98 protein-coding genes, 3 rRNA genes and 2 riboswitches (2 of these 103 running past the window's edge) are annotated in these 114,531 nt (G+C 69.8%); of the genes, 49 read left to right on the forward strand and 52 right to left on the reverse strand.

The features are described from left to right. The 3 genes from H4W80_RS31055 to H4W80_RS31065 all read right to left on the reverse strand — a co-directional run. On the reverse strand, nt 1-54 hold the 5' portion of the coding sequence (locus H4W80_RS31055) for an SDR family oxidoreductase (protein WP_192788326.1). 834 nt of this gene lie to the left of the window's left edge; 54 of the gene's 888 nt are visible here — the first part of the coding sequence; its start codon is at nt 52-54; its stop codon lies off the left edge, out of view. A 2-nt stretch (nt 55-56) separates the two neighbouring features. Beyond that, nucleotides 57-1,298, reverse strand: a complete 1,242-nt coding sequence (locus H4W80_RS31060; RefSeq protein WP_225963762.1) for an MFS transporter — start codon at nt 1,296-1,298, stop codon at nt 57-59. A 95-nt stretch (nt 1,299-1,393) separates the two neighbouring features. Further along, on the reverse strand, nt 1,394-2,431 hold the full coding sequence (locus tag H4W80_RS31065) for a hypothetical protein (RefSeq protein ID WP_192788328.1): 1,038 nt from the start codon (nt 2,429-2,431) through the stop codon (nt 1,394-1,396). Between the two features lie 89 nt (nt 2,432-2,520). Here H4W80_RS31065 and H4W80_RS31070 point away from each other — a divergent pair, with 89 nt between their 5' ends. Together H4W80_RS31070 and H4W80_RS31075 are read left to right on the forward strand one after the other, a co-directional pair. Beyond that, nucleotides 2,521-3,048 (forward strand): SigE family RNA polymerase sigma factor, encoded by a 528-nt coding sequence (locus tag H4W80_RS31070; RefSeq protein ID WP_192788329.1) that lies wholly within the window; start codon nt 2,521-2,523, stop codon nt 3,046-3,048. Next, on the forward strand, nt 3,045-4,190 hold the full coding sequence (locus H4W80_RS31075) for a PD40 domain-containing protein (RefSeq protein WP_192788330.1): 1,146 nt from the start codon (nt 3,045-3,047) through the stop codon (nt 4,188-4,190). Before H4W80_RS31070 ends, H4W80_RS31075 begins: the two co-directional genes overlap by 4 nt. Here H4W80_RS31075 and H4W80_RS31080 read toward each other — a convergent pair. Further along, nucleotides 4,187-5,455 carry an MATE family efflux transporter gene (locus H4W80_RS31080; protein ID WP_192788331.1) on the reverse strand — a complete coding sequence of 423 codons (1,269 nt, stop codon included), beginning with the start codon at nt 5,453-5,455 and terminating at the stop codon, nt 4,187-4,189. The two genes, H4W80_RS31075 and H4W80_RS31080, sit on opposite strands and share 4 nt — an antisense overlap. A gap of 88 nt (nt 5,456-5,543) precedes the next feature. Between H4W80_RS31080 and H4W80_RS31085 the strand changes: the two genes are divergently transcribed. After that, a complete protein-coding gene (locus H4W80_RS31085; protein ID WP_192788332.1) occupies nt 5,544-6,512 on the forward strand; it encodes an aldo/keto reductase in 969 nt (322 codons plus the stop codon). Between the two features lie 95 nt (nt 6,513-6,607). On the opposite strand, the gene thpR is transcribed toward H4W80_RS31085, so the two are convergent. The 4 genes from thpR to H4W80_RS31105 all read right to left on the reverse strand — a co-directional run bounded on the left by thpR (nt 6,608) and on the right by H4W80_RS31105 (nt 10,547). Further along, on the reverse strand, nt 6,608-7,165 hold the full coding sequence (gene thpR / locus H4W80_RS31090; protein WP_192788333.1) for an RNA 2',3'-cyclic phosphodiesterase: 558 nt from the start codon (nt 7,163-7,165) through the stop codon (nt 6,608-6,610). Nucleotides 7,166-7,216: 51 nt separating this feature from the next. Then, nucleotides 7,217-8,440 carry an MFS transporter gene (locus H4W80_RS31095; RefSeq protein ID WP_192788334.1) on the reverse strand — a complete coding sequence of 408 codons (1,224 nt, stop codon included), beginning with the start codon at nt 8,438-8,440 and terminating at the stop codon, nt 7,217-7,219. Nucleotides 8,441-8,463: 23 nt separating this feature from the next. After that, nucleotides 8,464-8,988 (reverse strand): MarR family winged helix-turn-helix transcriptional regulator, encoded by a 525-nt coding sequence (locus H4W80_RS31100; RefSeq protein WP_192788335.1) that lies wholly within the window; start codon nt 8,986-8,988, stop codon nt 8,464-8,466. 116 nt (nt 8,989-9,104) lie between these two features. Continuing rightward, nucleotides 9,105-10,547, reverse strand: coding sequence for an NCS2 family permease (locus tag H4W80_RS31105; RefSeq protein ID WP_192788336.1), 1,443 nt, complete (start codon nt 10,545-10,547; stop codon nt 9,105-9,107). An 83-nt stretch (nt 10,548-10,630) separates the two neighbouring features. Here H4W80_RS31105 and H4W80_RS31110 point away from each other — a divergent pair, with 83 nt between their 5' ends. Together H4W80_RS31110 and H4W80_RS31115 are read left to right on the forward strand one after the other, a co-directional pair. Next, nucleotides 10,631-10,840, forward strand: coding sequence for a DUF2530 domain-containing protein (locus H4W80_RS31110; protein ID WP_192788337.1), 210 nt, complete (start codon nt 10,631-10,633; stop codon nt 10,838-10,840). A 93-nt stretch (nt 10,841-10,933) separates the two neighbouring features. Then, entirely contained in the window at nt 10,934-12,385 is a 1,452-nt protein-coding gene (locus tag H4W80_RS31115) for an alpha/beta hydrolase (RefSeq protein ID WP_192788338.1), read from the forward strand. A 42-nt stretch (nt 12,386-12,427) separates the two neighbouring features. On the opposite strand, the gene H4W80_RS31120 is transcribed toward H4W80_RS31115, so the two are convergent. Continuing rightward, nucleotides 12,428-15,460: a sacsin N-terminal ATP-binding-like domain-containing protein gene (locus H4W80_RS31120; RefSeq protein WP_192788339.1), complete on the reverse strand. Its 3,033-nt coding sequence runs from the start codon at nt 15,458-15,460 to the stop codon at nt 12,428-12,430. A 56-nt stretch (nt 15,461-15,516) separates the two neighbouring features. Further along, on the reverse strand, nt 15,517-16,317 hold the full coding sequence (locus tag H4W80_RS31125; RefSeq protein ID WP_192788340.1) for a DUF3027 domain-containing protein: 801 nt from the start codon (nt 16,315-16,317) through the stop codon (nt 15,517-15,519). A gap of 125 nt (nt 16,318-16,442) precedes the next feature. On the opposite strand from H4W80_RS31125, the gene H4W80_RS31130 reads away from it, so the two are divergent. Beyond that, nucleotides 16,443-17,957 carry an MFS transporter gene (locus tag H4W80_RS31130; protein WP_225963764.1) on the forward strand — a complete coding sequence of 505 codons (1,515 nt, stop codon included), beginning with the start codon at nt 16,443-16,445 and terminating at the stop codon, nt 17,955-17,957. Nucleotides 17,958-17,969: 12 nt separating this feature from the next. Here the strand turns inward: H4W80_RS31130 and H4W80_RS31135 are convergent, their stop codons facing one another. After that, nucleotides 17,970-18,365: a cold-shock protein gene (locus H4W80_RS31135; protein WP_185068960.1), complete on the reverse strand. Its 396-nt coding sequence runs from the start codon at nt 18,363-18,365 to the stop codon at nt 17,970-17,972. An 89-nt stretch (nt 18,366-18,454) separates the two neighbouring features. Next, the gene (locus H4W80_RS31140; RefSeq protein WP_318787146.1) at nt 18,455-19,075 is read right to left on the reverse strand and encodes an HAD family hydrolase; all 621 of its coding nucleotides are present in this window, start codon (nt 19,073-19,075) and stop codon (nt 18,455-18,457) included. Nucleotides 19,076-19,176: 101 nt separating this feature from the next. On the opposite strand from H4W80_RS31140, the gene H4W80_RS31145 reads away from it, so the two are divergent. Further along, a complete protein-coding gene (locus H4W80_RS31145; protein WP_192788341.1) occupies nt 19,177-19,572 on the forward strand; it encodes a hypothetical protein in 396 nt (131 codons plus the stop codon). Nucleotides 19,573-19,628: 56 nt separating this feature from the next. Further along, complete coding sequence (locus H4W80_RS31150) at nt 19,629-20,246, forward strand: TetR/AcrR family transcriptional regulator (RefSeq protein WP_192788342.1); 618 nt, start codon at nt 19,629-19,631, stop codon at nt 20,244-20,246. On the opposite strand, the gene H4W80_RS31155 is transcribed toward H4W80_RS31150, so the two are convergent. Further along, nucleotides 20,239-21,150 (reverse strand): hypothetical protein, encoded by a 912-nt coding sequence (locus H4W80_RS31155; protein ID WP_192788343.1) that lies wholly within the window; start codon nt 21,148-21,150, stop codon nt 20,239-20,241. The genes H4W80_RS31150 and H4W80_RS31155 overlap by 8 nt on opposite strands. Nucleotides 21,151-21,195: 45 nt before the next feature. On the opposite strand from H4W80_RS31155, the gene H4W80_RS31160 reads away from it, so the two are divergent. Then, nucleotides 21,196-23,631, forward strand: a complete 2,436-nt coding sequence (locus H4W80_RS31160; RefSeq protein ID WP_192788344.1) for a helicase-associated domain-containing protein — start codon at nt 21,196-21,198, stop codon at nt 23,629-23,631. A gap of 156 nt (nt 23,632-23,787) precedes the next feature. Here the strand turns inward: H4W80_RS31160 and H4W80_RS62930 are convergent, their stop codons facing one another. Next, nucleotides 23,788-25,215: a hypothetical protein gene (locus tag H4W80_RS62930; protein WP_192788345.1), complete on the reverse strand. Its 1,428-nt coding sequence runs from the start codon at nt 25,213-25,215 to the stop codon at nt 23,788-23,790. A 351-nt stretch (nt 25,216-25,566) separates the two neighbouring features. Here H4W80_RS62930 and H4W80_RS31170 point away from each other — a divergent pair, with 351 nt between their 5' ends. The 3 genes from H4W80_RS31170 (at nt 25,567) to H4W80_RS31180 (ending at nt 29,278) form a co-directional block, all read left to right on the forward strand. After that, entirely contained in the window at nt 25,567-27,045 is a 1,479-nt protein-coding gene (locus H4W80_RS31170; protein WP_192788346.1) for an AMP-binding protein, read from the forward strand. Nucleotides 27,046-27,138: 93 nt separating this feature from the next. Further along, nucleotides 27,139-27,495, forward strand: a complete 357-nt coding sequence (locus H4W80_RS31175; protein ID WP_192788347.1) for a CD225/dispanin family protein — start codon at nt 27,139-27,141, stop codon at nt 27,493-27,495. A 136-nt stretch (nt 27,496-27,631) separates the two neighbouring features. Further along, the gene (locus H4W80_RS31180; protein WP_192788348.1) at nt 27,632-29,278 is read left to right on the forward strand and encodes a DNA repair helicase XPB; all 1,647 of its coding nucleotides are present in this window, start codon (nt 27,632-27,634) and stop codon (nt 29,276-29,278) included. Nucleotides 29,279-29,524: 246 nt separating this feature from the next. Here the strand turns inward: H4W80_RS31180 and H4W80_RS31185 are convergent, their stop codons facing one another. Then, entirely contained in the window at nt 29,525-29,860 is a 336-nt protein-coding gene (locus tag H4W80_RS31185; RefSeq protein WP_192788349.1) for a hypothetical protein, read from the reverse strand. A 438-nt stretch (nt 29,861-30,298) separates the two neighbouring features. Here H4W80_RS31185 and H4W80_RS31190 point away from each other — a divergent pair, with 438 nt between their 5' ends. Together H4W80_RS31190 and H4W80_RS31195 are read left to right on the forward strand one after the other, a co-directional pair. Continuing rightward, nucleotides 30,299-32,299 (forward strand): HelD family protein, encoded by a 2,001-nt coding sequence (locus tag H4W80_RS31190; RefSeq protein WP_192788350.1) that lies wholly within the window; start codon nt 30,299-30,301, stop codon nt 32,297-32,299. Nucleotides 32,300-32,384: 85 nt separating this feature from the next. Continuing rightward, nucleotides 32,385-32,915 carry a YbhB/YbcL family Raf kinase inhibitor-like protein gene (locus tag H4W80_RS31195; protein ID WP_192788351.1) on the forward strand — a complete coding sequence of 177 codons (531 nt, stop codon included), beginning with the start codon at nt 32,385-32,387 and terminating at the stop codon, nt 32,913-32,915. Between the two features lie 212 nt (nt 32,916-33,127). On the opposite strand, the gene H4W80_RS31200 is transcribed toward H4W80_RS31195, so the two are convergent. The 6 genes from H4W80_RS31200 to H4W80_RS31225 form a co-directional block, all read right to left on the reverse strand. Continuing rightward, a complete protein-coding gene (locus H4W80_RS31200; RefSeq protein WP_192788352.1) occupies nt 33,128-33,379 on the reverse strand; it encodes a hypothetical protein in 252 nt (83 codons plus the stop codon). A 145-nt stretch (nt 33,380-33,524) separates the two neighbouring features. Beyond that, nucleotides 33,525-35,150, reverse strand: coding sequence for a chaperonin GroEL (groL, locus tag H4W80_RS31205; RefSeq protein ID WP_192788353.1), 1,626 nt, complete (start codon nt 35,148-35,150; stop codon nt 33,525-33,527). A gap of 412 nt (nt 35,151-35,562) precedes the next feature. Next, on the reverse strand, nt 35,563-35,763 hold the full coding sequence (locus tag H4W80_RS31210; RefSeq protein WP_173525743.1) for a cold-shock protein: 201 nt from the start codon (nt 35,761-35,763) through the stop codon (nt 35,563-35,565). 244 nt (nt 35,764-36,007) lie between these two features. Continuing rightward, on the reverse strand, nt 36,008-36,283 hold the full coding sequence (locus H4W80_RS31215; RefSeq protein ID WP_185068974.1) for a MoaD/ThiS family protein: 276 nt from the start codon (nt 36,281-36,283) through the stop codon (nt 36,008-36,010). Between the two features lie 24 nt (nt 36,284-36,307). Continuing rightward, nucleotides 36,308-37,540: a threonine synthase gene (thrC, locus tag H4W80_RS31220; protein WP_192788354.1), complete on the reverse strand. Its 1,233-nt coding sequence runs from the start codon at nt 37,538-37,540 to the stop codon at nt 36,308-36,310. 13 nt (nt 37,541-37,553) lie between these two features. After that, nucleotides 37,554-37,695, reverse strand: a riboswitch (SAM riboswitch). A 79-nt stretch (nt 37,696-37,774) separates the two neighbouring features. Further along, a complete protein-coding gene (locus H4W80_RS31225; protein ID WP_185068976.1) occupies nt 37,775-38,329 on the reverse strand; it encodes an RNA polymerase sigma factor in 555 nt (184 codons plus the stop codon). A gap of 31 nt (nt 38,330-38,360) precedes the next feature. Between H4W80_RS31225 and H4W80_RS31230 the strand changes: the two genes are divergently transcribed. Continuing rightward, nucleotides 38,361-39,791, forward strand: coding sequence for an alpha,alpha-trehalose-phosphate synthase (UDP-forming) (locus tag H4W80_RS31230; RefSeq protein WP_192788355.1), 1,431 nt, complete (start codon nt 38,361-38,363; stop codon nt 39,789-39,791). Nucleotides 39,792-39,797: 6 nt separating this feature from the next. Here H4W80_RS31230 and H4W80_RS31235 read toward each other — a convergent pair whose 3' ends face one another. Genes H4W80_RS31235 through H4W80_RS31245 form a run of 3 tightly spaced genes read right to left on the reverse strand, consistent with a single transcriptional unit; the run spans nt 39,798 to nt 41,518 of the window. Further along, nucleotides 39,798-40,373, reverse strand: a complete 576-nt coding sequence (locus H4W80_RS31235) for a hypothetical protein (protein ID WP_192788356.1) — start codon at nt 40,371-40,373, stop codon at nt 39,798-39,800. Nucleotides 40,374-40,408: 35 nt separating this feature from the next. Next, a complete protein-coding gene (gene otsB, locus H4W80_RS31240; RefSeq protein ID WP_225963765.1) occupies nt 40,409-41,167 on the reverse strand; it encodes a trehalose-phosphatase in 759 nt (252 codons plus the stop codon). Nucleotides 41,168-41,218: 51 nt separating this feature from the next. Further along, nucleotides 41,219-41,518 carry a DUF3263 domain-containing protein gene (locus H4W80_RS31245; RefSeq protein WP_192788357.1) on the reverse strand — a complete coding sequence of 100 codons (300 nt, stop codon included), beginning with the start codon at nt 41,516-41,518 and terminating at the stop codon, nt 41,219-41,221. 118 nt (nt 41,519-41,636) lie between these two features. Here H4W80_RS31245 and H4W80_RS31250 point away from each other — a divergent pair, with 118 nt between their 5' ends. The 5 genes from H4W80_RS31250 (at nt 41,637) to H4W80_RS31270 (ending at nt 46,042) form a co-directional block, all read left to right on the forward strand. After that, the gene (locus H4W80_RS31250; protein WP_318787147.1) at nt 41,637-42,443 is read left to right on the forward strand and encodes an SAM hydrolase/SAM-dependent halogenase family protein; all 807 of its coding nucleotides are present in this window, start codon (nt 41,637-41,639) and stop codon (nt 42,441-42,443) included. 127 nt (nt 42,444-42,570) lie between these two features. Further along, a complete protein-coding gene (locus tag H4W80_RS31255; RefSeq protein WP_192788359.1) occupies nt 42,571-43,134 on the forward strand; it encodes a hypothetical protein in 564 nt (187 codons plus the stop codon). Next, nucleotides 43,131-44,255 carry a S8 family serine peptidase gene (locus H4W80_RS31260; protein ID WP_192788360.1) on the forward strand — a complete coding sequence of 375 codons (1,125 nt, stop codon included), beginning with the start codon at nt 43,131-43,133 and terminating at the stop codon, nt 44,253-44,255. Before H4W80_RS31255 ends, H4W80_RS31260 begins: the two co-directional genes overlap by 4 nt. Before the next feature lie 201 nt (nt 44,256-44,456). After that, nucleotides 44,457-44,861, forward strand: coding sequence for a Zn-ribbon domain-containing OB-fold protein (locus H4W80_RS31265; protein ID WP_192788361.1), 405 nt, complete (start codon nt 44,457-44,459; stop codon nt 44,859-44,861). Then, a complete protein-coding gene (locus tag H4W80_RS31270; protein ID WP_192788362.1) occupies nt 44,858-46,042 on the forward strand; it encodes a lipid-transfer protein in 1,185 nt (394 codons plus the stop codon). The genes H4W80_RS31265 and H4W80_RS31270 overlap by 4 nt, the downstream gene beginning before the upstream one ends. Nucleotides 46,043-46,094: 52 nt before the next feature. Here the strand turns inward: H4W80_RS31270 and H4W80_RS31275 are convergent, their stop codons facing one another. The 5 genes from H4W80_RS31275 to H4W80_RS31295 form a co-directional block, all read right to left on the reverse strand. Then, nucleotides 46,095-47,108 (reverse strand): ABC transporter ATP-binding protein, encoded by a 1,014-nt coding sequence (locus tag H4W80_RS31275; protein WP_192788363.1) that lies wholly within the window; start codon nt 47,106-47,108, stop codon nt 46,095-46,097. Further along, complete coding sequence (locus tag H4W80_RS31280; protein ID WP_318787148.1) at nt 47,095-48,129, reverse strand: ABC transporter ATP-binding protein; 1,035 nt, start codon at nt 48,127-48,129, stop codon at nt 47,095-47,097. Before H4W80_RS31280 ends, H4W80_RS31275 begins: the two co-directional genes overlap by 14 nt. A gap of 13 nt (nt 48,130-48,142) precedes the next feature. Then, on the reverse strand, nt 48,143-49,117 hold the full coding sequence (locus H4W80_RS31285; protein WP_192788364.1) for an ABC transporter permease: 975 nt from the start codon (nt 49,115-49,117) through the stop codon (nt 48,143-48,145). After that, nucleotides 49,110-50,072: an ABC transporter permease gene (locus H4W80_RS31290; RefSeq protein WP_318787149.1), complete on the reverse strand. Its 963-nt coding sequence runs from the start codon at nt 50,070-50,072 to the stop codon at nt 49,110-49,112. Before H4W80_RS31290 ends, H4W80_RS31285 begins: the two co-directional genes overlap by 8 nt. 110 nt (nt 50,073-50,182) lie before the next feature. Then, nucleotides 50,183-51,691, reverse strand: a complete 1,509-nt coding sequence (locus tag H4W80_RS31295) for a peptide ABC transporter substrate-binding protein (protein ID WP_225963766.1) — start codon at nt 51,689-51,691, stop codon at nt 50,183-50,185. Between the two features lie 608 nt (nt 51,692-52,299). Here H4W80_RS31295 and H4W80_RS31300 point away from each other — a divergent pair. The 3 genes from H4W80_RS31300 (at nt 52,300) to H4W80_RS31310 (ending at nt 54,456) form a co-directional block, all read left to right on the forward strand. Next, a complete protein-coding gene (locus H4W80_RS31300; protein WP_192788367.1) occupies nt 52,300-53,217 on the forward strand; it encodes an ABC transporter permease in 918 nt (305 codons plus the stop codon). Next, on the forward strand, nt 53,210-54,076 hold the full coding sequence (locus H4W80_RS31305) for an ABC transporter ATP-binding protein (RefSeq protein WP_192788368.1): 867 nt from the start codon (nt 53,210-53,212) through the stop codon (nt 54,074-54,076). Before H4W80_RS31300 ends, H4W80_RS31305 begins: the two co-directional genes overlap by 8 nt. A gap of 206 nt (nt 54,077-54,282) precedes the next feature. Beyond that, nucleotides 54,283-54,456, forward strand: a complete 174-nt coding sequence (locus H4W80_RS31310) for a hypothetical protein (RefSeq protein WP_192788369.1) — start codon at nt 54,283-54,285, stop codon at nt 54,454-54,456. 950 nt (nt 54,457-55,406) lie between these two features. Here the strand turns inward: H4W80_RS31310 and H4W80_RS31315 are convergent. Further along, a complete protein-coding gene (locus H4W80_RS31315; protein WP_192788370.1) occupies nt 55,407-56,420 on the reverse strand; it encodes a hypothetical protein in 1,014 nt (337 codons plus the stop codon). A 462-nt stretch (nt 56,421-56,882) separates the two neighbouring features. Then, nucleotides 56,883-58,199 carry a KamA family radical SAM protein gene (locus H4W80_RS31320; RefSeq protein ID WP_192788371.1) on the reverse strand — a complete coding sequence of 439 codons (1,317 nt, stop codon included), beginning with the start codon at nt 58,197-58,199 and terminating at the stop codon, nt 56,883-56,885. A 185-nt stretch (nt 58,200-58,384) separates the two neighbouring features. On the opposite strand from H4W80_RS31320, the gene H4W80_RS31325 reads away from it, so the two are divergent. The 5 genes from H4W80_RS31325 (at nt 58,385) to H4W80_RS31345 (ending at nt 66,533) form a co-directional block, all read left to right on the forward strand. After that, on the forward strand, nt 58,385-58,933 hold the full coding sequence (locus tag H4W80_RS31325; protein ID WP_192788372.1) for a DUF1707 SHOCT-like domain-containing protein: 549 nt from the start codon (nt 58,385-58,387) through the stop codon (nt 58,931-58,933). 961 nt (nt 58,934-59,894) lie between these two features. Beyond that, a complete protein-coding gene (gene plsX / locus H4W80_RS31330) occupies nt 59,895-60,914 on the forward strand; it encodes a phosphate acyltransferase PlsX (protein WP_264086015.1) in 1,020 nt (339 codons plus the stop codon). Between the two features lie 58 nt (nt 60,915-60,972). Beyond that, nucleotides 60,973-63,357: an HAD-IC family P-type ATPase gene (locus H4W80_RS31335; protein WP_318787150.1), complete on the forward strand. Its 2,385-nt coding sequence runs from the start codon at nt 60,973-60,975 to the stop codon at nt 63,355-63,357. Further along, nucleotides 63,354-65,081: an arginine--tRNA ligase gene (gene argS / locus H4W80_RS31340; protein WP_192788374.1), complete on the forward strand. Its 1,728-nt coding sequence runs from the start codon at nt 63,354-63,356 to the stop codon at nt 65,079-65,081. The genes H4W80_RS31335 and argS overlap by 4 nt, the downstream gene beginning before the upstream one ends. 162 nt (nt 65,082-65,243) lie before the next feature. Further along, nucleotides 65,244-66,533, forward strand: coding sequence for a hypothetical protein (locus tag H4W80_RS31345; RefSeq protein ID WP_192788375.1), 1,290 nt, complete (start codon nt 65,244-65,246; stop codon nt 66,531-66,533). Nucleotides 66,534-67,008: 475 nt separating this feature from the next. Here H4W80_RS31345 and H4W80_RS31350 read toward each other — a convergent pair whose 3' ends face one another. The 4 genes from H4W80_RS31350 to H4W80_RS31365 all read right to left on the reverse strand — a co-directional run bounded on the left by H4W80_RS31350 (nt 67,009) and on the right by H4W80_RS31365 (nt 73,145). After that, nucleotides 67,009-67,392, reverse strand: coding sequence for a cell division protein SepF (locus tag H4W80_RS31350; RefSeq protein ID WP_192788376.1), 384 nt, complete (start codon nt 67,390-67,392; stop codon nt 67,009-67,011). Nucleotides 67,393-68,042: 650 nt separating this feature from the next. Then, nucleotides 68,043-68,159, reverse strand: a 5S ribosomal RNA gene (gene rrf / locus H4W80_RS31355). A gap of 71 nt (nt 68,160-68,230) precedes the next feature. Further along, nucleotides 68,231-71,333 (reverse strand): 23S ribosomal RNA (locus H4W80_RS31360). Nucleotides 71,334-71,624: 291 nt separating this feature from the next. Beyond that, nucleotides 71,625-73,145: ribosomal RNA gene (locus H4W80_RS31365) — 16S ribosomal RNA — on the reverse strand. Together the 16S, 23S and 5S rRNA genes form the textbook arrangement of a ribosomal RNA operon. Before the next feature lie 441 nt (nt 73,146-73,586). Here H4W80_RS31365 and H4W80_RS63850 point away from each other — a divergent pair. Next, the gene (locus tag H4W80_RS63850; RefSeq protein ID WP_192788377.1) at nt 73,587-75,677 is read left to right on the forward strand and encodes a S9 family peptidase; all 2,091 of its coding nucleotides are present in this window, start codon (nt 73,587-73,589) and stop codon (nt 75,675-75,677) included. Continuing rightward, nucleotides 75,674-76,666, forward strand: coding sequence for an L-glyceraldehyde 3-phosphate reductase (gene mgrA / locus H4W80_RS31375; protein ID WP_192788378.1), 993 nt, complete (start codon nt 75,674-75,676; stop codon nt 76,664-76,666). The genes H4W80_RS63850 and mgrA overlap by 4 nt, the downstream gene beginning before the upstream one ends. Here the strand turns inward: mgrA and H4W80_RS31380 are convergent, their stop codons facing one another. Beyond that, nucleotides 76,667-79,042 carry a lysylphosphatidylglycerol synthase transmembrane domain-containing protein gene (locus H4W80_RS31380; RefSeq protein ID WP_192788379.1) on the reverse strand — a complete coding sequence of 792 codons (2,376 nt, stop codon included), beginning with the start codon at nt 79,040-79,042 and terminating at the stop codon, nt 76,667-76,669. Nucleotides 79,043-79,243: 201 nt separating this feature from the next. On the opposite strand from H4W80_RS31380, the gene H4W80_RS31385 reads away from it, so the two are divergent. Next, entirely contained in the window at nt 79,244-81,262 is a 2,019-nt protein-coding gene (locus tag H4W80_RS31385) for a molybdopterin-containing oxidoreductase family protein (protein WP_192788380.1), read from the forward strand. Here H4W80_RS31385 and H4W80_RS31390 read toward each other — a convergent pair. Next, a complete protein-coding gene (locus H4W80_RS31390; protein ID WP_192788381.1) occupies nt 81,240-82,013 on the reverse strand; it encodes an alpha/beta hydrolase in 774 nt (257 codons plus the stop codon). The two genes, H4W80_RS31385 and H4W80_RS31390, sit on opposite strands and share 23 nt — an antisense overlap. A 69-nt stretch (nt 82,014-82,082) precedes the next feature. Here H4W80_RS31390 and H4W80_RS31395 point away from each other — a divergent pair, with 69 nt between their 5' ends. Beyond that, a complete protein-coding gene (locus H4W80_RS31395; RefSeq protein WP_192788382.1) occupies nt 82,083-82,625 on the forward strand; it encodes a PadR family transcriptional regulator in 543 nt (180 codons plus the stop codon). On the opposite strand, the gene H4W80_RS31400 is transcribed toward H4W80_RS31395, so the two are convergent. Next, nucleotides 82,604-83,068, reverse strand: a complete 465-nt coding sequence (locus H4W80_RS31400) for a GNAT family N-acetyltransferase (RefSeq protein ID WP_192788383.1) — start codon at nt 83,066-83,068, stop codon at nt 82,604-82,606. The genes H4W80_RS31395 and H4W80_RS31400 overlap by 22 nt on opposite strands. Before the next feature lie 76 nt (nt 83,069-83,144). Here H4W80_RS31400 and H4W80_RS31405 point away from each other — a divergent pair, with 76 nt between their 5' ends. Then, complete coding sequence (locus H4W80_RS31405; protein WP_192788384.1) at nt 83,145-83,594, forward strand: hypothetical protein; 450 nt, start codon at nt 83,145-83,147, stop codon at nt 83,592-83,594. A gap of 2 nt (nt 83,595-83,596) precedes the next feature. Here H4W80_RS31405 and H4W80_RS31410 read toward each other — a convergent pair whose 3' ends face one another. From H4W80_RS31410 to H4W80_RS31420, 3 genes are all read right to left on the reverse strand, one after another. Then, entirely contained in the window at nt 83,597-83,980 is a 384-nt protein-coding gene (locus H4W80_RS31410) for a VOC family protein (RefSeq protein WP_192788385.1), read from the reverse strand. A 37-nt stretch (nt 83,981-84,017) separates the two neighbouring features. Continuing rightward, entirely contained in the window at nt 84,018-84,332 is a 315-nt protein-coding gene (locus tag H4W80_RS31415; protein WP_192788386.1) for a DMT family transporter, read from the reverse strand. Between the two features lie 32 nt (nt 84,333-84,364). Further along, a riboswitch (guanidine-III (ykkC-III) riboswitch) is annotated at nt 84,365-84,423 on the reverse strand. Between the two features lie 25 nt (nt 84,424-84,448). Beyond that, nucleotides 84,449-85,246, reverse strand: a complete 798-nt coding sequence (locus H4W80_RS31420) for a class I SAM-dependent methyltransferase (protein WP_225963768.1) — start codon at nt 85,244-85,246, stop codon at nt 84,449-84,451. A 104-nt stretch (nt 85,247-85,350) separates the two neighbouring features. On the opposite strand from H4W80_RS31420, the gene H4W80_RS31425 reads away from it, so the two are divergent. The 3 genes from H4W80_RS31425 (at nt 85,351) to H4W80_RS31435 (ending at nt 88,431) form a co-directional block, all read left to right on the forward strand. Continuing rightward, the gene (locus H4W80_RS31425) at nt 85,351-87,156 is read left to right on the forward strand and encodes an acyl-CoA dehydrogenase (protein ID WP_192788388.1); all 1,806 of its coding nucleotides are present in this window, start codon (nt 85,351-85,353) and stop codon (nt 87,154-87,156) included. A gap of 40 nt (nt 87,157-87,196) precedes the next feature. Further along, nucleotides 87,197-88,135 (forward strand): MBL fold metallo-hydrolase, encoded by a 939-nt coding sequence (locus tag H4W80_RS31430; RefSeq protein ID WP_192788389.1) that lies wholly within the window; start codon nt 87,197-87,199, stop codon nt 88,133-88,135. 71 nt (nt 88,136-88,206) lie between these two features. Next, on the forward strand, nt 88,207-88,431 hold the full coding sequence (locus H4W80_RS31435) for a hypothetical protein (protein WP_192788390.1): 225 nt from the start codon (nt 88,207-88,209) through the stop codon (nt 88,429-88,431). Here H4W80_RS31435 and H4W80_RS31440 read toward each other — a convergent pair. The 4 genes from H4W80_RS31440 to pdhA form a co-directional block, all read right to left on the reverse strand. After that, complete coding sequence (locus tag H4W80_RS31440; protein ID WP_192788391.1) at nt 88,428-88,721, reverse strand: Dabb family protein; 294 nt, start codon at nt 88,719-88,721, stop codon at nt 88,428-88,430. The two genes, H4W80_RS31435 and H4W80_RS31440, sit on opposite strands and share 4 nt — an antisense overlap. Before the next feature lie 118 nt (nt 88,722-88,839). Beyond that, complete coding sequence (locus tag H4W80_RS31445; protein WP_192788392.1) at nt 88,840-90,246, reverse strand: dihydrolipoamide acetyltransferase family protein; 1,407 nt, start codon at nt 90,244-90,246, stop codon at nt 88,840-88,842. Between the two features lie 16 nt (nt 90,247-90,262). Then, nucleotides 90,263-91,243: an alpha-ketoacid dehydrogenase subunit beta gene (locus H4W80_RS31450; protein WP_192788393.1), complete on the reverse strand. Its 981-nt coding sequence runs from the start codon at nt 91,241-91,243 to the stop codon at nt 90,263-90,265. Then, on the reverse strand, nt 91,240-92,334 hold the full coding sequence (pdhA, locus tag H4W80_RS31455) for a pyruvate dehydrogenase (acetyl-transferring) E1 component subunit alpha (RefSeq protein WP_192788394.1): 1,095 nt from the start codon (nt 92,332-92,334) through the stop codon (nt 91,240-91,242). The genes H4W80_RS31450 and pdhA overlap by 4 nt, the downstream gene beginning before the upstream one ends. Nucleotides 92,335-92,633: 299 nt before the next feature. On the opposite strand from pdhA, the gene purS reads away from it, so the two are divergent. The 4 genes from purS (at nt 92,634) to purL (ending at nt 96,553) form a co-directional block, all read left to right on the forward strand. Then, a complete protein-coding gene (purS, locus tag H4W80_RS31460; protein WP_185069016.1) occupies nt 92,634-92,879 on the forward strand; it encodes a phosphoribosylformylglycinamidine synthase subunit PurS in 246 nt (81 codons plus the stop codon). Between the two features lie 219 nt (nt 92,880-93,098). After that, nucleotides 93,099-93,485 (forward strand): ATP-binding protein, encoded by a 387-nt coding sequence (locus tag H4W80_RS31465; protein WP_192788395.1) that lies wholly within the window; start codon nt 93,099-93,101, stop codon nt 93,483-93,485. Nucleotides 93,486-93,623: 138 nt separating this feature from the next. Beyond that, nucleotides 93,624-94,307 (forward strand): phosphoribosylformylglycinamidine synthase subunit PurQ, encoded by a 684-nt coding sequence (gene purQ / locus H4W80_RS31470; RefSeq protein ID WP_192788396.1) that lies wholly within the window; start codon nt 93,624-93,626, stop codon nt 94,305-94,307. Beyond that, complete coding sequence (gene purL / locus H4W80_RS31475) at nt 94,304-96,553, forward strand: phosphoribosylformylglycinamidine synthase subunit PurL (RefSeq protein ID WP_192788397.1); 2,250 nt, start codon at nt 94,304-94,306, stop codon at nt 96,551-96,553. The genes purQ and purL overlap by 4 nt, the downstream gene beginning before the upstream one ends. A 52-nt stretch (nt 96,554-96,605) precedes the next feature. Here purL and H4W80_RS31480 read toward each other — a convergent pair whose 3' ends face one another. Continuing rightward, on the reverse strand, nt 96,606-97,571 hold the full coding sequence (locus H4W80_RS31480) for a collagen-like protein (protein ID WP_225963769.1): 966 nt from the start codon (nt 97,569-97,571) through the stop codon (nt 96,606-96,608). A 193-nt stretch (nt 97,572-97,764) separates the two neighbouring features. Between H4W80_RS31480 and H4W80_RS31485 the strand changes: the two genes are divergently transcribed. From H4W80_RS31485 to H4W80_RS31495, 3 genes are read left to right on the forward strand one after another with little or no spacing between them, the layout of a single operon-like run. Beyond that, a complete protein-coding gene (locus H4W80_RS31485; protein WP_318787151.1) occupies nt 97,765-99,777 on the forward strand; it encodes an adenylate/guanylate cyclase domain-containing protein in 2,013 nt (670 codons plus the stop codon). A gap of 33 nt (nt 99,778-99,810) precedes the next feature. After that, complete coding sequence (locus H4W80_RS31490) at nt 99,811-100,473, forward strand: Crp/Fnr family transcriptional regulator (protein ID WP_192788399.1); 663 nt, start codon at nt 99,811-99,813, stop codon at nt 100,471-100,473. Between the two features lie 35 nt (nt 100,474-100,508). Further along, nucleotides 100,509-101,978 (forward strand): MFS transporter, encoded by a 1,470-nt coding sequence (locus H4W80_RS31495; protein ID WP_192788400.1) that lies wholly within the window; start codon nt 100,509-100,511, stop codon nt 101,976-101,978. Here the strand turns inward: H4W80_RS31495 and H4W80_RS31500 are convergent. Then, entirely contained in the window at nt 101,939-102,685 is a 747-nt protein-coding gene (locus tag H4W80_RS31500; RefSeq protein WP_192788401.1) for a methylenetetrahydrofolate reductase, read from the reverse strand. The genes H4W80_RS31495 and H4W80_RS31500 overlap by 40 nt on opposite strands. Before the next feature lie 10 nt (nt 102,686-102,695). Then, a complete protein-coding gene (locus H4W80_RS31505) occupies nt 102,696-103,334 on the reverse strand; it encodes a TetR/AcrR family transcriptional regulator (protein ID WP_225965469.1) in 639 nt (212 codons plus the stop codon). 67 nt (nt 103,335-103,401) lie between these two features. Here H4W80_RS31505 and H4W80_RS31510 point away from each other — a divergent pair, with 67 nt between their 5' ends. Next, nucleotides 103,402-104,823, forward strand: a complete 1,422-nt coding sequence (locus H4W80_RS31510; protein WP_192788403.1) for a DHA2 family efflux MFS transporter permease subunit — start codon at nt 103,402-103,404, stop codon at nt 104,821-104,823. On the opposite strand, the gene H4W80_RS31515 is transcribed toward H4W80_RS31510, so the two are convergent. Both H4W80_RS31515 and H4W80_RS31520 read right to left on the reverse strand, forming a co-directional pair. Then, nucleotides 104,790-106,664, reverse strand: a complete 1,875-nt coding sequence (locus tag H4W80_RS31515; protein WP_192788404.1) for an ABC transporter ATP-binding protein — start codon at nt 106,662-106,664, stop codon at nt 104,790-104,792. The two genes, H4W80_RS31510 and H4W80_RS31515, sit on opposite strands and share 34 nt — an antisense overlap. 35 nt (nt 106,665-106,699) lie before the next feature. Further along, the gene (locus H4W80_RS31520; RefSeq protein ID WP_318787152.1) at nt 106,700-108,763 is read right to left on the reverse strand and encodes a PhoX family protein; all 2,064 of its coding nucleotides are present in this window, start codon (nt 108,761-108,763) and stop codon (nt 106,700-106,702) included. 114 nt (nt 108,764-108,877) lie between these two features. Between H4W80_RS31520 and H4W80_RS31525 the strand changes: the two genes are divergently transcribed. Next, entirely contained in the window at nt 108,878-109,324 is a 447-nt protein-coding gene (locus H4W80_RS31525) for a sterol carrier family protein (RefSeq protein WP_192788405.1), read from the forward strand. Here the strand turns inward: H4W80_RS31525 and H4W80_RS31530 are convergent. Next, nucleotides 109,321-110,256, reverse strand: a complete 936-nt coding sequence (locus tag H4W80_RS31530; RefSeq protein ID WP_192788406.1) for a DUF4190 domain-containing protein — start codon at nt 110,254-110,256, stop codon at nt 109,321-109,323. The two genes, H4W80_RS31525 and H4W80_RS31530, sit on opposite strands and share 4 nt — an antisense overlap. A 138-nt stretch (nt 110,257-110,394) precedes the next feature. On the opposite strand from H4W80_RS31530, the gene H4W80_RS31535 reads away from it, so the two are divergent. From H4W80_RS31535 to purM, 4 genes are all read left to right on the forward strand, one after another. Further along, nucleotides 110,395-110,802, forward strand: a complete 408-nt coding sequence (locus tag H4W80_RS31535) for a MarR family winged helix-turn-helix transcriptional regulator (protein ID WP_192788407.1) — start codon at nt 110,395-110,397, stop codon at nt 110,800-110,802. 91 nt (nt 110,803-110,893) lie between these two features. After that, nucleotides 110,894-111,640, forward strand: a complete 747-nt coding sequence (locus tag H4W80_RS31540) for an SDR family NAD(P)-dependent oxidoreductase (RefSeq protein ID WP_192788408.1) — start codon at nt 110,894-110,896, stop codon at nt 111,638-111,640. Nucleotides 111,641-111,691: 51 nt separating this feature from the next. Then, complete coding sequence (gene purF, locus H4W80_RS31545; protein ID WP_192788409.1) at nt 111,692-113,128, forward strand: amidophosphoribosyltransferase; 1,437 nt, start codon at nt 111,692-111,694, stop codon at nt 113,126-113,128. Between the two features lie 67 nt (nt 113,129-113,195). Next, entirely contained in the window at nt 113,196-114,221 is a 1,026-nt protein-coding gene (gene purM, locus H4W80_RS31550) for a phosphoribosylformylglycinamidine cyclo-ligase (protein WP_192788410.1), read from the forward strand. 7 nt (nt 114,222-114,228) lie between these two features. Here the strand turns inward: purM and H4W80_RS31555 are convergent, their stop codons facing one another. Continuing rightward, nucleotides 114,229-114,531: the 3' end of a TetR/AcrR family transcriptional regulator C-terminal domain-containing protein gene (locus H4W80_RS31555; RefSeq protein WP_192788411.1), read on the reverse strand. It continues 423 nt past the right edge of the window; the window shows 303 of its 726 coding nt (coding positions 424-726); its start codon lies off the right edge, out of view; the stop codon is at nt 114,229-114,231.

The raw sequence follows: 114,531 nt of genomic DNA on the forward strand, positions 1-114,531 counted from the left end.
CAGCGCGGTGGACACGGTTCCGGTGGCCCCGGTGACCAGTACGGTGCGCGACACGTTCACTCTCCTTTGGCAGTGGCGGGGGTACGGGGCGCGGTCTTCGGGGGCTCGCCCGCCGGCCGCTTGACGGTGACGCGTTCCAGGACCCAGAGCACGACGGTCCCGGCCGAAAGGGCGGCGCCCAGGACGAACACGCCGGTCCAGCCCGCGCGCACCCAGACCACGGACGCCAGCGCGGATCCCACCGCGCCCCCGGCGAAGAAGACGGTGAGGAAGGCCGAGTTGATCCGGTTGCGGGCCTCGGGCCGCAGCGCGAAGAGGACGTTCTGGCTGCTGTTGAGCACGGCCTGATGCGCCAGGTCCAGCACGACCACGCCGGCGAGCAGCCAGATCAGGGACCGCGCCCCAGCCGCGAGCGCCAGCCAGGACGCCACCAGCAGCACCGTCCCGGCGCCGGTCACGACCTGGACGTGTCCGCGGTCGGCCAGCCGCCCCGCCACCGTGGCGGTCAGCGCGCCCACGACGCCGACCAGCCCGAAGAGGCCGATGGCCGGCTCCGTCCAGTCGTACGGCGACCCCGACAGCAGGAAGGTCAGCGCCGTCCACAGCACGCTGAACGAGGCGAGGCTCAACGCGCCGATGCCGGCCCGCCACCGCAGCAGCGGCTCGCGCCGGAACATCGCCACCGTCGAGCGCAGCAGGCCGAGGTAGGTCAGGCGGCCGCCGTCCCCGCCGAGCCGGGGCAGGACCGTACGCAGCAGCACGGCCATCAGCGCCATCAGTGCCGCGTTCACCCAGTAGACCGTCCGCCACCCGCCCAGCTCCGACAGGGCGCCGGACGCGGTGCGTGCCAGCAGCAGGCCGAGCATCAGCCCGGTCATCACGGTGCCGACCACCCGGCCGCGCTCGGCCGGGTCCGCCAGAGTCGCCGCGAACGGCACCACGACCTGCGCTCCGACCGAGGTCAGCCCGGTCAGGGCGGTGCCGGCCAGGAGCACCGTGCCGTTGGGGGCGGTGGCCGACACCAGCAGGAACACCGCGGTCGCCGCGTAGAGCGACACCGCCAGTCGCCGCCGCTCCACCAGATCGCCGAGCGGCACCAGCAGGATCAGCCCCAGCGCGTACCCGCCCTGCGCGGCCGTCACCACCAGCGCCGCCTGCGACGGCCCGACGTCCAGCTCCCGGCCGATCAGGTCAAGCAGCGGCTGCGCGAAGTAGTTGCCGGCGACCGCCAGCCCGGTCGCCACTGACATGAGCAGGAGCAGCCCGCGCGACAGGCGGGCGTCCGTCTGAGAGGTCATCGCCGTCATGCGGACAGCCTGGGCGATAGGCCATCAATGAGTCCAACGCATGTTTTTCATCGGAACGATCGCGTTTCACGATCGATCATCCCGGGTCAGCGGGTGCGGCGGGCGATGAAGGTGATGGTGCCCAGGGCGGTCGCGGCGGCGGCGATCCAGATCAGGATGTCCTTGGCCGTTAAGCCGGTCGCGCCCGGGTCGGCGGCCGCCTGGGTGGCCGTGCCCGTGTCCTTCACGGGCGGCTGCGGCGCCGCCGAGGTGGGGCTGGGGGTGGTGGCGGGGCGGGCGGTGGCGGGGATCGCGACGCGGTAGACCGGGCTGCGGGGCCCCTCCGAGCCGGTAAGGAGGGACCTGCCGTCCGCCGTGTACGTGATCGACTCCGCCTGCTTCAGCTCCGGCATCGACACCCTGGTGATCATCTCGCCCGACGGGCGGTAGAGGGTGGCGGAGAAGTAGGTGCGGACGACGTACGAGGAGCCGTCGGGGGCGTAGGCGGCGTCCGTGGCCATGAGGGGCGCGGCGGCCACCTTGCGCAGGACGTTCGTCCTGTCGGTGCGGAGCTTCTTCGGCGCGGCGTAGACGGACCCCGAGAACTCCTTGGACACCACGTAGAGGCGCCCCGTCTTGGGGTTGATCATGATGCCTTCCGCGTTGCGGCCGCCGTCGGCGTAGCGGAAGCGGTAGCGGGTCGCGGGCAGGGTGGCGTCCTTGATGGTCTGGGGCTCCACCACGCGGTAGATGGAGACGTCCGGCCAGGCCCCGTTGAGGTTGTCGCCGATGTCGGCGAACCACAGGGTGGCCTGCCCCGTGGCCGGGTCCTTGGTCGCGGCCATGGCTTCCCAGTCTCTCGCCTGGGCGCCCCGCACCTGGAAGGTGGCCCGCGTCCGCCCCTTGCCGTCCACGGCGTAGAAGGTGGGGCTGGCGGAGCTGTCGTTGTGCGTGTAGTAGATGTCCGCGTGCGTCGGCGAGACGGCCAGGCCGCTGGACTCGGTGATCTTGGGGTCCTTGAAGGTGAAAAGCTTCTCCATCCCCTCGTCCGCCACCGCCGCACGGGCGGGAACGGTGAACAGCACACAGGTGGCCATCGCCACAGCCCCCGCGGCGGCCAGCGCCCGCATCAATCCATCCCCCACTCCGACATCATGCCCCACGAGTCGCCGCCCAAGACCGACCTCCAACGCCGCCACTCGGGTCCGCGTTGATAGCGGGTGGAAGGAGACGCATGGACCCATATGAGGGCTTTAGAGAGTTTGTCCGCGGGCGCCAGCACGTGCTGATGCGTACCGCGTACCTGCTCACCGGCGACGGCCCACAGGCCGAGGACCTGCTGCAGACCGTCCTGATGCGTACGGCCAGGCACTGGCGGAAGCTGATGAAGGACGGCAATCCGGAGGCGTACGTCCGCAGGGCGCTCGTCAACGAGCACATCTCCTGGCGGCGGCGCAGGCGCGCCAAGGAGACGCTCACCGCGTACCCGCCGGAGATCGAGCGCGGGGGCGGCCCCGAGGACGAGAGCCTGCACCGCATGGCGCTGCAGCGGGCCCTCCTGCGCCTGACGCCCCGGCAGCGGGCCGTGCTGGTCCTGCGGTACTACGAGGACCGCAGCATCGACGAGACCGCCGACCTGCTCGGCTGCTCGCCCGGCACGGTCAAGAGCCAGACCAGCCACGCGCTCGGCCGCTTACGCACGCTCGCCCCCGAGCTGGCCGATCTGCTCCACGACGTCGATCCCGAGGAGGTCTACCGATGACCCGGTTCCGTGACGAGCTCCACCTGATCGCCGCCCAGGCGCCCGAGGTCGACCTGGCCGAGCGGGCGGTGCGAGGGGCGCGCAGGCGGAAGGCGGTGACGTTCGGCTCGGGGCTGGCGTCGCTGGTCGCGGCCGCGCTCACGGCCACCGTCCTGGTCACCACCCCGGGCGGCGCCACGTTCAGCGGCCAGATCGCGGACGCGCTGCCCGCCTCCGGCGTGGACCCGGCCGCGTACGCGTACAACGACTTCTGCGGCATGGAGTGGACCCCGAAGAAGACCCCGGCCCTCGACACGGAATGCGCCCAGTGGCGGTTGGTGACCAGCACCGGCGGGAGCTTCCGGATCGCTGACGCGCTCAGCGTGTACACCAGGCAGGTTCCCGAGAGGGCCATGAACACCATCGCCCCCGTGACGATCTCGTCGGACGGGAAGCGGGTCGCGTACTACAGCGACAAGGACCAGAAGTTCGCGGTCCGGGACCTGACCGACGGCCGGATCCGGCTCGCCCCGCAGACCGTCACGCAGGGGGCGGCGGCGAAGAACGGGACGGTGCCGGTGCTCTCCCCCGACGGGCGCTTCCTCGGCCTGGCGGGCCGGAGGAGCTCCGTGGTGGACATGGAGACGGGCCAGGTGACCGAGATCCCCGAGGGGTGGAGCGTGCGGCGGCTCGGCAACGGTGGGAGCCCGGTCGTGGTCGGCGACGGCAAGGACCGGCTGGGGCTGTTCGGCGACGGGAAGGTGACGCCGTTGAACCAGACTTCGAAGGAGGTCAGCGAGCTGTCCGCGGACGGGCGCACGCTGGCCTACCTCGACGGCCAGGAGCTCAAGGACGACACCGTGACCCACGACTTCGACGCGATCGTCACTCTCGACGTCACCACCGGCAAGGTCCTGTCCAGGGCCACGTTCACCGACACCCCGGAGGGCTTCGGTCACCCGCGGATCGGCGGCTGGCACAGCCCCACGGAGGTGGTGCTCAGCGACGTGCTGCGCGACACGTCCTGGGGGGGCAAGAAGGACGGCATGCCCACGCTGGGCAGGGCCACGTACACGATCGACGTCGACACCGGCCGGATCCGCAAGCTCGACGAGTACACGTACAAGGCCCGGTCGGGCGACCTCGTCCTGCCGGGGTTCTAGCCGACGAGGACCCGCCCGACCTTGGCGCTGTGGCGGTGGAAACCGGTGCCCTGGAGCACGACCAGGAGCCCGTTGGCCACCGCCATGGCCACCCAGAGGCCGGTGATCCCCCAGGTCCTGGCCACGGGTACGGCGGCCACGACCAGCAGCCCGTACCCGATCGCGAAGTAGGACAGGCTGGCGGCGGAGCGCTTGAGCGCGGTGAGGCCGAAGCCCTGCACCGCCTGGGCCGCGTCCAGCAGCGACGCCAGCAGCATCAGCGGCAGCAGCCCCTGCACGCGCTCCCGCACCGCGGCGTCGTCGCTGAACAGCGCCAGCAGGTGCTCCCCGAACCCGAGCAGCAGGCCCGCCCCGGCGAACGTCCCCATGACGGCGAGCAGGGCCGCGGCCCGGTTCGCCCGGCGCGCACCCGCCGGGTCGGGGGCGCGGGCCACGTCCGGCACCGAGGCCTGCGCGACGGAGAGCGAGGCCACCATGATGAAGCCGGTGAGGGTGGTCAGCACCGCGTGGGCGGCGGTGTCGCGCGTGCTCGTGGTGCCGGCCGCGAAGGTGACGACCCCGAGCACGCCGAACTTGATGAGCACGGTCCCGGCCAGCGGGATGCTGACCTTCGCCAGCGCGACGATCTCGCCGATCCTGGGCCGGGACTGCCCGACGGGCCGACCGAGCGCCCGCCGCACGGCGAAGGTCGCCACGAGCGCCGCCGCCGAGCCCGAGATCAGCCAGGCCAGGCCCACGCCGGTGAGCCCGAGCGGCGGCACCAGCACGGCGGTGAGCCCGCCCAGCACCACGCCGGAGACCAGGGTCGGCCACAGCACGCTGCGGGGGCGCCCGAGCGCGATCAGGATGGTGCTCGAACCGCCGGTGGAGGCGAGGACCAGGAGGGACGCCGCGAGGAAGTACGGCAGCAGACCCATCTCGCGCACCACCTCGCCGGGCACCCCGGTGGCGCCCGCGATCAGCGGCACGCAGACCACGGCGAGCGCGCCGACCAGGCCGGTGGCCAGGCTGAGCCAGCGCGCGTCCCGCACGATCGGCACGGCCGCCGCCGGGTCGTCCCGGTATGGAGCCACGAACGGCCCGAGCCCGCGCAGCGCGCCCTGCACCGCCGCGCCGGCGGGGTTGAGCACGGCGGTCACGACCGCGAACGCGGCCAGGGTGACTGTGTCATGCTTGCCGAGCACCGAGGTGACCACCAGGGAGCCGACCATGCCCGCGACCATCGCCAGGAACAACGGCAGGGCGGCGCGGAGTAACGCGATCACGAAGCGCGGGTGTCCGTCAGCGCTCCATTCGAGATCATGGACCTAGTGTATGGCCTGGAGTGCGCTCCAGGTCTTTAGGGTTGAAGTCATGGATTACGTCAACCTCGGACGCAGTGGCCTGCAGGTGAGCCCGCTCTGCCTCGGCACCATGAACTTCGGCCCCCTGACCACGGAGGAAGACTCCTTCGCGATCATGGACCGGGCCCTGGAGCTGGGGATCAACTTCTTCGACACGGCCAACGTGTACGGCTGGAAGCTGGGCGAGGGCATCACCGAGCAGATCATCGGCCGGTGGTTCGCCCAGGGCGGCGGGCGCCGGGAGAAGACCGTCATCGCGACCAAGCTCAACGGCAAGATGAGCGACTGGCCCAACGACCAGAAGCTGTCGGCCCTCAACATCCGCAGGGCCTGCGACGCCTCGCTGAAGCGGCTGCAGACCGACTACATCGACATCTACCAGGCACACCACGTCGACCGGGACACCCCGTACGAGGAGTTCTGGGAGGCGATGGACGTCCTGCGCCAGCAGGGCAAGATCATCTACGTGGGGTCGTCCAACTTCGCCGGCTGGCACATCGCCAAGGCCCAGGAGGCGGCCGCCCGGCGTAACGTCAACGGCCTCATCAGCGAGCAGTCCCACTACAACCTGCTCACCCGCGCGGTCGAGCTGGAGGTGCTGCCCGCGTGCGAGGACTACGGGCTCGGCGTGATCCCGTGGAGCCCGCTGGCCGGCGGCCTGCTCGGCGGCGTGCTGCGCAAGATCGACAAGGGCCGCTCGGCCTCCGAGCACATGGTCAAGCAGCTCGACAAGCACCGCGACAAGATCGAGCAGTACGAGAAGCTCTGTGACGAGCTGGGCGAGGACCCGGCGTACGTGGCCCTGGCCTGGCTGCTCAAGCAGCGGGCGGTGGTCGCGCCGATCATCGGCCCGCGCACCCTGGAGCAGCTCGAGGGCAGCCTGCGCACCCTGGAGATCGACCTCGACGAGGCCACGCTGACCCGTCTCGACGAGATCTTCCCCGGCCACCGCACGGCCCCGGAGGACTACGCCTGGTAGCTCAGCTCACCAGTGCGCCGACGACGACGATGAGCAAGAGCAGGCCGAGCACAATGGGCAGCAGCCACATGCGAGGACGATCCACGGTCTGGAGCCTAGCTCTGCCCGGAGGGTGCGAGCGCCCATTCGGCGAGTGACTCGTACCTCACCTGGGACCCTGCGTGACTGCGGACGAGACGGACCTGCTCCGCCCGCCACGGCGAGCCGCTGAACCCGGACAGCGACTCGACCAGCGGGCGCAGGTCCGTCTCGGTCTTGGCGCGGGCCAGCGTGAGGTGCGGGTGAAACCGTTTCTCATCGGTCTGTACGGCCCCGGCCCGCCGGGCGCCCGCCTTGACCGAGTCCGCCAGCCTCGTCATGGAGTCGCCCGTGACGCCCACCCAGAAGACCCTGGCCCGGCGGGCGGAGGAGAAGGCGCCGAAGCCGGTGAAGGCCAGGTCGAGGACGCTGTAGCGGCGTACGGCGCGGGCCAGGCGCTCCTCCAGCTCGGGCAGCACCTGCTCGGGCACCTCGCCGAAGAAGCCCAGCGTGATGTGCCAGGTGGCACGGTCGGGCCAGCGCAGCCCCGGCACCTGCCCGACGTGCGGCGCGATGGCACGCGAGATCTCGTCCAGGATCTCGTCGGGCGGCACCAGCGCCGCGAACAGCCTCATACCACCTGATTGTCTCTTGCCGGCCTGCCGCCCGAGCCCCAGGGTGGGGGCTCAGGCGACCGCGAGCGCCGGCTTCGCGACGCGGGCGCTGATCAGGCGCGTCACCAGCAATGCCAGCCCGGTGCCGACGAGCACCAGCACGCCGGACAGGATCACGCCCGCCCGCGGCCCGCCCAGCTCCGACAGCCAGCCGATCAGCGGCGCGCCCACGGGAGCCCCGCCGGTGAACACCAGCATGTAGATCCCCATGACCCGGCCCCGCATGTCGGGGGACGTGGCGATCTGGACGCTGGCGTTGGCGGCCGTGTTGATGGTGATCAGCGCGATCCCGGTCGGGATCAGCAGCAGCAGGTAGACGGGGTAGAACGGGGCCAGCCCGGTGGCGATCTGGAAGAGCCCGAACCCGAGCGCCCCGGCCATCAGCACCTTGCGTGACAGTCGCGCCCGGCGCGCGGCCAGCAGCGCTCCCCCGAGCGCTCCCACCGCGAACATGCTGGAGGCCAGCCCGAACGAGGACGCCCCGGCCTTGAACACCTCGCGGGCCATGAGCGCGATCGACATCGAGAACGACTGCGAGAACATCGACACGAACCCGATCAGCAGCACCGGCATGAGCAGCTCTTCGCGCTCGATCACGTACCGGAGCCCCTCGCGGAGCTGGCCCTTGGCCCTGGGGACGGGCGCGGCGGGGTTCAGCTCGGACTTGCGCATGAAGACCAGGCTGGAGATCACCGCGCCGAAGGTCGTCGCGTTGATCAGGAAGATCGGCCCCGTGCCACCGAGCACGTAGATCAGCACACCGGCGAGCGCCGGGCCGACCACACGGGCGAGGTTGAAGATGGAGCTGTTCAGGGCGATGGCGTTGGACAGGTCGCGCCGGCCGACCATCTCGACCACGAACGCCTGCCGCGTGGGCACCTCGACGCAGGAGATCAGGCCGAGCAGGAACGCCATCACGTACACGTGCCAGACCTGGGCCGAGCCCGTCATGGTGAGCACGCCGATAGTCAGCGCCAGGACGGCCATGAGCGACTGCGCGCCGATGAGGATGGGCCGCTTGGGGTAGCGGTCGGCGAGCACGCCGCCGAACATCCCGAAGATCAGCATCGGCAGGAACTGCAGCGCGGTCGCCGTTCCGAGCGCCGCCGCGCTGCCGTGGGTCAGATCGAGCACCAGCCAGTCCTGGGCGGTGCGCTGCAGCCAGGTGCCGACGTTGGAGACGATGCCACCTGCCGCGAACATGCGGTAGTTAGGAATCCTGAGCGACCGGAACATCCCGGTCTTGGGTTCTTCAGGCTCTATATCCTGCTGAGCTTCTCCAGAATCGGCGCCGCCTGCCGCAGCACCGCCCGCTCCTCCGGCGAGAGCTCCTTCAGCCGCTGCGTCAGCCACGCCTCCTTGCGGCGCCGCTCCTCCTTCAGCAGCTTCTCGGCGGCCTCGGTGATCGTCACGGTCACCTGTCGCCGGTCGGTCGGATGCGGGCTGCGCGAGACCAGGCCGCGCTCCTCGAGGGCGGCGATCACGCGGGTCATCGAGGGCGGTTGAACCTTCTCGAGCTCGGCCAATTCGCCGGGGGTTATCCCGGAATGCCGTGCTGTCTGACTGTCGCGCCCGCTTCGCTCCTCGTTGGCTCGTCCCTCGCTCTCTCGTCGCGAGCTCCTGCGCTCGATCGCGGCGAGCGTCGCGAACTGCGTGGGAGTCAGCGAGTGAGCTGCCGCCTGTCGTCGTAGCCGCCTGGTCAGCCTTGCCATTGAGACGCGCAGGGCTGAAGCCAGGCCTGCGTCGCTGCGCAGGTCCGTCTTGGGCTGGGTGTTGGTTAGCATTACTCATTACCTTTGCTAACTATACGGCATGTCGAGAAATTTCCGAAAGCAAATATCTGGTACCTCCTTGGTACCTCGAAGCCGCCCCGCACGCGCAGGGCGGCTTCAAGGCGTGCTCAGACGCCGAAGAGCACCCGGATCGGCCCGATCGCGAAGTACAGGACGAACAGCGCCGTGACCCCCCACAGCAGCGGGTGGACCTCGCGCGCCTTGCCCCGCACGGCCTTGATCAGCACGTAGCTGATGAAGCCGGCGCCGATGCCGTTGGAGATCGAGTACGTGAACGGCATGATCACGACGGTGAGGAACGCCGGGATCGCGACCTCGAAGTCGTTCCAGTCGATGTCCCGGATCGAGGTCATCATCAGGAAGCCGACCACGATCAGCGCGGGCGCGGCGGCCTCGTACGGGACGACCGTGACGAGCGGCGCGAAGAAGATCGCCACGAGGAACAGCAACCCGGTGACCACGCTGGCCAGACCGGTGCGGGCGCCCTCGCCGACACCGGCGGCCGACTCGATGTAGGTGGTGTTGGAGGAGACGGAGCCCGCGCCGCCGGCCGCCGCGCCGATCGAGTCGACGAGCAGGATCTCTCTGGTACGCGGCAGCGTCCCGTCCTCCTGCACCAGGCCCGCCTGGCGGCCGACGCCCACGATGGTGCCCATGGTGTCGAAGAAGTCGGTGATGAGCAGGGTGAAGACGAACAGCACGGCCAGCAGCACGGAGATCCTGCTGAACGCGCCGAACGGGTCGAACTCCGTGAACAGCGTGAGCGGGTTGTGGAAGCCGAAGATCTGGTCGGGGATCCCCGGGACGTTCAGCTGCCAGCCGCCGGGGTTCTTGGCCGAGAACTGGCCGGACTTGGTGATCAGCTCCACGACGATGGCCAGCACGGTGGTGCCGACGATGCCGATCAGGATGGCGCCCTTGACCTTGCGCGCCACCATCACGGCCGTGGCGAGCAGGCCGACCACGAACACGAAGATCGGCCACGAGGTCAGGCTGCCCCCGATGCCCATCTCCAGCGGCGGCCCCGCCGGCACGCGCCGCACGAAGCCGGCGTCCACGAAGCCGATCAATGCGATGAACAGGCCGATGCCCACGCTGATGGCGGTCTTGAGCTGGGCCGGGATGGCATGGAAGACCGCCGTCCGAAGCCCGGTCAGCACCAGGATGGCGATGATGACGCCTTCGAGGAAGACCAGGCCCATGGCCTCTTCCCAGGTCATCACCGAGGCGAGGTTGAAGGTGACGAAGGCGTTCAGGCCCAGGCCCGCCGCCATCGCGAAGGGCACCCGGCCGACGACGCCCATGAGGATCGTCAGCACGCCCGCCACGAAGGCCGTGCCGGCGGCGACGAGCGCCACGTTGGGCTTCGTGCCGTCGCCGATGACCTGGTTCTGTACGTCCGTGCCGTTGGCAATGATGATGGGGTTCAGCACCACGATGTAGGCCATGGTGAAGAACGTGGCCAGGCCGCCCCGCACCTCACGGGAGACGGTCGAGCCTCGTTGGGAGATTTGGAAGAAACGGTCGATAGCGTTACGAGTGTCGCTCACGACGCGAAGAGTGACAGGCCGGATGAGCTGGGAAAAGAGTCGGTGATGAGATCGAGACCCTATTGGAAGCTAGGCTGGACAACGTGAAGCAGTGGCATCCCGATCCGGAGCCGATCAAGACCAACGACACGGCCGCCGTCGCCATCGGCACCGCGGTCTGGGCCGTCGCGCTCGTCGCCCTGTTGATCTTCCGTCCCGCCCCCGAGAACACCTGGTGGATCTGGACCTGCGTGACGGGGATCGGCTTCGGGCTCTTCGGCATGTGGTTCGTACGCCGCCGGCAGCGAAACTGACATTCGTCATCTCCAGCGCTTCGCCGAAGTCATCCGGATGTGGTGTTTCCATCCACTACATCGACATATCCCGGCTTCAGCATGCTTGTCGGTATGAAGAAGGCCATTGGGACAGTCCTCCTGAGCGCGATGGTGCTCGCCGGCTGCGGCACGACCGCCCGGCCGCCCGCCCAGGACCCGGGTACGGTCGCGTGGAGCACCTGCACCGACCTCATGGGCCCGGACGGCAAGCCGGCGCCCCCAGCCCCCGGCGTCGAGTGCGGCAAGCTCAAGGTCCCGCTCGACCACGCCAGGCCGGACGGTGAGAAGATCGACCTGGCGCTCATCCGCGTCAAGGCCACCGGCGACCGCCTCGGCTCGCTGGTCTTCAACTTCGGCGGCCCCGGCGCGTCCGGCGTGGACACGATGGCGCAGGCCGCCAGGGCGTTCGGGAGCCTGGGCACCCGCTACGACCTGGTCAGCTTCGACCCGCGCGGCGTCGACCGCAGCTCCGGCGTCAAGTGCGGCGGCCAGATCGCCAAGCTGCTCGCGTCGACGACTGAGACCGACGGCGACCGGCTGGCCGCGGAGTTCGCGGCGGCGTGTCAGCAGGACTCGGGCAAGCTCCTGCCGTACGTCGGCACCGTGAGCGCCGCCAAGGACCTCGACCTGCTCAGGACCGCGCTCGGCGACAGCAAGCTCAACTATTTCGGCCTCTCGTACGGCACGCACCTCGGCGCCGTGTACGCCACCCAGTTCCCCAAGAACGTCGGCCGCTTCGTCCTGGACAGCGCCTTCGACCCCACGGTCACGTGGGAGCAGCGGGCGGTGACGCAGGCGGAGGGCTTCGACCACGCGTTCCAGGCGTTCGCCAAGGACTGCGTGGCGCAGAGCTGCGAGCTGGGCGCCGACCCCGCCGCCGTCGAGAAGGCGGTCGTGGGCCTGCTCGACGGGCTCAAGGACAAGCCGCTCAAGGTGGGAGACCGGGAGCTCACCTACGGGCTGGGCCAGCTCGGCGTCATCACCCCGCTCTACAGCAAGGCGACCTGGCAGGTGCTGGAGCAGGCCGCCGCGGCGGCGATCAAGGGCAACGGCACGGCGCTGCTCATGCTGGCGGACGCGTACACGGGGCGCAGGCCGGACGGGACGTACGCGACGATGATGACGAGCCTGCAGGCGATCAGCTGCGCCGACACCGCCGAGCGGCCCACCACCGCCGACCTCGCCAAGGTCAACGACCGCGTGGAGAAGATCTTCCCGGTCCTGTCGGCCAAGGGCTCGGGCGCCCCCTGCGCCCACTGGCCGGTGCCGGGCGACGACGCGGCCAAGCGCATCGACGCGACCGGCTCCGGGCCCATCGTGGTCATCGGCGGCAAGGGCGACCCGGCCACGCCCTACCAGTGGGCCACGCGGCTCACGGACCAGCTCAAGACGGGCGTCCTGGTCACGTACGAGGGCGAGGGCCACGGGGCCTACCTGACGGGCAACGCGTGCGTCATGCGGACGGTGGACGCGTACGTGCTGGAGGGCAAGGTGCCCGCCAAGTCCACCACCTGCGCGGCCTGACGCCGCAGGGGAGGCACCACGGGGGCGCCTCCCCACCGGCGGTCAGGACAGGTCGGCCTCGGCGAGCAGGAGGGGCACCGACTCCGGGTCACGCAGCAGCGCGGCCACCGCCAGCCGGTCGTTCCACTGGCCGGTCGCCCAGGCCAGGCCGCGGGCGAGCCCGTCGAGCCCGGTGCAGTGGACCATGCCCTCGAAGAAGCGCCACGTGCACTCCACCCCGTCCACCAGCAGCTTCTCGTGCTCCACGTAGCTGGTGGGCGCCGTGGGCAGCAGCGCCTGCACCTGCGGCGGCACCGGGCGCACCTGGCCCTGCGAGGTGACCTCCCCGGAGGTCAGCTCCCCGGCCAGCGGCAGATCGAGCAGCTCGGACAGCGACTCCGCCAGGTCGTACGGGGCCAGCACCAGCGGCCGGTCCGCCACGAGCTGCAGCAGGTCGGGCGCCTCCACCACCACCGCGTCCTCCGCGGCGGCCACCACGATGGAGCCCGCCAGGACCGCGCGGACCCGGGACGGCGGAGCCACCCGGGACGGGTCCACGCCCGCCAGCGCGATCCACAGGGCCCGCAGCTGGGCCCGGTCCACCTCGACGGCCGGGTCGGCCATCAGGTCCAGGAGCTCCTCCGGGCCGCCGTGGGAGGCGAGCAGCTCGGGCAGCGTCGTGCGCACCCCGAGCATCGACAGGGCGGCCTCGTCGAGCCCCGCGGGCGCGTCGGCGTAGAGGCCCTGGAGCAGCGGGTCGGCGCCGGGCAGCCGCAGCTCCAGCGGCTTGCGCCCGTCGAGCACCGGGTGGTTGGCCAGCCACCACGCCGTGTAGGACGGCACCTCCACGCCGGCCACCCGCAGCGGGTGCAGGGCGGCCCGCAGCGGCGGGCGGCTCAGCAGCGCGAGCGCGGCCGGCCAGTCGGCCACCAGCTCCAGGTCGCGCACCGCCAGGAACTCCGGCACCATCGGCGGCACGCCCAGCTCGGGCAGCAGGTCGAGCACGTGGTCGAGCCAGTCGTCCTCGCCGTCGAGGTCGTGGTCGCAGTCGTCCTGGTCGAGCAGCACGTCCGCCTCGTGGACCGTCGCGAACCCGTCGAGCACCCCGGCCGCGGCCAGCACCCGCGCGCCGTACTCCTCCTCCAGCTCGGAGGCGGCCACGCCGAGGTGCGTGCCGGGCTCCAGGAGCCCCGCCAGCGCCCCGTCGGCCAGCATGAGCTCACCGGCGGGGTAGAGCTCGCCGTCGGTGCCGCGCAGGGCCAGCTCGGCCAGCCACGGCGCCTCGCCGGGCGCCAGCGCCGAGGCCTCCACCAGCGACAGCACGGCCCGCGCCACCGGCTCCGGGTCGGGGCTGTCGAGCGACTGCGCGACGGCGGCCTTGGTCAGCGGGTCTTCGAGGATCGTGCGCGGCGTGGCCTCGGCCGCGCCCAGCCTGAGCAGCGCCTGGTGGGCCGCCTCGGGGTGCACGATGCGCAGCCCCAGCGGGCTGAGGTCCAGCTCGGCCCCGCCGTCGGTGAGGATCAGCGTGCCGCGCGGCCCGCGCACCAGCCGACCGTCGGTCAGCGGCACCGGCAGGGCGCCCAGCGACTCGGGATCGTCGGCGGGCAGCACCTCGTAGAGCGAGCGCCACCACGACGGCTCGCGCGCCTCCACGGCCTCGCCCGACAGCAGGTCGATCACGTCGGCCAGCTCGACCCTGCGCACGCCCAGCGCGGCCATCGCCGGATGCCTGGCGGGCCACCCGGCGGGCAGCAGCCCCGGCACGAAGTCGGCGACCGCCGCGAGCAGCTCGGCGGAGCCGGCGGCCACCACGGCCGCCTCCCGGCCCGCGACCACCCACCCGTCGCCCTCGGGCTCACGGGCGGGGTGCTCGACCTGCCACTGCGCGTCGGGCTCGTAGACCTCCGCGTCGGCGAAGGACGGGGTCTGCACGGCGGGGGCGGGCGCGGACAGCGCCGGCAGCAGCGGCGTCGAGGGCAGCCTGGCCAGCACGGCCCGGCGGATCCTGGCGTCCAGCTCGCCCTTGCCCATCAGCGACGGCACCAGGTCGAGCAGCTTGGGCGTGCGCGGCAGCTCCTGGAGCAGGCGGACGTAGGCGTCGGCCACCCGCTCGACCAGGAAGTCGGCCAGCGGCCCCTTGGCGAAGTGGCGCCGGTCGGTGGCCATCGGGAACGACGCGATCAGCAGCGCGGGCAGGTCGAGCGGCTCGTCGCTGGGCGTCGGCGCGTGCACCACCGGCGGCACCGCGGCGGGCAGCGGCCCGGGCTCGCCGGTGCCGGTGAGCGGCACGGCCCAGCGCAGCGACCAGTAGGGGCGGGCGCGCTCCTCGGTGGGCCGGTCGGCGAAGAGCCGGCCCACCTCCTCGGCCGTGAACTCCCCCGACTCCGAGACCACGTGCCAGCCGTCGGCGGCCACGGTGCGGACCGACCCGTCGAGGTCGACCTCGATGGCCTCCAGCGCCGGCATGCCGAGCAGCAGCGCCGGGCTGGTCTCGGCGAGCATGCGCCGGACCGCGTCCACGCAGACCGGGTCGCGCAGCGGCAGGCGTACGACGGTGTCGAAACCCTCGGGCACGTCGAGCGCCGGCGCGTCGAACGGCAGCCTGAGCAGCGGAACGTGCCCCGAACGGTCTGCCAGCTCGCCCGCGAGCGCGGGGATCTCCGCCACCGCGGCGGCGGTCTCCGAACGCGACCAGCGGACCGCGCCGCTGCCGCGCGAGCAGATGGCGGGCTCGTCGCAGACCGAGACCACCGCGGCGAACCCGACGCCGAACCGCCCCGCCGCGCCCACCTCGTCGCGTTTGCCGGAGACGCGCAGCGTCGACAGGCCCTCCACCCCGGTCGCGTCGAGCGGGGCGCCGGTGTTGGCGGCCGTCAGCACGTCGCCCCTGAGCGTCAGCCGCAGCACCCCCGGCACGCCCGCGCGCAAGGCCGCGTCGGCGGCGTTCTGGGCGAGCTCGACGATCAGCCGGTCCCGGTAGCCGCCGAGCGCGAAGTCCTCTTCGGCGTTGGCGTCTTCGCGGAACCTCGCGGGCGAGGCCGTCCACGCGGAGAGGACGGCGGCTCGCATCCGGTCAGTGCCATAGGTGTCGGTCATCGATCACGATCCTGGTAGAGGGGTAACGGCCACGCGTAGGTTAGCGGCCTGCTCTGTCAGGAATGGCCGAGTTCTTCGGAGGCCGACTCGTCGACCGAACCCGCCTCCTCCTCCATCAGGTCATAACCCAGGTCGTCGAGGATCGGCGTGGCCTGCTCGACGGACGGCGGCAGGACGGCGGCCTCGGAGTGGGCGCCGCAGCCGTGGTCGGCGGCGACGACCTTGCCGTCGTCGGGGGCGTACTCATTGGCGCAGACCCCGAACGTCAGCCGCAAGCCACCCGCGAGCGGCCAGTAGAAGCCGCAGGTGGAACACTGCGCGGGAGCGGCGTGTGCGATCGGCGTGTGCGGCCCGTGCTCGCCCGAGTGCCAGCGCCTGGCCGCCCGGTCCTTGCCGATGGCCGAGAGCACACGGGCCCGGCCCAGGCCGTACTCGAAAACCGCCTGATGGTCGCTGTCGTCGTCGGTCTCGGTGAAGCCCGGCACGAGCCTGTCGTCGTCTTCGGGGGTCGGCAGCAGGTCGCCCACGCCGAGGTCGCCGGGGCGCAGGCGCTCGCTCCACGGCAGCCACTCGGGCGCGAGCAGCGCCCCCGCGCCGGGCAGCAGGACGGCCTCGCTGACCGTGACCTTCTTGGCCCGCGAGGCACGCGTGACGGTGACGGCCCAGCGCCAGCCGCGGTATGCCCGGTCGAGGCAGGCGAAGTAGTGGGTGACGATCCGGTCGCCCTCGCCCTCGAACCCGAGGTGCTCACCGGGCTCGCCCGGCCGCGCGAGCTCCTCGGCCGCGCTGCGCGCCAGATCGACCGCGGCGACACAGGCCTGGTCGGGAGCGGAGACGCGGGCCCTGGTGCGGCTCATCGGGGGCCCTCCGCCGAAAGGTGCTGTTCGCTCACACTTCATTCTCACCCATGGGCGGACCTGAGAGTCCCACAACGGGGGATCCCGCACCGAGATCGCGGACGAATCAGGTAAGACTGGTATGCGTGGAGGGAGGCTGGGGCCGGGCACGCGACATCTCGCGGCGGGTGGCACGCGGGGCCGCCGACGCGGGACGTGCGACCGTGCGCGCGGGCAGGGCCACGGCCGGCGGCACGGCCAGGGCGAGCAAGGCCACGGCAAAAGGTGCGCGAAAAGTCGGCAAAGCCACGCGCCGCCTCACGTACGCCAACGGCGCCGGCCGCACCGGGCTCGGCCGCCTGATCGAGCTGTCGGCGGGCAACAGCGCGAGCGACGCGCTGGTCACGGTGGCGCTGGCGAGCACGGTGTTCTTCGGCGTGCCGGTGGGCGAGGCCCGCGGCTCGGTGGCCCTCTACCTGGTCATCACGATGCTGCCGTTCGGGCTGCTCGCGCCGTTCGTGGGGCCGATCCTCGACCGGTTCAGGTCGGGGCGGCGCTACGTGATGGCGGGCACGCTGTTCGGGCGGGGGCTGCTCTGCTTCGCGATGGCGGCCGCGGTGGGCCCCGGCGACCTGCCCACGCTGTTCATCGGGGCGCTGGGCGTGCTGGTGCTGTCGAAGGCGTACAACGTGTCGCGGGCCGCGATCATGCCGAGCGTGCTGCCCGCGGACATCACGCTGGTGTCGGCGAACGCGCGGGTGGCGCTGTTCACGTTAGTCGCCGCGGGGGTCGCGGTGCCGGTCGGCGCCGGGCTGACCGCCTGGCTGGGCAGCGCGCTGGTGCTGCGGGTCGCGATGGTGGCCTTCCTGCTGCTGGGAGTCGTCGCCGTACGCCTGCCGCGCCACGTCGACTCGCCCGACCTGGAGGAGGAGGGGGCCCCGCCCCGCTGGCGCACCCTGCTCAAGGTGGGCCCCGCGGTGGCCGAGGCCGTCTGGGCCAACGTGGCGCTGCGCGTCTTCTCCGGGTTCCTGCTGTTCTTCCTGCTGTTCCTGGTGCAGGACAAGGCGGTGCCCTGGCTGGGGGCCGGGCCGTCGCAGGACCCGTTCTTCGACATCCCCAAGACGATCGCGCTGCTGGCGGCCGCGGCCGGGCTGGGAGGCCTGGCCGGCGCCGCCGTGGCCAACTGGACGCGTAATCACTCGCCCCAGCTGATCGTGCTGGTCACGCTGGGCGTGACCGTCGTGACCAGCATCGCCACCGCGATCTTCTTCGGCCTGTGGACCGCGCTGGCCATCTCGCTGGTCACGGCCTTCGCGCAGGAGCTGGGCAAGCTCGCGCTCGACGCGATCGTGCAGCGGGAGATCGGCGAGGAGGTGCGCTCGTCCACGTTCGGCGTGGTCGAGGCCATGCTCCAGCTCGCCTGGGTGTTCGGCGGCCTGGTCGGGCTGGTGCTGTCGCTGTCGGAGAGCAGCGTGGCCGGGCTGGTCACGCTGGCCGTCGCGCTGACGGCCACGCTCGGCTGGCTGCTGATCGCCAGGCGGCGGCGCGTACGCGCGACCGACGACAAGCTGCGCAGGCAGCGGGCCGAGGCGGGCGGTCACGACCTCCAGCTGACCGACACGCTCGACCCGACCAAGCCGCTCACCAACCCGAACAGCTGAACGCCGGAGGTCTCAGGCGTCGAGATCGTCGGCGACGGCCCTGAGCACCTGCGCGATCTTCTTGGCGTGGGCCGCCTCCGGGTGCTTGCCCCGCTGGTAGGAGGTCGAGACGTCGTCGAGCAGCTTGATCAGGTCCTCGACGATGACGACCATCTCGTCCGGCTTCTTCCGCTTGGCCTTGGGCTTGGGCTTGGCCAGCGTCGGCGGCTGCTCGAGGATCCGCACCGAGAGCGCCTGCTGGCCGCGGCGCCCCTCGGCCACGCCGAACTCGACCTTCTGGCCGGGCTTGAGCGGGGCCGCACCTGTGGGCAGCGCGGATGAATGCACGAAGACCTCACCGCCGTCGTCGCGGGTGAGGAAGCCGAACCCCTTGTCGGCGTCATACCACTTGACCTTGCCACTCGGCACAGGAGGACCTCGTTCAAACAGTCGAAAAGATGGATGGAAGTAGGTTATGCCCCGGAGCGCGCCAGGGCGACCGGGTAAATCCCGGGCAATTACCGGAGTTCATCATGCTTGCGCCAACCTGCGAACCAGGTGGCGAATTCGGTCAGGTTGGCCAGCGCCACATCCGCTCCGTGTTCACGCAGCTCTCCTGCCGTGTAAGGGCCGGTCGCGACCGCCACGCTGACGGCGCCGCCCGCGCGCGCCGCCTCGATGTCCGCGACATGGTCACCAACATAAGCCGCCGCGCCGAACCGCGCGAGTGCCGATCCCTTCGCGGCACCGAAAACGGAACCGACCACTTCGTCCACCGCGAGGCCGAGCACCTTGACCGTGCCGATGGCGTCACGCAGGTTCTTGCCGGTCACCACGATCACCCGGCCGCCGCCTGCGCGTACGGCCTCGATGGCCTCGTACGCGCCCGCCATGGCCGTGTGCACCGGCACCCCTATTTGCGGATATATCTCCCTATAAAGGTCGGCGGCCGCGGCGACCTCCTCGGCGGGCAGCCAGTTGGCCAGCTCCACCTCCAGCGGCGGCCCCAGCCGGGTCACCACCGCCGCCGAGTCAATGGCCACCCCCAAACGCACGGACAGCTCGTCGTAAACGGCCGCGATGCCCACTCGCGTGTCCGCCAATGTCATGTCAAGGTCGAATCCCACGGAAGTCGTCACATGTGCAGGATGCCAAACGCCGTCCTACGCCTCGTAACGGCCTCTTGTTGTGGGAGCGTGGGAATGGGAAGAAAGGAATTACTTATCGGAGAGGAGCGGCCGTGACCAACGCCCCCCAACCGCCGCACGCCGGAGACCGGCTCGTCGCCTCCTCCGCCCCGCCGCGCCCGCACAGACCCGCCCGGCCCGGCGGCCCGCCCGTGACGGTCTGGAGCCGGGCCGTGTCGGCCCTGGCCTATCTGGTCAGGCTCGCCTCGCGGCTGGCGGCGCTGGTCGTGATCCTGTACGCGGTCTTCACGGTGTTCAAGGCCAACCCCGCCAACGTCTGGTACCAGTTCGTCGAGTCGTTCGCCGCCTGGCTGTCCCTTGGCCTGGCCAACCTGTTCCAGCTCGCCGACCCGCGCTGGACCGCGCTGGTCAACTACGCCCTGGCCGCGATCGTCTGGCTGATCGCCGGCTCGGCGCTGGCGGGCCTGATCCGGCGCGCCGCTCCGTAGGTGCGGCCCCCGCTACGTACTGCGACTACTCTCAAGGCGGAGGTAACAGGATAGATATGACCAGATCGACCCGTGCGCGGATCATCGATGAGGCCCTGCGGCTGTTCGCGGAGCGGGGCTACTCCGCCACCTCCGTGGCGGAGATCGAGGCCGCGTCAGGGCTCTCGCCCGGCGCCGGCGGGCTCTACCGGCACTTCAAGTCCAAGTACGAAGTGCTCGCCGCGGCGATCAACGAGCACGCCACCCGCACCAGGAGCCAGGTGGCGGAGAGCCTGGCCGAGCTGAGCAGCATGGAGGCGTCGGCGGCGCTGGAGGATCGCCTGTCCCACCTGTGCCGCGCCGGGCTGGCCAAGGTCCGCGAGGAGTCCGAGCTGACGCGGGTGTTCTTCCGCGACCTGAGCCAGTTCCCCGAGCTGGTCGCCGTGGTCAGGGAAGGGCTGCTGCAGCCCATGTTCGACGCGATCGTCACGTGGTTCAGGGCACAGCCCGAGTACACGGACGTCGAGGTCGACTGGGCCGGCATCTCCGTGGTGCTGGGCGGCTCCGTGGTGCACTACCGGCTGTTCCAGGAGACGGTGGGCGAGCTGCCGGGCTACGCGGACAAGGACGAGTTCGTCGCCGCGTGGGTGCGCCTGGCGGTCGGCCTGCTGCCCAGCCCCGCGCCGGTCAGCTGACGTCGAGCAGCCGGTAGGCCAGCCAGATCACGCCCAGCCCCGTCCCGATCATGAACATGGTGCCGCTGACGCTGTAGAACTGCGCGAAGAACGCCTGTAACCCCGGCTCGCTCCCCACCCGCAGACCCCCGACGAGCACGCCGCCCGCCGAGTAGCCGAGCAGCGGCGCCCCGATCCCGAGCAGTTTGTCGCGCAGGCTCCAGCTCTCGCTGAACAGCACGAGCACCGCCCCGGCCGCCCACACCAGCACGGGGATCTCGAAGATCGCCAGCGGCGGCAGGTCGAACGGCAGCAGCAGCGCGGCCACCACGAGGACGACCATCGCGGCGGCGTCGCGCGGGTGCTCCTTGACCAGGGTCCTGGCGTCCCTGCCGCCGGTCGCCATGGGGTTCGCGCTGGACATGGCCATCCTGCGCAGCCCGGCGAACGGCAGGCCCCGGCCCGTGCCGAGGCTCTCCGTGGCGATCCTCCGGTACGTCCGCACGCCCGGGGGCGCGTCGGCGTCGTCCACGATCGTGGGGAAGCGCCGCGTGGAGCCCTCGTCCCCGAACGGCCGCGTCACGCTTTGGGCCGTCTCGGCCCCGCTTTGGGCCCCGGACGGCTGCGCCGGCGGACCCGCCTCGGCGGCGCGCGCGGCGGGGACACCCGCCTCGGCTCGCATGGTGGGGACGCCCGCCTCGGCGAGCCGGCGCGCCTCGCGCTCCACCAGCGCCGCCGGGTCGCCGAACCTGGCCAGCACCTTCGACACCTCGCGCGCGTTCTGGCTGCCGCGCCGCTCCACCTCGATCCTGGCGCGCAGCCGCTTGGCGAAGTCGAGGCGCTGGTCGGCCCTGAGCACGCCGTGGGCGGCGTCGGCCGCCTTGGAGACGTAGTTCAGGACGAGCTGGTCCGCGCGCTCTATCACGTCAAGCAATGCTGCCCCAATCAGGTGGGACATACCATGGCAACGATGGAGTTCACGGAGTGGATCAGGGGGCGCACCGACGAACAGCTGCGGGCGCTCGTCTCCGCGCGGCCCGAGCTGATCACTCCGGTGCCCGCGCATCTGGAAGGCCTGGCGTCGCGGGCGGGCAGCCCGTCGGCGATCGCCAGGGTGCTCGACCGGCTCGACCGTTTCACGCTGGCCGTGGTCGAGACGCTGGCCGTGCGGGACGGGCCGATGCCCAAGGAGCGGCTGCGCGAGCTCGTGGCCGCGGCCCTGGCGGACGATGAGTCGGAGAGCGGGGCGCGCGCCGCCAAGAACGGGGCGCGCGCCACGGAGAGCGGGACGCGCGCCGCCAAGAACGGGGCGCGCGGCACGGGGAGTGGGGCGGGCGACGCCGAGCCTGCGCTGTCGGCCGCGCTGGACCGGCTGTTCGAGCTGGCGCTGGTCTTCGGGCCCGACGACGCGCTCGATCTGGGGCCCGGCGTGCGCAAGGTGCTGGAGGACCCGGCCGGGCTCGGGCCGAGGGCGGTCGACGCGTTCCGGCATCACGCGCCCGAGCAGCTAGACGAGATGGCCGACGAGGTCGCGCCGGGCACCGAGGGCTCGGGCAAGGAACGGCTGGCGGCCGTGCTGGCGCAGCCCGCGGCCTTGATCGAGTCCGTCTCGCCCGAGGCCAGGGGCGCGCTCGACCAGCTCGCCTGGGGGCCGCCGACCGGGCGCGTGCCCAACGCCAGGCGTGAGGTGAGCGTGGCCTCCGCCCGTTCGCCCATCGAGGAGCTGCTGGCCAGAGGGCTGCTGGCGGCCACCGGCGAGGAGAGCGTGACCCTGCCCCGCGAGGTGGGCCTCTACCTGCGGGGCGGCCGGGTGCACCGCGGCCTGCTGGCCCTCCCGCCGCCGCTCGAAGGGACGGCGCGCGACCGCAAGCTGGCCGACCGTACGGCGGCCGGGCAGGCGTTCGCGTTCGTCAGGTCGGTCGAGGAGCTGTGCGAGCGGTGGAGCGTCGAGCCGCCCGGCGTGCTGCGTACCGGCGGCCTGGGCGTGCGCGACCTGAAGCGCACGGCGAGCGAGCTGGACCTGCCCGAGTGGGTGGCGGCGCTGGTCGTCGAGGTGGCGCACGCGGCCGGGCTGATCGCGGCGGGCGGCGGCGTGGACGGCGAGTGGCTGCCGACCTCCGGCTACGACCTCTGGCGGGTCAGGGCGACCGCCGACCGGTGGGTCACCCTCGCGGCCACGTGGCTGCAGATGGACCGCGTGCCGGGGTTGGTCGGCGACCGGGATGAGCGTGACAGGCCGCTCAACGCCCTGCACACCGACCTGCGCCGCTCCTCCGCGCCCGGGGTCAGGGCGGCCACGCTGGGCGTGCTCGCCGCCGCGCCCGGCCTCGCGCCGGCGCGCGACTCGGTGCTCGAACGGCTGGCGTGGGAGCAGCCGCGCCGCCGGGGGCCGCTGCGCGAGCAGCTCACCGAGTTCGCGCTGCGGGAGGCCGAGCAGGTCGGCGTGACGGGGCTGGGCGCGCTGTCGGCGCACGGGCGGGCGCTGCTCGAAGGCGGCGAGCCCGCCGAGGTGCTCGCGCCGCTGCTGCCCGAGCCCGTCGACCACGTGCTGCTCCAGGCCGACCTCACCGCGGTCGCGCCGGGGCCGCTGACGAGCGAGCTCAACCGCTGGATGACGCTCACCGCCGACGTGGAGTCGAAGGGCGGGGCCACGGTCTACCGGTTCAGCGAGGGCTCGATCCGGCGGGCGCTCGACGCGGGGCACGGGGGCGAGGAGCTGGTGTCGATGCTGTCCCGCCACTCGGCCACGCCGGTGCCGCAGGCGCTGTCGTACCTGGTGACCGACGTGGCCAGGCGCCACGGGCGCATCCGGGTGGGCACCGCCAGCGCGTACATCCGGTGCGACGACCCGGCGCTGCTCGACCAGATCACCGCCGACCGGCGCTCCGCCGCGCTGCGGCTGCGCAGGCTGGCCCCCACCGTGATCGCCTCCCGCTCGTCCAGGGCGGCGCTGGTCGACTCGCTGCGTGCCATGGGGTACGCGCCCGTCGCCGAGTCGATCGACGGCGACGTGATCATCTCGCAGCTCGACAGCCGCCGTACCGAGGGGCTGGCCCCGGCCCGCGCCGTGGCGTCGCCCAACGGGCTGGACCCGGAGGTGGCGGTGGCGGCCGTACGCGCGCTGCGGGCCGGTGACGCGGCGCACCTGGCGCGGCGCGAGCCCGTCGACGCCCCGGGCGGGCAGGTGCCGCGCGGGCCCGCGACGGCCACGATCTCGGCCCTGCAGGAGGCGATCAAGCAGGGGGTGCGCGTGTGGATCGGGTACCTCGACTCGCAGGGGAACGCGACCTCGCGCATCCTGGAGCCGGCTCGGATGGAGGGCGGCTACCTGACCGCCTACGACGAGACCCGCGCCGCCGTCCACCGCTTCGCCCTCCACCGCATCACCGGCGTCGCCGGCCTCTGACCCCGGCCTCCGCCGCGCCAAGGTCCCGGTGCGCGAGGTCCCAGGGCACTGACCTCGCGATGCGCAGATCCCGGTGCGGAGTGCCGGCGCGCGGAGTGCTGGCGTGCGGGGGCTCGCCGGGGTCCCGCGGCCCCGGCGAGCGTCATCGGGTGGGGGTCAGGCGTCCGTGGCGAGGGGCGCGGGCAGCGCCGTGAGCATCCGGGCGCCGGCGTCGTGGCGCTGGCCCGCGTGCTCGGCCAGCAGTGCCAACGCCCGTCCCGCCACCCCCGCCGAGGGCCCGCCGCCGGATTCCAGCCACCGCAACAGCCGCGCCGCGTCGGCCGGATACCGTACGGACAGCCCGCCGCCCAGCGCCACGGCCGCCGCCGCGCCGCGCGGGTCCAGGGGATCGGCCGTCCAGGCCAGCGCGATCCTGAGCGCCTCGGTGGCGAGCGTGTCGTCGGCGCACATGTACGACAGCGCGTCCCCCGCCGCCAGCCGCTCCGCGTTCCCGCCCCGCGCCCACACGTCCAGGAACTCCAGCTGCGCGTCCTTCGGCGAGTACGCCGCCAGCAACGCCACCCCCTCGGCGGCCCGCGTCCGGACCTCGGCCCCCTCCCAGGCCAGCGACCGCACCCATTCGCGCAGCGGCTGCCAGAGCCAGAACCCGTACCGTCCGGCCAGCTCCGCGAGCACCTGCCCGCGGTGCCGCGGCACCCGGAAAGCGACGCGGCCCTCCTCACGGACGACCAGCGGATGGGACACGCGGGGCACGCGCCGCTCCTGCGCCTGGCAGATCCGCTCAAGCCTGGCGAACTGCCGCTCGAACACCGGCCCGCCCACCCCGTGCAGGAACGCGAGCGCGGCCACCTCCCGCACCTCGTGCAGCAGCGGCTTGGTGTCGAACCAGGCCGCCACGTCCTCCCCCGAGGGCTCCTCGTCCCCCACCAGCCGTCCGGCCAGGCGCACGACCTCGGCCGGCGTCGGCAGGGTCAGCGCCAGGTCCCTGGCCCGGGTGAGCTCCTCGGGGCTGTGGCCCGCGCGCACGCCGTACGCCCTGAGGCACAGGTCGAACAGCTCCCCCGGCTCCGGCGCGCTCCACGGCTGCTCCACCTCGGCCGCCTGGGAGGGGGCGCCGTTCCTGGTGATGACCAGGTACGAGCCCAGCTCGGCCAGCTTGCGCGCCAGGTTGAGCAGCTCGATCCTGTCGGTGCTCTCGGCGATCCAGTCGTGCAGCAGGTACGCCCGCCCCGGCTCGTAATCGGTCCCGGACAGCAGGTCGGCGGCGCCGCCGGCGGGCGACAGCACGGTGATCGTGCTCTCGGCCAGGGACATCCGGGAGAGCAGGGCGATGGCTCCCAGCCGCTTGCCCGTCTCCTCCTCGCCCACGAGGACGAGCAGGTGGCGGACGGTGAGCCGGCGCACGGCCTCGGCGAAGCAGCCGGGCTCCAGGTAGGAGCGCAGGAGCGCGTCGGCGTCCCGTCTCTTCAGGTCCCTGGTGACCGGCCCGGCGAACGGCCGCAGGTGCTCGTACACCGTTAAGAAGCTCTGGCCGAGCGTTATGTCATCGAGGTCGATCTCGCCTGATTCAGGCGTTTCGGTCACGAATTCACCTCAGGGTTGACTGGAAAGTTTTCTACAGAAAATAACTACGCCTAACAAGTTTCTTCTTTTACTACGAAGAGCTTGCGGAGCGTCACCAAAGCCACCCTGACCTGGTCTTTCGCGTGACGTTCGCGTTCGGGGCCGCTTGACGCGGACATGTCGATCATGACTTCCCTTGGCTCGGCAGGCCCCATGGCCCCTAGATCTTCCACCATTACACGATCTAGGCCAACAAGAAAACTCGAACGACCATATAGGGAGATATGTTGTCATTTACCGGTCAACCGGGCCCTGTCCACCGGGACTGGTCAAGGGTTGACGGCGTGACCACGATCGCATCAGGTTGGGCATGTGACCGAGCAAACGCTGGGCCAGTTGGCCGAGGAGTCCTGGGGCCGCTTCGACGATCACGACGCGACGTTCTATCAAGGCGTCTGGCACCGCAGCCACGCGCTCGCCGAGCGGGCGCGCCGGATGTGCGGCGGGTTCGCGGAGGGCGGGATCGGGCCCGGCGACCGGGTGGTCGTGATGATGGCGAACTCGCCCGAGGTGCCGCTGATCTACCAGGCGCTGTGGGCCGCGGGCGCGGTGGTCACTCCGGTGGTGTCCCTGGTGGGCGCCGACGAGCTGCGGCACATCCTGCTCGACAGCGGCGCGTCCGCGATCGTCACCTCGCCCGAGCTGGCGGAGACCGTACGGGCCACCACCCTCGATATCCCGATTTTTGTGGACACGGCCGACCTAGAGCGGGCACCCGAACGCGGCCCGGTGACCAGGGACCCCGGCGATCTGGCGGCGCTGATGTACACCGGCGGCACCACCGGCCGGGCCAAGGGCGTCATGCTGAGCCACGGGGGCCTCTGGCGGGTGGCCAAGGACGTCTGGGAGATGTCCCACCAAGAAGGGAAAAATCGTGCTCTGGTGCCCGTGCCGCTCTCGCACGCGTACGGGCTGATCATCTCGGTCGCCTCGATGCACGCGACCGAGCCGCAGCAGGCGGTGCTGATGCGCCGGTTCGAGCCGAAGGCGTTCCTCGCGCTGGCCGCCGAGCAGCGCGTCCAGTACGGCACCGTCGTACCGTCCATGATCCAGCTGCTCCTCGCCGAGCCGCTGGAGTCGCACCCGCTGCCCGACCTGTCCTTCCTCACCTGCGGCGCGGCGCCGCTCGGCAGGGACGCGCTGGAGGAGTTCGAGCGCAGGATGCCGGGCGTGCAGATCCTCGAGGGGTACGGCCTGACCGAGACGAGCGCGGTCACCACGTTCAACCCGCCGGGCAGGCGCAAGGTCGGCAGCGTCGGCCTCCCGCTGCCCGGCTACACGATCACCATCCGCGACGGCGAGGGCGAGGAGCTGGAGACCGGGGACGTCGGCGAGATCTGCGTCTCGGGCGAGGCGCTGATGCTCGGCTACTGGGGCGAGCACGAGCCCGACCCCGAGGGCACCGCGCTGGTCGGAGGGGAGCTGCGCACCGGCGACATCGGCTGCGTGGACGACGACGGCTACCTCCACGTCGTGGACAGGAAGAAGGACCTGATCATCCGAGGCGGCTTCAACGTGTTCCCCCGCGACGTCGAGGACGCGCTCAACCGCCACCCCGACGTGGTGGTCTCGGGCGTCGTGGGCCGCCCGGAGCCCCGGATCGGCGAGGAGGTCGTGGCGTTCGTCCAGCTCAGGCAGGACGCGACGGTGACGGCCGAGGAGCTGATCGAGTGGGCCCGCGAGCGCGTGGGGCGGGTGAAGTACCCGCGCGAGGTGCGGTTCGTGGACTCGGTGCCGGTGACGAGCGTGCTCAAGCTCGACCGCAAGGCGCTGCGGGCCCGCCTCGGCTGACCGCCCTGAGCAGGCGATCCATGGCGGGATCTCACAGCGCGGTCAAGCGCGCCTCCTTTCCGTGATAAGTGTTGACGTGTCTGGAGGTGAAGATTGAGTCAGGAAGACCCCTCGGGCTACCCGTACCAGCCTTTTGGCGCCCCCTACGGCGAGCAGCCACCGCCGCAGCACGGCTACGGTTACGGCTATCCCCCGCCGCGGCGTGACGACGGGCCCAGCGCCGGCACGATCGTCTCCCTCGTGCTCAACCTCTTCGCGCTCGTCTCGTGCTGCAACCTCCTGGGCCTGCCCGGCGCGATCCTGGCCGGCCTGGCGCTCGGCAAGGCCCGCACGCAGCCGCGGACCGCCCGCACGTTGGTGATCTGGAGCTGGATCATGTTCGGGCTCGGCTTCGTGCTCACCGCCGGCACCTTCCTTTTCCTGGGCCTGGCCGGCTATCTCGACGACTGACCTCCACGGCTCTTGGCCCGTCCGAGGACTAATCCGGGCGCGCGGGTTGTTGGAGTCTCGGAGCGGGAGAGCCAGGATTGGGAGACGATGGTCCTGTTGCGCGAGGCCCCGTACGGAACCCCACGGAGAAAAGCCAGTGAGCGATGGACCGCTGATCGTCCAGTCGGACAAGACACTGCTGCTCGAGGTCGACCACGAACGAGCCGGCGACTGCCGTAAGGCGATCGCGCCGTTCGCCGAGCTCGAGCGAGCTCCCGAACACGTGCACACCTACCGCGTCACGCCCCTGGCCCTGTGGAACGCCCGTGCCGCCGGACACGACGCCGAGCAGGTCATCGACGCGCTGATCGGTTTCAGCCGCTACCCCGTGCCGCACGCCCTGCTCGTGGACATCGCCGAGACCATGGCCAGGTACGGCCGGCTGCGGCTGGAGAAGGACCCGGTCAACGGCCTGGTCCTGACCTCCACCGACCGGGCGGTGCTGGAGGAGGTGCTGCGCTCCAAGAAGATCCAGCCGATGCTGGGCGAGCGGCTCGGCGCCGACTCCGTCATCGTCCACCCGAGCGACCGCGGCAACGTCAAGCAGGCCCTGCTCAAGCTGGGCTGGCCGGCGGAAGACCTGGCCGGCTACGTGGACGGCGAGCACCACCCGATCAAGCTGCTGCAGGAGGGCTGGGCGCTGCGGACGTACCAGCAGGAGGCGGCGGACGCGTTCTGGCACGGGGGCTCCGGTGTCGTCGTGCTGCCCTGTGGCGCGGGCAAGACCATCGTCGGCGCGGCGGCCATGGCCCACGCGCAGGCCACCACGCTCATCCTCGTGACGAACACGGTCTCGGCCCACCAGTGGAAGACCGAGCTGATCAAGCGCACGTCGCTGACCGAGGACGAGATCGGCGAATACTCCGGCTCGAAGAAGGAGATCCGGCCGGTCACCATCGCCACGTACCAGGTGATGACCACCCGGCGGAAGGGGGTCTACTCGCACCTGGAGCTGTTCGACGCCCGCGACTGGGGCCTGATCGTCTACGACGAGGTGCACCTGCTGCCCGCGCCGATCTTCCGGATGACCGCCGACCTGCAGGCCCGCAGGCGCGTGGGGCTGACCGCGACGCTGGTGCGCGAGGACGGGCGCGAGGGCGACGTGTTCTCGCTGATCGGTCCCAAGCGGTACGACGCGCCCTGGAAGGAGATGGAGAACCAGGGCTGGATCGCGCCCGCCGACTGCGTGGAGGTACGCGTCACGCTGACGGACGAGGAGCGGCTGGCGTACGCGATGGCCGAGTCCGAGGAGCGCTACCGCTTCTGCGCCACCACGCCGTCCAAGACCCACGTCACCGAGGCGCTGGTCCGCCGCCACCTGGGCGAGCAGGTGCTGGTCATCGGCCAGTACATCGACCAGCTCGACGAGCTCGGCGAGCACCTCAACGCGCCGGTCATCAAGGGCGAGACCCGGGTCAAGGAGCGGGAGCGGCTCTACCAGGCCTTCCGCGACAAGGAGATCCAGGTGCTGGTGGTGTCGAAGGTGGCGAACTTCTCCATCGACCTGCCGGAGGCCGCCATCGCGATCCAGGTGTCGGGCACGTTCGGCTCCCGCCAGGAGGAGGCCCAGCGGCTCGGCCGGGTGCTGCGGCCCAAGGCCGACGGCGGGGGCGCCCGGTTCTACACGGTGGTCAGCAGGGACACGGTGGACCAGGAGTTCGCCGCGCACCGGCAGCGGTTCCTGGCCGAGCAGGGGTACGCGTACCAGATCATCGACGCCGACGACGTGCACGGCGGGGTGTGACGGTCATCCATCGGGGCTGACAGCGTGATGCCCGGCCGCTCATCGTGAGCGGCCAGGCATGTTCAGCGTGGTGTCACGTCCACGAGACTCCGCGGGCCGAAGACAATCGAACCACCCCCCTCACCTGCGTACTATCACGCCGCCTGCGACATACCCCCATGATCCGACAAACGCACCTGATATGCCCGAATTTTTCGGTATTTCCCGGTTGTTACCGATGGGAAGCTTCGGGCCGGCCGGGGCGCCCTACCGCGCCATCAGGCCGCCGAGGAACAGCACGCCCTCCGCGACCACCCAGGCGCCCACTCCCGCGCCCATGACCCGTCCGAACGTGCGCGGGTCCTGCCTGGACCACGGGATGAGCCAGGCGGCCGCCGTGCAGCCGGCGGCGAGCGCGGCGAACAGCCCCGACACCGTGGAGACCGTACCAAGACGCTGCGAGCAGGTCGAAGCGGACTCGCCGCCTTGGCAGAACGCCTCCAGCCCCCAGCCCGCGAAGACGGACAACGCCCAGAGGGCGGCGAGCAGGAAGCTCGCGATCGTGGGAATGATCGGCGAAAAACGCAGCTGAATCCGCGCCATCACCGTTCTCTACCCGTCCCCGGAGACCGCTACTCGCCGCCGTCGCCGCCCAACGATCATCACCCCACCACCGTGCTTAAGGGTCAGGCGAGCAGACGCGACGATCAACGCCCCGCCCCTCTCCCCCTGACCGCTCGCCCGACCCGCCGCCGTGCCGCCCCCGGAGAACCGCGCCAAGGAGCGCCAGGCGACCAGAGGCGACGATCGGTGCCCCGCCCCTCTCGCCTCCCGATGAGCGCTCGCCCGATCCGCCGCGGTGCCGGTCCCTGGAAACCGCGCCGAGGACGGCGGGGTGGGCGTCGCGGCTGAGCGTGGCGGCGCGTGGCGGCGCGTGGCGGCCAGGGGGTAAATGCTTTGGGGGCCGCCCGACCTAGCCACTAGACTGGCCGATTCGCTGCCTTGACCACCATCGTTCCCGACCCAGGGAGGCGCTTTCGCATGCCCGGACATCAATTGGCCCCCGACATACCCTCCGACGTGCTGGCCTCCGAGCAGGCTCACCTGGCCGAGTCCAGGGCCGCGCTCAAGGCGATGCGCGCCCACGCCCAGTCGCTGTCCGCGGACGCGGCGGGTGACTGGGTGTCGCAGCAGATCCTCCAGTCCCTCCTCGACCAGCGCGTGGCCGCGCTGGCCGACCACCCCGACACCCCGCTGTTCTTCGGCCGTCTCGACCGGCAGGCGGGCGACGACCTCCCCGGCACCATCTACGTCGGCCGCCGCCACGTGCACGACGGCGGCAGCAAGCCCCTGGTCATCGACTGGCGCGCGCCGGTGTCCCAAGCGTTCTACCAGGCCAGCCCCAGCGACCCCATGGGAGTCGTACGGAGGCGCCGCTTCGGATACCACGGCGGCGCGCTGACCGCGTTCGAGGACGAGCCGCTGGGCGAGGGCGGCGAGATCGGCCCGTCGCAGATCCTCACCGACGAGATCGAGCGCCCGCGCACCGGCCCGATGCGTGACATCGTCGCCACCATCCAGCCCGACCAGGACGAGATCGTGCGATCCACCCTGGCCCAGACGGTGTGCGTCCAGGGCGCCCCCGGCACCGGGAAGACCGCCGTGGGCCTGCACCGGGCCGCCTATCTCCTCTACACCCACCGCGAACGGCTCGCCAGGGCGGGCGTGATGATCGTCGGCCCGAACCGCGCCTTCCTGTCGTACATCTCCTCGGTGCTCCCCGCGCTCGGCGAGGTCAAGGTCGATCAGACCACGGTGGCCGGGCTGCTCGGCGAGCACGCCGCCGAAGAGGACCCGATGGTGTCCGCGGTGAAGGGCGACGCCAGGATGGCGGCGGTGCTCGAACGCGCGCTCTGGCTGCACATCGTCAAGCCCGAGGACGGCGTGGTGTTCACCAAGGGCGCCTACCGCTACCGGGTGGCGGACTACGAGGTACGCGAGATCGTGGCCTCCCTGCGCGGCACCACGCGCTACAACCCTGGCCGGGCTGCGCTCGCGCAGCGGCTGGCCCACATGGTGCTGGTACGGATGGAGCAGCGCGGCGAATCGCCCGACGACCGGGTGCAGGACGCCGTGGCCAGGTCGAAACCGGTGAAACAGCTCGTTGATGCGGTCTGGCCCAAACTAACGCCGGAGCAGGTCCTTTACCGCCTCCTCTCCGACCCAGAATTCCTAGCAAAGGCCGCTAAATCCGATTTGTCGCCCGATGAGCAAGAAATGCTTATCTGGCGGAAACCGTACCGGAGCTGGAAGTCCGCGAAATGGTCCGCCGCGGACGCCGCGCTCCTGGACGAGCTCCGCGACCTCATGGAGCGCACCCCCTCCCTGGGCCACCTCGTGGTGGACGAGGCCCAGGACCTCTCCGAGATGCAGCTGAGAGCGCTCGGCCGCCGCTGCCGCAACGGCTCGGCCACCGTCCTGGGCGACCTGGCCCAGGGCACCACCCCGTGGTCGACCAGCTCGTGGGAGTCGGTGCTCCAGCACCTGGGCCAGCGCGAAGGCGAGGTGACGGAGCTGACGCTCGGCTTCCGCGTGCCGCGGGAGGTCCTCGACTACGCCGCCCGGCTGCTGCCCTCCATCGCCCCCGAGCTGGCCGCGCCGCGGTCGCTGCGCCCCGGCCTCGGCTCGCTCGCGGTACGCCCCGGCGGCTCGATCGCGCAGGCCGCCGCGGAGGTCCTCACCAGGGAGGGCTCCATCGGCGTCATCGCCCCGGACGCCCTGGTCGCCGACGTCTCCCGCGCACTGGCCGACCTCCCCCACGCCGTGCTCGGCCCCGACTCGGACGAGGAGCACCGCCTCCTGATCGTGCCCGCGACCCTGGCCAAGGGTCTGGAGTACGACCACGTCATCGTCGTGGAGCCCGCGGACATCGTCGCGGCCGAACCCAGGGGCCTGGCCAGGCTGTACGTGGTGCTGACCCGTGCGGTGACGTCCCTGACGGTCCTGCACGACAAGCCGCTGCCGGCCGAGCTGACGACCTGAACGGCGGGACCCGGCGGCTGATCGTCGGCGGGCACGGCCGCTTCTAGGATGGCTGGGCAAGGAGCTCTCAACCTAGGAGGATGCCGTGCCAGCACCGCTTCCACATGAACACCTGCCGTCGGTTCCCGCGCTCGTGGTCGAGAGCGACGACATCCAGGACGGCGAGCGGCTGAACGACCTCCACGTCTTCAACGACTGGGGCATGAAGGGCGGCAACCAGTCGCCTCGCCTCCGCTGGTCCGGCGCGCCCGCCGAGACCCGCAGCTACGCCGTCACCTGCTACGACCCCGACGCCCCCACGGGCAGCGGCTTCTGGCACTGGGTGCTGTTCGACCTCCCGGCCTCGGTGACGGAGCTGCCGGCGGGCGCGGGCACCGGCCCGGAGTTCAAGGGCCTGCCCGCGCAGGCGGTCCACGCCCGCAACGACTACGGCACCAAGGAGTACGGCGGCGCGGCCCCGCCCCCCGGCGCCCCGCACCGCTACGTCTTCACGGTGCACGCCCTGGGGGTCGACAAGCTGGGCGTGGACAGCGACGCCAGCCCGGCGGTGGTGGGCTTCAACATCACCGCCAACACCCTGGCCCGCGGCCACATCGTCCCGACCTACAGCACCTGACCGCGCCCACGGCCGCGCCGCCCTCCGCAGGGCGGTGCGGCCGGCCGGAAAAAGGGACACACCCCCGCCCGTTGCGGCGGCCCGGAAAGCGGGACGCAGGTCCGTCGCGGCAGGCCGAAGGCGGAGAAGCCCGCCCGTTGCGGCGGCCCGGAAAAGGGGGACGCCCCGCCGCGAAGGGCAGGGCGTCCGAGAGACCGAGAGCTCGGCAGGCGTCAGCTGAGCATCGCGCAGGTGGCCCCGAGCGTCGGCAGCAGCTCCTCGACGAGCGGGATCCCCATCTGGGCGTCGCCGCTCAGCGTCCCCGTGGTCATGCAGAGCGGCGCCCGCACCGCGCCCAGGAGCTGGTAGGGAATCACCCCGCCGACGACCGGCACGTTGGACGCGTGGGCAGGGACGGCGAAGGCGGCCGCGGCGGCCGCGCTCAGAATGGCGATGCCGAAAATACGCTTGCTGCGGGAAAGCATCCTCTACTCCTTCGTTGAGGTGTGTGATCACCACCTTTCCTCACTCGGAGTAGCGGATCAATTGTGAAACGTAATGGCTGATAAACGAAAACAAGAGCGGCCCGGAAAACCGGGCCGCTCTTGTTATGAACGGCGAAGAAAGGACCTAGAAGTCCATGTCGCCGCCGCCCGGCATGGCCGGAGCAGCAGCGTTCTTCTCGGGCTTCTCGGCGATGACGGCCTCGGTCGTCAGGAAGAGCGCCGCGATGGAGGCGGCGTTCTGCAGCGCCGAGCGCGTCACCTTGGCCGGGTCGAGGATGCCCGCCTCGAACATGTTGACGTACTCGCCGGAAGCGGCGTTCAGGCCCTCACCAGGGGTGAGGTTGCGAACGCGCTCCACCACGACGCCGCCCTCGAGGCCGGCGTTGACCGCGATCTGCTTCAGCGGCTCCTCCAGAGCCTTGCGCACGATCGCCGCACCCGTGGCCTCGTCGCCCGACAGCTCCAGCTTGTCGAACGCCTTGGCGCCGGCCTGCAGCAGCGCCACGCCACCGCCGGGCACGATGCCCTCCTCGACGGCCGCCTTGGCGTTGCGCACGGCGTCCTCGATGCGGTGCTTGCGCTCCTTCAGCTCGACCTCGGTCGCCGCGCCGGCCTTGATGACCGCCACGCCGCCGGCCAGCTTGGCCAGCCGCTCCTGGAGCTTCTCACGGTCGTAGTCGGAGTCGGTGCGCTCGATCTCGGCGCGGATCTCGTTGACCCGGCCGGAGATCTGCTCGGCGTCACCGGCGCCGTCGACGATCGTCGTCTCGTCCTTGGTCACCACGACCTTGCGGGCGCGACCAAGCAGGTCGAGGGTGGCGTTCTCGAGCTTGAGACCGACCTCCTCGGCGATGACCTGGCCACCGGTCAGGATGGCGATGTCGTTGAGCATGGCCTTGCGGCGGTCGCCGAAGCCCGGGGCCTTGACGGCCACGGAGCGGAACAGGCCGCGGATCTTGTTGACGACCAGGGTCGCCAGGGCCTCGCCCTCGATGTCCTCGGCGATGATCAGCAGCGGCTTGCCCGACTGGACGACCTTGTCGAGCAGCGGCAGCAGGTCCTTGTTGGCGGAGACCTTGCTGTTGACGATCAGGATGTACGGGTCCTCGAGCACGGCCTCCATGCGGTCCGAGTCGGTGACGAAGTACATCGACGTCATGCCCTTGTCGAAGCGCATGCCCTCGGTGAGCTCGAGCTCGAGGCCGAAGGTGTTGCTCTCCTCGACGGTGATGACGCCTTCCTTGCCGACCTTGTCCATCGCCTCGGCGATGAGCGAGCCGATCTCGGGGTCGGCGGCGGAGATGGAGGCCGTGGAGGCGATCTGCTCCTTGGTCTCCACATCCTTGGCCAGCTTGGAGAGCTCCTCGCTGACGCGCTCGACGGCGGCCTCGATGCCCTTCTTCAGGGCCATCGGGTTGGCGCCGGCGGCGACGTTGCGCAGACCCTCGCGCACCAGCGCCTGGGCGAGCACGGTGGCGGTGGTGGTGCCGTCACCCGCGACGTCGTCGGTCTTCTTGGCGACTTCCTTGACCAGCTCGGCGCCGATCTTCTCCCACGGGTCCTCGAGCTCGATCTCCTTGGCGATGGAGACACCGTCGTTGGTGATCGTGGGAGCGCCCCACTTCTTCTCCAGCACGACGTTGCGGCCCTTGGGGCCCAAGGTCACCTTGACGGCGTCGGCGAGCTGGTTCATACCGCGCTCGAGACCGCGCCGGGCGTCCTCGTCAAACGCGATCATCTTGGCTGCCATAAGGCTAGACCTCCCAGATGCAGGGTGGCTTGTCGTGGACCGAGCCGACGCCCGCGACGGCATGGGTCAGCATCTCCTTCGGCAGACCCCATCGTCCCGATCCAAGTGCTGGCACTCTGCTGCACAGAGTGCCAACGACTGTTTAGCACTCTACCCTGCCGAGTGCAAGCGAGAAGCCTCCTACCGGGGCTTTCCTCCCCATATCAGCCTGTACGGCGGAGCCGTCCGTCCCGGCTGCAGGACCCCGCTACCTGCGACGAACCGCGTCCAGGCCACCGCAGATGGCGGGATCCGTACTCACGGCGAGCCGCCTCGCGCGGCTCGCCGTGACCGAGTCGACGAAAGAAAGGTGGTGGGTTCGCACGGACTGCGTTGCCGGGCGATCCCGCCGGTGCGTACCAGGGGGCGTATCTCAGACGGCGCGGACGGCTTCCGCCTGAGGTCCCTTCTGGCCCTGCGTGATCTCGAACTCGACGCGCTGACCTTGTTCGAGAGATCGGTACCCGTCCATCATGATCGCTGAGTAATGGACGAATACATCCTTACCACCGTCTACCGCGATGAAGCCGTAGCCCTTGTCCGCGTTGAACCACTTGACGGTGCCCTGCGCCACTTCCGACTCCTCTTACTGGGCTTTCAGATCTCGCCCATTCCTCCGCGAGACCCGTAATCGCCGGACTTAAGGGAAAATCAGCCAGACGATCGCCCTCGACCATACCTGTGGCACGGGGTTTGGCAACAGAGTCAATCCGCAAACAACGCATTTCTTCACAACGAGGCGCTTCTACGTTTCATTTGCCCTGGAAATGGAGAAGGCGCCCACTAGGGGCGCCTTCCACACGTGTGATCTATAGCACTCAGCCGCCGGCGACCGCCGGGATGATGGAGATCTGAGTGCCCTCAGGTGCTGGAGTGTCGAGCCCGTCGGCGAAACGGACATCCTCTTCCCCAACGTAAACGTTGACAAAACGGCGAATCTTGCCCGATTCATCCAGAATTCTCGCGCCGATGCCCGGGTAGTCGGAGTCAAGCTTGGCGAGGACGTCACGAAGAGTCGCGCCTTCGCCACTGACTTCGGCGTTGCCCCCGGTGTAGGTGCGCAGAATGGTGGGAATCCGCACCGAAACGCTCATGGTTTAACTCGCCTTTCCTGGTTGTCAGACAGTCGCGCGGAACGCGTCGAGGGAGGGCCGGATCACGGCCGTGGGCTGGGCGTCGTCGCTGATCGCGTCGAGTGTCTTGAGCCCGTCGCCGGTGTTGAGGACCACGGTCTCGGCCTCGGGGTCGAGCCGCCCGCTCTCGGCGAGCTTCTTCAGCACGCCCACGGTCACCCCGCCCGCGGTCTCGGCGAAGACGCCCTCCGTCGAGGCCAGAAGCTTGATCGCGGCCACGATCTCGGCGTCCGTGACGTCCTCGACGGCCCCGCCGGTGCGCCGGGCGATGTCGAGCACGTAAGGCCCGTCGGCGGGGTTGCCGATGGCCAGCGACTTGGCGATGGTGTCGGGCTTGACCGGCTGCACGACGTCGTGCCCCGCCTTGTACGCGGTGGAGACCGGCGAGCACCCGGCCGCCTGCGCCCCGAAGATCTTGTACGGGGTGTCCTCGACCAGCCCCAGCTGCACCAGCTCGCGGAAGCCCTTGTCGATCTTGGTGAGCTGCGAGCCGGAGGCGATGGGGATGACGATCTGCTCGGGCAACCGCCACCCGAGCTGCTCGGCGATCTCGTACGCGAGCGTCTTGGAGCCCTCGGCGTAGTAGGGCCGCAGGTTGACGTTGACGAACCCCCACTTGTCGCCCAGCGGGTCGCCGATCAGCTCGGAGCAGAACCGGTTGACCTCGTCATAGGTGCCGTCGATCCCGATCAGCTTGCCCCCGAACACGCGAGCCATGGCGATCTTGGCCGCTTCGAGGTTGGCCGGGATGAACACGCACGCCTCGAGCCCGGCGCGCGCCGCCGCCGCGGTGACCGCGCCCGCGAGGTTGCCCGTGGAGGAGCAGGAAAGGGTGTGGAAGCCGAAGTTACGCGCCGCCTCGACGGCGATGGCGACGACCCGGTCCTTGAAGGAATGGGTGGGGTTGCCCGAGTCGTCCTTGACGTACAGGTTCTTGAGACCGAGTGCGCGTCCGAGGTTTCCGGCCTTGACCAGTTTGGTCCAACCGGGGTTCATATTGGGCTTACTGGCGACGTCAACCGGCACCGGGAGCAGCGACCGGTAACGCCAGATGTTGGCGGGACCCGACTCGATGTCGGCGCGGGTCACCGTACCGAAGGAATAGGCCGCTTCGAGCGGCCCGAAACACTCCAGACACGCGAAGCTCGGACCGAGGGGGTAACGCGTGCCGCACTCACGGCAGGACAGACCGACAGCAGGACCAAAGTCGAGCGACATGAAGCGAGGCCTTCCCTCATCTTCGCCCGCGGCCACCTTGACCGCAGACCGGAATTGGCACCTTGTCCCGGTCGGCCTCGCCAGGTCGCGAGCCTCAAGCCGGGAGGGTTGCCGGGGCTTCGCAGGGCCGGTCCCTCCACCCCTCTGGATGAGCAATATTCAGTTGTTGAAAAGGACTCTACCCGCCCATGGGGCCGCAATGGCCACCCGTCTCAAGATGCGAGACGTGGCGTCTCAGCGATAATCATCACCCAGCACTCCCTGCACGTATTTGCGGGCCTGGTGAATGCGCGACTTGGCGGTGCCCAGGGGGATGCCGAGCTGCTCGGCCACCTCGTTGTAGTCGAGCTGGACGATGTCGCGCAGCACCAGCGCCTGCGCCAGGTCGGGCTTGTCGGCCTCCAGCGCCTCCATCGCGTCGAGCAGGTCGAGCCGCGAGCCCGCGATCACGCTCACCCGCGCCACGTCGGGCTTCTGCGTGGGCAGCTCGTCCGAGCTCTGCTCGGCCGCGCGGCGTTTGAGCGACCTGTACGTGGTGCGCGCGCAGTTGGCCGTCACGATGTGCAGCCAGGTGCTGAACCGCGCCCGGCCCTCGAACCGGCCGATGTTGCGCGCCACGGCCAGCAACGTGTCCTGCGAGGCTTCCTCGGCATCCTGGTGATAGGGGAGGATCCGGGCGCAGTGCCGCATCACATCGGGCTCGATCCGCGCCAGGAGTTCGCCAAGTGCGCGATGATCTCCTCCGGCAGCCGAGCGGGCGAGTTCCTCGGTTAGCTCATCTAGCGCCATAGCTGGGATCCTATGGGCGAAGGGAGCGTAGATGAACAGCGTCCTGGTGGCCTCCAACAGAGGACCCGTTTCCTTTACCGTCTCGGACGACGGTGAGCTGACCATGAAACGCGGTGGCGGCGGCCTGGTCTCGGCGCTGTCCGAGGTGGCCAGGAAGGACGGCGTGCTGTGGGTGTGCGCGGCGCTGTCCGACGGCGACCGCAGCGCCGTGCGCCTGGTGCCCGGCGGCCGGATCGACCACGCCGGCTACGACACGGGCCCGATGCGCATGCTCGACATCCCGCCCGCCACCTTCCACCGCGCCTACAACGCCGTGGCCAACTCCACCCTGTGGTTCGTCAACCACCTGCTCTACGACATTCCCAACTCCCCCAACTTCGGCACGAGGTTCGAGCGCGAGTGGGAGTCCTACCGCGACTACAACGGCGCGTTCGCGCTGGCGCTGGCCGAGGAGGCCGGCCACGGCGCCCGCGTCATGGTGCAGGACTACCACCTGACGCTGACCCCGGCGATGCTCCGCGCCGAGCGCCCGGACCTGCGCATCGCCCACTTCAGCCACACCCCGTGGGCGCCCCCCGAATACTTCTCGCTGCTGCCCGACGAGGTGGCCGGAGAGGTCCTGGAGGGCATCCTGGGCGCCGATCACGCCGGGTTCCTGGCCGACAGGTGGGCGCAGGCGTTCATGGACTGCTGCGAGGCGCTGCTGGGCGCGGAGGTCGACCGCGTGGGCCGCAGCGTCACCCACGAGGGCAGGACGACCCGCATCGGCGTGCACAGCCTGGGGGTGGACGGCGACGCGCTGTGGGAGCGCGCCGTCGAGCCCGACGTCGAGTCGCACATGACCGCGCTCAGGGAGCAGGTGGGCGAGCGCCGGCTGATCGTCCGCATCGACCGCACCGAGCTGTCGAAGAACATCGTGCGCGGCCTGGTGGCCTACCGCGAGTTCCTCGCCGCGCACCCGGAGTGGCACGGCAAGGTGGTGCACCTGGCGTTCGCCTACCCGAGCCGGCACGACCTGCCCGAATACCGCGAATACACCGCGTCGGTGCTGCGCTGCGCGCAGGAGATCGAGGACGAGTACGGCACCGAGGACTGGGACCCGCTGATCCTCAACGTCAACGACGACTATCCGCGTTCGCTGGCCGCGTACCGGATGGCCGACGTGCTGCTGGTCAACCCCATCCGCGACGGGATGAACCTGGTCGCCAAGGAGGGCCCGATCCTGTCCACGAGGTGCGCGCTCGTGCTCTCGCGCGAGGCGGGGGCGGCGGCCGAGCTGGGCCCGCACGCGCTCGTGGTGAATCCGTACGACATCAGCGGCACGGCCGCCGCGCTGCACGCCGCGCTCGTCATGCCGGAGGACGAGCGCCGCATGCGGCGCGACAAGCTGCACGCCGCGGCGACCGCCCTGCCGCCGCAGAAGTGGCTCGCGGCCCAGCTCGAGGCGCTGGCCGAGATCTGAGCGCGATCAGGTCCAGTCGGCGTGCTCGAGCGTGTCGGCCAGCCCCGGCGTGTTCCACTGGTCCACGATGAGGATCTTGCTCTGCGGCAGGTACCACTCGCGCTGCGTGAAGCGGAGCAGCACCTTCGTGGTCGAGCCCGAATACTTGACGCACTCCGACTTCCACGCGTTGTAGGCGGCCTTGTGCCCCGCGCCGACCTGGCGCAGGCCCCTGGTGACCTTCGGGCCGATGGCCTCGCCCCACTTCTGGTTGAACGGGCACGGCTGCACGTCGCTCGCCGTGTAGAAGGGCCTCTTGCCGGTGTACGGGCCGAACCCCTCGGCGCCGCGCTTGATGGACGAGGGGCCGAGGACGTAGAAGGCGTCGCATTCGGGCGTGCCCCAGCCCACGGGCTTGCCGCACTTGCCCGTCACGATCTGGACCCCGTCGCCGAAGCGGTGGACCTCCCACGCGATCGGGATGTAGAGGGTCAGGCCCTTGCGCAGCTTGACCGCCTGGGCGGGGGCGGCGTGCGCGGGCAGGGAGCTTGCGAGGAGGGTGGCCGCGGCCACGGCCACGGCGGCGAGGTGTCGCTTGTGCATGCGCCCGACCCTAGGGATCGTGACTTGCAGCTCAATCACGAACGGCTGAAAGCCGCCACAAGCTCCTCCAGCAGCGCCACGACGCCGTCGGGCCCGTCCACCACGAGGTCGGCCTGCCGGGCCAGCTCGGTGACCTCCGCGGAGCCGCTGCACACGTTCACGCCGGGCAGCCCCGACAGGCGTACGGCCTCGAACGCGGACAGGTCGCCGAGATCGTCGCCCACGAACATGACGGACCTGGCGGCCCGCTCCGCCAGGAACAGGCTGAGCGCCTGCCCCTTGTCCATGCCCGGCGGCCGCAGCTCCAGCACGAAGCGCCCCGGCTCGACCACCAGGCCGTGCTCGCGGGCCAGATCGGCCAGCGGGTCGCGCAGCCTGGCCAGCGCGCCCTGCGGGTCGGAGCTGCGCCTGGTGTGCACGGCCACGGCCCGGCCCTTGTCCTCGATGGTGACGTCCCGCAGGCCCAGCGACTCGAGCAGCAGCGGCAGCCGGGCCTCGGCCTCGAGCACGCCCGCGGGCGGCGGGGGGCCGGAGATCTGCCCGGCCTCCCAGCGCTCGAAGCCGTAGTGCCCGAGCACGACCAGCCGGGGCACGTCGGCCAGGCCAGGCCCGAGCTCCAGCGCGGTGGCCGGCGGCCGGCCGGTCACGATGGCCACCGCCAGGACGTGGCGGCCGAGCTCGGCCAGCACCTCCGGCGCCTTCGGATGGATCACGGCCTCGGCGGGGTCGGGCACGATCGGCGACAGGGTCCCGTCGAAGTCGAGCCCGATCACGGCGCCCGCCGGGTCGTTCAAGATCGCTTTTATTCCAGGGATGTTCCTCACGCGGCTGCCGTACCCAGCCGGTCAGGGACGCATGCCGAGCCTCCTGGCGGCGCGGTCACGCTGACGGGTGGACCGTAACCTGCGCAGCCGTTTGACCAGCATGGGATCGTGCTCCAGCGCCTCCGGACGGTCGATCAACTCACCGAGCAACTGGTAGTAGCGCGTGGCGGAGAACCCGAAGCTCTCCTTGATGGCCTGCTCCTTCGCGCCCGCGTAGCGCCACCATTGGCGTTCGAAGGCGAGGAGCTCGAGATCGCGTTCTGAGAGGGGTTGGCCGGACGTCTCCTGGGCATCATCGTCACCGCTGAGCGGTGCTCCCATGGTGTCCTCCTCGGGGAAGGGTGCGTGCGAAGACGCCGCACGCACACGGCCCGTGGCCAATCGTAATGTGCCGAGTGCGGCTGTTCACGACGTATTGAGAGACGTACAGTCGCGAAATGTGACCTCAGTAATCACGCTCCTCACCGACTACGGGCTCGAAGACGGCTATGTGGCGGCGTGTCACGGAGTGATCGCCGGAATCGCCCCCGGGGCGCGGGTGATCGACGTGTGCCACCTGGTCCCTTCGGGTGACGTACGGCGTGGCGCGGCGATTCTCGCTCAGACCATTCCGTACCTTCCCGTGGGCATCCATATCGGCGCGGTCGATCCCAGCGCGGGCGGCGCCCGGCGCGCGGTGGCCGTCGAGGCGGGCGGGCGGGTGTTCATCGGACCCGACAACGGGCTGCTGTCATGGGCCGTGCACGCCAGCGGCGGCGCCGAGGCCGCCTACGCGATCAGCAACGATGAGCACTTCCTGCGGCCGGTCTCCCCCACCTTCCACGGGCGTGACGTCTTCTCGCCGGTCGCGGGGCGGCTGTACGGCGGGCTGAGACCCTCGGACCTGGGGCCCGAGGTGCCGGTCGGCCGGCTGGTCACCCTGCCGTCGCCGACCTCGCTGCTGCGCGAGGGCTCGGTGGAGGGCGAGGTCGTCTCGGTCGACCGCTACGGCAACACCCAGCTGTCGATCGCGGCCGGCGACCTGCACGCGCTGGGCGTGCGGGTGGGCGACACGCTGGGGGTCTGGCTGGGCCGGCGGCAGCTCTCGCTGCCCTACCGGGAGACGTTCGCGGCGGTGCCGCCGGGGGAGCTGGTGGCGTTCGCGGACTCGGCGGGGCTGATCGCGATCGCGGTCAATTCCGGTGACGCAGCGCAGCGGCTGGGGCTCCCACCTGGCGCACATGTCCGACTTGCCCCCACTCCCTAGGAGGAAAGCACACAGATAGGAATTACTCCGCGTATCGGTCTGTTTACCGAAGCGTCGGAATGAATCAGCGGGTGCGTGTCAGAATGCAACGCGCGGGCGTCCCCTCCCCTCCCCTCCAGAGGTCGACGTGTACCAGCTGTCCATCGTGCTGCTCTCCATAATGTCCGCGATCTGGCCCGCGCCGGAGCCGCCCGTGTCAGAGCGCTGGCACGCGTGGCCCGTCGCGCAGATCTTCCCCGCCACCGTGCCCGGGGTCAGCCCGTCAGGGGCCCGGGTCACGTACGTGCTGGCCGGGGTCGCCCCCGAGGCGCCCTGCCGGACGGCGTTCCAGCCCGCCGCCGTCCGGCGCGGCTGCCGCGTGGCCCTGCGCGCCACGTACGCCGACAGCACGCAGACGTTCGTCGCCACCGTGGGCATCGCCGTGCTCGACGCGCCCGGACGCGACTACTGCCGCGTGGGGCGGCCCGCGACCGTGCGGCCGGTGGCCTTCCCCCGGGGGCCGGCCGAGCGCTTCGGCCAGCGGCAGTACTTCGCCGGGGTGGTGCTCAGGTCCGACGAGCGCTACGTGGTGGCGACGGCCGCCGGGTACGCCGACGGCCGGCCGTACCAGCGGGGTGACCGCCTCGCGCCCCGGCTGCGCGACACGGCGCGGCAGCTCGCCACCGAGTTGCACCGGACGCTCACCCGATGAGCAGGCTCGCCGTCGCCTTCCTCGTCACCGCGCTGGTGGTGGGGACCGTCCCGGCGAGCGCCACCGACGACGTGGGCGAGGCCGCCCGTGCGGGGCAGTGGCAGCTCGCCGCGCTGCGGCTGCCCGAGGCGTGGCGGTCGAGCAGGGGCGAGGGCGTGATCGTCGCCGTGCTCGACACCGGCGTGAACGGCCGCCACCCCGACCTGGAGGGCGCCGTGATCCAGGGCCCCGACCTGACCGGGACCGCCAAGGGCCTCTGGGGGCGGCACGGGACCGCCATGGCCAGCCTGATCGCCGGGCGCGGGCACGGCGACGAGCACAGGGGCGGCGTGATCGGGGTGGCGCCCGCGGCCAAGGTGCTGTCCATCCGGGTCACCCTGGAGAACGGCGACCCGCTGCGCGAGCACCAGCGCGCCGGCGGGCGCGACGCGCTGGCCAAGGGCATCCGGTACGCGGCCGACCACGGGGCCGGCGTGATCAGCATGTCGCTGGGCGGCGGCAGCGGCGCGTGGGAGGGCTCGCCCTCGGAGGAGGAGGCCATCCAGTACGCGATCGCGCGGGGCGCGGTGCTGGTGGCCTCGTCGGGCAACGACGGCGGCACGGGCAACAGGAAGAACTTCCCCGCCGCCTACCCCGGCGTGATGGCCGTGGGGGCGGTGGACCGGGAGCTCAGGGTGGCCGCGTTCTCCAACAGGCAGGACTACCTCTCGGTGGTCGCGCCCGGCACGGAGATCGTCACGGCCGACGCGCGCGACTCGTACGTGGTGAGCGACGGCACCAGCTCGGCGGCGGCCATGGTGGCGGGCGTGGCGGCCCTGATCAAGTCCGCGTACCCCGGCATGTCGCCCTACCACGTGCGCACGGCCATCGAGCTCGGCACCAGGCGGCAGCCTGCCGACGGCCACAGCCCCGCCTACGGGCACGGGGTGGCCAACGCCCTGCTCGCCCTGCGGGCGGCCGCCCGCCTGGACCCGCCCGGCCCCGGCCTCGCCCGCCCCGGCACGTACTTCGGCGACGGCCCGCCGCCCGCCTCCCGGGGGCCGGTGGTGGCGGGCATGGTGATGCTGGCCGCGGCGATGTCGGCCCGCGTCCTCGTCCGCCACCGCAAACGCCGCCCCTGACCCCCGCCCTAGGCCCGCCAGCCAAGCTCCGGGTCCCTCCCAACGCGCCCTCCCCCTCCTAAGCACCCCAGCCGGCCTCTCTCCTCCCAAGCGGCCCTCTCCCTCCCCCACGCGGGTCTTCTCCCAAAGGACCGAAGGGACGTCGGCAAGCCACCCGCGCGGATCCACCACCCGAACAAGCGCTTGTGCGATACTGGCGACATGACGTTAGCGATCGAGGGCTGGTTCGCCGTCGACGAGGACGGCGTCTTCCTCCTGGGCACCAGATGCGCGACCTGCGGCACCGTCACCTTCCCGCCCCGCCCGGGCCTCTGCCCCAACCCGCGCTGCGACGCCACCTCGATGGAGACGACCCGCCTGCCCCGCCGCGGCCGGGTGTGGTCGTACACGAACGCCTGCTACCCGCCCCCCGCCCCCTACGTCGCCGCGGACCCGTACGTGCCGGTGACGCTGGCCGCCGTCGAGCTCGACGAGGTGGGGATCGTGGTGCTCGGCCAGGTCAAGGGCCTCACGGTGAACGAGCTGGAGGTCGGCATGGAGCTGGAGCTCACCTCCGGGCCGCTGTCGGACGGGCCGCTGGTGTGGATGTGGGAGCGGGTCTCATGAGTGTCGTGGTGCTGGGTGTCGGGATGCATCCGTGGGGCAAGTGGGGCAGGCCCTTCCTGGAGTACGGCGTCGCGGCCGCCCGCGCGGCCCTGCGGGACGCCGGAGTGGCGTGGACCGACGTGGAGTTCGTGGTCGGGGCGGACACGATCAGGAACGGCTACCCGGGCTTCGTCGCGGGCGCCTCCTACGCGCAGGCGCTGGGCTGGTCAGGCGCCAGGATCGCCTCCTGCTACGCGGCCTGCGCCTCCGGCGCCCAGGCCGTGGACATCGCCCGCACGCGCATCCTCGCGGGCCTGTGCGACGTGGCGCTGGTGGTCGGGGCGGACTCGACCCCGAAGGGCTTCTTCAAACCGGTCGGCGGCGACCGCCCCGACGACCCCGACTGGCTCCGCTTCCGCCTGCTGGGCGCCACCAACCCCGCCTACTTCGCCCTGTACGCCCGCAGGCGCATGGCCGTGTACGGCTCGACCCCGGCCGACTTCGCCGCCGTCAAGGTCAAGAACTCGCGGGCCGGCTCCCTCAACCCCATGGCCCGCTACCGCAAGCCCGTCACCGCCGAGGAGGTGCTGGCCTCGCCCCTGGTCGCCGACCCGCTGCGCCTCATGGACATCTGCGCCACCTCGGACGGGGGCGCGGCGGTGGTCCTGGCCTCGGAGTCCTTCGCCCGCCGCCGGGGTTCGCGGGCTCCGGTACGCCTGGCCGCGGTCTCCACCGTCACTCCCACCTTCCCCAGCACGATCCTTGAGCTGCCGAACTTCGCCACCGACTCCTGCGCCGCCGTACCGGCCCCTGAGAGGCCCTTCAGAGCCGCGATCGCGCACGCGGCGTACGAGGAAGCAGGGGTGGGACCTGAGGACGTCTCACTGGCGGAGGTGTACGACCTCTCGACGGCCCTGGAGCTGGACTGGATGGAGGACGTCGGCCTGTGCCCGCCCGGAGAGGCGGCCAAGCTGCTGCACGACGGGGAGACGGGGCTCGGCGGCCGGATCCCGGTCAACCCCTCGGGCGGCCTGGCCTCCTTCGGCGAGGCGATCCCGGCCCAGGCGATCGCCCAGCTCTGCGAGCTGACCGCGCAGCTGCGGGGCGAGGCCGGCGAGCGCCAGGTGCCCGCCGCCCGCGTCGGCCTGGCCGCCAACCAGGGCCTCTTCGGCCACGGCTCCGCGCTGATCGTCACGACGTAGAAACGCGAAGACCCTCCGGGGGAGCTCCCTCGGAGGGTCTTCGGAAGGCGCGTCAGCCCACGTGCACCACGTCGTGCGTCTCCGCGAAGTGGCAGGCGCTCTCGTGCCCCGTGCCCGGCCGGATCTGCAGCAGCGGCTCCTCCTCGGCGCAGATCTCCTGCGCCTTCCAGCACCGCGTACGGAACCGGCAGCCCGACGGCGGGTTCGCCGGGGACGGCGGGTCGCCCTGCAGGATGATCCGCTCCCGCTGCTCCCGGCCCTCGGGGTCGGGCACCGGCACCGCGGACAGCAGGGCCTGCGTGTACGGGTGCGCGGGCTTGTCGTAGATCTCGGTGTCCTTGCCGAGCTCCACGAACTTGCCCAGGTACATCACGCCCACCCGGTCGGAGATGTGGCGCACCACCGACAGGTCGTGGGCGATGAAGATGTACGCCAGGTCGAACTCGTTCTGCAGCCGCTCGAGCAGGTTGATCACCTGCGCCTGGATGGACACGTCCAGGGCCGACACCGGCTCGTCACAGACGATGATCTCCGGCTGGAGCGCCAGCCCTCGGGCGATGCCGATGCGCTGCCGCTGCCCGCCGGAGAACTGGTGCGGGTAGCGGTTGATGTGGTCGGGGTTGAGCCCGACGACCTCCAGCAGCTCCTGCACCTTCTTGCGGCGGTCACCGCGCGGCGCCACCTCGCTGTGGATCTCGTACGGCTCGCCGATGATGTCGCCGACGGTCATCCGGGGGTTCAGCGAGGTGTACGGGTCCTGCATCACCATCTGGACGTTGCGGCGCATCCGCTTGAGCTCGCCGCCCCTGGCCTTGCCGATGTCCCGGCCGTTGATCATCACCGAGCCCGAGGTCGGCCGCTCCAGCGCCATCAGCACCTTGGCGAGGGTGGACTTGCCACAGCCCGACTCGCCCACGATGCCCAGCGTCTCGCCCCTGTGCAGGTCGAACGACACGCCGTCGACGGCCTTGATCGCGCCGATCTGCCGCTTGAAGACGATGCCCTGGGTCAGCGGGAAGTGCTTGACCAGGTCCCGTACCTCGAGGATGCGCTCACCGATCGCCATCGAGGACCTCCCTCCAGTAGTGGCACGCGCTGCCTCGGGTGCCGCTGATCTCGTGGAGCGGGGGGACGTCGGTCACGCAGTCGTCCTGCCGGTAGGGACACCGGGGGTGGAACGCGCAACCGGTCGGCAGGTCGAGCAGGTTGGGCGGCAGGCCCTTGATCGCGTACAGGTCCTGGCCCTTGTGGTCGACCCGGGGGATCGACTCGAGCAGGCCCTTCGTGTACGGGTGGGCGGGCGCCTTGTAGATGTCGTGCACGGGGGCGTTCTCCACGATGCGCCCCGCGTACATGACGGCGATCTTGTCGGCCACGTCGGCCACGACGCCGAGGTCGTGCGTGATCAGGATCAGGCCCATCTGGCTCTCGCGCTGCAGCTCGGCCAGCAGCTCCATGATCTGGGCCTGGACGGTCACGTCGAGCGCCGTGGTCGGCTCGTCCGCGATCAGCACCTCGGGGTCCAGCGCGATCGACATCGCGATCATGATGCGCTGCCGCATACCGCCGGAGAACTGGTGCGGGTAGTCATTCACGCGCTGCCTGGCGGCCGGGATGCGGACCCGGTCCATCAGCTCGACGGCCTTCTTCATGGCGTCGCGCTTGGACGTGCCGCGGTGCACCCGGAACATCTCGCTGATCTGCCAGCCCACGGTGAACACCGGGTTGAGCGCGGAGAGCGCGTCCTGGAAGATCATCGCGATGCGCTGGCCGCGCACCTGCGTGCGCGCCTCCTCCGACAGCTTGAGCAGGTCGGTGCCCTTGAAGCGGATCTCCCCCTTGGGGATGACCGCCGGCGGCATGTCGAGAATGCCCATGATCGCCTGCGCGGTCACGGACTTGCCCGAACCCGACTCGCCCAGCACGGCGAGCGTCTCACCGGGGCTGACCGTGTAGCTCACGCCGTTCACAGCGCGTACGACCCCGGCACGCGTACGGAACTCCACGTGCAGGTTGTCGACCGCGAGCAGCGGTTGGTCGCCCAGCCCTCCCTCGGCGGGCAACACATCCGTTGACGTCTTCTTCACTTGATCCCCCCTTCTACCTGAGCTTCGGGTCGAGCGCGTCGCGTACGGCGTCGCCCATCATGATGAACGCCAGCACCGTGATGCTGAGGAACACGGCAGGGAACACCAGTGGCAGCGGCGCCTCCAGGAATCTGATGCGCGCGTCGGCGATCATCAGACCCCATGAGATGTCCGGCGACTGGACACCCACGCCCAGGAACGAGAGCGCGGCCTCGGCGGCGATGAAGCCGCCCAGGTTGATCGTGGCCACGACGATGACCGGCGCCAGCGAGTTGGGCAGCAGGTGGCGGAACATGATCCGCCCCGCTCCCGCTCCGAGTGCCCTGGCCGCGACCACGAAGTCCTGGTTCTTCGCGGTGATCACGGCCGCCCGCATGATGCGGAACGTCATCGGCCAGCCCAGCACCGCCAGCGCGAGGATGACCAGCATGATGCTGTTGGCCCGGCCGCGGAAGGTGGCGGCGATGAGCAGCGCGCCCAGGATCGGCGGGATGGCGAAGAAGATCTCGGTGACCCGCGAGGACACCGTGTCGACCACGCCGCTCCGGAAGCCGGCCACCAGGCCGAGCAGACCGCCGACCAGCGTGGTGATGATCGTGGTGAACACGCCGATCACGATCGAGTTGCGCGCGCCGTAGATCGTCCTGGCGTAGACGTCGCAGCCCAGGCTGTCCTTGCCGAACAGGTGGCCGGCGCTGGGCGCCTGCCTGGCCGTGGACAGGTCACAGGTCCTGGCGTTGAACGGGTCGATCGAGGTGAACAGCCACGGCAGGAACGACATCACGAGCAGGACCAGGATGATGACCACCGAGATGATGAACATCGGCCGGCGCCTGAGGTCGTACCAGGCGTCGGACCACAGGCTCGCGGGCTTGCCCTCCTTGCCCTTCTTGCCCTGGGGCGAGGGCGCCGGGTCGGTAACCGTGTCCGTGACCAGGGTCTGCGTCTCCGGGAGCCCGGGCCCGACCGGCGGGATGGGGTTACTCATAGCGGATCCTCGGGTCGAGCACGGCGTACAACAGGTCGACGACCAGGTTGGCCAGGATGTAGATCAGCACCAGGACGGTGATGATTCCCACCACAACCGGTTGTTCTCGCAAGTAAACCGACTGGAACAGCTGATTTCCAATCCCCGGGAGATTGAAGATCGTCTCGGTGATCACCGCGCCGCCCATGAGGTTACCGAGGTCGGCGCCCAGATAGGTGACCAGCGGGATCAGCGCGTTACGCAACCCGTGCCTGCCGATGACGCGCCGTCTTGGCAGGCCCTTGGCCGTGGCCGTGCGGATGTAGTCCGCTCTGAGCGTCTCCACCAGGCTGGTCCTGGTGAGCCTGGTCAGGTAGGCGATCGACGTCCCCGCGAGCACGAAGCCGGGCAGCAGATAGCTGCGCCAGCCCGCGAACGTGCCCGCGACCGGGAAGATGTCCAGCCCCGTCCACAGCTTGAGCTTGACGCCCAGGATCAGCTGCAGCACGAAACCGGTGACCAGCGTGGGCACCGAGATGAGCAGCAGCGTGGAGGCGAGGATGGCGGTGTCGGTGGCCTTGCCGCGGCGCAGCGCCGCCCACAGGCCCAGGCCGACGCCGATGAGCGCCTCCATCACCAGGGCGGTCAGCGCGAGGTTCAGGGTGACCTGGAACTTGCCGGCCATGACCTGGGACACGGGGACGTCGGCGAAGTTCACGCCGAAGTCACCGCGGAAGAGCACGCCGCTGATGTAGTACCAGTACTGCAGCAGCAGCGGATCGTTGAGGTGATACTGCTCGCGCAGGACCTCGGCGACCGCGGGGTCCGGGCGCTTGTCTCCGAACAGCGCCGCGATGGGGTCCCCAGGCAGTGCGAAGACGATCATGAAGATGAGTAGCGTGGCGCCGAGCAGGACGGGTATCGCCTGGATCAAGCGCCTGATGACATAACGGCCCATACAAGCCCTCCGGTACATGACTTGGAGGCAGCCCTCGGAGCCCGTGGTTCACCCGGCTCGAGTGGCTGCCTCCAAGCTCAGCCCTCCGGCGGGTGGACGGCAAGCGCCGTCCACCGCGCGAATGAACGTCAGGCCTTCTCGATGTCGACCCAGTTAACCTGGTTGAGCAGGTTGAGCTTGACGTTCTTCACCTTCGAGGAGTACCCGAAGTTGCTCCGGTAGAAGTAAACCGGGATGTACGGGAGGTCCTTGATGAGGATGTCGTCGGCCTGCTGGTAGAACTTCAGGCCCTCGGCGGCGTCGGCGGCCTGGTCACCCTTGGCGACCAGCTCGTCGAACGCCTTGTTGGAGTAACCACCGTAGTTCGAGCCGGTCCCGATGGAGCCGGTGCCGAAGATCGGGGTCAGGTAGTTCTCGGCCGACGGGTAGTCGATCGACCAGCCCATGCGGAAGAGGCCCTTGTACTCCTTGGCGTCCAGGGCGTCCAGGATGCCCTGGAACTTCTCGAACGGCTTCGGCGTGACCTCGATGCCCAGGTTGGCGCGGAGGTTGTTGGCGACCGCCTCGATCCACTCCTTGTGGCCACCGTCGGCGTTGTAGCCCAGCTCGATGGTCTTGGGGCCCTTGGCGGCGTCGTACAGCTTCTTGGCCTCGGCCGGGTTGTACGTGCACGCGTCGCAGGCGCCCTGGCGGTAGCCGGGGATGGCCGGGTTGATGAAGTCGTCGGCGGGGGCGCGGGTGCCGGAGAAGACCGTCTCGGTGATGGTCTTCCGGTCGATGGCCAGCGAGATGGCCTTACGGACCTGCGGGTCCTTGAACTCGGGGTTGTACTGCAGCGGGACGCCGATGTAACCCACGGCGGCGTCGGGCTCGTCGTGGTAGCGGTCGCCGAGCACGGACTTGGCCGTGGCGATCGTCGACGGCGGCAGCGAGTCGTGGATGTCCAGGTTCTCGGCCTGCAGGTCGTTGAACGCGGTCTCGGAGCTCGTGTAGACCTTGAACTGGAGCTTCTTCCAGTTCTTCGGCTTGGCGCCCGGGAACTTGTCGTAGACCGTCAGGTCGATGGTCTGGTCGGTGCCCTTCTTGTAGGGCTTGTCGAGCTTGAACAGACCCTGGCCGATCGGCTGCTCGCCGAACGTCTGCGTCACCTTGCCGTCGGGGCCGAGGGCCGCCTTCGGCATCGGGTAGAACGCGGTGTAGCCCAGCATCGTCTTGAACTGCGAGAACGGCGCCGTGAGCGTCACCTCGAGCGTGGAGTCGTCGACGACCTTGAGACCCTTCATCTCCTTGGCCGTCGGCGTCTTGCCCTCACCCGGGTGGACGTCGGCGTAGCCGTCGACGCGCCCGAAGAAGTAGGACGAGCTCATGGCGTTGTCCTGCAGGGCCGCGTAGTTCCACGCGCGAGCGTAGTCGGCGGCGACAACCGGCGTGCCGTCGTGCCACGTGTAGCCGGACTTGAGCTTGATCGTCCAGACCTTGCTGTCCGACGTCGTGATCGACTCGGCGGCCTCCTCGACTGGCTGCTTGTTCTCGTCGTAGCGCACCAGCGGCGAGAACACTGCGGCAAGGACCTCGGAACCCTCGGTCTCGGTCGTGTTCTGCGGGTTCAGGAGCTCCTGGGGCTCACCGATCTCCATGCGGACCGGCGTCTCCCCGCCGCCCCCGGCAGCAGTGCCGCCACTGTCAGAGGCACCGCCGCCACACGCGGCAACCGCGAGGGCGAGCAGCGCGGTACCGGCGACGATCTGTACGCCCTTAGTAACACGCATGGTGAAAGAATTCCTCCCTCTACAGGTGGGCGTTAGCGCTGAGCTGCGGTGATCGTGAGCAGCCTGACGGGGGGATCCTGGTTTTCCCCCCGGGTTTGGCTGACATGGTCAAACCAGCCGACGCCCTGCCAGTCGATCGCGACTATCCCTTACTACTTGCCACCAGGGAGTCTCTGGCGCGTTGCAGTTCGGTCACACGTGTGCCAATCCAGCGTCACAGACATTCAGCCCAACAGGCAACAAATCGTACAGAGCCCGTGTAACCGGTACGGCCGGGACGTGAACAGACGATGAAAATTACCCTCTACATGAGAGTGCTCGTGCCCTTGCCAGCACACCGCGCCGCGCTGGGCTACGGTTGAGCAGGTCTTGACGGCACCTTGGGAACCATGCGTCCCGAGGCTCCGTCCAACAGACGCTGTCGCCAACCCGCGTGACAGGCACCCCACCGACCTGGATCCAATAGAGTCCTTGCCATGAGCCAGCCGGAATCCGCTGTCGCGGACGCCCAGGCGGGCGGCCGAAGCGGGCAGGAGCCGCTGGCCAAGCTCGCCAAGAGATACGGACTTCGCCGTGCCATCGCGCGGCCGAGGTTCCCTGTCTACATGCGCCAGCTATGGGAGCGGCGACACTTCATCCTGACGTACGCGACCTCGCGCAACGTCTCGAAGTACACCAGCTCGGCTCTCGGCCAGCTGTGGCAGGTGCTGACCCCCCTGCTCAACGCCGGGATCTACTACGTGATGTTCGGCCTCATTCTGGGCGGCAAGGGCAACATCGAAAACTATCCCGCGTTCCTGCTGACCGGGATGTTCATCTTCACTTACACGCAGCGGACCGTCACGGCGGGCGCCAAGTCGATCACGGGCAACCTCTCGATGATCCGCGCCCTGCACTTCCCCCGGGCGTCCCTCCCCCTGGCCTACACGATCCAGGAGCTGCAGCAGCTCGCCATCTCCATGGGCGTCCTCATGGTCATCGTGATCATCACCGGCGAGCCCCCCACACTGTTGTGGCTGATGATGCCGGTGGTGCTGCTCCTGCAGACCCTCTTCAACATCGGCGCGAGCCTGGTGATCGCCCGGTTGGGCGCGTCCATGCGCGACCTCAACCAGTTGCTGCCGTTCATCACGCGCACGTGGCTCTATGCCTCGGGTGTGTTCTTCTCCATCCAGGAGAAGGTCGTGGGCAGCGCCAGGCTCCCCCAGTGGGTCGCCGATGTGATGTATATGAATCCGGCGGCCTCCTTCATCGAGTGGATGCGGGACATCCTCATCGAGAGTCACCCTGCCCCTCCGATGGTGTGGATGTCTTGCGTATTCTGGGCGGTGTTCGCACTCGGTTTCGGCTTCTGGTATTTCTGGCGAGCCGAGGAGAGGTACGGGCGTGGCTGAACTTACCAAGGAGCTGTCACAGGTGAAGGGCGAGAAGCCCGCCGTCCCCGGCAAGGATGTGAGGGTGCATCCAGATCCGGAGCCCCAGGGCAAGCGGCCACTCGACGTCCCCACGGGCACTCCGACCGTCATCGTCGACGATCTCCACATCGTCTACCGCGTCTACGGCGCGGCCTCCGACGCCGAGAAGGGCAACGCGGTCAACGCCCTCACGCGCATCCTCAAGCGCCAGGGCCGCCCGCAGATGAAAGAGGTCCACGCGGTCAAGGGCGTGACCTTCGTGGCCTACCACGGTGACGCCATCGGCATCGTGGGCCGCAACGGCTCGGGCAAGTCCACGCTGCTGCGGGCCATCGCGGGCCTTCTCCCGCCGCACAAGGGCGCCGTCTACACCGACGGCCAGCCCTCGCTGCTCGGCGTCAACGCGGCCCTCATGCGCGAGCTCACCGGCGAGCGCAACATCGTGCTCGGCTGTTACGCCATGGGCATGACGCCCGCCGAGGTCCGTGAGAAGTACCAGGAGATCGTCGACTTCTCCGGCATCGACGAGTTCGTCCAGCTCCCCATGTCCACCTACTCCTCCGGCATGGGCGCCCGGCTCCGCTTCGCCATCTCCTCGGCCAAGACCCACGACGTCCTCCTCATCGACGAGGCCCTGGCCACGGGCGACCGCGAGTTCCGCAAGAAGAGCGAGGAGCGCATCCGCCAGATCCGCGAGTCCGCCGGCACGGTCTTCCTCGTGGCCCACGACCTCAAGGTCATCGAGGAGACCTGCAACCGCGTCATCTGGCTGCACAAGGGCAAGATCAAGATGGACGGCGACCCGAAGGAAGTCATCGCCGCCTACAACAAGGGCTGACCTCTCTCACGGCGCGACCGCCGCCGCTCACGGCTCGGAGCCTCCCCCGCTCCGGCCGCATGCCCTGCTGGCTTACGGCCACAAACACCGACATCCACGCTTTTCGCTGCTGTGTGCGAAACGCGCGCGACTGCAGTGGCAAAAGACTGACATCGTGCCTGCCGTTCCGATAGGATTCGAACGTCAATTCGATCCGAGGTACGCTGATGGAGTGGGAGCGCGCGATGGTGGAGCTTTCGACCGCGATCGACCACCTGGCCACCGAGGACGTGGCCGAGATTCCCCGGATACAGCTCGCCGAGCAGCTGCTGGAGCTGCACTGGCAGATGGCCAGGCTGCAGGCCCAGATAGCCCGGCGCACCGGCGTCCGCCTGCCCTGAGCCCCCGACCGGCCCCGTAATCACGACAATCACCCACTCCGCAGACCACGACCCACTGTCCCTCCTGGACGGTTGAGAGCACGCCGTGACGGCGGCCGGCCCCGTGCGGGTCAGCGGGCGTCACCCTGGAGGCCGCCGGCCACGTGCGGCGGGTGGCGCCGCCCGTGCTCCGCCGTACAGGATGGGGGTTTTGCCGGCCCCGGAGCCGGAGCCGGCGCACGGCCCCGAGCCGGCGCGAAGAACGGCGCCCTCAGCCGGCGCATGAAAAAGCCGCCGACCCCGGATACCGGGGTCGGCGGCGGGCTCGTGCGGCGCCGCTGCCCTGCAGTGGCGGCGCGCTGCGCGAGCCGGGCCGTGGGCGCGTCCGCCCAGGCCCGTCATGAGACCTGCCCGCTTGCGCGGGGTCTCGCCACCCACGCGCGCCAGTGCCGTCGGCGCTCGGCACCTGTGAGCGCCCCGCCGGCCTGCCGCGTCGGTGCGAGGACGTCCCCAGCCGGCCTGCCTGCCGGACGGTCGCGCCGGAGCGCGAGTGTCCCCAGTCAGCCTGCCTGCCGGACGGTCGCGCCGGAGCGCGAGTGTCCCCAGCCGGCCTCCCTGCCGGACGGCCGCGCCGGAGCGCCGGTGTCCCCAGTCAGCCCCCGCCGACCTACCGCACCAGAGTGACGGCACCGGGCCCGCCGGGCGGGAACGGGCGGCACGCGGACCGCCGTTCCAGCACACCGGCACGCGACGTGCCACGTCGCGGCGACGACACCGGACCTGCCGCGCCAGAGCGCCGGCAGTCGTCCGGCCCGGGAAAGGGAACACGCCGTTCAGGGAACAGCCGGGGCGCGCGAACGGGACCGCCTCGCAGCCGGTACGGCCGGTTCCTGGGCGTCGGCACCTAGGACGCCCGCGAACCGTCATCCCGGCCCTCGGCGAGCCGCCGCTCTACGGCGCCTCCATCGCGTCTAGTTGCGAGTCCAGGAGTCCCGCACCGAGCTCGTCAGCGAGTCGGTGGTCCATCCGAGCGCGGTCAGCACGTCACCGTAGGTGCCGGTGGCCTTGGTGCCGTTGGCGGACACGACGCCGGAGGTGTCCTCGACGAGCGGAGTGAGCTCGTCCACGGAGGCGGCCTGCGCGGTGCCGGGCAGCGCCTCGATGACCGGAGCCATCTCGACCGGGGCCACCTGGCCGATCGCCGGCGACAGCCGGCCGCTCGCGGCCTGCGGCAGGGCCAGCCGGGCCGCCTCGCCGAGGCCGGCCACGATCGACTCGGCCGACAGGGTCTCGATGCCCTTGCTGGTGCCGCTCATGGTCTTGGCCGTGGCCGCGCTGGTGTTCAGGAGGCCGGATCCGGCGCCCGGCAGCACGCTGTTGTTGTCGAGCTTGTCCATCGCGTCACTGAAGGACGTGTTGAACAGGCCCGTCGTCGCGTCATACGCGCCGCGCAGGGTCTCCCCCTCGGTCAGGACCTGGCCGCCGTCCTGCCTGCCGGACTTCACCGAGGTCGCGACGGGCTGGGCCATGCGTGCCGCCCCCGACAGGGCGGGCACGGGCAGGGACTCGGTCAGGCCCCCGCCGCCGAGCGAGAAGCCGCCGACGATCGGCGACAGCTCCGGCAGCGGACCGCCGAAGTTGGTGACGTCCTCGGCCGCGTTCGGCGTGGTGGTGTACCCCTGCCTCTTCTGGTTCTCCGCTGCGATGTCCCGCTCGACGCTCGACATCGGGCGGCTGGGCTGTGCCGCCGCCTTGGGCTTGAGGCCGCCGCTCAGCAGCCCGTTCAGCTGGCCGCCGCCGATCAGCCCGCTCAGCAGGCCGTCGTTCAGCAGGCCGCCGCCCAGCAGGCCGTCGAGCGGGCTGTTGGTGCCGCCGCCGTCGTTCCCGACGGCGTTGTTCCCGACTTCCGCTTGTGCCGGCGCGGCCAAAGCCGCCGCCAGACCGAATACTGTGACGGCGACAGCCGCCTTGACTACTCGATTCATGATTGCCTTCCCGGCTCGTGATCGATCGCTCTCGAATGCGGTGGAAATGCGAATCGATAACCCCCGAAAGCCGTGGCGTGCGCGCTATGGGCACCACACGAAGCGTGCCGACACGGCTGAGCTACGCCAGCAGTTCTACCACTCGCCGTGATCGGCCGCAGGCGCATGAAAGCCCATGTAGCAGGGGTTTGCAGGCCGGTTACCGAGTAAGGGGAGAGCGTTGAGCGGGGAGACAAAACGGGAAATAGACGGGTCTAGTTTCCGATATTGCGCGCGCTCGGTTGGGCGTCACGAGCGCGCAGGTCCGGATCTCGTACGGGGAAGCTTTGGATCGCGTACACGAAAACTTGGAGCGGATCCTGGGAAATTTACGTCGCCGGCGGCCCGTGCACAAAGGGTCGCGAAAACAAATGGCACGGGCCGCCGGCGGGGATTTTCGGTCGCGTGGACGCGGGCGACCGGTCAGACGGGCAGCAGCGCCCCGGCGGGCTCGAACGGAAAACGTTCGGCGAAGGCCGGGCGCAGATCCGTCAGCCAGACCGCCGACGGGTCGTAGCGCGCGAAGAACGGCCGCCCCACGAGCGAGGGGTCGCGCGCCTGGATGAAGTGGAGCATGAACACCTGCTCGCCCGCGATCTCGGTGACGCCGTCGACGCACACCTTGCCCGGTGTGGCCGACATCGACGGCCCGCGGACCGTGCGGCAGAGCCCGGAGACGCTCGAGTAGGCGTCCCTGAAGACCTCGTACGCACGCGCCAGCGGCACCGCGAAGTAGTCCTGCGGCCCGGTGTCGCGCTCGACGAACATGTAATACGGGATCATCCCCATCCGGAGCTGCCGCCGCCACATGCTCGACCACACGGCCGGGTCGTCGTTGATGGACCTGATCAGCGGCGCCTGGGTCCTGATCGTGGCCCCGCTGCCGAGGATGCGCTTGACGGCCGACTCGACCAGTGGCGACTCCAGCTCGCGCGGGTGCGTGAAGTGGGCCATGAACGCGAGGTTCTTGCCCGCGTTCACCACCTCCTCGAACAGCCCGAGCGTGGCGTCGGCGTCAGGGTCGGTGGTGAAGCGCTGCGGCCAGTAGGCCAGCGCCTTGGTGCCGATCCTGATGGACTCCAGCTGCTCCAGATCCAACAAGGGCTCGATATATCGCCTGATGACGGGCTCGCCCATGATCATCGCGTCGCCGCCGGTGATCAGGACGCTGGTGACCTCGGGATGCTGGCGAATGTAGGCCACCATCTGGTCGATGTCGTCGGAGGCGAACTTCAGGTCCGCGTCCCCGACGAACTGCGCCCATCTGAAGCAGTAGGTGCAGTACGCGTGACAGGTCTGCCCCTGCTTGGGGAAGATCAGCGCGGTCTCTGCATATTTGTGCTGCATGCCAGGCACCGGCTCGTCGCCCATCCTCGGGACGTTGAGCTCCTTCTGGCCTGCGGGGTGCGGGTTGAGCTGTGCGCGTACCCGGTTCGCCTCCGCCTGGATCTCGACGTTCGGCGCCTCGGCCTTGAGCAGGTCCGCCAGCCGGGCGACGTCGGTCGCGGGAAGCATGTCCTCCTGCGGGAAGACGAGCCGGTAAATCGGGTCGTCGGGCGCGGCCGACCAATCTATGAGTTCGTCGACGACGTAGGCGTTGGTCCGGAACGGCAGCACGGTGGCGACGGCGCGGACCTTCAGCCGCTCTTCGTCGCCCAGTCCCGCACGCTTCAAGAGCTCGTCGAGGTGCTTGGACGTGTACGCCTTGAAGCGCCGCGTGCCAGCTTGGTTCAAGATCACTAGGCCTTTCCCATCTTTTTTGTTCGATCGGATGTAAACCTCACGACCCTGTCGCGCGTCTACGGTTCTTAATACCCGGACGCTGTCAGACACGTCAGCGGTTCCGCTGGACTCCAAGTTTTCCTTGAGGTTCACGAACACTCGCGACATATCGCGAATAGGCATACACTGATTTACCGTGATCCATGACCCTGACCAGCGGGCCAGACGCCGACCGCGACCGCGTGGCCGCGGTCCTGTCAGAGGGCCTCGCCACAGGAAGACTCACCAGCGTCGAGCACGCCGACCGCCTGGACGTCGCCTACGCGGCGAAGACGGTGGGCGAACTCGTCCCCCTTACCCGGGATCTGCCCGAGGTGTCCGCGTCAAACGTGCCCGCCGCCATCGAGCAGCAGGTCATCGACTCGAAGTTCAGCAAGATCGTCCGCAAGGGGCGCTGGGTGGCCTCCCGCAACACCCGGCTGTCCGCCCGGTTCGGGGCACTCATCATCGACCTCTCGGACGCGGTGCTGCCCGGGCGTGAGATCACCATCGAGACGAACGCCTGGTTCAGCAAGGTGATCGTGCGCGTTCCTGACAACGCGCATGTGATCGACGAGGGGGCGTCGATCTTCGGAAAGCGGAACGTGACGGGCGGCTCGCAGGCCGATGGGCCGTTGATCCGGGTGACGGGGTCCTCGAAGTTCTCCAAGGTGATCGTGTCGCGCGGTAAGGACGACTGGAACCTCCACTGAGCCACCGCCGCCCCGTAAGCCGCGGCTTCTCGGCTGAGCCGGCGTCTCGGCAGCCGCAGCTCCTCCGCTGAACCCGCCGCCCCGAAGGTCGTGGCTCCTCCTCCGGAAGCCCACTCGCGTTCGCTCGGCAACGCCTGTTCGGCAACGCCCGTCATGGCACAGCAACGGCGCCGTTCCTCCGCCGCCTGCCCTCGCGGTCCCGGCGGTCGCGGTCCCGGCGGCCGTGGGCCGCGCCTTCGCGTCCCGGGGTCTCGCCTGGGCGGCCGCGCGAAGACGCCGTAGACGCCGGGGCTCGATGCCGCACGCCCCCCAAAGGCCGCAGACCCCAGGGCCGGTGCGGCAAGCCCGCCCCAAGCGCCGCCGACGCCGGAGCCCGGTGCCGCAACCCCGCCCCAAGCGCCGGAGCCCGAAGCAGCAAACCTCGGCCAGGCACCCTGGACGCCGGAGCCCAATACGGCGAGCCCCGGCGCAGGCACCCCCGACGCCGGAGCCGGAAGCGGCAAACCCCGGCCCAGGCACCCCGGACGCCGAAGCCCCGTGCCGCAAACCCCGGCCCAGGCACGCCGGACGCCGAAGCCTCGTGCCGCAAACCTCGGCCCAGGCACCCCGGACACCGAAGTCCGTGCCGCGAACCCGCCCCCGACGCCACAGACGCCCAGGCCGCCGGTGTGGCAAGCCCGTCCCCGGCGCCGCCGCCACCCGCCCCAGGCGTCGCAAGCGCCGAATCCGGGTGTGGCTGGTCCCGAAGGAGGAGGCGTTGGAAACACGGGCGCTCCGGGCGACCGGGCCGAGGTGTGGGGATCAGGTGAGAGGGTCGGTGAGACTGGAAGGGGCCCTCGGGGGAACCAACAGGGCCTACCCGCCGGTTAACCTGGCACCTGCCTTGCCTACGATGCGGACATACCGAGCCCGCGTTCCGGTCAAGCCGTGGCGGCGGGCTCGATGCCGTACGAGGTGATCATTGTCCGACAGCAGGCCCATCGCGATCGACGCCATGGGCGGCGACCACGCACCCCACGAGATCGTGGCGGGAGCGGTGCACGCCGTCCGGGAGCGCGGTCTGCCCGTCGTGCTCGTCGGCTCGCCCCGCGTGCTCTACGAGGCCCTCGCCGACCACGACGCCACCAAGGAGGTCCCGATCGTACGGGCCGAGGAGGCCCTGGCCATGGACGAGGGCGCGCTGGCGAGCCTGCGCCGGCCCCGCTCGAGCATCGCCGTCGCCTGCCATCTCGTACGCCGCGGCGACGCCGCCGCGGTCGTGTCCGCGGGTTCCACGGCGGGCATCGTGGCCACAGGGAGGCTACGGCTAAAAGGCCAGCAAGGCGTGCTGAGACCGGCCATAGCGGTCCCCATCCCGACCCTCCCCAACCCCACCGTGCTCATAGACGCGGGCGCCAACGCCGAGGTCAAGCCGGAAATGCTGGTGCAGTTCGCCCAGCTGGGGACGGCCTACGCCGAGCTCGCGTACGGCATCGAGACGCCCAGGGTCGGCCTGCTCACGATCGGCAGCGAGGCAGAGAAGGGCAACAAGCTCGTCAAGCGCGCCCACGAACTGCTGCTGGCCGCCCCCGGCCTCCGGTTCGAGGGGAACGTCGAGGGCCATGACCTGCTGACCGGCAAGGTGGACGTGATCACCACCGACGGGTTCACCGGAAACGTGGCGCTGAAGACCATGGAAGGCGCGGTCCGCTACGCGTTCTCCGAGCTCAGGGCGGCCGTCACCGACAGCAGGCTGGCCAGGCTGGGCGCCGCGATGCAGCGCTCGCGCATCCGCGAGCTGCGCCGCCGCCTCGACCCCGAGGCGTACGGCGGCGCCGTGCTGCTCGGCCTGAACGGCACCGTCGTGATCGCCCACGGCTCGTCCAGGGCCGACGGGATCAGCGCGGCCTGCAAGCTCGCGGCCGACCTGTCCGGGGTCGGAATCGTGACCCGCATCGGCGACAAGATAGCGACCACACATCGCTCCCACAGATTGTGGTGACCCCGTAGGGTGTGACCGATCCACAGAAACAGGGGGTTATGTGGACCGGCTCTCCACAGTGGCCAACGGACTCACTTCGGCGCAGGTGGCGGGGGCGAAGCCCAACCATGTTCCGCGGCGGTCGAGCAGGTCGCTGAGCGCGATCGTCAGGGCGAACGTCTTCACCCTGTTCAACCTCGTCATCGGCGTGCTCTGGGCGTTGGTCCTGATCTTCGGCGAGTGGCAGGACAGCCTGTTCGGCCTGGTCATCGTGGCCAACGTACTGATCGGCATCGTCCAGGAGCTCCGCGCCAAGCGCACCCTCGACAAGCTCGCGGTGATCAACGAGGCGCCCGTCCGGGTCCGCCGGGACGGGGAGGAGCGGCTGGTCCAGCCCCGCCACGTGGTCTTAGGCGACCTGATCCTGCTCGGCCCCGGCGAACGCCTGCTGGTGGACGGCGAGGTGGTCGAGTCCGACGGGCTGGAGGTGGATGAGTCACTGCTGACCGGCGAGGCCGACCCGGTGCACAAGCAGCCCGGCGACGAGGTCCTGTCGGGCAGCTTCGCCGTGGCGGGCGCGGGCGCGTTCGTGGCCACGCGGGTCGGCACCGACGCGTACGCGGTGAAGCTCGCGGAAGAGGCGAGCAAGTTCCACCTCGCCCATTCCGAGCTGCGCGAGGGCGTGGCGAACTTCATCAAGTACATCACCTGGCTGGTGATCCCGATCGGCGCCCTGCTGATCTACAGCCAGCTCAAGCACTCCGCCGACTTCGGCACCGCGATCACCGGCGCGGTCGCGGGCATCGTCACCATGATCCCCGAGGGCCTGGTGCTGATGACCTCGATCGCGTTCGCCGTCGGCGTCGTACGGCTGGGCCGGCGCAAGTGCCTGGTCCAGGAGCTGCCCGCGATCGAGGGCCTGGCCAGGGTGGACGTGCTGTGCCTGGACAAGACGGGCACGCTCACCGCCGGCGGCATGGACCTCGACCAGGTGCTGCCCCTGCGCGACGGCCACCCGGTCGAGGAGGCGCTGGCCGCACTGGCCCACCTCGACCAGTCGCCGAACGCCACCGCCCAGGCCATCCGGGCCCGCTACCGGAGCGTCCAGGACGGGTGGGCGGCCGGTGAGACGGTGCCGTTCTCGTCGGCGCGTAAATGGAGCGGGGCCCACTTCGGCGAGCGGGGCGCCTGGGTGCTGGGAGCGCCGGACGTGCTGCTCGACGGCGGGGACGCCTACGACCAGGCCGCCGAGCTGGCCGCCACCGGCGCCCGCGTGCTCGTCCTGGGCCGCACCCGCACCCTGCCCACACCTCAGCAGGCGAGCGGGGCGGGAATCGAGGCCAGCGGGGCAGGCGGAGAGGTGGCCGGGGCAGGCGTCGAGCCCGGCGGGGCAGGCGTCGAGGCGGCCCAGGCGGGCATCGAGGCGGTGGCGCTTGTCACGCTCAAGCAGCGCGTCAGGCCCGACGCCCACGAGACCCTCCGCTACTTCGCCAAGCAGGGCGTCACGGTCAAGGTCATCTCCGGCGACAACCCCACCGCGGTCTCCGCCATCGCCACCGGCCTCGAGATCCCGGACGCGCACCGTGCGGTCGACGCCCGTGACCTCCCCTACGACGACGAGGCCAAGCTGGGCGAGCTGCTCGACTCCCACACCGTGTTCGGCCGCGTCAGCCCCCGCCAGAAGCGGCAGTTCGTCACCGCGCTCCAGGCCAGGGGCCACACGGTGGCCATGACGGGCGACGGCGTCAACGACGTGCTCGCGCTGAAGGACGCCGACCTGGGCATCGCGATGGGCGCGGGCAGCCCGGCCACCAAGGCGGTCGCGCAGGTGGTGCTGCTCGACGACAAGTTCGCCACGCTGCCGCACGTCGTGGGCGAGGGACGCCGGGTGCTGGCCAACATCGAACGCGTCTCCAACCTGTTCCTCACCAAGACCTTCTACGCGATCGTGCTGTCGCTGCTGGTCGGCGTGGCCGGGGTCATGTTCCCGTTCGCGCCCCGACACTCCACCCTCACGAACGCCCTGACCATCGGCGTCCCCGCGCTCTTCCTCGCGCTCGCGCCGACGTTCGAGCGCTCGAAGCCGGGGTTCGTCCCCAGGGTGCTGCGCTTCGCCGTACCCGCCGGGGTGTTGTGCGCGGCGGCGGTGCTGCTGTCGTTCTGGGCCGCCCACAGCGGCACGTCCACGCTCGTCGAGGATCAGACGTCGGCGGTGATCACGCTCTTCCTCACCACCTGGTGGGTGCTCGTGCTGATCACGAGGCCCCTCAACTGGTGGCGGATCGCGCTGGTCGCGTCGATGGCGGCGGCGTTCGCGATCGGGTTGACGATCCCCTTCGTACGGCACTTCTTCGCTCTCGAACCCGGCAACCTCGGCAACAATCTGGCCGCCATCGGCATCTCGATCGTGGCGGGCGTAATGATAAGCGTCGCTGTCAAGGTCGCCGGTACCCTTAGAACATGACCGACCCGCAGATTGTGCTCACCGAGCGCGTCCAGCAGGCGCTGGCGCGCGCGTTCGGCCAGGAGCACGCCGACGCAGATCCGCTGATCCGGCCCTCCCAGTTCGCCGATTTCCAGGCGAACGTCGCGATGAGCCTGGCCAAGCGACTGCGACGGGCGCCGCGGGAGGTCGCCGAGGCGATCAAGACGGAGCTGTCCGACTTCCCCGGCACGATCGAGGTCAGCGGCCCCGGCTTCCTCAACATCACGCTCGACGACTCGTGGATCGAGTCCGAGGCGACGCGGATGCTGGCCGACCCACGGCTCGGCGTCGGCACGATCACGCCGTCGCAGACCGTGGTGATCGACTACTCCGCGCCCAACGCGGCCAAGGAGATGCACGTCGGCCACCTGCGCACCACGATCGTGGGTGACTCGCTGGCCCGCCTGCACGAGCACCTCGGCAACACCGTGATCAGGCAGAACCACCTGGGCGACTGGGGCACGCCGTTCGGCATGCTCATCGAGCACCTGCTCGAGATCGGCGAGGAGGCCGCGGTCGCGCAGCTGGAGGCCGGCCAGGGCACGGAGTTCTACCAGGCGGCGCGGGCGAAGTTCGACTCCGACGACGACTTCAGGCAGCGCGCCCGGGTGCGGGTGACCACGCTGCAGTCGGGCGACGCCGAGACGATGCGGCTGTGGCACGTGTTCATGGAAGCCACCGTCCGCTACTTCAACAAGGTCTACCAGCTGCTCGGCGTGACGCTGACCGATGCCGACCTCGCCGGCGAGAGCATGTACAACCCCATGCTCCAGAAGACGTGCGACGACCTCGAGGCGGCCGGGACGGCGGTGATCAGCGACGGCGCGCTCTGCGTGTTCCCGCCCGGCTTCACCGGCTCCGACGACAAGCCGCTGCCGCTGATCATCAGGAAGAGTGACGGCGGCTACGGCTACGCCACCACCGACATGGCGGCGATCCGCTACCGCGTCCACGACCTGAAGGCCGAGCGCATCCTCTACGTCGTGGGCAACGAGCAGGCGCTGCACTTCCGGATGGTGTTCGCCGCGGCGCGGCTGGCGGGCTGGCTGCCCGACTCGGTCTCGGCCGAGCACGTCCAGATCGGCATGATGCTGGGCAAGGACGGGCGCCGGTTCAAGACCCGTTCCGGCGAGTCCGTCAAGCTGATGGACCTGCTCCAGGAGGCCGTCGACCGGGCCACGGCGGCCATCGCCGACCGGGGTTACGACGATGCCACCACGAAGGAGATCGCGCATGCCGTCGGCATGGGCGCGGTGAAATATGCCGATTTGTCGGTCAGTCACGACAGCGAGTACGTCCTCGACTTCGACCGCATGATCAGCTTCACCGGCAACACCGGCCCCTACATGCAGTACGCCACCGCCAGGATCCGCTCCATCTTCCGCAAGGCGGGAATGGCTCCGGCCGAGGCGACGGGCCCCATCGTGCTCGCCGCGCCGGCCGAGCGCGCGCTGGGCCTCCAGCTGCTCGGTTTCGGCGAGCTGGTCTCCCAGGTCACCACCGAGTCCGAGCCGCACCGGCTGTGCAACTTCCTGTTCCAGACCGCCAGCCTCTTCAGCACGTTCTACGATGAGTGCCCGGTGACCAAGGAAGGCGTCGACCCGGAGACCAGGCAGCACCGGCTGGCCCTGTGCAAGCTGGTGCTGGACGTTCTGGAGAAGGGGCTCGACCTGCTGGGTGTGCCCGTTCCCGAGCGTATGTAACAGGCAGTTGACTCAAAGCCCGCAGATCCGCCGTGGGCGCGCCTCCACCTGGTTGGCGCGCCCGAACGGTTAGGCTTTACGCGGTCATGAATTGAGGCCGAAATGGGGGAGTTCTCTGCCTTGAGCACGGACCTGACTGCGAGCCCCCAAGCGGCTACGGAGTTGCATCGTTACGCTGAGGCGCTGCTCGCTCACCTCGCCGCCAAGGGCGCTGCCCCTCCCGCCACACCAGGTTTTCGCGATATACCCGGCTATTGGCTGCCCCCGGCCATCGAAGCGCTGGTCGCCATCCTCGCCGGCGAAGACCCGCTGGAGCCGCTGAGCCGGGCCGCCGGGCGTGACCAGCAGCAGACCGCGCTCTTCCTCTGCCTGGCCCTCGCGGTGTCCGGGCAGGGCGGCCGCATCCACGCCTCCTGGCTCGGCACCGCCTTCGGCGAGCTCTCACTCGACCGGCCGGTCTCCCACGGCCAGCGCTCGCTCTGGCTGGCCGCCGCCCGGGGGGCGTACGGCCCCGCCGGCAAGATCTTCGTGCTGCGCAAACTCGACGCCCTGGCCGTCCAGGAACACGCCGACCCGGAGCAGTGGGTGCAGGCGCTGGTGCCGGGCGAGCCTTCGGTCGTGGTGCCGCCGTCCCTCGCCGACTTCCCGGAGATGGCCGAGATCCCCGAACTGGCCAGACCCGCCGTGGCGGCCGCCCGCCTGGCGAGACTGCGCGGGCGCTGCGCCGAGATCACCTCGACGCGGCAGGCCGAGCAGGACACCGCCATCTCGCTCGACAACAGCTCCGGCAGCCCGGCCTCCAGCTGGGCCGAGGACGAGCCGCTCGCCGTCCTGCGCTCCCTGATCGGCCTCGGCGGCCCGGCCGGCCCGATGGCCTCGCTCAACTCGTACCTGCTCGAAGACCTCCGCCCGGGCTCCGACCCGCACCTGGCGGCGATCGCCCTGCACGTGGCGGGGCCCATCCTGCGCGGCGTGGCCGAGGAGCTCGAAGCCGACAGCCGCCTCGCGCCGCCCACCACGCTCACCGTCGCCCTTCTCGGCCACCGCATCCACCTGCGCCCGGAGGGCCCGGAGGCGTCGTCGCTGGCCGCCGCCGAGGCGGCGCTCATCGCGGACGGCGTCATGCCCCGCCCCCGCCCGTGGGCGGCGATGGTCCTGATCGTGGCCGGCATCGCCTGCCTCGTCGGGGCCGTGATCTCCAGCAGCCTGTTCGCCGCCGCCGCGGTGGCCATGATCGGCCTGGCCGGGTGGCAGCTCTGGCAGCGCCGCAAGCTCGTCGAAGCCGACGCCCGCTACGTGGCCGCCCAGGTCAGCGAGCTGAAGGAGCTGGCGGAGGGGGCGGTGTGGGCCCTGCACGCGTACGCGAGGGAGGCGGACGAGCGCGCGAAGCAGGCCACGGAGGACGCGGCCGAACTGACCCGCCTCATCCGCCGGGGCCCCCGCGCCGGCTGACCCCGCTTACGGACGCTCACGGCGCTGGCTAACGGCCCTTCGGCCAAGGGGCGGGCGCCTTACAGTCATCGATCCCGCGGCGAACGGGATCGGACACTTACGGTAATCGGTCCCGCTGGCAAGTCCGGGAGTGCCGTTGATCAGTGGACCGCACCTGGGCTGCACCGGATGAACACTTACGGTAATCGGCGCTGACGGCCTTCCAGGCGGGGTGTCGGGTACGGGCGGTCTATCGGGACGCGCCCTTTGATCTGCGGACCGGGCCTGGGATACCCAGGAGCCTGGTCGCTGTCGAGAAGCCGTCCAGGGGCCAGCGGACCATGACACGCTGGCGGCCTGCCTGAATGGCCCGGGTCGGTGGCGCATCGACGATCCGCCTCCGCACCCGGCCACCGGCTCGACCCCGCCGGGCGATCGTGGTCAGCGCAGCCCGCCTCTGCGCGCCGACCACGGCCCAGCGGCCCGGTTACCACACTCAGGTGGTCTCGATCTCCACGTGCGCCGGCGCGAGCAGGAAGACGCGGTCGGCGATGCGCTCGATCCGCCCTTCGCACCCATAGGCCAGCCCGGCGGCGAAGTCGACCATCCTCGTCGCCTCGGGCATCGCCATGCCCGAGACGTCCATGATTACCGTCTGCCCGTCACGGAAGTGCTGGCCGATCAACGGCGCGTCGTTGTACTTGAGCGGCTGGACCATCACGATTCGCGACGAGTCGACGTTGGCGCGCCACCGCCTGGCGGCCCGCTCGGTCGCGGGGACGTACTCGTCCTCGTACTGCTCGTCGTCGTCATAGCCTTCGTCGTAGTGATCGACCCCGCTCAGGCCAAGGTAGCTCACCACCTTGCGCACTGCCCCCATCGGCTTGTCCTTTCCTCAGGAACTCACCGTAATCGGCACGTCCCTACACATTGGACGGTAACCGACGATTCCGCATTCGCCACGCGACACGCCCAGCCCTAATTCCATTTTGTACAGCTTGCAGCCCGCTTGCATCTGGATATCCGACCCCCGCCCGCCATCGGTCACGTGCGCCTCTCCACTGTCGACGCCTTCACCAGCCAAGGTTTTCCACCCTAATCGCGCGGCGCGCTGCCCGCTGGGCTCTCCGGTTACTGGTGGACGGATGCAGAGAGTAGCCATCGGGATGAACCACACGGAGCCTCGCCAATTCCCCCGCGCCGGCTCCCTCACCGCCGCCGAAGTCACCCTCTGTGGTCACTCGCCGGGCGCGCCCGATGCCTGTCCTCTATTCAACGGAGGCGACGGAGACACCACTCGAATTTGGTGCGGCGTGCAGACCGATGCGTAGTGGCGTGGATGGAGGCGGGTGGCACACGTATGAGAATGCGGCCCTGGAGCCGGTGCCTCAGGCTCGTAGGTACGGGTCCCGGAGTCGGGGGTGGGGCGGACAGCCGGCCGGGCGAGGGAACACGTCTCACGGCTCCACCCCGCCGCACAGCACAAAAAAAGGGGTCCGACGCCCAAGGCGTCGAACCCCCTCAAAGATTGTCCGGCGGCGACCTACTCTCCCACACCCTCCCGAGTGCAGTACCATCGGCGCAGAGAAGCTTAACTTCCGGGTTCGGAATGTAACCGGGTGTTTCCTTCCCGCCATAACCGCCGTAACCCTATGAAACTATCAAGCACTACCGCTTGTTGTTTCAGAATTGCCTAGTGGACGCGAGCAAGAAGCTTTGTGGTCAAGTCCTCGGCCTATTAGTACCGGTCAGCTCCACACGTTACCGTGCTTCCACCTCCGGCCTATCAACCCGGTCGTCTACCGGGAGCCTTACCCACTCTCGTGGTGGGAGACCTCATCTCAAGGCAAGCTTCCCGCTTAGATGCTTTCAGCGGTTATCCCTCCCGAACGTAGCCAACCAGCCGTGCACCTGGCGGTACAACTGGCACACCAGAGGTTCGTCCGTCCCGGTCCTCTCGTACTAGGGACAGCCCCTTTCAAGTCTCCTGCGCGCGCAGCGGATAGGGACCGAACTGTCTCGCGACGTTCTAAACCCAGCTCGCGTACCGCTTTAATGGGCGAACAGCCCAACCCTTGGGACCTACTCCAGCCCCAGGATGCGACGAGCCGACATCGAGGTGCCAAACCATCCCGTCGATATGGACTCTTGGGGAAGATCAGCCTGTTATCCCCGGGGTACCTTTTAGCCGTTGAGCGACACCGCTTCCACACGCCGATGCCGGATCACTAGTCCCAGCTTTCGCTCCTGCTCGACCCGTCAGTCTCACAGTCAAGCTCCCTTGTGCACTTACACTCAACACCTGATTGCCAACCAGGCTGAGGGAACCTTTGGGCGCCTCCGTTACCCTTTGGGAGGCAACCGCCCCAGTTAAACTACCCACCAGACACTGTCCCCGATCCGGATCACGGACCAGAGTTAGACATCCAAAACGACCAGAGTGGTATTTCACCAATGACTCCACCCGAACTAGCGTCCGAGCTTCCCAGTCTCCCACCTATCCTACACAAGCCGTTCCAAACACCAATGTCAAGCTGTAGTGAAGGTCCCGGGGTCTTTCCGTCCTGCTGCGCGAAACGAGCATCTTTACTCGTACTGCAATTTCACCGGGTCTGCGGTTGAGACAGCGGGGAAGTCGTTACGCCATTCGTGCAGGTCGGAACTTACCCGACAAGGAATTTCGCTACCTTAGGATGGTTATAGTTACCACCGCCGTTTACCGGCGCTTAAGTTCTCACCTTCGCCCAGCAAGCTGGACTAAGCGGTCCCCTTAACGTTCCGGCACCGGGCAGGCGTCAGTCCGTATACATCGTCTTACGACTTCGCACGGACCTGTGTTTTTAGTAAACAGTCGCTTCCCCCTGGCCACTGCGACCCCCACCAGCTCCGAGTGCAAGACTCATCACCAGCAGAGGTCCCCCTTCTCCCGAAGTTACGGGGGCAATTTGCCGAGTTCCTTAACCACAGTTCACCCGATCGCCTTAGTATTCTCTACCTGACCACCTGAGTCGGTTTAGGGTACGGGCCGCCACAACACTCGCTAGAGGCTTTTCTCGGCAGCATAGGATCATCCACTTCACCACAATCGGCTCGGCATCACATCTCAGGATATATGCGAGGCGGATTTGCCTACCTCACTCCCTACATGCTTACCCCAGGACAACCATCGCCTGGGCTGGACTACCTTCCTGCGTCACCCCATCGCTTACCTACTACCCAATCAGGCCGAGCGTTCGGTCTAACACCAGTCCCGAAGGACCAGCTGACTTAAGGACTCTTAGTATCAAGGGGTTCAGTATGGGCGCGTTAAAGCGGGTACGGGAATATCAACCCGTTGTCCATCGACTACGCCTGTCGGCCTCGCCTTAGGTCCCGACTTACCCTGGGCGGATTAGCCTGCCCCAGGAACCCTTGGTCATCCGGCGCGAGGGTTTCTCACCCTCGATTCGCTACTCATGCCTGCATTCTCACTCGCACAGCCTCCACAACTAGATCACTCTGCTGCTTCGCCGGCTGCACGACGCTCCCCTACCCATCAACACAACATGTGTGTCAATGCCACGACTTCGGCGGTGTACTTGAGCCCCGCTACATTGTCGGCGCAGAATCACTTGACCAGTGAGCTATTACGCACTCTTTCAAGGGTGGCTGCTTCTAAGCCAACCTCCTGGTTGTCTCTGCGACTCCACATCCTTTCCCACTTAGCACACGCTTAGGGGCCTTAGTCGGTGATCTGGGCTGTTTCCCTCTCGACTACGAACCTTATCGCCCGCAGTCTCACTGCCACGCTCTCACTTACCGGCATTCGGAGTTTGGCTGACGTCAGTAACCTTGTCGGGCCCATTAGCCATCCAGTGCTCTACCTCCGGCAAGAAACACGCGACGCTGCACCTAAATGCATTTCGGGGAGAACCAGCTATCACGGAGTTTGATTGGCCTTTCACCCCTACACACAGATCATCCCCCAGGTTTTCAACCCTGGTGGGTTCGGTCCTCCACCCAGTCTTACCTGAGCTTCAACCTGCCCATGCGTAGATCACTCCGCTTCGGGTCTACAGCATGCGACTCAACGCCCTATTCAGACTCGCTTTCGCTACGGCTCCCCCACACGGGTTAACCTCGCCACACACCATAACTCGCAGGCTCATTCTTCAAAAGGCACGCAGTCACATCACACAGAAGCAAGCTTCTGTAAGCTCCTACGGCTTGTAGGCACACGGTTTCAGGTACTATTTCACGACCCCTCACCGGGGCACTTTTCACCTTTCCCTCACGGTACTCGTGCACTATCGGTCATCAGGGAGTATTTAGGCTTACCAGGTGGTCCTGGCAGATTCACACAGGATTTCTCGAGCCCCGTGCTACTTGGGATCCCCTCAAGGAGTCCATCCGATTTCGTCTACCCGGCTCTCACGGTCTACGGCGCCCCTTCCCAGAGGCTTCAACTATCAGAAGGATTTCTCACTCCTCGAAGCAGCGGCAGCCACTTCAAGAGGGTCCCACGACCCCGGACATGCAACGCCTGCCGGCTATCACACACGCCCGGTTTAGCCTCATCCGCTTTCGCTCACCACTACTCACGGAATCACTGTTGTTTTCTCTTCCTACGGGTACTGAGATGTTTCACTTCCCCGCGTTACCACCAACCGCCCTATACATTCAGGCGGAGGCAACACCACATGACTGGTGCTAGGTTTCCCCATTCGGACATCCCCGGATCAACGTCTGGTTGGCGACTCCCCGAGGCTTAACGCAGCCTCCCACGTCCTTCATCGGCTCCTGATGCCAAGGCATCCACCGTGTGCCCTAAAAAACTTGGCCACAAAGATGCTCGCGTCCACTATGCAAATCTCAAACAACAAACAGCAACCGCATCCAAGCCCGGGAAACCCGAACCCTTCAGCGGCCCTGTACTCCAGAAGAACCGGTCACCCGTTTCCTCAGGACTCAACAGTGTGTCCAACCAGCCCGGACCCTCGAAACCCCGTTCCCACTCCCTCACGGGCGGTACTAGCAGTCCGACAATCACGGCCTGGTTGAGTAGCCAGTGCTCCACTAGTGAGCTGTCACCCCACCACACATTCGGTGGTGAAGGGTGAAGATGCTCCTTAGAAAGGAGGTGATCCAGCCGCACCTTCCGGTACGGCTACCTTGTTACGACTTCGTCCCAATCGCCAGCCCCACCTTCGACCGCTCCCCCCAGCAAGCTGGTTGGGCCACGGGCTTCGGGTGTTGCCGACTTTCGTGACGTGACGGGCGGTGTGTACAAGGCCCGGGAACGTATTCACCGCAGCATTGCTGATCTGCGATTACTAGCGACTCCGACTTCATGGGGTCGAGTTGCAGACCCCAATCCGAACTGAGACCGGCTTTTAGGGATTCGCTCCACCTCACGGTATCGCAACCCTCTGTACCGGCCATTGTAGCATGTTTGCAGCCCAAGACATAAGGGGCATGATGACTTGACGTCATCCCCACCTTCCTCCGAGTTGACCCCGGCAGTCCCCCATGAGTCCCCACCACCCCGAAGGGCGTGCTGGCAACATGGAGCAAGGGTTGCGCTCGTTGCGGGACTTAACCCAACATCTCACGACACGAGCTGACGACAGCCATGCACCACCTGTCACCCAGTCCGAAGAGGCGCCTGTCTCCAGGCGTTTCCGGGTGATGTCAAACCTTGGTAAGGTTCTTCGCGTTGCGTCGAATTAAGCAACATGCTCCGCCGCTTGTGCGGGCCCCCGTCAATTCCTTTGAGTTTTAGCCTTGCGGCCGTACTCCCCAGGCGGGGCGCTTAATGCGTTAGCTCCGGCACGGAGATCGTGGAAGATCCCCACACCTAGCGCCCAACGTTTACAGCGTGGACTACCAGGGTATCTAATCCTGTTCGCTCCCCACGCTTTCGCTCCTCAGCGTCAGGTAAGGCCCAGCAAGCCGCCTTCGCCACCGGTGTTCCTCCTGATATCTGCGCATTTCACCGCTACACCAGGAATTCCACTTGCCCCTACCTACCTCTAGCCGGCCCGTATCCACCGCAGACCCGCAGTTAAGCTGCGGGCTTTCACGGCAGACGCGACCAGCCACCTACGAGCTCTTTACGCCCAATAATTCCGGACAACGCTTGCGCCCTACGTATTACCGCGGCTGCTGGCACGTAGTTAGCCGGCGCTTCTTCTGCAGGTACACGTCAACTTCGTCCCTGCTGAAAGAGGTTTACAACCCGAAGGCCGTCATCCCCCACGCGGCGTCGCTGCGTCAGGCTTCCGCCCATTGCGCAATATTCCCCACTGCTGCCTCCCGTAGGAGTCTGGGCCGTGTCTCAGTCCCAGTGTGGCCGGTCGCCCTCTCAGGCCGGCTACCCGTCGTCGCCTTGGTAGGCCACTACCCCACCAACAAGCTGATAGGCCGCGAGCCCATCCCCAACCGAAAAACTTTCCACCACCACCCGATGCCGGGGGCGGTCGTATCCGGTATTAGACCCAGTTTCCCGGGCTTATCCCAGAGTCAGGGGCAGGTTGCTCACGTGTTACTCACCCGTTCGCCGCTCGAGTACCCCGAAGGGCCTTTCCGCTCGACTTGCATGTGTTAAGCACGCCGCCAGCGTTCGTCCTGAGCCAGGATCAAACTCTCCAAACAATGTCTTTCGTTTGGATTGTGAATCCAAGCAATTTCCGTCAATAATGACGGGGATATGCATGTATCTCATGCACTGGCTTTTAACACACTGTTGAGTTCTCAAGAAACGGACGCGTACTTCCTTGCTCAAAACCGTTCCGGTCTTTCGCTCGGAGGCGTTCATTTCGTTGTGTCTTTACTCTTTCAGCCGTTCAAGTCCCTGTCAAATTGACCCGACTCGCTCGACTTGCTGGAATTAAGACCTGCCCCGCTTCCGGGACAACCCCTCTAACTTACCAGCCCTCACGAGTGGACGCGCACGTCCGCCGTGATGGAGGAGGAGAAGAAGGGTTGTGCCGTACTGCGTCGGCTCTTCAAGATTAGCAGCGCTCCCGACCCCTCGGGCCGGATCGCCGCGTACGACGGACACAGATCGATCACGACCGAACATAGACTCCCCACGTGAGCAGTAACACGCCGCCAGTGGCGAAGAAGGTTCCGACTGAGCGCACCCACCACGGTGACACCGTCATCGACGAGTACGCCTGGCTGAGCAACAAGGAAGATCCCGATACCACCGCCTATCTGGAGGCGGAGAACGAGTTTCTCAAACAGCAGACCGCTCACCTCTCCGATCTCCAGGAGCAGGTGTTCCAGGAGATCAAGGGCCGCACGCAGGAAACCGACCTCTCGGTGGCCAGCCGCAAGGGCTCCTGGTGGTACTTCTCGCGCACCTCTGAAGGCAAGCAGTACGCCGTCTCCTGCCGCGTCCCGGCCGACAGCGACGCGCCCCCGGAGATCACCCCGGGTGCCACTCTCGAACGCGAGGAGGTGATTCTCGACGGCAACGAGCTCGCCGGCGACAGCCCGTTCTTCTCGATCGGCACCAGCTCCGTCTCGCCCGACGGCACGATGCTGGCCTATTCGACCGACTTCAAGGGCGACGAGCGATTCACGCTGAAGTTCAAGAACCTCGAAACCGGCGAACTCCTCCCCGACGAGATCACCGACATCTTCTACGGCGGCGCCTGGTCGGCCGACGGCTCGACGTTCTTCTACACGCGCGTGGACGACGCCTGGCGCCCGTTCCAGGTCTACCGGCACACCCTCGGCACCGAAGAGGACGTGCTGGTCTACGAGGAGTCCGACGAGCGTTACTGGGTCGGCATCGGCCTGACGCGCAGCGAGAAATACCTCGTGCTCGGCGCGGGCAGCAAGATCACCAGCGAGGTGCGCATTCTCGACGCCACCGACCCCGCCGGTGAGTTCACGGTCGTGCGCCCCAGGAAGACCGGCGTCGAATACGGCGTCGAGCACGCGGGCGACTTCTTCTACGTGCTCCACAACGAGAACGCCGAGAACTTCGAGCTGGCCACCGCCCCGATCGACGACCCCGGCACCTGGACGCCGCTGATCGCCCACCGGGACGACACCAGGCTCCTGGAGATCGACGCCTTCTCCGACCACGCCGTGGCGCACTTCCGCCGCGACGGGCTGACCGGCCTGCGCGTGCTGCCGTACCCGGGCGACGTCCAGGACTGGCGCGAGCGGATCGAGGCCGCCGAGCGGAACGCGTACGAGATCGACTTCCCCGAGCCGCTCTACGACGTCGGCCCCGCGGGCAACCCCGAGTTCACCACGACGCGGCTCCGGCTGGCCTACACGAGCATGGTCACCCCGCCCAGCGTGTACGACTACGAGCTCGACACGCACGAGCTGATCCTGCTCAAGCAGCGCCCGGTGCTGGGCGGCTACGACCCGGCCGACTACGAGCAGTTCCGCGAGTGGGCCACGGCCGAGGACGGCACACGGATCCCGGTGTCCATCGTGAAGCGCAAGGACTCCGCCAGGCCCGCGCCGACCGTCCTGTACGGCTACGGCAGCTACGAGACCTCCATCGACCCCGGCTTCTCGGTCCCGAGGCTCTCGCTGCTCGACCGCGGGTTCGTCTTCGCGGTCGCGCACATCAGGGGCGGCGGTGAGATGGGCCGCCGCTGGTACGAGGACGGCAAGCTCACCAGGAAGCGCAACACGTTCACCGACTTCGTGGCCGTGGCCAGGCACCTGAAGGCGACCGGCTGGAGCGAGCGGATCATCGCCAGGGGCGGCTCGGCCGGCGGCCTGCTGATGGGCGCGGTCGCGAACCTGGCGCCGGAGGAGTTCGCGGGCGTGGTGGCCGAGGTGCCGTTCGTGGACGCCCTGAACACCATCCTGGACCCGTCGCTCCCGCTCACCGTGATCGAATGGGACGAGTGGGGCGACCCGCTGCACAACCCCGACGTCTACGCCTACATGAAGAGCTACACCCCGTACGAGAACGTGGACGGCCGCGCGTACCCGCCGATTCTCGCCATCACCAGCCTGAACGACACCCGCGTCCTCTACCACGAGCCCGCGAAGTGGATCGCCCGGCTGCGGGCGACGGCCGACGGCGGGCCGTTCCTGCTCAAGACGGAGATGGGCGCCGGGCACGGCGGCCGCAGCGGGCGCTACGACGCCTGGCGCGAGGAGGCCTTCGCGCTCTCCTGGATCATCGAGAGGGGCACCGCATGACCTATCAGGCCGACGACCGGCGCTACGAGCGGCAGCCGTACAACCGCAGCGGCCGCAGCGGGCTGAAGCTGCCCGCGGTCTCCCTGGGCCTGTGGCACAACTTCGGCGACACCCGCCCGATCGAGAACTCGCGGGCGATCCTGCGGCGCGCGTTCGACCTCGGGGTGACGCACTTCGACCTGGCCAACAACTACGGTGTCCCGTACGGCTCTGCGGAGACGAACTTCGGCCGCATCCTGCGCGAGGACTTCACCCCGTACCGGGACGAGCTGATCATCTCCACCAAGGCCGGCTACGACATGTGGCCGGGCCCGTACGGCGAGTGGGGCTCGCGCAAGTACGTCCTGGCCAGCCTCGACCAGTCGCTGCGTCGCATGGGGCTGGAGTACGTCGACATCTTCTACAGCCACCGCCCCGACCCGCAGACGCCGCTGGAGGAGACCATGGGGGCGCTCGACCGGGCCGTGCGCTCGGGCAAGGCGCTCTACGCGGGCATCTCCAACTACTCGGCCGAGCAGACCGCCCAGGCCGCGCGGATCATGCGCGAGCTGGGCACGCCGCTGCTCATCCACCAGCCGTCCTACTCGATGATCAACCGGTGGATCGAGGACGGGCTGCTCGACGCGGTGGAGGAGGCGGGCATGGGCTGCATCGTGTTCTCGCCGCTGGCGCAGGGCCTGCTGACCGACCGCTATCTCGACGGCGTGCCGGCGGACTCGCGGGCGGCGACGAGCAGGTTCCTCAGCGCCGACCGGATCGACCTCGACCTGGCCCGCGGGCTCAACGAGATCGCCGGGGGCCGCGGGCAGACGCTGGCCCAGATGGCGCTGTCGTGGACGCTCAGGGACCCGCGGGTGACGAGCGTGCTCATCGGGGCGAGCAGCGTGAAACAGCTCGAGGACAACGTGGCGTGCGTGGACGGCCCCGCCTTCACGGAGGACGAGCTGGCGGCCATCGACAAGATCACCGAAAGTTACACGAGCCGCTGATCACAGGGCTTCGTGCCGCTGGAGGTAGGTGAAGGCGGCCCAGCCGGGCAGCACCGGCAGCCAGAACGTGAGCAGCCGGTGCAGCAGCACGGCCGAGGTGGCCAGCTCGGCGGGCACGCCGGCCACGGTCAGGCCGCCCGCGAGCGCGAGTTCGACCGCGCCCAGACCGCCCGGTGTGGGCGCGGCCGAGCCGATGGCGTTGGCCGTGAGGTAGACGACCGCGACGGCGGTGAAGCTGAGCGAGCCGCCGAACGCGGCCACGCAGGCGTCCAGGCACAGCACGAACGCCAGGGTGATCATGAGCGTGCCCGTGCACGCCTCCACCATCTTGCGCGGCGACTGCAGCACGTCGAGCAGCCTCGGCAGCACGTTCGAGAACAGCTTGCGCATCCTGGAGGTCACCAGCCTGCGCAGCGGCGGCACGCCGAGCACCACCACGACCAGCACCGCGACCGCGAGCAGCACCACGACGAGGCCGCGCGACGGGGTGAACGACGTGGTCGTGGTGGAGCCGGTGATGTAGGCGAACAGCAGCAGCAGCGCGATGTGGAAGACCAGCATGATGAGCTGCGAGGCCCCCACGCTGGCCACCGCGCTGGCCGGCGGGATGCCGCGCTTCTGCAGGTAGCGGGTGTTGATCGCGACGCCGCCCACGGCGGCGGGCGCGACGAGCTTGACGAACGACGAGGCGAACTGCACGAGCACGGTGCGCCAGAGCGGCAGCGGCTCGGGCACGAAGCCCCGCAGCATCAGGGCCGCGGCCACGAAGCTGACGAACGACGCGACCAGCGCCACCCCGGACCAGGCCCAGTTGGCCGTGGTGACCACCCGGTAGATGTCGACCCGGCTGAGCTGGGAGAGCACGATGTACGCGGCCAGCGTGCTGGCGATGATCGTGATCAGGGTGCGGGGTTTGAAGCGTTCGAGGCGTACTTCCTCGACCTTGCCCTGCGGCTTGAGCGCGACGATGTGCTCGCGGAGGCCGGCCAGCAGGTGCTTGTTCTTCGACAGGGCCGAACGGGTCTCCCTGGTCAGCGCGATGCGCTGGAGCAGCGGCATGGCGGCGGCCAGCGTGTCGGGCCCCATGACGGCCGCCGCCGTCCGCACGGAGCGCTCGGGGCCGACGCGCAGCGCCAGGTAGGTGAGCAGCTGGGCGATGTCGAGCCTGAGCAGCAGGTCGCCGGCGGCGATCTCGCCGCTGCGGGCGTCGGTCAGCACGACGCGGCCCGCCCGGTCGAGGTGGATGCTGTCGCCGGTCAGCCGCCGATGGGCCAGGCGCTGGATCTGCAGCAGCTCCACCTGCTCCCAGATCTGGGCGAGCAGCTCGTCGTCGATCTGCTCGTCGGGCACCTCGTCGAGGGGGCGCGTCTCGATGTGCTCGTAGGCGAGCATCGCGGCCTCGGTGCCGATCTCGCTGGTGCCGAGCAGCCTGGGGGTGCTGGCGCCGGCCGCCTGGGCCGCGTACGCCATGAGCGCCTCGCGCTCCAGCTCCGCCCGGAGCGACCTGATGGCCCTGCGCCTGGTCTCGGAGTTGAGCCGGATGCGCCGCCACAGCCGGTACGGCAGCCCGGCCACCTGCCGGTCGCGGTCGAGCACGGTGACGTCGAGGCTGGTGCCGTCCTTGAGGCCGATGGCGTAGCGGCGGCTGCCCTGGTGGTCGTCCTCGATGCGGCGGGCCGAGACCACCGCGAACGACAGCTTGCGCAGCGCGGCCACCACGGCGCTGCCGGCCGGCCTGGTGTTGGGGCTGCCGACGCCGTAGAGGGTGGCGTAGCCGATGACCATGCCGACCAGCACCGTGACGATGGCGCTCGGGATCGTGATCTGCCGGCCGGAGAAGAAGGCGAGGATGTAGAGGGCGATCGTGGTCCACATCAGCATGCGCCAGGTGGGCCGGCGCGAGATGCGGACGGCGGTGGCGTACGCGACGACCGAGGTGAGCAGCGTGTTCACCGGCTCGATCGTCCGGTCGCCGGTCAGCAGCACGCGCAGGTCTTCGGCGTTGCCGGCGACCAGCCACTGCCCGAGCAGGAACGACCCGGCCATGCCGATGATCGCGGCGATCAGCCCTTCGGCGACGCGCAGCCCGTCGCGGTGGAAGACCCGCTCGACGGCGAACGCCGCGGGCACGATGAGCACGGCCGCGCCACCGAGGAACGCGGCGATCCTGCTGAGCAGCGGTACGAGCTGCGCGCCCTCCTTGACGTCGGCCTCCAGGCCGATGAGCGTCTGCTTGGCGACCAGCGCGAGCAGGACGACCGCGGCGAGCACGATGAGCGTGCTGAAGAAGCGCAGCAGGTCGGAGGGGCGGCGAAGGCGCTGCGGCAGCAGCGGCTCTACAACGTAGACGTCGCTTTCCGCGCGTGACTCACCCACGGCTGGATCCCCCTCGAGGTCCTCCGTGTCATCTCGTTCCCTGATTTCGGCCACCGACAGCGATTCTGCACCTTCCCGGCCGGACCGTGCGATCTCTAGGCTTCCAGTGTCCTCAATCGCCCCCGCACTCGTCGCACGGGGCAGGCTACACGCATTTCCGCGTCTGCTGTCATTCCAGGTGCGGGACGTAGTCTGTGTCCCATGTCGGGTGAATTGAGGGTTCTAGGGGCGTGTCCGCTGGACTGCCCGGATGGCTGCTCCTGGGTGGTCACCGTCGAGAACGGCAGGGCCGTCAAACTGCGCGGCAACCCCGACCACCCGTACACCAGGGGCGCCCTGTGCGTGAAGGTCAACCGTTACCTTGAGCACACCCGGGCGGACGACCGCATCCTCTACCCCATGCGCCGCACCGGTCCCAAGGGCTCCGGCCAGTTCGAGCGCATCACGTGGGACGAGGCGCTCGACGAGATCTCGGTGCGGCTGCGCGGCATCGTGGCGGAGCACGGCGGGCAGGCCATCTGGCCGTACCTGGGCACCGGCACGCTCGGCTACCTGCAGGGCTGCGAGGGCGTGGCCGGGCGGCGGTTCTGGAACATGCTGGGCGCCTCCAAGCACTGGCTCAACATCTGCTCGGCGGCCGGCAGCAGCGGCCTGATGCGTACGAACGGCACCCCCGGCGGCATGGACCCCGAGAACTTCGCGCTGGCGAAGCTGATCCTGCTCTGGGGCACGAACACGCTGACCAGCGGCCACCACCTGTGGAAGTTCATCCAGGACGCGCGGGCGGAGGGCGCGCGCGTCGTCGCCATCGACCCGATCCGCACCAGGACGGCCGACCAGGCCGACGAGTACCTGGCGATCAGGCCGGGCACGGACGCGGCGCTCGCGCTCGGGCTGCTCAACGTCGTGCTGGCGGAGAACGCGCAGGATGAGGAGTTCCTGGCCGAGCACACCGAGGGCTGGGAGGACTTCCGCCAGGAGATCCTGAAATATCCGGTCGAGACTGTGGCTGAAATCACCGGCGTCCCCGCCTCCGCCATCCACAGCCTGGGGATGCGGCTGGCCCACACCCGCCCGACCGCCATCCGCGCCACGCAGGGCCTCCAGCGGCACCAGGGCGGCGGCACCGCGCTGCGCACGATCGCCTCGATCCCCGGCGTCACCGGCGACTGGCGCCACCCCGGCGGCGGCATCGCCTACTCCACCAGCGGCCACGTGCACTTCGACATCGACACCCGCGACGACCTGCTGGCCGGGCCCGTCCGCACCCTCGTCATGACCAAGCTGGGCTCACAGCTCGACGACGTGAAGTGCCTGTGGGTGTACGCGGCCAACCCGGCGGGCTCGAGCCCCGACGCCAACGCGATCAGGCGGCAGCTCGCCCGCGAGGACCTGTTCACGGTGGTCATGGAGCAGTTCCCGACCGATACCGTGGACTACGCCGACATCGTGCTCCCCGCGACCATGCAGACCGAGCACCCGGACCTGCACGCCGGGTACGGGCACCTCTACCTGCTCTGGAACGAGCCCGCCGAGCCCCCGCCCGGCGAGTGCCTGTCCACGACGGAGACGTTCCGGCGGCTGGCGGCGCACATGGGGATGACCGAGCCGTCGCTGTTCGACTCGGACCTGGAGCTGGCCGAGCAGCTGCTGTCGAGCGGGCACCCGTCCCTGGAGGGCATCACGCTGGACCGGCTGCGCAAGGAGGGCTGGGTGCGGATGAACTACCCCGCGCCCTTCACGCCGTTCGCCGAGGGCTTCCCGACGCGGTCGGGCAGGCTGCGCTTCCCGCCGGCGGGCAAGGCGTACACGCCGTCCCACACGGCCGGCGCGAGGGGCGGCGGCTCGCCGTACCCGCTGGCGCTGGTCACGCCCGCGCCGCACACGTTCCTCAACACGACCTTCGGCAACAACCCGGAGCTGCGCCGCCGCGCCAAGGACCCGGTGGTGCTGGTCAACCCGGCCGACGCGGCGGCCCGGGGGCTGGTGGCCGGTCAGCGGGTACGCGTGCACAACGACGGCGGCGAGTTCCTGGCGGACGTGGAGATCAGCGACCGCGTGGCGGCCGGGGTGGTGGCCTCGCCGAAGGGGCGCTGGCCGAAGCTGACCCCCGGCGGCGCCAACCCGAACGCGGTCGTGGCCGAGCGGGACGGGGACATGGGCAGGGGGCCGGGCTTCCACGACAACCTGGTCGAGATCAGCCCTTGTGCCGGTCCATGAACGCCACGATCCGGTCGAGCACGTCCTTCCCGTGAGGACTGGCGAACAGGGCCGAGGCGTGCAGGCTCTCCCCCGGGACGACCATGGTCTGGTTGTCGGGGGCCTTCGTGGCGGCGGCGTGCGCCTTGGCCAGGTCGTCGGCGCCGCCGTAGCCGTCGTTCTCGGAGCCGACCTGCAGGAGGGGAACGGTCAGCCGGGCCGCGTTCTCCGCGCTGATCTCGCCTGAGACGGCCACCACGCCGGCCGCCTTCGGGCCGAGCCGCACGGCGGCGGGGACGGCGGTGGTGGCGCCGATCGAGCCGCCGACCAGGAAGATCCGCTTGACGCCCGGCTCCTTGGCCAGGCGCCTGGCCATGGCGACGGCGCCGTCCTCGGGGAGGGTGGCGGAGGTCCTGGCGTACAGCAGGACGCGGTAGCCGGCCGCCACCAGGCGGTCCGACAGGGGCCGCCAGGTGCACACGTTGCCCCGGCGCTCGTAGGTGACGACCACGCCCACCGGGCCGTCACCGGCGATCACGCCGGGCAGATCGCCGTCGTGCTTGAAGATCTTGCCGTCCGCCTCGGTGAAGCAGCCGGAGACGTTCGGCCCCGTGGGGATCGGGGCCGGCGTCGTCGTCTCTGGGACCGGGGCCGGAGTCGTCGCCGCGGGAGCCGTGCTCGGCCCGGATGCCGTGGCGCCGGTGCTGGCCGCGCCCCCGCAGGCCGTCAGCACCCCCACCATGAGCCCCACCACACCTGTCAACGCGCGCATGGCCACCCTTTCCGCTCAACTATGTCAGAAGTGACATAGTTGCAAGGGCACCATATCCTTGGGCGAACCATGACTTCAACGCTGGGATTCGCGATCCTCGCCGTGCTGGCGCGCGGCGAGCGCACCGGGTACGACCTCGCCGCGGCCATGCGGCGGCCCGTCGGCTACTTCTGGACGGCCGGGCACAGCCAGATCCACGCCGAGCTGCAGAAGCTGCGGGCCGGGGGGCTGGTCGGCTTCGAGGCCGAGCACGGGCCGGGGCCGCAGGGCAGGAAGGTGTACCACCTGACCGCCGAGGGCGGGGCGGTGCTGCGGGAGTGGGTCACCGAGCCGCCGCGCGAGCGGCCGGAGCGCGACGAGCTGGTGCTGAAGACGTACGCGTCGTGGCTGGCCGAGCCGGAGCTGGTCAGGCGGATGTTCGCCGACCAGCTCGCCGCGCACGAGGAGCGGCTGGCCGAGTACGAGCGGCAGGAGGCGTCATTCGGCGGGCCGCCCGCCTTCGGCGATCCCGGGTTCGGCAGCTACGCCACGTTGCGCTGCGGGCTGAGCTACGAGCGGCACCGGGCCGACTGGTGCCGCTGGATGCTGGCTCAGCTCAGCGAGAGCTTGTAGCCCTCGTGGGAGGCCGTGAAGCCGAGGTTGTCGTAGAAGCGGTGCGCGTCCGTACGTGACTTGTCGGAGGTGAGCTGCACGATGGCGCAGCCGCGCTCCCGGGCCCGGTCGACGGCCCACGCGATCATCCGGCCGCCGAGGCCCTGGCCGCGGGCGGCGGCGGCGACCCTGACGGCCTCGATCTGGCACCGCTCGGCGCCCAGCCGCGACAGCCCGGCCAGGTACGTGAGCTGCATCGTGCCCACCACCTCGCCGTCCTGCTCGGCCACGATCAGCTCGTCGTAGGGGTTGGCGTCGATCCGCTCGAACGCCGCCAGGTAGCGCTCGTCGCCCGGGTCGCCCTCGCGCGTGGCGCCGAGATGGTCGTCGGCCAGCATCGCCACGATCGCCGGCACGTCCTCCTTGCGGGCCGCGCGGAAGAGCGCTTTCTCACTTTGCTGCATGTCCGAATGATGTCAGGGATGGCTCAGGGTCCGTCCCCGATGCCCCCAAGGGGGCCGAAAAGGCACCATGAGTGACATGAACGAAATCAGCCGACGAGATGAAGTCTCCCTGTCGGGCGCGGCGCTCCGCGGCGCCCCCTGGAAGGCCGCCGCCATCGGCGGCGGCGCCGTCGCCGCGACCAGCTTCGGCCTGGGCGTGATCACGGGCGGCGGCGACCTGGTGTGGGCGCTGGGCCTGGGCATCAGCCTGTTCGCCCTGATCGCCGCGATCGGCGCGGTCTCCAAGCCGCACGAGGGCGACCGGGTGACCCGCCAGGCTCGCCTGTGGTCGCTGAAGCACCCGTGGAAGTTCGCGCTGCTGCCCGCGGCCATCACGGCCGTGCTGGACTATCCGGTGCAGCTCGTGCTCGACGGCGAGGGGGTGTTCGGCTCCGGCATCCAGGCCCTGTGGCACGGCGCGCTGGTCTACCTGATCGCCGGCATCCTGACCCTCACCATGCGGGGCCGCGCCGATTCCGCCCGGTGAGCTCAGCCCTGCGCCTCCCGCTCGGCCTGGCTCCGGCACACGCAGAACTCGTTGCCCTCCGGGTCGAGCATCGTCACCCAGCCGCTGCCGTCGGGCTGCCGCCGGTCGTCGTGGACGGTCGCGCCCAGCCCGATCAGCCGCTCGACCTCCTGGTCGCGGGTCCTGCCCTCGGTGCCGTTGACGTCGAGGTGGATCCGGTTCTTCACGGTCTTGCCCTCGGGCACGCGGATGAACAGCAGGAACGGGTCCTGCTTGGTGCGCAGCATGACCTCTTCGTCGCCCGGCTTGTCGCCCTCGCCGAGCGGCAGCCCGGTGGCCTGGCTCCACCAGGTGGCGATCTCGTACGGGTCGGCGGCGTCGATGGTCACGGCATGAATTTCGATCACCTGGCCACCCAACCCGTGACGAGCCGAAACGTCAAGGTCAGGCGAGCACCCGCAGGCCGATGACCCCCGCCAGGATCAGCGCGATCGAGATGACGCGGGCCGGCGAGACCTCGTCCCCCATGGCGATCATGCCCAGCACCGCGGTGCCCGCCGCGCCGACACCGGTCCAGACGGCGTACGCGGTGCCGACTTCGAGGGTCTTGAGCGCGTACGAGAGCAGGCCGAAGCTCAGCACGGCCGTGACGAGGAACGACAGGGTCCACCACAGATGGCCGAACCCGTTGCTGAGCTTGAGCGAAAGGGCCATGACGACTTCGAAGACGCCGGCCAGCACGAGGACGATCCACGCCATGATCAGAACTCCCTTGAGACGAGACTTCGGTGCGTGCGTCGTCTTGGCGTTCCGGGTACGGCGCGTCTCGTCCGGGAGCTGTCAGCTCATGAGCGACAACGCTGCCCTCGACAGGATCATTCCCACCAGATGGTGACCCATCGGTCGCGCGGCAAGGGCCACATGCCCAGCTCCAGCACCGTGGACGCCACCTCCTCCGCCCTGGACGGGTCGAGGCACACCCTGCGGCACGCGCTGACCGCCAGGTCCTCCAGCGAGGTGAATCGTTCCAGGGGAGCTTCCCGTTCCTCCACCTGGACCGCGTAGCCGAGCGCCGCGGCCAGCGCCACGCAGTCCTCGGCGATGGGCCGCACCGGCCGGTCCATCCCGTGGAAGTGCTGCCACAGCGGCGTCATCCAGCTCATGGGGTGGCGGTGCGTGAGCTCCAGCACCACCCGCCCCTGCGTGCGCTCGTCGAGGGCCCGCAGGAAGCCGGCCAGGTCGACGACGTTGTAGACCACGTGGGCGGCGACGGTGACGTCCACCACGGGCACCCGGCCGGACACGTCGGGCCAGCGCCCCTCGACCGCCGTGACGGGCACGCCGAGCTTCTCCGCCCGGGCGGTCAGCCCCTCCAGCATCGACGCCGAGGTGTCCACCGCGTAGAGGTGGCCGATGCGCTCGTGCAGCGGCAGTGACGCGGCGCCGGGGCCCGAGCCCACGTCGAGCAGCGTGCCCTTGTCGGGCAGCGCCTCCGAGAGCCGGGACATGGTGGGGCCGTCGTCGGGCTCGGCCAGTGCCCTGTCGGTACGGGTGCCGAACCGCTCGGGCGAATGACTCCAGGGGTCGGCGGGAGCCCTGGCCGTGATCTCATCGGGAATGGCCCAGGATTCCAGGCGCTCTCGCCATCTCGCGGCGAGTTCTTCGGCGTCCATGGAGACGAGCATGCCACGCATACCTGGGGTTACCCGCGGGTAGCATTGCAGAGTAAGGTTACTCGCCAGTACGAATACCCCTCGGTTCAAGGAGATCGACCCCCATGGGCCACTACAAGAGCAACGTGCGAGACCTGGAATTCAACCTCTTCGAGGTGTTCGGGCGACGCGAGATCCTCGGCACAGGGCCCTTTGCGGACGTGGACGAGGAGGTCGCGCGGGGCATTCTCGACGAGGTCAACAGGCTGGCCACCGGCGTCCTGGCCGACTCCTTCGAGGAGGGCGACAGGAACCCGCCCGTGTTCGACGCGGCGACCAGCTCCGTGAAGGTGCCCGAGGGCTTCAAGAAGTCCTACAAGGCGCTGGTGGACGGCGGCTGGGCCAACCTCGACCTGCCCGCCGAGCTGGGCGGCCCCGGCATCCCGAGGAGCCTGGCCTGGGCCACGGCCGAGCTGGTCCTGGGCTCCAACCCGGCGCTGTACATGTACGCCGCGGGCCCCAACTTCGCCTACACGCTGTGGAAGGTCGGCACGCCGGAGCAGAAGCGCTTCGCCGAGCTGGCCATCGAGCGCGAGTGGGGCGCCACGATGGTCCTCACCGAGCCGGACGCCGGCTCCGACGTGGGCGCCGGGCGGGCCAAGGCGGTGCGCCAGGAGGACGGCAGCTGGCACATCGAGGGCGTCAAGCGCTTCATCACCAGCGCCGAGCACGACATGGCCGAGAACATCTTCCATCTCGTGCTGGCCCGGCCTGAGGGCCACGGGCCTGGCACCAAGGGGCTGTCGATGTTCCTGGTGCCGAAGTTCCACGTGAATCTCGAGACCGGCGAGCTGGGCGAGCGCAACGGCGTCTACGTCACCAACGTCGAGAAGAAGATGGGGCTGAAGGTCTCCACGACCTGCGAGCTCACCTTCGGCGACAAGCACCCGGCCGTCGGCTGGCTGGTGGGCGACGTCCACGAGGGCATCAGGCAGATGTTCATGGTCATCGAGCACGCCCGCATGATGGTCGGCACCAAGGCCATCGCCACGCTCTCCACCGGCTACCTGAACGCGCTGGAGTACGCCAAGTCGCGCCTGCAGGGCGCGGACCTGACCCGGATGGCCGACAAGGCCGCTCCCCGGGTGACCGTCACCCACCACCCGGACGTGCGGCGCGAGCTCATGCTCCAGAAGTCGTACGCCGAGGGCATGCGGGCCCTGGTGCTCTACACGGCCACGTTCCAGGACGCCCTCCTGGTCGACCCGGACGACCGGCACGCCAGCGAGATGAACGATCTGCTGCTGCCCATCGTCAAGGGCGTCGGCTCCGAGCGGTCGTACGAGCTGCTCTCCCGCTCGCTGCAGACCCTGGGCGGCTCGGGCTACCTCCAGGACTACCCGATCGAGCAGTACATCCGGGACGCCAAGATCGACTCCCTGTACGAGGGCACGACCGCGATCCAGGGCCTGGACCTGTTCTTCCGGAAGATCCTGCGCAACCAGGGCGCGGCGGTCGGGTCGCTGCTGGCCGAGATCGGCGAGTTCGCCGGCTCCGAGGCGGGCAACGGCCGGCTCAAGGAGGAGCGCAAGCTCCTCACGGAGGCCGCCGCCGAGGTCAAGGCCATGGGTGACACCATGGCGGGCTGGGCGCTGGGCTCGCTGGAGGCGCCGGCCGAGGTGTACAAGGTCGGGCTGAACACCACCCGGCTCCTGCTCGCGCTGGGCGACCTGGTGATCGGCTGGCTGCTGCTGCGGCAGGCCGAGGTGGCGCTGGCCAAGCTGGCCGGCGGCGAGGACCCGTTCTACCTGGGCAAGGTGGCCGCGGCCTCGTTCTTCGCCAAGACCGTGCTGCCGCGGCTGGCCGTGGAGCGCCGGATCGTGGACTCCACCGGGCAGGAGCTCATGGAGCTCCCCGAGGAGGCCTTCTGACCGTAGGGGCGGGGGTGCTTCGAGGGAGTACGGTCGCGGCATGAGCTCGAGTTCTCACGATCACCCCCTTCCGCCGCCCCGGGTCGAAGAGGTGTCCGAGGGCGTCTTCGCCTACATCCAGCCCGACGGGAGCTGGTGGATCAACAACACCGGCTTCCTGGCCGGCCGGCGCGGCGTGATCTGCGTCGACGCCTGCTCGACCGAGCGCCGTACGCGGGCCTTCCGCGAGGCCATCGCCACGGTCACCGACCGGCCGATCACCACGCTGGTCAACACCCACCACCACGGCGACCACACGTTCGGTAACTGGCTCTTCCCCGAGGCCACGATCGTCGGGCACGAGGGCGTGCGGGAGCAGATCCTGGCCGAGGGCGTCCCCACCTACCGCGCCGCGTGGTCGCCCGAGGTGGAGTGGGGCGAGATGGAGGTGGCGCCGCCGTTCCTCACCTTCACCGACCGGATCACCCTGCACTCCGACGACCTGCGGTGCGAGGTGCGGCACGTGGGCCACGCCGCGCACACGACGAACGACTCGTACGTGTGGATCCCCGAGCGGCGGCTGCTGTTCGCGGGCGACCTCGTCTTCAACGGCGGCACGCCGTTCGTCCTGATGGGCTCGGTGGCCGGGGCGCTGGACGCGCTCGACCAGCTCAGGGCGCTGGGTGCGGAGACCGTCGTGCCGGGGCACGGCGGGGTGTGCGGGCCGGAGGCATATGACCGGGTCGAGGGTTACCTGCGGTTCGTGCAGGAGACCGCGGCGCGGGGCCGGGCGGCGGGCCTGTCGCCGCTGGAGGCGGCCAGGGAGGCCGATCTGGGCGAGTGGGGCGGGCTGCTGGACTCCGAGCGCATCGTGGGCAACCTGCACCGCGCCTACGCCGAGCTCGACGGGCAGCCGCTGGGCGCGCCGATCGACCTGGTCGCCGCGGTGTTCGACATGATCACCTACAACGGCGGGAAGCCCCTGTCCTGTCTCGCCTGAGATGTCACGGGTGTGATCTCTTGTACCCGGGTATGACCGTGGCTGTACTCGCCGTTTGCCTGGAGGTCGTCATGGGTGTCGGGGTAAGCATCTTCTTCCTCACGCTTGGCGCCATCCTGAGGTTCGCGATCGAGCCCGACGTGTTCGGCAAGGCCGTCCACATGGATGTCGTCGGGCTCATCTTCATGATCGTCGGTGGCGTGGGCGTGGTGCTGAGCGTCGTGCTGGCCCCCAGGAGGGGGCGCACTTCCGAGGGCCGGCTGATGCACCGCGAGAACAACCCGCCGGAGATCTAGAGGCTGAGCTGCACCGCGGCCCGGGAGGCCAGGATCGGCCTGATGTGCTCCACGATCACCGCCTGGTGCTGCGGGTGGTCGCGGTAGACCAGGTAGTCGTCGACGTCGTCGAAGTCGGCCACCACCGCGTAGTCGTGGTTGCCCTGGTTGATGCCCGCGTCGGGGCCCACGGTGTACGAGCGGAGCTGCGGGATGACGCCGGGCAGCTTGCCCAGCTCGGCGGTCACCGTCTCCTTCTGCTCGTCGGTCGCGGCCTCGGTCCAGGTGAACAGCACGATGTGGCGAATCATGCGATCAGGTGTATCAGATCGCGGCGGCGTGACTCTGTACGGGATGGGTGCGGGTGTTCCGGCCTACGGCGATCGCCGGGGGAGGGGTCCTCCCGGCGGTCGCCGTAGTCTCCTCCGGCTAGCTCCAGGCCAGCATGTGCAGCGGGTCCTCCAGCATGTCGCCGACGTCGCGCAGGAACATCGAGCCCAGCTCGCCGTCCACGATGCGGTGGTCGAACGACAGGGCCAGGGTGGTCACCTTGCGCACCGCCAGCTCGCCGTCCACCACCCACGGCATGTCCCTGATCTGGCCGACGGCGAGGATGGCGGCCTCGCCGGGGTTGAGGATGGGGGTGCCGGCGTCGACGCCGAAGACGCCGACGTTGGTGATGGTGAACGTGCCGCCGGCCATCTCGGCCGGCTGGGTGCGGCCCGCCCTGGCGGTCTCCGTGAGCTCGGCCAGCCGCCCGGCCAGCTCGGGGAGTGACAGGGCGTGGGCGTCCTTGACGTTGGGCACCACGAGGCCGCGGGGGGTGGCGGCGGCTATCCCCAGGTTCACGTAGCGCTTGACCACGATCTCCTGCGCCGCCTCGTCCCACGACGAGTTGATCATCGGGTGGCGTTTGACGGCGGTGAGGACCGCCTTGGCCACCAGCAGCAGCGGGGACACCTTGACGTCCGCGAAGTCCCGGAAGGTGCGCAGGCGCCGTACCGTCTCCATGGTGTTCGTCACGTCGAGCTGGAGGAACTCGGTGACGTGCGGAGCGGTGAAGGCGCTGGCGACCATGGCCTGGGCGGTCATCCTGCGCACGCCCTTGACGGGGATGCGCTCCTCCGGCCGCTCGGGCGCCGCCGCCTCGGCGACCGGGGGCGCCTCGGCCTGCGCCGCGGCGTGGACGTCCGCGCGGGTGATCGAGCCCTCGGGACCGGTGCCGGTGAGGGCGGACAGGTCGACGCCGAGGTCCTTGGCCAGCTTCCGTACGGGTGGCTTGGCGAGGACGCCGGCCCGGCGGGCCGCGGGCGCGACAGGGGCGGGAGCGGGGCCGCCGTCCACCTCCACGCGGGAGGGGTTGGCCACCGGGTTCGCCGGGATGCCGGGAACCTGGGGCTTGCGGGGGCGGCGCTTGGTGGCGCCGGTCTTGACGCCGTAGCCGACCAGGACCGCCTGGCGCTCCTCCTTGGGCGCCGGGCTGCCGTGCGCCCCGGGCTCGACGGCGCCCTCCGCAGGAGGCGTGGGCACCAGGTCCTCGGCCAGCGCCTTGGTCTCCTCCGAGACCGCTGCCTGTCCACGAGAGGTCTCGGCGCCTTCGGAGGTCTCGACGGCGATGATGGGGGCGCCGACGTCGACCGTCTGGCCCACCTCGGCCAGCAGATCCGCGACCACCCCGTCCCAGGGGATCGGGAGCTCGACGATCGACTTGGCCGTCTCGATCTCGACGACGGTCTGTTTCATCTTGACCGCGTCACCCACCTCGACGTGCCAGCGGACGATCTCGGCCTCCGTCAGCCCTTCGCCGACGTCGGGGAGCTTGAACTCGCGTCGCATGAGAACCCCACCCCCCTCAGTAGCCGAAGGCCCGGTCGACGGCGTCGAGCACCCGGTCCAGGTCGGGCAGGTAGTGCTCCTCCAGCTTCGAGGGCGGGTAGGGGGTGGAGAAGCCGCCGACCCTGAGCACCGGCGACTCCAGGTGGTAGAAGCACTGCTCCGTGATCCTGGCCGCCAGCTCGGCCCCGTAGCCGCTGGTGACGGGGGCCTCGTGGACGACCACCACCCGCCCGGTACGGCGCGCGGAGTCCATCACGACCGCCTCGTCCAGCGGGTTGAGCGAGCGCAGGTCGATCACCTCCAGCGAACGGCCGTCGTCCTCGGCGGCCGTGGCGGCCTCCAGGCACGTCTTGACCATCGGGCCGTAGGCCAGCAGCGTGACGTCGGACCCGGGCCGCACGACCCGGGCCGCGTGCAGCGGCGGCCACCAGTCGGTGGAGCCTGTGTCGATCTCGGCCTTCTCCCAGTAGCGCCGCTTGGGCTCGAAGAAGATCACCGGGTCGTCGCTGCGGATGGCCTGCTGGATCATGGTGTACGCGTCGGCCGGGTTGGAGCAGGCCACGACGCGCAGGCCGGCCGTGTGGGTGAAGTACGCCTCGGGCGACTCGCTGTGGTGCTCGACCGCGCCGATGCCGCCGCCGCACGGTATGCGCACGACGACCGGGAGCTTGATCGCGCCCAGCGAGCGCATCGGCATCTTGGCGAGCTGCGTGATGATCTGGTCGGCGGCCGGGAAGACGAACCCGTCGAACTGGATCTCGCACACCGGCCGGTAGCCGCGCAGCGCCAGCCCGATCGCGGTGCCGACGATGCCCGACTCGGCCAGCGGCGTGTCGATGACGCGGTCCTCGCCGAAGTCCTTCTGCAGGCCGTCGGTGACCCGGAAGACGCCGCCCAGCTTGCCGACGTCCTCGCCCATGACGAGGACCTTCGGGTCGTCCTCCATGGCCTTGCGCATGCCCTCGTTGAGCGCCTTGGACAGGCTCATGACCGTCATTTGGCGAACCCTTCCAAGTACGCCGCGTACTGGGCGCGCTCCTGGTCCATCAGGGCGTGGGGTTCGCGGTAGACGTGGTCGAAGATGTCGAGCGGCTGGGGGTCGGGCATGGCCAGGCAGCGCCTGCGCAGGTCGGCCCCGAGCTGGTCGGCCTCGGCGTCGACGGAGTCGAAGAACGACGGGTCGGCGTGCTCGTTCTTGAACAGGTACGACCTGACCCGCTCGATCGGGTCCTTGAGCTTCCACGCCTCCAGCTCGCTGGCCACGCGGTAGCGCGTCGGGTCGTCGGTGGTGGTGTGGGCGCCCATCCGGTACGTGAACGCCTCGATGAGCGTCGGCCCCTGGCCGGTGCGGGCGGCCTCCAGCGCCTTCCTGGTCACGGCCAGGCAGGCGAACACGTCGTTGCCGTCCACCCTGACCCCGGGGAAGCCGAAGCCGGAGGCGCGCCGGTAGAGGGGGATGCGGCTCTGCTTCTCCAGGGGCTCCGAGATGGCCCACTGGTTGTTCTGGCAGAAGAACACGATCGGGGCGTTGAACACGCTGGCCCAGATGAACGACTCGTTCACGTCGCCCTGCGAGGTGGCGCCGTCGCCGAAGTAGACGATCGTGGCGGCGCTCGCGTCGTCGCGCTGGATGCCCATCGCGTAGCCGACCGCGTGGAGGGTCTGGCTGCCGATCACGATCGTGTACAGGTGGAAGTTGTGCTCCTGGGGGTCCCAGCCGCCGTGGTTCACGCCTCTGAACAGGCCGAGCAGCTTGACCGGATCGACGTCGCGGCACCACGCCACGCCGTGCTCGCGGTAGGTGGGGAAGGCCATGTCGGAGTCGGTCAAGGCGCGGCCCGAGCCTATCTGGGCCGCCTCCTGGCCCAGCAGCGAGGCCCAGATGCCCAGCTCGCCCTGGCGTTGCAGCACCACGGCCTCCAGGTCGATGCGCCGTACGAGGACCAGGTCGCGGTAGAGCGACCGGACCTCCTCATCCGTCAGGTCGATGTCGTAGTCGGGGTGCTCAACCCGCTCGCCCTCGGGGGTGAGCAACTGGACGAGCTCCGGAGGTGCGTCAGAGGCACCACGAGAGGCGTCGACTGTCACGAGGCCTCCTTCGTCGGCCTCGTGACAGAGGTGCTGTGTCCATTGATGACCTCGACAAGCTCGGTCATGAGCCACTCCTGTGCGGTCGTCAGGGCAGGTCCTCGATGGGGTTGCCACCTTGGGCCCGCCTTCCAAGCGATGAACCATCTGGTGGTGGTTCGTACGCGTTTGGGGACATCGTGGCAGACGTCACAGCCCTGCGCGCAAGCCCCATGCCCTCCCCGTTCCCGTTGTGTCGGCAGCCACACGCGCCGGTAGGCTGTGCTTCCCAGTCACCCACCGCATCCAGGAGGAACGCAGTGGCCCGCGTCATCGTGGACGTCATGTTGAAGCCCGAGATCCTCGACCCGCAGGGCCAGGCGATCGCCAGGGCGCTGCCCAGGCTCGGCTTCTCCGGCGTTTCGGCCGTGCGGCAGGGCAAGCGCTTCGAGGTCGAGCTCGACGGCCCGGCCGACGAGGCGGCGCTCGAGGAGGTCCGCAAGATGGCCGAGACCCTGCTCGCCAACACGGTGATCGAGGACTACAGCGTCCGGGTTGAGGATTAGGGGAGATTTGCCGCCCGGATTCCCCCCTGGCCGGTTAAAGCGGGGTTCGGAGGCGGCACAATGCCACGGGCATGCCAACAGTAAATAACAACAACGTGATTTTGCGGTTAGCCCCGTTTTCACAGGGAAACCTACTCCAGGTGACGTTCTGGCGCCCGGAGGAGTCCGGTGGATATTGAGTTCTCGTTGGCACTGCCTCGGGATGCGATCGGCATACCGATGGTCAGGCGAGTGCTGGGCGATGCCATGCGTTCACTCAACGTGAGTGAGACGTGCATCGCCGACATGCTCCTCGCCGTCTCCGAGGCATGCTCCAACGCGGTGCGGCACGGGGGGCCCGCCAACCGCTACGAAGTGAGCGCGGCGATCGGCTATGGCCGCTGCGACGTGCGCGTCGCGGACAGCGGCGACGGGCTGCCGACGATGCCGCCGCACTTCCCTCCACCCGACACGGAGAACGGCCGCGGCCTGCTGATCATGCGCTCCGTGGTGGACGAGATCTCCTTCGGCATCACACCCGGCCGTGGCACCACGGTCCACCTGCGCAAGCACCTCGCCTGGGACGACTCGGCCGACGCCCGTCCCCGCGAGCTGGCAGCAGTCTGACCTGCGCCTTCGCCCGACGCACGAGCCGATGTGGACCACCCGGCAGCACCCGATAATCTGAAGACACCGCCGCAGACCACCGTCCACCCGAAGAGACGGTGGCGCGTGCGCGCGCATTCCTCGGAGGGGACGACTGTCATGAGCGCTGCCCGTGTGGGCGTAGTCACGTTTCCAGGAACTCTCGACGACCAGGACGCCGCCAGGGCCGTACGCCTCGTGGGCGCGGAGGCGGTGCCGCTGTGGCACGCCGACCACGACCTGAAGGGGGTCGACGCCGTCTTCCTGCCCGGCGGCTTCTCCTACGGCGACTACCTGCGCTGCGGGGCCATCTCCCGGTTCGCGCCGCTGATGGACGAGCTCATCCCGGCCGCCAGGGCGGGGCTGCCCGTGATCGGCACCTGCAACGGGTTCCAGATCCTCTGCGAGGCCCACCTGCTGCCCGGGGCGCTGACCCGCAACGCCTCGCTCCACTACGTCTGCCGTGACCAGCGGGTCCGGATCGAGCAGACGGCCACCCCCTGGACCAGTTCCTTCGAGCCCGGCCAGGAGATCGTGCTGCCCGTCAAGCACGGCGAGGGCCGCTACGTGGCCTCGGAGGACACCCTGGCGGCGCTGGAGTCGGGCGGCCACGTGGTCGTGCGCTACGTCGGCGGCAACCCCAACGGCTCGCTCAACGACATCGCGGGCATCCGTAACGAGGCGGGCAACGTGGTCGGCCTCATGCCGCACCCCGAGCACGCGGTCGAGGACCTGGTCGGCGCGCCGAGCACCGACGGCCTCGGGTTCTTCACCTCCGTCCTCAAGAAGCTGGTGAACGCATGACTGACAGTGTGAAGCGGGCTGGCGAGACGCCCGACGAGCCGATGCCCTTCGCCGAGCTGGGGATGAAGCAGGACGAGTACGACCGGGTCAAGGACATCCTGGGTCGCCGTCCCACCGGCTCCGAGCTGGCCATCTACAGCGTCATGTGGTCCGAGCACTGCTCGTACAAGTCGTCCAAGGTGCATCTCAAGCAGTTCGCCACCAAGGCGCCCAAGTCCGAGGCGCTGCTCGTGGGCATGGGCGAGAACGCGGGCGTGGTGGAGATCGGCGACGGCTGGGCGGCCACGTTCAAGATCGAGTCGCACAACCACCCGTCCTACGTCGAGCCGCACCAGGGCGCGGCCACCGGCGTCGGCGGGATCGTCCGCGACATCATGTCCATGGGCGCGCGCCCGATCGCGGTGATGGACGCGCTGCGCTTCGGCGGCGCGGACGCCGTGGACACCCGCCGGGTCCTGCCCGGCGTGGTCGAGGGCATCAGCCACTACGGAAACTGCCTGGGCCTGCCCAACATCGGCGGCGAGGTCGTCTTCGACCCCTGCTACATCGGCAACCCGCTGGTCAACGCCCTGTGCGTGGGCCTGCTCCGCAAGGACCAGATCAAGCTGGCCACCGCGCCCGGCCCCGGCAACAAGGTCGTGCTGTTCGGCGCGTCCACCGGCCCCGACGGCATCGGCGGCGCCTCCGTGCTGGCGTCGGCGACCTTCGAGGACGAGTCGCACGCCAAGCGGCCCGCCGTGCAGGTGGGCGACCCGTTCATGGAGAAGCTGCTCATCGAGTGCTGCCTGGAGCTGTACGCGGCCGACGTGGTCGTCGGCATCCAGGACCTCGGCGCGGCCGGGGTGTCGTGCGCGACGACCGAGCTGGCCGCCAAGGGCACCGGTGGCATGCACGTCGACCTCAACCTCGTCCCGCTCCGCGACCCCTCGCTCAGGCCCGAGGAGATCCTCATGAGCGAGTCGCAGGAGCGGATGATGGCCGTGGTCCGGCCCGACGACATCGCGGCGTTCATGGCTATCTGCGACAGGTGGGACGTCCCCGCCACGGTCATCGGCGAGGTCACCGACACCGGCCGCCTGGTCATGACCTGGGACGGCGAGGTCATCGTGGACATCCCGCCGGGCACGGCGGCCGACGACGGGCCCGTCTACGAGCGCCCCTACCACGAGCCGTCCGGGCAGGCCGCGCTCAACGCCGACACGCCCGACCGGCTGGAGCGGCCCGCTGACCTGCGGGCCACGCTGTTCCAGCTCCTCGGCTCGCCCAACCTGGCCTCCAAGGAGTGGGTGACCTCCCAGTACGACCGCTACGTCCGCTCCAACACCGTGCTGGCCCAGCCGGCGGACGCGGGCATGCTGCGGATCTCTGAGGTCATCGCCGGCGCGGAGCCGACGACCAGGGGCATCGCGCTGTCCACCGACGGCAACGGCCGCTACGCCAAGCTCGACCCGTACGCGGGGGCGCAGCTGGCGCTGGCCGAGGCGTACCGGAACGTGGCCGTGACCGGTGCCAAGCCGCTGGCCGTGACCAACTGCCTCAACTTCGGCTCGCCCGAGGACCCCGAGGTCATGTGGCAGTTCGCCGAGGCCGTGCGCGGCCTGGCCGACGCGTGCCGCACCCTGGGCGTGCCGGTGACCGGCGGAAACGTCTCCTTCTACAACCAGACGGGCTCGACGGCCATCCACCCCACGCCGGTCGTGGGCGTGCTCGGCGTCATCGACGACGTGGCCAAGCGGGTGCCGTCCGGGTTCACCGCCGAAGGGCTGAAGGTCGTGCTGCTCGGCGACACGCACGAGGAGTTCGGCGGCTCGGAGTGGGCGCACGTCGCGCACCACCACCTGGGGGGGCTGCCGCCCCGGGCCGACCTGCACGCCGAGCAGGCGCTGGCGACCGTGCTGGTGGAGGCCGCCAAGAGGGGGCTGCTGGAGGGCTCGCACGACCTGTCGGACGGCGGGCTGGCCATCGCGCTGGCGGAGTCGTGCCTGGCGCGGGGCGTCGGGGCCTCGGTGGCGCTGAGCGGCGACGCCTTCACCGACCTGTTCAGCGAGTCGGCCGCGCGGGCGCTGGTCACGGTGCGGCCGGAGGCCTACGCGGAGTTCGCGTCGCTGTGCGGGCGGCACGAGGTGCCCTGCTACGGGCTCGGCACGACCGGGGGCGCTTCGCTGGTGGTCGAGGGCGAGTTCGAGGTGGCGGTCGAGGAGCTGCGGGAGACGCACTCGGCGGCGCTGCCCGCGCTGTTCGGCTGACGGTCTTCCGGAGGGCCGGTACGGGTTGCCCGTACCGGCCCTCTTTCGCGTGTTACGCCTTCTTCTGGCCCAGGCAGACGACGTAGACGGTGCCGCTGACGCTGGTGCCGTGGTTGCCGCTGCTGGTGGTCTTCTCCTCGGTGGTGGTGGAGGAGTAGGTGTTGTAGCCGTTGTCGTCCTTGGCCACGCTCACCGTCCATCCGGTGCCGCCGCCGCTGGGCGCGCTGCTCATGACGATGGCGTTCTTGAGGGCGGTGAACGAGAAGCCGCCGCCGGTCGCCATGCCGCCCTTGTCGCAGGAGGCCGTGGCGGAGCCGGTCGAGGTCAGGGACGCGGTCTTGGTGTAGGAGGTGTAGCTCGCGCCGTCGCCGGGCTCGCCCTTCGGCCCCTGCGGGCCCGCCGGACCCTGGGGGCCCCGCGGGCCCTGCTCGCCCTTCTCACCCTGCTTGCCGGGGAGGCCGTCCTTGCCGTCCTTGCCGTCCTTACCGGGGAGACCGTCCTTGCCGGGCAGGCCGTCCTTGCCGTCCTTGCCAGGCAGGCCGTTCTTGCCGTCCTGACCGTCCTGGCCGTTCTTGCCGGGCTGGCCGTCCTTGCCGTCCTCACCGTCCTTGCCGGGGAGGCCGTCCTTGCCGTCGGCGCCCTTCGGCCCCTGGGGGCCGGTGTCGCCCTTGAGGCCCTGCGGGCCCTTCGGGCCGATGTCGCCCTTCGGGCCCTGGGGGCCGGCCGGGCCGGTCTCGCCCTTCGCGCCCTGTGCCCCCTGCTGGCCCTGCTGGCCCTGCTGGCCCTGCTGGACGGTCGTCTGCGAGGCGCCGCCGATCAGGATCCGCTCCTCCGTCTTCCGGCACTTCGTGGTGGGGTTGACGATGCGGGCGTACCGCGTCTTCTTGTGCACGCAGGCGTGCACCTCGCCGGCGGCCGACGATGCGGTGGCGACGCCACCGACGGTGAGGAGCGAGGCGGCCAGCGCCCCCACGGCGGCGAGGGTGAGCGTGCGCCCACCGCGAATCTTGTTAGCCACGGCTGTCCTTCCGAACAAGTGATGCTCATGTTGTCCATGAGATTCACGTTTCAACCGTTCCAATAGGTGACAAGAACTACATAACGTATCCATTACGAAACGGAGGGTTACTGACCAGATTGACAGGATTTGGCGACACCGGTGAGTAAAACGACGCATTGGCGGCCTCGATCTCCGGTGGATAATCGGGTCTGTGTCAACCCCCTACCTGCCTCCCGCCACCCAGCCCGTGCGCGGTGTGGTCTGGGGCATCCACCTGGTGCTGCCCCTGCTGGGGCTCTGGGTGCTGCTGGCCCAGCCCGAGTTCAACGTCATGTGGCACCACAACCTCAGCCACTTCTGGATGATCATCACGGTGGCCGGGATCAACGTGGTCCTCGGAGTGATGATCAGCGAGGCGTCGCGGCGCCGCCAGGACGCCCGGCTGTTCCTCGTGTCCATGGTCTTCCTGAGCAGCGCCGGCTTCTTCTTCATGCACGGCCTGGCCACGCCGCAGATCATCCTGCCGATCGGCTCGCTGGGCTTCGACGTGGGCCAGCAGGTGGGGCTCTCCGTCGCGGCGGCGTTCGCGTTCGCCTCGGCGCTGCCGCTGGGCGACGCGGCGGCCAGGAAGGTGCTGGACGCCCAGCACGTCATCCGCGCGGTGCTGTTCGGCTTCATGCTCGTCTGGGGCATCGCGTCGCTGGTCCCGGGGCTGACGCGGCTCAGCGAGCCGCCGCCGGCGTCGCCGGTCGACTGGCTGGCCTGGCTGTCCATCCCCGGCGTCCTGCTGTACGGCGCGGCGAGCGTGATGATGTTCCTGCTGCACCGCAAGCGCCCGTCGGCCATGCTGATCAGCCTGATCACGGCGTACGCGCTGCTGGCCGAGGCCATGGTCGCCGGGATGTCGCAGCTCAACTGGCATCTGTCCTGGTGGGAGTGGCACCTGTTGCTCACGCTGGCCTTCGTCTTCGTGGCCTACAGCGCCTACCTGCAGTTCAGGCGGGAGGGGTCGAGCGCGGGCCTGTTCGACTCGGTGACGCTGGCCGCGACCGTGCGGCGCATCCAGCAGGACTACGACAAGGCCCTTGAGGAGCTGGTCGAGCACGTACGGCGGGGCGAGCCGCTGGCCGCGGCCCGGCTGTCGGGCAAGTTCCGGCTGAACGAGAGCCAGGTCGCGGTGCTCGACCGGGCGGGCGAGGCGCTGGCCAGCGAGCGCGAGCTGTCGGGGCGGCTGGCCGCCCTGGTGTCCGTGAGCGCCCAGACCCGGGTGGGCCTGCCCGAGGACCAGCTCCTGGCCACGGCCCTGGACCGGGTGCGGCAGGCGTACGGCGACGTGAAGATCGGCCTGGTCGCGGAGGGCAAGGCGGAGATCGGCTCGCGCGAGTACGACTTCGCCGGCGACCAGCCCGTCAAGCGCGACAACCTGCTGGCCTTCCCCCTGACGGTCAAGGGCCACCTGGCGGGCGTGCTGGAGGTGCCCGTCGGGCGCACCCAGCAGGACGAGGCGCTGGCCGCCACGCTGGCCGGGCAGCTGTCGATCTCCTTGGAGAACGCCCGCCTCTACCGGGAGCTCGACACGCTCTTCAGGCAGTACATGTCGCCCGACGTGGCCAACGCCCTGCTGGCCGACCCGGCGCAGGCCGCGCTGGGCGGCGAGCTGAAGGAGCTGACCGCGCTCTTCGCCGACCTCAAGGGCTTCACGACGTTCTCCGAGAAGGTCACGCCGGGCGAGATCGTCGAGATGCTCAACCGCTACCACACGGCCGCCGTCCCCTGCATCCTCAGCAACGGCGGCACGATCGTGCAGTTCGTCGGCGACGCGCTGCTGGCCCTGTTCAACGCGCCCGCCGCCCAGGCGGGCCACGCGCGGGCCGCCTGCAAGGCCGCGCTGGAGATGCAGCGGGCCGCCGCCGAGGTGGCCGAGGAGATGGCGTGGAAGCGGGTGGACGACGTCCCGTGGCCGACGTTCCGGGTGGGCGTCAACACCGGTCCCGCGCTGGTCGGCAACATCGGCAGCCCGGAGCTGCGCGGCTTCAACGCAATGGGCGACTGCGTGAACGTGGCCGCCCGGCTGGAGGGCATCGCCGAGCCGGGCACGGTCGTCATCGGGGAGACGACGCTCAGGCAACTGGGACGTGGCGCGTCGGTGAACCCTCTCGGCCCGCTCAGCCTCAAGGGCAAGGAAGAGCCCGTCAACGCGTACGTTCTGACTGATTTGCAATAGAAGGGTGACTCCCGTACCGCCATAATCGGGCGCATGGAGCCAGAGTCCGGCGAGTTTCTGTCCATGCTCACCGAGGAGGAGGTGGCGGCCCTGCGCGCGGCAGGCCGGCCGCGGCGCTGGGATCGCGGCACCACCGTGATCAACGAGGGCGACACGTCCGACTGGGTCCTCGTGCTCATGGAGGGCCGGGTCAAGTGCTCGTCGCACACGAGCGCCGGCACCGAGGTGGTGCTGGCCGTGCGCGGCCCCGGCGCGCTGCTCGGGGAGATGTCGGCCATCGACGGCTCGCCCCGCTCGGCCACGGTGACCGCGCTGGAGCCGATCTCGGGCATCGTGGTGCGGGACTTCTCGTCGTTCCTGGAGTCCCACGGGCGCATCGCCGTGCTGCTCATGCAGCTCGTCACCGGCCGGTTGCGGGACGCGGACAGGAAGCGCATCGAGTACGGCGCGTTCGACACCACGGGCCGGGTCGCAACCCGCCTGCTGGAACTCGCCGACCGGTACGGCGAGAAGACCAACAGCGGGGTACGCGTGGCGCTGCCCCTGTCGCAGGACGAGCTGGCCGGCTGGACGGGCGCCTCCCGCGAGGCGGTCAGCAAGGCGCTGCGCACCCTGCGCGACCGGGGGCTCATCGAGACCGGGCGGCGACGCGTGGTCATCCACGACCTCGACGGCCTGCGCAAAAGGGCCCGTTAGAGCCCGTACGTACACCGCACGTCATAGTGGAGGGCATGGTCGCGGTCATTCCTCACGACGCCAGCCGCTTACGCTACGCCTGGCAGGTCTGCGCGGTCACCAGCCTGGGCCTGGTGCTCATCGGCATCGCCGGCAGCACGCTCAACGTCGCGCTCCCGACGGTCGTGCGCCACTTCCACGCCGACGCCCTGGAGTCGGGGTGGATCCTGCTGGCGTTCCTGCTGGTGAACACCGCGAGCCTGGTCTTCTTCGGCCGGGTGGCCGACCTGCTGGGCAGGCGGGAGGTCTACCTGACGGGGTTCGCGATCTTCACGGTGGCCTCGCTGCTGGCCGGGCTGTCGCCGAACGTGTGGTTCCTGATCGCGATGCGCATGCTGCAGGCGGTCGGGGCGGCGATGATCCTGGCGAACGGCACGGTGATCATCACGGACGCGTTCCCGCCCGACCGGCTGAGCCAGGGCATGGGCGTCTACATCGGTACCTTGTCGGTGGCGCAGCTGGCCGGGCCCACGCTGGGCGGGCTGATCGCGGAGACCGCGGGCTGGCAGTGGATCTTCTGGGTGAACGTGCCCGCCGGGCTGGCCGCGCTGACCGTGGGGGCGGTGATCCTGCGCAGGATGCCCAGGCGGCCGAAGGAGCCCGTGGACGCGCTGGGCAACGTGCTGCTGTTCGCGGCGCTGACGGCGGTGCTGCTGGCGCTGTCGGAGACGGGCTCGGCCGGGCTGACCAGCCCCGTGGTGCTGACCGGCGTGGCGGTCTTCCTGGTGCTGCTGCCGCTGATCGCGCTGGCCGAGCGGCGCTCCTCGAACCCGGTGCTGGACCTGCGGCTGTTCGGCGGGCGGCTGCTGGCCTACGCGAACCTGGCCTCGTTCTGCAACGCCCTGGCCCGCTCTGCGCTGATCCTGGTGGTGGCGCTGTACTTCCAGGCGGCCAGGGGGGTGGGCGCGTTCGAGGCGGGGCTGAGCGTGCTGCCGGTGCCCGTCGGGATCGGGCTGGCCTCGCCGGTCGTGGGGCTGCTGGGGCGGCGGGTGTCGCCGTACGCGCTGTCCATCGGCGGGGCGGTGCTCAGCGCTCTCGGGCTCGGGACGCTGATGCTGACCGCCGATCCCGCCACGCCGTACTGGGTGATCGGGATCGGCCTGTTCGTGGCCGGCTGCGGCAGCGGAACGTTCCTGACCGGCAACACCACCCAGGTCATGCGGGCGCTGCCGACCGGCAGCCTGGGCGTGGTCAACGGCTTCCGCGTCATGATCATGAACGTCGGCATCGTGATCAGCGTGGGCCTGTCGCTCAGCGTCCTGACCGCCTCCGTGGGGCCGGGGCTGCGGGCCCAGGTGTACGCGGGCACGCTGTCCAGGCTGTCGCCGGTGGCGGTGGGACAGCTCATGGACGGCTTCCAGCGCGCGTACGCCGTGCTGTTCGCCGTGGCCCTGGCCGGCGCGCTGCTCGCGGCCCTGGCGCGCCCTCAGAGGGCGGTGGCGAGCCTGGACTCCACGTCGCGGTAGCGGGAGACCGGGATGAGGTGGACGCCGTCGAAGGCGCCCGAGTCGCGCAGGGCGAGCACCTGCTCGCAGGCCGCCTCCACGCCCGCCATGCGGTCCGCGGCCACCTTCGCGATCAGGTCCTCCGGCAGGTCGATGTCGGGGATGGCGGCGGCCAGCATCCTGGCGTGGCGCTCGCTGGCCAGCACCATGACGCCCGCGTAGACCGGCACGTCCACGGGGTGGGCCTCGCGCCAGCGCAGCTGTGCCTCCAGCGAGAAGCCGACCTGCAGGAACAGGAAGTCGGCCGCGCGCTTCCACGTGGGCAGCGAGCGCATCGAGGCCGCCGCGCCCAGCCGCATGCCGGGCGAGAACTCCCGGGCCTCCTCGATCATCGAGCGCACGGTGAGGTCGCTGGTCCGGTTGCCGCTCGTCGGCTTGTCGCCGTAGACGAACAGGAACTGGTCAACCCCGTAGGCCGCCGCCGTGAGCAGGTCGCGGCGGAAGCCCAGCAGGTTGCGATCGCGCGAGTTGAGGCAGGCGATGCCGCGCCCGCCCATGGCCTGGACCTCGTGCGCCACCGCCACGCTCGACACCGTCGCGCGCCCGATGTGGTTGTCGGGGATGAGGAACGAGTGGGCGATCTTGCTCATGGTGCCGATCTGGTGCCTGACGTGCTTCAGATCGGGCTTGGTGGGAGGTTCGATCTCGCAGATCAGCTCGAATGGCATGGTCGAGACTCTAACCCTTGGGTGCGAGCGCCTCTATGCCGCCGAGCACGAGATCGACGCCGAACGTGTCGTACAGCCCCGGCTCCGTCCCCTTGACCAGCGGTGAGGCCATCTCGACCAGGTGCGGGTACGCCTCCTCGGGCAGCGACCGCAGGCCCGCCAGCTTGGCCCTGAGCACCTCCGGGGCGACGGTCTTGACGTGTACGGGGGCGTCGGCGATGGCGATGGCGCTCTGCAGCAGGTATTTGCTGATCAGGCAGCTCTCGTCGATGCCGAACCCGGCGCTGCGGGCCAGGCCGAGCGCCTGGTTCCAGACGGCCAGGAAGTTCGGCACCTCGACGGGGTCGATCTGCTCGATCACGCTCTTGGCGCAGGGATGCGTGCGCAGCGCCCTGATCAGCCCCTCGATCAGGTCGCGGAACTGCTCCCGCCACGGGCGCTCGTCGGCCTGCTTGGGCGCGAAGCCGCCGATCAGGTGGTCGGCCATGCCGACGAGCAGCTGCTCTTTGTTCTTGTAGTGCCAGTAGAGGGCCATCGGGGTCACGCCCAGGTCCGTGGCCAGGCGCCGGATCGTCACGGTGTCGAGCCCTTCGGCGTCACCGATCTCCAGGGCCCGCTCGGCGATCGCCTGCGCGGTCAGTTTTCCCATCACGGTTGACAACTATACGCCGTACAAGTTCAACTATACGACGTACAAGTACGGCGTATAGGAGGAGATGTCCGTGCGGTGGTGGGCTTTGGTCGCGGTGACCTTGGGCACATTCATGACTTACTTGGACAACAACGTCGGCAACGTTGCGTTGCCGACCATTCAGCGGGAGCTCGGGCTGACGATCTCGGGCCTCGAATGGATCGTGAGCTCGTACATCCTGGTCTTCGCCGGGCTGATGCTGGTCGGCGGCCGGCTGGCGGACGTGTTCGGGGCCCGCAGGGTGTTCCTCGGCGGGCTGGCCGTCTTCACGCTGGCCTCGCTGGCGGCCGGGCTGGCCGGGTCCGGCGCGACGCTGATCGCGGCGCGGGCCGTGCAGGGCGTGGGGGCGGCGCTGCTCACGCCCACCGCGCTCACGCTGATCGGCCAGATCTTCCCCGACCCCGGCGAGCGCGGCAGGGCCGTGGGCGTCTGGAGCGCCGCGGGGGCGCTCTCCATGGCGCTCGGGCCGATCACGGGCGGCTTCATCAGCCAGAACCTGCACTGGGGCTGGATCTACCTGATCAACGTGCCGATCGGCGTGGTGACGTTCGGCCTGGCGATGTGGGCGGTCAGGCCCGCGTTCACCCGCGTGCGGCACCGGATCGACGTGCCCGGGCTGGCCACCTCCGCCCTCGCCCTGTTCGCCCTGACGTACGCGCTCATCGAGGGTGAGAGCGCCGGGTGGACCTCGCCGGAGATCCTGGCCGCGTTCGGCCTGTCCGCGGCGGCGGCCGTGGCGTTCGTGCTGGTCGAGGCGCGGGCCGCGGAGCCGATGATCGCGGTCTCGCTCTTCAGGTCCAGGGTGTTCAGCGGCGGGCTGCTCACCAGCGGCGTCTGGGCGTTCGGCGTGTTCGGGATCTACTTCTTCAGCGCCCTGTGGCTGCAGAACGTGCTCGGCTTCTCCCCCACCCAGGCGGGCGCGGCGTTCGTGCCGATGGCCCTGGTCACCGCCGTGATGGCGATCCTGTCGCAGCGGATCAGCGCGCGCATCGGCATCGGCCCGGCGGTGGCGCTGGGGATGGCGCTCATGGGCGCGGCGATCTACCTGCTCTCCGGCGTGGGCGCCGGCGCCGGCTACGCCGACGTGGCCCCCTGGTTCGTGCTGTACGGGCTGGGCGGCGGCCTGCTCGTGCCCCTGACGGCCGCGATCCTCGGCGGCATGCCCCAGGGCAGGGCGGGCGTCGCCTCGGGCGTCCTGAACGTGTCACGCGAGGTGTTCGGGCTGCTCGGCATCACCGTGCTGGGGGCGATCCTGAGCGCCAGGCAGAGCGGCAGCGACAAGGCGCCGCTGCTCGCCTTCCTGGACGCCTACCAGTTCACGCTGGTCATCGCGGCGGTCGTGGTGCTGGTGGCGGTCCCGGTCGCGCTCTACTCGCTGCAGGCCCCCCGCGAGACCACGAGGGAGGACGAGCCTCAGGCCACCGCGACCGTGGGCTCGTCGAACTGAGTGCGGTAGAGCTCCTCGTAGCGGCCGCCGTCGGCCAGCAGGTCGGCGTGCGTGCCCCGCTCGACCACCCGCCCGTCCTCGATCACCAGGATGAGGTCGGCGGCGCGGATCGTGGAGAGCCGGTGGGCGATCACCACGGCGGTCCTGCCTTCGAGCGCCTCCCCGAGCGCCGCCTGCACGGCCGCCTCGGAGGTGGAGTCGAGCGCCGCCGTGGCCTCGTCCAGGATCACCACCCTGGGCCTGGCCAGCAGCAGCCGGGCGATCGTCAGCCGCTGGCGCTCGCCGCCCGACAGGCGGTAGCCGCGCTCCCCCACGACCGTGTCGAGCCCGTCGGGCAGCGACTCGATCAGGGTGGCCAGCCGGGCCCTGGTGAGGGCGTCCCAGATGTCGTCCTCGCTCGCCTCGGGCCTGGCCAGCAGCAGGTTCGCCCTGATCGTGTCGTGGAAGAGGTGGCCGTCCTGGGTGACCATGCCGAGCGTGTCGCGCAGCGAGTCGGCGGTCAGGTCGCGCACGTCCACGCCGCCGAGCCGGACGGCGCCTGAGTCGACGTCGTACAACCTGGGCAGGAGCTGGGCGATCGTGGACTTGCCCGCGCCGGACGAGCCGACCAGCGCCACCATCTGGCCCGGCTCGGCCCGGAACGAGACGCCGTGCAGCACGTCGACGCCGCCGCGCGAGTCGAGCGTGGCGACCTCCTCCAGCGAGGCGAGCGAGACCTTGTCGGCCGAGGGGTAGGCGAAGCGGACGTCGTCGAACTCGACGGAGACCGGGCCCTCCGGCACCTCGCGGGCGCCGGGCTTCTCCTTGATGAGCGGCTCCAGGTCGAGCACCTCGAAGACGCGCTCGAAGCTGACGACCGCGCTCATGACGTCCACGCGGGCGCTGGCCAGCGCGGTCAGGGGCGCGTACAGGCGGGTGAGCAGCATGGCCATCGACACGAGCGCGCCGGGCGCGAGCTGGTCGCGCAGGGCGTAGAAGCCGCCGAGGCCGTACACGAGCGCCAGGGCCAGCGCCGAGACCAGCGTCAGCGCGGTGACGAAGGCCGACTGGGTCATGGCGGAGCGCACGCCGATGTCGCGCACCCGCCTGGCCCGGTGGGCGAACTCGGCCGATTCGTGCGCGGGCCGGCCGAACAGCTTGACCAGCGTCGCCCCGGGCGCCGAGAAGCGCTCGGTCATCTGCGTGCCCATGGCCGCGTTGTGGTCGGCCGCCTCGCGCCGCAGCCTGGCGATCCGGGTGCCCATCCGCCGGGCGGGCAGCACGAAGATCGGGAGCAGCAGGAGCGCGAGCAGCGTGATCTGCCAGGAGATGCCGATCATGGCGATGAGCGTCAGCACGAGCGTCACGATGTTGCCCGCCACGCCGGACAGGGTGTCGGTGAACGCCCGCTGCGCCCCGATCACGTCGTTGTTCAGGCGGCTGACCAGCGCGCCGGTGCGCGTCCTCATGAAGAACGCGACGGGCATCTTCTGCACGTGGTCGAAGACGGCCGTACGCAGGTCGAGGATCAGGTCCTCGCCCAGGCTCGCCGACAACCACCGGTTGAGCAGCCCGAGCCCCGCCTCCGCCAGGGCCAGGCCCGCGATCGCGAGCGACACCACCACGACCACGTCGAGCGGCTCACTGTTGAAGATGGCGTCCACGACCCGGCCCGCGAGCAGCGGGGAGCCCACCGCCAAGCCCGCCATCACCACGCTGAGCACCAGGAACAGCGCCAATCTCCGGCGGTGCGGGCGGGCGAACCCGCCGATACGCCGGAGCGTCGCCCTGGAGACAGGGCGACGCTCCTTCTGGTTGTTCATCGAATACAGCTGGTGCCAGGCGGTCATCTCCATGCTCATGGCATGGAACGGTATTGCCTCAAGTTAACTTGAGGTCAAGCGCCGATCTTCTTGCCCTGGCCGTGCCAGACCACCGCGACCGACGGGCGCGGCTGGTCGCCGTCGGGCCAGCGGCTGCTGGGGTTGTCGGGGTTGGCGCCGTCGGTCTCGCCGGGGTGCTGCACCGCGACGAAGACGCTGCGCTGGTCCGCGGTCACCAGCGGGCCGCAGGTCTCCGCGCCGAACGGGACGGTGAGGAACTGGCGCAGGTGGCCGCGCTCCTTGCCGCGTACGGGCATCACGAACATGCCGTCGTTGCTGCCGAGCTGGTTGCCGTCCGTGGAGATCCACAGGTTGCCGTCACGGTCGAACGCCACGTTGTCCGGGCACGAGATCGGCGAGACCTTGGTCTTGTCGTAGCCGGCGAAGTAGGTGGTGGGGTCGTTGGGGTCGCCGCAGACCAGCGGGAGCGACCAGGCGAACGTCTTCTCGCCCGCGTCGTCGCGCCGCTCCACGATCTCCAGGATATGGCCGTGCTTGTTCGAGGGGCGCGGGTTGGCCTCGTCCACCTGGGCCGCGGTGCGGTTGGTGTTGTTGGTGAGGGCCACGTACACGGCGCCGGTGACCGGGTTGCGTTCCATGTCCTCCGGGCGGTCCATCTTGGTCGCGCCCACCTTGTCGGCGGCCAGGCGGGTGTAGACCAGGACCTCGACGGCGGTCATGCCGTCCACGTACGACTTGTCGCCCGAGACCAGCGGGATCCACTCGCCCGAGCCGTCGAACTCGCCGTCGGAGGGCAGCTTGCCGCTCCCGTCGATCTCGGAGGCGGGGCTGTTGCCGGTGAACTTGGCCACGTACAGGGTGCCCTCGTCCAGCAGCGTCCGGTTGTGCCGGTCGAAGCCGGGGATGTAGCGGTTCTTGGAGACGAACTTGTAGATGTACTCGGAGCGCGAGTCGTCGCCCATGTACACGACCAGGCGGCCGTCGCGGGCCAGCGTGGTGTTGGCGGCCTCGTGCTTGAAGCGCCCGAGCGCGGTCCGCTTGATCGGCGTGGAGTCGGGGTCGAACGGGTCGATCTCCACGATCCAGCCGAACCGGTTGGCCTCCTGCGGGTGCTTGGCCAGGTCGAAGCGCTCCTCCACCCGGTCGAACCGGCGGCTGCCCGACGGGGTGCCGGTGGTGATGGTGTAGCGGGTGATGTACGGCTTCTGCGCCTCGGGCACCTTGTCGCCGTTGACGAAGTACTGGTCGAAGTTCTCCTCGGCGGTCAGCACGGTGCCCCAGGGGGTGGTGCCGCCCGAGCAGTTGTTCAGCATGCCGACGGGGGTGCGGCCCGCGGGGTCGGCGGCCGTCTTGAGCAGGTCGCTCCCGGCCGCGGGGCCGGAGAACTTCATCTTGGTCTGGGCGGTGATGCGGCGGTTGTAGCGGCGGCGGCCCCTGGTGACCAGCTTCCACTCGCCCGCGCCGGCCCGCTCGATCTCCACGACCGAGCCGCCGTGCGCGGCCAGCGCGATCTTGATCTGCTCCTCGGTCGCGGCGGCGCCGCCGGTGTAACCGCGGAACATCAGGGCCTCGTTGGTGTACTCGTGGTTCACCCACAGCAGGGCGCGGTCCCGGCCCATCGGCAGGAGCGTGACGTAGTCGCAGTTGTAGCCGAACTGCTTGGCCTGCGCGTCCGCGCTCTGGTTGTCGAAGTCGAAAGCCGGCGCGCCGGGCAGCACGGGGTCGCCCCAGCGCACGACCACGGACGAGCGGTAGCCATCGGGGATGGTCAGCTTGTCGTTCTTGTTCGGCGCGACCGGGGTGAAGCGGAGGTCGCCGGACTGCCCGCCCCGGGCGAGCTCGGCGGCCTGCGCCTCGGGGTCGTCGGCCATGGCCGGCACGGCCCCCGCGATCCCCGTGCCCGCCACGAGGGCGCCGAGCGCGCCGGCGCGCAGCACGCCGCGGCGCGAGAGCGCCTCCTTCACCACATCACCGAAATAAGCGTTGTCGCTGGTGTTCGCCACGTCATGCGCGCACGCGTTCCCGCAGCGGAACTGACACGTCATCGCGGAGCGGCCGCCCTTGTGCGGGGTGGAAATCAGCGGCAGCAGCCGCCCGCCCGCGTTCCGGTTCGCCACAGATCCTCCATATTTGTGCGCGGTTGTACGGCGGGGAGGCTACGGCCGCTGTCAAAACCGGAGGTGAACGATGACCTCCATCTCGATGAACGCTGCCAGGGAGACAATGGTGAGGTGCCACCACGCAAACTGGATCAAGAAAAACTGAGATCGGCGCTCGACGGCCAGCTCGTCGCCCTCGACGAGCCCTCCTACGACGGTCCCGCGTCGTCGCTGCCCGACGCGCTCGTGGCCGCCGTGCTGGCCGCCTACGACCGGGGGCTGGAGCCGGAGCGCGCCGCGGCCAGGCAGGCGGTGCGCTACCTGCTCGACCGGCTGGCGACCGCGGCGCCCGGCAGGACCGTGGAGGTGCGCGTGCCACCGTACGCCGCCGTCCAGGCCGTCGAGGGCCCCCGCCACACCCGGGGCACGCCGCCGAACGTGGTCGAGATGGACGGCCGCACCTGGATGGAGCTGGCCCTGGGCCGCCTCACCTGGGCGGAGGCGATGGCGAAGAACCTGGTGTCCGCCAGCGGGTCGCGGGCGGACCTGTCAGAGCACCTGCCGCTCCAGCCCCGCTAGCCCCGGGTGCCGCCCATCCAGGGAAACTTGTCCTGGACGCACTTGTCCACGAGCGGGCTGGGCAGGTGGGCGCACTCCTGCACCACGTGCCAGAACCAGATCGCCACGATCGCGAAGAGGACCAGCGAGAGCGCGCTGATCACGATGCCGGCGATGGCGCGGCCCTTGCCGACGCGCTTGGCGAGCGCCACGCAGCCGAAGACGATCGACAGGATGGCGGTGATCAGGCCCGTGAAGCAGACGAAGACCAGAAAGGGGCTGGCCACGCCCAGCACCAGCGAGGCCGTGGCCAGGCCGCTGCCCGGCTGGGACTGCTGGTAGGGGACGCCGTAGGGCGGCGGGCCGTAGCCGGGCGGGCCGCCGTACGGGCTGGACGGCGTGGTGCCGGGGACGGACGGCTCCTGGCCCGGTGGCGGGGCGGCGTACCCTCCCGGGTGAGGAGCGCCGCCGCCGGGCGGCCCCTGGTCCGGCGGCGGGTAGGGCCGCTGGTCGTCCTGTTCGTAGCGGGAGGGCGCCGGCCTGGCCGGCGGCTCCCCCTGGGCGCCTCCCCAGCCGGGGTACGTCGGGGTGGCCCCTGGGATCGGATACGCCTGGGTCGCCTCGGCGTCTCCCCCCGCCGGCGGGATGACCTGGGTCTCCTCGGCGTCGCCTCCCGTGGGAGGCGGGGTCTCGGGTGAGGTGGGCAGGTCGGGATGGGTCGGCTGACCGCCCGGCCTCGGCTCGTGCGTGGGCGGCACGTCGGGCGGGGGCACGACAGGCGGCACGGGAGCGATCGGCTCCTCGCCCTCCTGCGGGGGCTCCCGCCGCTCCTTCTCCGGCTCGTCGTCGCGCCACCACTCGGGCGCGGGCCGGCCGGGCTCTTCCTCTTCCGGACGGCCTTCGCCCGGGCCCTGGCCCGGGCGGGGCTCGTTCGGGTCCCCAGGTGTGGTCATGCGTCTCCCCGACGGCTCAATTGCCGGACACTTCACCCTTTCGCGGAGAGGGTCGGCTAAACCACGCGACACGGTAAAAGGGTTCCGATACTTGGGTCACCATGCGCCAAAACCGCAGGCGGCGGGCAAGATGGGGGCATGCTGGAGGAGACCCTGACGTACGCGCTGATCAAGGTCATGAAGTCGCACCGCAACCAGTTGGCCGCCGAGCTGGGCCCGCTCGGGCTGCACGCCGGGCAGGAGTTGCTGCTCAACCAGCTGTGGCGCCAGGACGGCCTCTGCCAGGGCGAGCTCATCACCAGGCTCGGCGTCGAGCCGCCCACCGTCACGAAGACCCTCCAGCGCCTGGAGCGCGCCGGGCTCGTCCGCCGCGCGCCCGACCCCGGCCGGGCGCGGGTGACCCGCGTCTACCTCACGGACGCGGGCAAGGCGCTGCAGAAGCCGGTGGAGGACATCTGGAACCGCCTGGACGAGGAGCTGCTGCGCGGGTTCGACGCCGATGAGCGCGGCCTGCTGGCCCGGCTCGTACGCGCCATCCCCCATTAGTCGTTTCACTCCCAGCGAAACTCCCTTGCGACCAGGGCATGTCTTCCAGTTAGCTGGCTAATTAGTTGGCTAATTAGGAAGGAATATCTCCATGCACGTACTGATCACGGGTGGCTCGTCGGGCATCGGCGCCGCCACCGCGCTCGCGTACGCCAGCGCCGGGGCGCGGGTCACGATCACCTACAACGCGGGCGCCGACCGGGCGGCCGGGATCGTCAAGCGGATCGAGGAGGAGGGCGGCCGGGCCGCGGCCGTCCACCTGGACCTGGAGGACCATGCGACCATCGCGCCCGCGGTCGCACAGGCGGGCGAGGTGGACGCCCTGGTGGCCAACGCCGTCCGCTGGGGCACCATCATGCCCAACAGCGTGCCTTTCGAGGGCGTGCCGGCGGCCGAGTGGTCGGCGGTCATGCACGCCAACGTGGTGGCCAACGCCCTGCTCGTGCAGGCCGTGCTGCCCGGGATGCGGCGCAAGGGGTTCGGGCGGATCGTGTTCGTCTCGTCGGGCGCGGGCGAGGAGGGGCTGCCGGGGCCGGGCGCGTACGGCACCGCCAAGATGGCACTGCACGGCATGGCCCGCGCGCTGGCCTGGGACGCGGGCAAGGACGGCATCCTGGTGAACGTGGCCGTGGCCGGGCTCACGCTGACCGAGCGGGAGCGCCCGGTCTCGCAGGAGGCGCTGGACGCCATCGCGGCCCGCACTCCCACCCGCAGGTTGTCCACCGCGGACGACCTGGCCGCGCTGATCCTCTTCCTCGGATCCGCCGCGAACCGCAACCTCACCGGAGAGATCATCCGGGACGGTTCCAATGCGGGCAGATCCAGCCACGTCGCCTGATATCGCACCCGAGTGTGCGAGCACAGAAGCGGCCAACCTAAACTGAGGCATGTGCTGAAGGGCGACGGCCGGCTCGGCCATGACCTGGACCTCGATGACCGCGCTCCTAAAGACGCCTGTGGCGTCTTCGGCGTCTGGGCTCCAGGCGAGGAAGTTTCCAAACTCACCTACTACGGGCTGTACGCGTTGCAGCACCGCGGGCAGGAGTCCGCGGGCATCGCGGTCAGCGAGGGCAGCCGCATCCTCGTCTACAAGGACATGGGCCTGGTCGCCCAGGTCTTCGACGAGTCGGTGCTCAGCACCCTGCGCGGCCACCTGGCCATCGGACACTGCCGCTACTCCACCACCGGATCGAGCGTGTGGGAGAACGCGCAGCCCACGCTGAGCTCCACCGACGTCGGCGGCCTCGCGCTCGCCCACAACGGCAACCTGATCAACACCCCGGAGCTGGCCGAACGCCTGGCTCCGGGCTCCACCCGCGCGACGACCGACACCGAGGTCCTGACCACGCTGCTCGCGCAGGACCGCACGCGTTCCATCGAGGACTCGGCGGCGGAGCTGCTCCCGCAGGTCAAGGGCGCCTACTCGCTGGTGTTCATGGACGAGAAGACGCTTTACGCGGCCCGCGACCCGCAGGGCATCCGCCCGCTGGTCCTGGGCCGGCTGGAGCGCGGCTGGGTGGTGGCCTCCGAGACGGCCGCGCTCGACATCGTGGGCGCGACGTTCGTCCGCGAGATCGAGCCGGGCGAGCTGCTGACCATCGACGAGCGCGGCGTCAGGTCGCGCCGCTTCGCGCTGGCCGAGCCCAAGGGCTGCCTCTTCGAGTACGTCTACCTCGCCCGCCCCGACACCACCATCGCCGGGCGCGGCGTCCAGGTCACCAGGGTCGAGGTGGGCCGCGTGCTGGCCCGCGAGCACCCCGTGGAGGCCGACCTGGTCATCCCCACGCCCGAGTCCGGCACCCCGGCGGCCGTCGGCTACGCCGAGGAGAGCGGGATCCCTTACGGGCAGGGCCTGGTCAAGAACTCCTACGTGGGCCGCACGTTCATCCAGCCCTCGCAGACCATCCGCCAGCTCGGCATCCGGCTGAAGCTCAACCCGCTGCGCGAGGTGGTCGAGGGCAAGCGGCTGGTGGTCGTGGACGACTCGATCGTGCGCGGCAACACCCAGCGGGCCATCGTCCGGATGCTGCGCGAGGCCGGGGCCAAGGAGGTGCACGTCCGCATCTCCTCGCCGCCCGTGGCCTGGCCGTGCTTCTACGGCATCGACTTCGCCACCAGGGCCGAGCTGATCGCCGGATCGCTGTCGGTCGAGGAGATCCGCGCCTCGCTCGGCGCCGACTCGCTCGGCTACATCTCCCTGGAGGGCCTGACCAAGGCCACCACCATTCCCGCGGAGCGCCTGTGCAGGGCCTGCTTCGACGGCTCCTACCCGATCCCCATCGACCAGGACAACGTGGGCAAGTTCGTGTTGGAGAGCAAAGCGTGAGCGAGCGTAGCGAGCGAACCAATAGACACAGCAGTACTGTGCTCACGCTGCCGACGAAGGAGGCTGCGTGAGTACGTACGAGGCCGCCGGGGTCGACATCGAGGCGGGCGAGCGGGCCGTCGACCTGATGAAGAGCAAGGTGGCGCGCTCGCGCCGGCCCGAGGTGGTCGACGACGCCAGCGGGTTCGCCGGGCTGTTCGACGCCTCGGCCCTGCTGCGTTACGAGCGGCCGCTGCTCGCCACCTCCACCGACGGGGTGGGCACCAAGGTCATGATCGCCCAGCGCTACGGCAAGCACGACACCATCGGCATCGACCTGGTCGGCATGGTCCTCGACGACCTGGTGGTGTGCGGGGCCGAGCCGCTGTTCATGACCGACTACATCGCCTGCGGGAAGGTGGTGCCCGAGCGCGTCGCCGAGATCGTCGGCGGCGTGGCCGAGGGCTGCCGCCTGGCCGGGGCCGCGCTGGTGGGCGGCGAGACGGCCGAGCACCCCGGAGCCATGGGGCCGGACGAGTACGACCTGGCGGGCGCCGGGACGGGCGTCGTCGAGGCCGCCGCCATGCTGGGGCCCTCCCGGGTCGTGGCGGGCGACGTGGTGCTGGGGCTGGCCTCCTCCGGGATCCACTCCAACGGCTACTCCCTGGTACGCCACGTGCTCCGCGAGGCCGGCCTCTCGCTCGACGCCGTCCTGCCCGAGCTGGGGCGCCCGCTGGGCGAGGAGCTGCTGGAGCCGACCCGGATCTACTCCCTCGACTGCCTGGAGCTGGCCAGGACCGTCGACGTGCACGCCTACGCGCACATCACCGGCGGCGGCGTCGAGGGCAACCTGTCACGGTCGCTGCCGGGCCATCTCGACGCCCTGCTGGATCGCTCCTCCTGGACGCCGCCGGCCGTTTTCGGGGTGCTCGCCGGGCACGGGCGGATCGCCCAGAAGGACCTGGACCGCACGTTCAACCTCGGGGTCGGGATGGCGGCCATCGTGGCCGCCGACTCCGCCGACGAGGCCGTCAGGGTGCTGGGGGCACGCGGGCTGCCCGCCTGGGTGCTCGGGGAAGTGGTCGCGGGCGAGGGCCGCGCCCGCTACCGGTAGCCGTTCCTCAGATCCCCAGCTTGGCGGCGATGCCGTCGAGGACGTAATCCAGGCCGGTCTCGAACCGCCAGAGCACGTCGTCCTTGCGGGTGGCCGCCATCAGGTAGCCCTCGAAGGCGGGGTAGCGCCCGGTCTGGATGTGCCAGGTCATCTGCGGGGCGAGCTCACTGCGCAGCTCGCCCCCATCGGCCCAGCCCCGCTCGTCCATGAAGCTCCGCACGGCGATCTCGTACGCCATGGCGCCGTTGGCGTAGGCGTCCACGGCGCGGAACACGCTCATCGTCGTGTCGGGGTCGAGGCCCGATCCGGC

This window comes from Nonomuraea angiospora (genome assembly GCF_014873145.1).
GTDB lineage: Bacteria > Actinomycetota > Actinomycetes > Streptosporangiales > Streptosporangiaceae > Nonomuraea > Nonomuraea angiospora.

What these genes read in the sequence shown, in the direction of transcription:
- H4W80_RS31060 (WP_225963762.1), bottom strand. Translation starts at nt 1,298, where the DNA reads ATGACCTCTCAGACGGACGCCCGCCTGTCGCGCGGGCTGCTCCTGCTC.
- H4W80_RS31070 (WP_192788329.1), top strand. Translation starts at nt 2,521, where the DNA reads ATGGACCCATATGAGGGCTTTAGAGAGTTTGTCCGCGGGCGCCAGCAC.
- H4W80_RS31075 (WP_192788330.1), top strand. Translation starts at nt 3,045, where the DNA reads ATGACCCGGTTCCGTGACGAGCTCCACCTGATCGCCGCCCAGGCGCCC.
- H4W80_RS31085 (WP_192788332.1), top strand. Translation starts at nt 5,544, where the DNA reads ATGGATTACGTCAACCTCGGACGCAGTGGCCTGCAGGTGAGCCCGCTC.
- thpR (WP_192788333.1), bottom strand. Translation starts at nt 7,165, where the DNA reads ATGAGGCTGTTCGCGGCGCTGGTGCCGCCCGACGAGATCCTGGACGAG.
- H4W80_RS31095 (WP_192788334.1), bottom strand. Translation starts at nt 8,440, where the DNA reads ATGTTCCGGTCGCTCAGGATTCCTAACTACCGCATGTTCGCGGCAGGT.
- H4W80_RS31100 (WP_192788335.1), bottom strand. Translation starts at nt 8,988, where the DNA reads ATGCTAACCAACACCCAGCCCAAGACGGACCTGCGCAGCGACGCAGGC.
- H4W80_RS31115 (WP_192788338.1), top strand. Translation starts at nt 10,934, where the DNA reads ATGAAGAAGGCCATTGGGACAGTCCTCCTGAGCGCGATGGTGCTCGCC.
- H4W80_RS31120 (WP_192788339.1), bottom strand. Translation starts at nt 15,460, where the DNA reads ATGACCGACACCTATGGCACTGACCGGATGCGAGCCGCCGTCCTCTCC.
- H4W80_RS31125 (WP_192788340.1), bottom strand. Translation starts at nt 16,317, where the DNA reads ATGAGCCGCACCAGGGCCCGCGTCTCCGCTCCCGACCAGGCCTGTGTC.
- H4W80_RS31150 (WP_192788342.1), top strand. Translation starts at nt 19,629, where the DNA reads ATGACCAGATCGACCCGTGCGCGGATCATCGATGAGGCCCTGCGGCTG.
- H4W80_RS31160 (WP_192788344.1), top strand. Translation starts at nt 21,196, where the DNA reads ATGGAGTTCACGGAGTGGATCAGGGGGCGCACCGACGAACAGCTGCGG.
- H4W80_RS31185 (WP_192788349.1), bottom strand. Translation starts at nt 29,860, where the DNA reads ATGGCGCGGATTCAGCTGCGTTTTTCGCCGATCATTCCCACGATCGCG.
- H4W80_RS31190 (WP_192788350.1), top strand. Translation starts at nt 30,299, where the DNA reads ATGCCCGGACATCAATTGGCCCCCGACATACCCTCCGACGTGCTGGCC.
- H4W80_RS31200 (WP_192788352.1), bottom strand. Translation starts at nt 33,379, where the DNA reads ATGCTTTCCCGCAGCAAGCGTATTTTCGGCATCGCCATTCTGAGCGCG.
- groL (WP_192788353.1), bottom strand. Translation starts at nt 35,150, where the DNA reads ATGGCAGCCAAGATGATCGCGTTTGACGAGGACGCCCGGCGCGGTCTC.
- H4W80_RS31215 (WP_185068974.1), bottom strand. Translation starts at nt 36,283, where the DNA reads ATGAGCGTTTCGGTGCGGATTCCCACCATTCTGCGCACCTACACCGGG.
- thrC (WP_192788354.1), bottom strand. Translation starts at nt 37,540, where the DNA reads ATGTCGCTCGACTTTGGTCCTGCTGTCGGTCTGTCCTGCCGTGAGTGC.
- H4W80_RS31225 (WP_185068976.1), bottom strand. Translation starts at nt 38,329, where the DNA reads ATGGCGCTAGATGAGCTAACCGAGGAACTCGCCCGCTCGGCTGCCGGA.
- H4W80_RS31230 (WP_192788355.1), top strand. Translation starts at nt 38,361, where the DNA reads ATGAACAGCGTCCTGGTGGCCTCCAACAGAGGACCCGTTTCCTTTACC.
- H4W80_RS31235 (WP_192788356.1), bottom strand. Translation starts at nt 40,373, where the DNA reads ATGCACAAGCGACACCTCGCCGCCGTGGCCGTGGCCGCGGCCACCCTC.
- H4W80_RS31245 (WP_192788357.1), bottom strand. Translation starts at nt 41,518, where the DNA reads ATGGGAGCACCGCTCAGCGGTGACGATGATGCCCAGGAGACGTCCGGC.
- H4W80_RS31260 (WP_192788360.1), top strand. Translation starts at nt 43,131, where the DNA reads ATGAGCAGGCTCGCCGTCGCCTTCCTCGTCACCGCGCTGGTGGTGGGG.
- H4W80_RS31265 (WP_192788361.1), top strand. Translation starts at nt 44,457, where the DNA reads ATGACGTTAGCGATCGAGGGCTGGTTCGCCGTCGACGAGGACGGCGTC.
- H4W80_RS31270 (WP_192788362.1), top strand. Translation starts at nt 44,858, where the DNA reads ATGAGTGTCGTGGTGCTGGGTGTCGGGATGCATCCGTGGGGCAAGTGG.
- H4W80_RS31275 (WP_192788363.1), bottom strand. Translation starts at nt 47,108, where the DNA reads ATGGCGATCGGTGAGCGCATCCTCGAGGTACGGGACCTGGTCAAGCAC.
- H4W80_RS31285 (WP_192788364.1), bottom strand. Translation starts at nt 49,117, where the DNA reads ATGAGTAACCCCATCCCGCCGGTCGGGCCCGGGCTCCCGGAGACGCAG.
- H4W80_RS31290 (WP_318787149.1), bottom strand. Translation starts at nt 50,072, where the DNA reads ATGTACCGGAGGGCTTGTATGGGCCGTTATGTCATCAGGCGCTTGATC.
- H4W80_RS31295 (WP_225963766.1), bottom strand. Translation starts at nt 51,691, where the DNA reads ATGGAGATCGGTGAGCCCCAGGAGCTCCTGAACCCGCAGAACACGACC.
- H4W80_RS31300 (WP_192788367.1), top strand. Translation starts at nt 52,300, where the DNA reads ATGAGCCAGCCGGAATCCGCTGTCGCGGACGCCCAGGCGGGCGGCCGA.
- H4W80_RS31310 (WP_192788369.1), top strand. Translation starts at nt 54,283, where the DNA reads ATGGAGTGGGAGCGCGCGATGGTGGAGCTTTCGACCGCGATCGACCAC.
- H4W80_RS31315 (WP_192788370.1), bottom strand. Translation starts at nt 56,420, where the DNA reads ATGAATCGAGTAGTCAAGGCGGCTGTCGCCGTCACAGTATTCGGTCTG.
- H4W80_RS31325 (WP_192788372.1), top strand. Translation starts at nt 58,385, where the DNA reads ATGACCCTGACCAGCGGGCCAGACGCCGACCGCGACCGCGTGGCCGCG.
- argS (WP_192788374.1), top strand. Translation starts at nt 63,354, where the DNA reads ATGACCGACCCGCAGATTGTGCTCACCGAGCGCGTCCAGCAGGCGCTG.
- H4W80_RS31350 (WP_192788376.1), bottom strand. Translation starts at nt 67,392, where the DNA reads ATGGGGGCAGTGCGCAAGGTGGTGAGCTACCTTGGCCTGAGCGGGGTC.
- mgrA (WP_192788378.1), top strand. Translation starts at nt 75,674, where the DNA reads ATGACCTATCAGGCCGACGACCGGCGCTACGAGCGGCAGCCGTACAAC.
- H4W80_RS31385 (WP_192788380.1), top strand. Translation starts at nt 79,244, where the DNA reads ATGTCGGGTGAATTGAGGGTTCTAGGGGCGTGTCCGCTGGACTGCCCG.
- H4W80_RS31390 (WP_192788381.1), bottom strand. Translation starts at nt 82,013, where the DNA reads ATGCGCGCGTTGACAGGTGTGGTGGGGCTCATGGTGGGGGTGCTGACG.
- H4W80_RS31395 (WP_192788382.1), top strand. Translation starts at nt 82,083, where the DNA reads ATGACTTCAACGCTGGGATTCGCGATCCTCGCCGTGCTGGCGCGCGGC.
- H4W80_RS31400 (WP_192788383.1), bottom strand. Translation starts at nt 83,068, where the DNA reads ATGCAGCAAAGTGAGAAAGCGCTCTTCCGCGCGGCCCGCAAGGAGGAC.
- H4W80_RS31405 (WP_192788384.1), top strand. Translation starts at nt 83,145, where the DNA reads ATGAACGAAATCAGCCGACGAGATGAAGTCTCCCTGTCGGGCGCGGCG.
- H4W80_RS31415 (WP_192788386.1), bottom strand. Translation starts at nt 84,332, where the DNA reads ATGGCGTGGATCGTCCTCGTGCTGGCCGGCGTCTTCGAAGTCGTCATG.
- H4W80_RS31420 (WP_225963768.1), bottom strand. Translation starts at nt 85,246, where the DNA reads ATGGACGCCGAAGAACTCGCCGCGAGATGGCGAGAGCGCCTGGAATCC.
- H4W80_RS31425 (WP_192788388.1), top strand. Translation starts at nt 85,351, where the DNA reads ATGGGCCACTACAAGAGCAACGTGCGAGACCTGGAATTCAACCTCTTC.
- H4W80_RS31430 (WP_192788389.1), top strand. Translation starts at nt 87,197, where the DNA reads ATGAGCTCGAGTTCTCACGATCACCCCCTTCCGCCGCCCCGGGTCGAA.
- H4W80_RS31435 (WP_192788390.1), top strand. Translation starts at nt 88,207, where the DNA reads ATGGGTGTCGGGGTAAGCATCTTCTTCCTCACGCTTGGCGCCATCCTG.
- H4W80_RS31440 (WP_192788391.1), bottom strand. Translation starts at nt 88,721, where the DNA reads ATGATTCGCCACATCGTGCTGTTCACCTGGACCGAGGCCGCGACCGAC.
- H4W80_RS31445 (WP_192788392.1), bottom strand. Translation starts at nt 90,246, where the DNA reads ATGCGACGCGAGTTCAAGCTCCCCGACGTCGGCGAAGGGCTGACGGAG.
- H4W80_RS31450 (WP_192788393.1), bottom strand. Translation starts at nt 91,243, where the DNA reads ATGACGGTCATGAGCCTGTCCAAGGCGCTCAACGAGGGCATGCGCAAG.
- H4W80_RS31465 (WP_192788395.1), top strand. Translation starts at nt 93,099, where the DNA reads ATGGTCAGGCGAGTGCTGGGCGATGCCATGCGTTCACTCAACGTGAGT.
- purQ (WP_192788396.1), top strand. Translation starts at nt 93,624, where the DNA reads ATGAGCGCTGCCCGTGTGGGCGTAGTCACGTTTCCAGGAACTCTCGAC.
- purL (WP_192788397.1), top strand. Translation starts at nt 94,304, where the DNA reads ATGACTGACAGTGTGAAGCGGGCTGGCGAGACGCCCGACGAGCCGATG.
- H4W80_RS31490 (WP_192788399.1), top strand. Translation starts at nt 99,811, where the DNA reads ATGGAGCCAGAGTCCGGCGAGTTTCTGTCCATGCTCACCGAGGAGGAG.
- H4W80_RS31495 (WP_192788400.1), top strand. Translation starts at nt 100,509, where the DNA reads ATGGTCGCGGTCATTCCTCACGACGCCAGCCGCTTACGCTACGCCTGG.
- H4W80_RS31500 (WP_192788401.1), bottom strand. Translation starts at nt 102,685, where the DNA reads ATGCCATTCGAGCTGATCTGCGAGATCGAACCTCCCACCAAGCCCGAT.
- H4W80_RS31505 (WP_225965469.1), bottom strand. Translation starts at nt 103,334, where the DNA reads ATGGGAAAACTGACCGCGCAGGCGATCGCCGAGCGGGCCCTGGAGATC.
- H4W80_RS31510 (WP_192788403.1), top strand. Translation starts at nt 103,402, where the DNA reads ATGTCCGTGCGGTGGTGGGCTTTGGTCGCGGTGACCTTGGGCACATTC.
- H4W80_RS31515 (WP_192788404.1), bottom strand. Translation starts at nt 106,664, where the DNA reads ATGAGCATGGAGATGACCGCCTGGCACCAGCTGTATTCGATGAACAAC.
- H4W80_RS31530 (WP_192788406.1), bottom strand. Translation starts at nt 110,256, where the DNA reads ATGACCACACCTGGGGACCCGAACGAGCCCCGCCCGGGCCAGGGCCCG.
- H4W80_RS31535 (WP_192788407.1), top strand. Translation starts at nt 110,395, where the DNA reads ATGCTGGAGGAGACCCTGACGTACGCGCTGATCAAGGTCATGAAGTCG.
- H4W80_RS31540 (WP_192788408.1), top strand. Translation starts at nt 110,894, where the DNA reads ATGCACGTACTGATCACGGGTGGCTCGTCGGGCATCGGCGCCGCCACC.